Below are 111,591 nucleotides of genomic sequence, written 5' to 3'. Positions count from 1 at the left end.
CCGCGCTGTTCCACCCGCCCACCAGCTCACGGCCCCACTCCTGCTCGACCGCGCGCCGCACCCTCTCGGACGTACGGCGGGGCAGCGCGCCCAGGGAGTTGCCGACGAGGTAGACGACCCCCTCGGGCAGCACGAACTCGTCCCTGAACGCCTTCAGCGGATCCGCCGCGTCGAGAGCCAGACAGTCATCACGATTCACGGTGTTCTCCCAGAAATATCGCCGCATTCCCTCCCAGGATCCTGGCGCGGGCCTCGTCGGAAAGGAAGGCCGCCTCCCTGACCACGGCGCCCACGGGGGTCTCGCCCAGCGGATAGGGGAAGTCGGAGCCGAGCATCACGCGGTCCTCGCCCATGGTGTCCACCAGCAGCCGCAACGCCCGCTCGTCGAAGACGACGGAGTCGACGCTGAAGCGGTCGAGGTAGTGCGAAGGCGGGTGCTCGGAGGTGCCGATGACGTCGTTCCTGCGATGCCAGGCGTTCTCGAAACGGCCGAGCCAGAAGGCGAAGGAGCCGCCGCCGTGGGCGAAGCAGATCCTCAACGACTCGGGGACCCTGTCGAAGACGCCGCCGAGGATCATCGCGAGGATCGACAGGTGGGTCTCGGCGGGCATGCCGACCAGCCACTGCGCCATCCATCTGTCCACGCGGGGCCCCGAGGGCAGGTCCCACGGGTGGACGAAGACGGGCGCGTTCCTGTCGGCGCAGTGCTGGAGGAACTGCACCACGCCCTCGTCGTCGAGGTCCCTGTCACCGACGTGGTTGCCGATCTCGACGCCCCTGTGCCCGTTGGCGAGGCAGCGGTCGAGCTCCTCGCAGGCCAGGTCGGGGTCCTGCAACGGCACCTGGCAGAACGGGATGAACCGCTCGTCGGCGCAGATCTCAAGACTGAGGTCGTTGAAGACGCGGGCGGCGCGGACCGCCTCGCCCGCGGGGCGGTCGTAGGCGAAGAACACCGGCGTGGGGGAGACGACCTGCCTGTCCACGCCCATCGTCCTGGCCCGCGCCTCAGGGTCCCAGCAGTCGTCCTGGACCCTCCTGAACTCCCTGTCGCCCACGAGGATCATCGCCTCGCGCTCGGAGTCGATCCGCAGCCGCGGCGCCCCCGGCCAGCCCAGGTCGGGCCAGCCCTTGGGGACGTGGTGCGTGTGGATGTCGGTGATCAACGACTATCCCTTGCCGGGGTGCAGAGCCCCGCAGTTGTCGCAGGTGCGCGCCTTCTCGTCGGCGTAGAAGGCGGCGAAGACCGGCGGCAGGTCCTTGACGATGTCGCGCACCTGCAGCTCGACCTCGTGCACCACGGCGTTGCACTCCTGGCAGTACCAGCGGAACCGCTCCAGCGTGCCCTCCTCGCGGATCCTCTCGATCACCAGGCCGACGGAGTCGGCCTCGCGCTGCGGGGAGTGCGGCATGTTGCCCGGCAGCAGCCACATCTGACCTTCGCGGATGTGGACGGTGTCAGGGCCCTCCGGCGTCATGACGTTGAGCCGCATGTTCCCCTTGATCTGGAAGAACAGCTCCTCGTAGGGGTCGACGTGGAAGTCGGTGCGCTGGTTGGGGCCGCCGACGACCATCACGATGAAGTCGTCGGCCTGCTCGAAGACCACCTTGTTGCCCACCGGCGGCTTGAGCAGGTGGGAGTGCTCGTCGATCCACTTGGTGAAGTCGATGGGCGGAATCATGATCGCTCCTTTGGTAGGTAGGCCACGGCCTGCATCTCGATCAGCAGGTGAGGGTGCGGCAGCTGGTGCACCGCCACCGTCGTGCGGGTGGGCCCTGTCTCGTCGAAGAACTCGCCGTAGACCTCGTTGTAGCCCTTGAAGTCGTTCATGTTCACCAGGTAGGTGGTGATCTGGACCAGATCGCCGAGCGCCCCTCCCGCGGCTCGCAGGATGTCGCCGATGTTCTCGATCACGGCCCTGGTCTGCGCGCGGATGTCGAGATCGGTGGTCCCCATCTCGTCCGCCTCCACGCCCGCGAACGTGTTGTCGGGCCGCCGAGAACTTGTGCCGGAGACGTAGAGGAAGTCCCCTGCCTGCTTGACGTGCGGGAACCTGCCTCTCGGTGTGGCCATGCCCTCGACCAGCATCACAGCACCACCTTCCCGAGGCGCTGGATCTCCACCTGGACGCGCGCGCCCTCGCGCAGCGGCTCGGCGGGCGTGGCCGCGCCCGCCAGCAGGAGGGCGCCCTCCTCGATCGCCAGCCCCACCTGTACGGCCAGCCGCGCCGCCTCCACGACCGCCCTGCGCGGATCGCCCAGGATGGCGCCGGTGGACCCGACGTGCACGGGACGCCCGTCGATCTCGAAGAGCACGCCGAGGTTCCAGTCGTCGGGGTCGTAGGCCTTCCACGGCCCGATCGCGTAGCCCGCGGCCGAGGTGTTGTCGGCGATCACGCTCTCCAGCGAGAACCTGAAGTTCTCGTAGCGCGAGTCGATCACCTCGAGCCCCGCCGCGACGGCCACGACGGCGCCCGGCCTCAGGGCGTCCTCGACCGTCTCGATCCTGCGCCCCACCAGGTAGGCCACCTCGGGCTCGACCCTCGGGTGGATGTACTTCGCCACGTCGATCTCGGCCATCGACGGCGTCAACCGCCCCAGGATGAGGTCGTTGACCCCCATCTGGCGGCGTTTGCCCTCGCTGGTGAAGCCCAGCTTGACCCCCGAGAGCGGCTCGCCGCGCAGGGTGAGGAGCTCCTCCTGGATCTCGTAGGCGGTGGCGACGTCGAAGTCGTCCACAGGCTGTGGAATCGGCGTCCTGCTGAGCGCGGCCTCGTGCAGCGCCTGGGCGAGCTTCATTTGGTCAGGTCCAATGCGATATCGACGATCATGTCCTCCTGCCCGCCGACCATACGGCGGCGGCCCGCCTCGGCGAGGATGGCGCGCGTGTCCACGCCGTACCTCTCCGACGCGGCCTCGGCGTGGCGCAGGAAGCTGGAGTAGACGCCCGCGTAGCCGAGCGTCAGCGTCTCCCTGTCCACCCGCACGGGACGGTCCTGCAGCGGCCTGACCAGATCGTCGGCCGCGTCCATCAGCGCGTAGAGGTCGCAGCCGTGCTCCCAGCCCATGAGGTCGGCCACGGCCGCGAACACCTCGAGCGGCGCGTTGCCCGCGCCCGCCCCCATGCCGGCCAGCGAGGCGTCCACCCTGGTGCAGCCGTTCTCCACCGCCACCACCGAGTTGGCCACGCCCAGGCTCAGGTTGTGGTGGGCGTGGATGCCGATCTCGGTCTCCGGCCTGAGCGCGTCGCGGTAGGCCCTGATCCGGTCGCGGACGCCGTCCATGGTGAGACCGCCGCCCGAGTCGGTCACGTAGACGCAGTGCGCGCCGTACGACTCCATGAGTTTCGCCTGCTCGGCGAGAACCTCGGGCGGGGCCATGTGCGCCATCATCAGGAACCCGGCGACGTCCATGCCCAGCTCGCGGGCGGTGGAGATGTGCTGGGCGGAGATGTCGGCCTCGGTGCAGTGCGTGGCGATCCGCACCGAGGTGACGCCCAGCGCGTGGGCCCTCCTGAGGTCCTCGATGGTGCCGATGCCGGGCAGCAGCAGAGTGGTGAGCCTGGCCCGCCGTACGGCTCCGGCGACGGCCTCGATCCACTCCTCGTCGGTGTGGGCGCCGGGGCCGTAGTTGAAGCTCCCTCCGGCCAGGCCGTCGCCGTGCGCCACCTCGATCGCGGCCACGCCCGCCTCGTCCAGCGCCTTGGCGATGGAGACGGCCTGGGCGGTGCTGTAGCGGTGCCGGATGGCGTGCATGCCGTCCCGCAGCGTCACGTCCTGGACGTAGACCCTCATGCCCCGACCTCCGCAAGCCGCTCGGCGGTCCGCAGCGCGGCGGCCGTCATGATGTCCAGGTTGCCCGCGTAGGCGGGCAGGTAGTGCGCGGCCCCCTCCACCTCCAGGAACACGCTCACCTTCACCCCGCCTCTCGCTCCTGGCGCGAGCGTCCGCACCGGCTCGTCGTCGCCCACCTTGGTGAACTGCACCTCCTGCTTGAGCCGGTAGCCAGGCACGTACTCCTGCACCGAGGCCACCATCGCCTCGACCGAGGCGACCACCTCGGCCTCCGAGCACGACTCCACCAGGCAGTAGACGGTGTCCCGCATGATCAGCGGCGGCTCCGCCGGGTTCAGCACGATGATCGCCTTCCCTCGTCCCGCGCCGCCCACCCGCTCCAGCGCCCTGGCCGTGGTCGTGGTGAACTCGTCGATGTTGGCGCGGGTCCCCGGACCCGCCGACCTGGACGCGATGGAGGCCACGATCTCGGCGTACAGCACGGGAGCCGCCGACGACACCGCCGCCACGATGGGGATCGTCGCCTGCCCTCCGCACGTCACCATGTTGAGGTTGGGCGCGTCCAGGTGCTCCTCGAGGTTGACCGACGGCACCACGTAGGGGCCGAGCGCGGCGGGCGTGAGGTCGATGACCCGCTTGCCGTGCGCCTGGACGGCCTCGGCGTTGCGCGCGTGCGCCCCCGCCGAGGTGGCGTCGAGCACCACGTCGACCGAGGCGAACGAGGGCAGCGACACCAGTCCTTCCACCCCCGAGGAGGTGGTCTCCAGCCCTCTGCGCCGCGCCCTCGCCAGGCCGTCCGAGTCGGGGTCGATCCCCGCCATCGCCACGACCTCGACCTTCTTCGACAGCAGGGCCTTGAACATCAGGTCGGTCCCGATGTTGCCCGATCCGATGATCGCGATCTTCACGCGAACACCGCCCGCACCGAGCCGAGCCCGTCGATGACCGCCTCGAAGGCGTCGCCCGCCTCCACCGGCACGACGGGGCCCAGCGCCCCCGTCAGCACGACGTCACCGGCGCGCAGGGGGTGCTCACCCGCGCCCAGGGTGTCGGCCAGCCAGACGGCGGCGTTGAGCGGGTGCCCCATGCAGGCCGCGCCCGCGCCCGTGGAGACCTCCTGTCCGCGCCTGGTCATCGTCATGCCCGCCAGCCGCAGGTCGAGCCCGCGCAGCCCCACGGGCGTGTTGCCGAGCACGAAGGCCCCGCTGGAGGCGTTGTCGGCGATGGTGTCGGCCAGCGTGATGTCCCAGTCGGCGACGCGCGAGTCGACGATCTCGATCGCGGGCAGCGCGAAGTCCACGGCCCTGATCACCTCGGCGACCGTGAAGGGCCCGCCGACCAGGTCGCGGCCGAGCACCAGCGCGACCTCCGCCTCCGCCCTCGGCTGCAGGAACCTCTCGTACGGCACCGGCAGCCCGTCCAGGTAGGCCATGTCGGCGAAGAGCATGCCGAAGTCGGGAGAGTCCACGCCCAGCTGCTTCTGCACGGCGAGGTTCGTCAGGCCGATCTTGCGCCCGACCAGCCTGCGTCCCTCCTCCAGCGCCCTGCGGGTGTTGATCTCCTGTACGGCGTAGCCCTCCCCGGCTGTCGCGACCAGGTCCCTGACGGGCGCGCACGGCTTGCCCGAGCGCACCGCCTCGAGCAGCCGGTCGGCCGCCTGGGTGCGCACGTCGACGGCCTCGGACCACTCGTCATTCATCGGAAGACTCCAGCTTGATCGTGATCGTGGTGGGCTCAGAGTAGAAGTCGAGCGACTGCGTGCCGCCCTCGCGGCCGATGCCGGACAGCTTGACGCCGCCGAACGGGGTCCGCAGGTCGCGCAGGTACCAGGTGTTGACCCAGACGAGCCCCGCCTCGAGGCGCTGGGCGACGCGGTGGGCCCTGTCGAGGCTCGTGGTCCACAGGGTGGCGGCCAGGCCGTAGTCGGAGTCGTTGGCCAGCGCGACCGCCTCCCCCTCGGTGTCGAAGGGGCTCACGTGGCAGACAGGTCCGAAGATCTCCTCCCTGTTGAAGCGCGAGCTCTCCGGCAGCCCGGTCACCACGGTGGGTTCCACGAAGTATCCGGGCCCCTCGGGCGCGCCCCCGCCGGTCAGGAACTTCGCGCCCTCGTCGCGGGCGAGCGCGTAGAAGGACAGGACCTTCTCCCTGTGCTCGGCGGAGATCATCGGCTGCGGGGTCACCGACGCCGCCCTCTCGGCCAGCCTGGCGCAGAACTCCTCGAAGATCGGGCGCTCGACGTAGAGCCGCTCGGTGCACAGGCACACCTGGCCGCCGTTGGTGAACACCGACCTCACGCTGCCCTCGACCGCCCTGTCCAGGTCGGCGTCGGCGAAGACCAGGCCGGCGTTCTTGCCGCCCAGCTCGAAGGAGATCGGCTTGACCCTGTCGGCCACCGACTTCATGATCGACGATCCGGTGCGGGTGGAGCCCGTGAAGGTCACGCCGTCGACCCCCTCGTGCGAGACCAGGAGCTGGCCCGTCGTGCCGTACCCGTGGATCACGTTGACCACCCCGGGCGGCAGGCCGGCGTCGGCGCAGACCTGGGCGAACAGGGCGGCCGAGCCTGGGGTGTTCTCCGACGGCTTGACCACGACGGTGTTGCCCGCGACCAGCGCGGGCCCGAGCTTCCACGTCATCAGCAGGAACGGCAGGTTCCACGGGACGACGACCGCGACCACGCCGAGCGGCCTGCGCACGGTGTAGCTGAGCACGTCCGTCAGGTGGAAGGCCTCGGAGGGACGCTGGGCGGCGATCTCGGCGAAGGCGCGGAAGTTGGCCGCGCCGCGCGGGATGTCGAGGGTGCGGGTCTGCTCAAGGGGCTTGCCGGTGTCGGCGATCTCGGCGGCGACCAGATCGTCGAAGCGGGCCTCGATCCCTTCGGCCAGGCGGCGCATCCATGCGGCCCGCTCGGCGACGGGCAGGGCGGCCCACCCTGGCGCCGCCTGCCTCGCGGCGCGCACGGCTTCGTCCACGACGGCCGAGTCCGCCTCGTGGACCTGCCTGTTGACCTGACCTGTCACCGGGTCATAGGACGGGAAGGGCTCGCCCTCGGCCACCCATGAGCCACCGATGAAGTGGGCTACCTGCTCAAATGACATCATTCCTCCACCAAGGGGTATAGAACTTCCCGGCGGTCGGGGACAAGAATGCGTTCCGTGACACGGAACCCCGATCGTCTGTCGATGCTGGAGAAGTCGTGGCTGGTGCTGGACGCGTTCCGTCCCACCGGCGGGCCGCTCAGGCTCATGGACGTCGCCCAGCACTGCCATCTCCCCAAGACCACCGCCTTCCGGCTGCTCAACGAGCTGACCGAGATCGGCGCGGTCGCGCGCAAGGAGAACGGCTACTACCTCGGCCGCCGGCTGTTCGAGCTAGGTAGCATCGTCCCTCTCGAACGCGACCTGCGCCATGCCGCGCTGCCGTTCATGCACGATCTCTACGAGGCCACCAGGGAGACGATCCACCTGGGCGTGCGCGACGGGCTCGACGTGGTCTACGTCGAGAAGATCCGCGGCCACGAGTCGTTCTCGCTGCCCTCGCGGGTGGGCGGGCGGCTGCCGCTCACCTGCACGGGGGTGGGCAAGGCGCTGCTGGCCTACTCGGGGCCCGAGTTCATCGAGGAGGTGCTCTCGCGGCCGCTGCGCAGGCTGACCCCGCACTCGATCGTGGATCCCAAGCGCCTGGAGGAGGTCATCGGCCAGGTGCAGGCGGCGGGGCTGGCCTACGAGCGGGAGGAGGCGCAGCGCGGAGGGGCGTGCATCGCCGCTCCGGTCTTCAGCGGAGGGGCCGTGGTCGCCGCGCTCTCGGTGTCGGTGCCGCTGGCCCGCTTCCACCCGACCCGGCTGGCACCCGCGGTGAAGACCGCGGCCCTGGGGGTGTCGCGGGCGCTGACCCGGTCCATCTGACTTGTCCCATGGGCCCCGAGATTTGGCTGTCCTTTCGGACAGTATTGCGTTTCCCTCAACCCGCATTATGGTCCGGTGGGCCAAACCTGGGAATTGTGGGGAAATATCGTCATTGCTGGGCTTTTGGGGGTGCCGCTGGCCGTCCTGGCCGCCCTGACACTCGCCCGGACCCGCCGGCACCGCGGACATCCCGCGCCCACGCGCACGGCGGTGGCCGACGTGGGCATCGTCGCAGGCACGGCCCCCTGGATCTGGATGATCCTCACGCCCTTCGACGGTCAGAGCGGTGTCAGTCTCGTCCCGTTCAGCGACCTGGCCGCGCTCGCCTCCGCCGCGCCGGCGACAGTGTTCGTGCAGGTCGGAGGCAACCTCCTGGTGTTCGCCTGCCTGGGCGCGCTGCTTCCCGTCCGCTCTGCCCTGTTCGCCGGACTCACGCGGGTGGCGGCCGTGGCCGCGTCCGCCTCGCTGACCGTCGAGCTGCTGCAGTACGGCCTGCGCCTCGGCCGCCACTCCTCGATCGACGACGTGCTGATCAACACCGCGGGAGCGGTCTTGGCCGCTTTGGTTACTCGCCGCTGGTGGAGGTCCCTATAGCGGCCAGGACCGTTCCACAGTAACGGCCTGCGAAAACTCGCGCGGATCACCACACGGGCACGATCCACTCAAAAGAAGCACGGGACCAACCTGCGTATCTGTGCGATCGTGGACAAGGCGGGGCAAGTTCTCTGGAGACGCCAAACCCGGTTGGTGACAGAGGGTGATCAAACGTGTCTGAATCCTCCCCGGTACCCCACGAGCCCCCTATCTATCGCCGCATCGCCGACGGCCTGCGCGCCAGGATCCTGTCCGGCGAGCTGCGCGACGGGGACCGACTACCGGGCGAGAACGCGCTCATGGCAGAACACGCAATCGCTCGAGCCACCGCCCGCCAGGCGCTGGCCGTGCTGATCAACGAAGGGCTGGCGGTGCCGAAAAGAGGTTCGGGGGTTTATGTGCGACAGTTCAAGCCGATCCGCAGGCACGGATCGCGACGCCTGTCCAGGGAGCAATGGGGCCAGGGACGGGCTATCTGGGACGCCGACACGCGCGGCCGTCCCTTCACCGTGGACGAGGTGGCGGTCGTTCGCGAGCAGGCGAGCGAGGCGACCGCGAGCGTCCTCGACAGCACCGACGTGTGGATCAGACGCCGCCGCTACTCGGTGGACACGAGACCTGTCCAGTTGGCCACCTCCTACTTTCCCGCCGACCTGGTGGAAGGCAGCGCGATCACGCTGCAGGACACGGGTCCCGGCGGGGTCTACGCGCGGTTGCGGGACCTCGGCCTGCCGCCGGCGCACTTCACCGAGGAAGTGCGCGCCCGCATGCCGCACCCTGCCGAGGCCCGGCTGCTCGAACTGCCCGCGGGCACCCCGGTGATAGCGATCTCCAGGACCGCCTACACGACCGGCGGCCTGCCCGTCGAATACAACGAGATGGTGCTCGACTCCGCGTCCTACGTACTCCAATACGACTTCGACGCTTAGGTCAAGCCGAAATGTCAAGCGATAGGTTGACCTGTCCCTTGCGATCATTGATTTCTCTAGAGATGTGACGCACCGTCTAGAGAGAGGCAAGCACGAGTGGGGACCCCGGGAAGGGTGACCAGATGTCCTTTGACCGGCATCTAGCCGAGATCGCCCGGGAGTACCCCCACTGGACCATCTGGCGGAGCGACGCGGGCCGCTGGTGGGCCACGCGGCACCACCCGCTCAGCGCCGAGCAGCGTGACGCCGGATGCGCGATGACCATAGACGCCGACGACCCGGAGGGGCTTCGCGAACAGCTGAGAGACCAGGAGCGGCGAACCGGGTTCGCCGGTCCCGGCCACCTCCACGAAGAAGTGAATGACGAGGAGCGGCGGCCTGGGCCCGCCCCTTGACGCGCGTGCTGTGGATCGTTCTAGGCGGGGGATCCACGGCACGCGTCCGGCCTCCGGTGAGGCCAAGAGCAGCCCGGTGCCGGGTTCAGCGTCTCGGCGGCTCCGGCACCGGGCCCCCAGGCGCGGAAGTCTCCGACCCTATCGGGGGCGGGGGCTTCCGCCCTGAACGTCGCGGCGCCCCCTCCTCGGGGGAGTGACGCAGCCCAGGCGCCAGGACGAGCGTCACCGCGACGGAGGCCGTCGCCATCACCGCCATCGCCGTCCCCGCCGAGGTGTACTGGGCGACGGCGCCGGCGAGCGCCGCGCTCACGCCCTGCAGGGTGAGCACCCCCGACGACCCCAGCCCGAGCGCCTGGCCGCGGGCCTGCGCGGGAGTGAGCGCCACCAGCCGCTCCTGCAGCAGCAGGCCCGCCGAGTAGCCGACCGACGCCAGCGTGACCACGGCCAGCGCGACAGGCAGCCCCGGTTCCAGCACCAGAACCAGATAGGGGACGGCGAGCAGCAGCCTGAGCGGCGCGCCGAGCCGCCCCCTCCACCGGTGCGGCACCAGCCTGCCGATCGCCGCGTCGCCCACCAGCATCCCGAAGGCGGCGAAGGCGAACAGCAGCCCCGCGTGCCGCGGGTCGTAGGCGACGAACAGCGACTCGCACCCGACGATCAGCCCGTTGGGCACCCACATCGCCAGGTAGACGTGCCTGCGCGGCGGCGACGACCACAGCCGCCCGTTGGCCCGCCAGGTCTCGGCCACCGAAGGCCGCCCTTCCGCCCGGGCAGGCCGCCCGCTGAGCCCGAACCTGGCCAGGCACGCCGCGACCAGGTAGAGGCCCGCCGCCGCCACGAGCGTGCCGCGAGGCGACAACACGGTCAGCAGCACCCCGCCGAGCGCGAACCCGCAGATCTGCATCGCGCCCGTCGACATGTTGAGCACCGAGCGGCCCAGCACGTAGCCGTTCTCGGGGAGGATCTCGTCCAGGAGGCCGAGCCGTACCCCGCCGCCGAGCGAGCCGACCATGCCCAGGGCCAGCAGGATGACGAAGATCGCCCACAGTGGCAGCCCCGGCAGCGCCTGCGCCGCCGTGCCGAGGCCCGACACCAGCGCGATACCTGTCAGCGCGAGACGCGGAGGCAGCCTGTCGGCGGCCGACAGGAGCACCGCCGCCCCCGCCACCTGAGCCAGAGAGGCGCCGAACATGCTGAGCGCGGACAGCAGCGGCGATCCCGTGGCCGCGTACACGAGCGTGCCGAGCGCGAGCCCGCCGGCCGTCGAGGCCGCCACCTGCGTCGAGGCGGTGAGGAAGAACGGCGTGAACTCCGGCGTTCCGAACAGTTCCCGATAGGTCCGCATGGCGGGAAGTCTCATGAGCCGCCGCGAGGGAACGTTAGAGTTTCGCACCGGCGCGAAAGGAGGGCTGTCGTGGGCTGGTGGCAGGTCAACGCCGACACCATGGCCGAAGGCAGGTTCGCGCTCTCTCCCCTGGCCGAGACGACCGCGGCCCTGTTCGCCCTGCAGGCGGGGCTCGCGGGGCACCCGGGCCAGCGCGCATGGCTCGACGCCCATCTGCCCGCCTACAGGAGGCGACTGGCGGCCGACCAGATCACCGCCCTGCTCCTCAGGGCCGCGCTCGGCCGCACATGGACCGCCGACTTCCTGACCCCCGCCCCGACAGGCGAGGACGAGCCCTCCTTCGCCGACGAGCTGGCGAGGATCCGCGCCACCCCGCCGCGGAACGCCGTCTCGGACCTGGCGCTGTCGGCGAGCGGCCCGGTACCGGCCGAGTTGCACCGCTCCGACCTGCCCGAGCGCGCGGCGGACCTGCTGGAGTGGGTGTGGAGCGAGACCGTGCTGCCGTCGTGGCCGCAGCGCAGGCGCGTCCTGCACGCCGACATCGTCGCCAGGACCAGCCTTCTCACGCAGGGCGGCTGGGCCACGGCGCTGGACGGCCTGCGGCCGGGGATGCGCTGGCTCGGGGACGGCAGGCTGCGGATCAACGCCCTGGACTACCCGCCAAGGGAGATCTCGGGCGCTCGCCTGCTGTTCGTCCCCGTCACCCCGCTCACACCGAGGCAGGGTTGGATCGCGTGGAGCCTGCCGAGCCGGTACGCCGTGGTGTACGCCTGCTCGGGCGTCCTGGCCGAGGCGAACACCAGCCCTGTTCCCCAGGCGCTGGGGGCGTTGATCGGAGCGGGCCGCGCCAGGGTGCTCGTCCTGCTCGACACCCCGAAGAGCACGACGCAGCTGGTGGCGCTGACCGGCCAGGGGCTGGGCTCGGTGGGCCGCCACCTCAGGATCCTGCTCGACGCCCACCTCGTACGGCGCCGCCGCGCGGGCCGTTCGGTGCTCTACTACCGGACGACCGCGGGGGACGCGCTCGTCGAGGCAGGAGCCGGGCAGCCCGCCGGATCACGGTGAACCGGCGGGCCTGCCGTACGGACGCTGAAGGTTACTTGTGGGCCAGCGTGCCCAGGTTGACGTCGGTGTCCTCGGAGACGTGGTCGTCGGCGGGCGGGGCCGGCTCGGTGGGCTCGACGGGCTCGGCGGGCTCCTCCTCGATGATCATCCGCACCTCCTCGACCTCCTCCACCGCGGGCTCGGCGACGACCAGCGGGCCCGAGGAGTTCTCCCTGCGCATGAGGTCGCCCAGCACCGAGCTGATCTCGTTGAGCCTGCGCACGACCTCGCCGTGCGTGTCGGTCAGGTAGGTGACCCGCCTTCCCGCGTGCTCGTCCAGCGAGGTGACCCGCTGCTGCGCCGCCTCGAGCGCCGACTGCGCCTCGGCCCGCGCGTTGGAGAGCGTGGCCTCCGCCTCCGCGCGGGCGTTGTCGACGGTCTGCTCCGCCTCCGCCCTGGCGGTGGTGAGCAACCTGTCGGACTCGGCCCTCGCCGCGCGCAGGGTCTCGTCGGCCTCCGCCCTGGCGGTGGTGAGCGTCTCCTCGGCGTCCGCACCGGCCTGGGCCAGCATGCGCTCGGCCGCGCCCGTCGCCTCGCCCACGCGGCGCTCCGCCTCGGCCTGCGCGCTGGTGAGGATGTTGTCGGCGGTCTCACGCGCGGAGGTGACCATGCGCTCGGCCTCCGCGGAGGCCGTCTCGCGGAGCCTGGCGGCCTCGGACTCCGCGTCCTCACGCTTGGCGGCCGCCTCCTCCTCGCCCAGCCTGAGAATCTGCGCCAGCCTCGGGCTGAGGTCGTCGTAGCTCTGGGGAGCCTCGACCATGCGGCGCCTGGCCTCGGCCAGCTCGATGCGGCCCTGCTCGGCCTGGTCGATCGCGCGCGCCAGCCGCTCCTCCAGGTCCCTGATCTGATTGCGTGAGCGGATCATGTAGTCGTGTACCTGACGACGGCTGTAGCCGCGCATGACGACTTCGAAGGAGTCTTCCTGCATCAGGTCGGGGAAGCTCTCGTGCTGGTTTGTCATCTGGTATGTGGCGCTTCCCCTCAGTCCAAGGGTCGAGGAAGGCCACCCCTCCTTTCGAAAACTCTACGGAAAAAACCGATCACTTTCAGTCATGTTCGACGCACGAGGTGAACGGGGCAGGCGGAGCGCGATGGCGCTGGGCACATCGGCCGGCAAGGGTACGGAGCCGCCTCCGTCGGTGCGGACACGCCTCACTCCACCGGGGGACGGGGCCGAGCGGTGGGGGCACGCTACCGGCCTCCCTTCAACCAGACGGGACCGTGGGGGCAAACCGCCGGCTCCAGCCGGTAGCGGGTGATGCGGAGTGCCTGGGCGGAGGGCTTGCGGTTTGTGAGGGTCCGACAACGACGTGTCAGGGAATGACTTTCCTGCCATCTGCCCAAGTCCGCAACCCGAACGCCATACCTGCCCGGGAAATCTCGGACTACTACGATGTCCAAGATGTACATCGCAGCGCTGGACGAAGGCGCAGTTCCCGACATTCACCCCGATGCCTACATCGCCCCTGGTGCGGTGGTGGTCGGCAGCGTCAGGGTGGGCAGGGGAGCCAGCATCTGGTACGGCTCCGTCCTGCGCGGTGACGACGAGCGCGTCGAGGTCGGCGAGGAGTGCAACGTCCAGGACCTGTGCTGCCTGCACGCCGATCCTGGCGAGCCCGCCGTCCTCGAGCCGAGGGTGAGCCTCGGCCACAAGGCGATGGTCCACGGCGCGCACGTCGAGACCGGCGCGCTGATCGGCATCGGCGCGATCGTGCTCGGCGGGGCCAGGATCGGGGCGGGCACCCTGGTCGCCGCGGGCGCGCTGGTCGGGCCCGGCAAGAAGATCCCGCAGGGCGTCCTGGTGGCCGGCGTGCCCGGCAGGGTCGTGCGCGAGCTCACCGACGACGACAGGGCGAGCTTCGCGCAGACCGCCGACAGGTACATGGCCAAGGCGCTCAGGCACCGGCAGGCGTCAGCAGTTTGACCAGCACGTCGTCCGGGACCGTCATCAGGTCGGCGTCGTCCGGCGTGGCGGGACGCAGGAAGCGCGCGTAGTCCACGATCATCCTGACGTCGGGCAGTCCCTTGACGGCCTTGGCGTTGGCCTTGGCCGCGTCCTTCTTGAGCGCGCCGTAGCTGTCCCAGTCGGTGTAGCCGGTGATGCCCCACTGCAGTACCGTCGGCAGGTCGTCCCTCACCCAGCGCTGGCCGACCTTCCAGGTGCCGCCCTCCTCCTTGTACAGGGCGGCCACCACCCCGCCCGCCCTGGCCAGCACCAGCTCCATCCAGCCCTCCTTGACGGCCACCTCCTTGGGCTTGGAGCTGCCGTTCAGCGTGCTCTTGGCCTCCACCCTCTTGGCGGCGTCGCCGGTGCCCGTCGTGACGGAGACCCAGTTCGGCTTCGCGTTCGACTGCGGCACGCGCAGCATCACGCCGCCGAGCGAGAACTTCCGCTCGGGCTGGCTCTTCTTCTTGCCCTCGACCTTGACCCGTACGTGCATCACGATGTCGCCGGCCAGTTCCTGGTAGACGAAGGGCCCACGGAAGGCGTCGAACCAGGTGGAGGTCTTGGGCTCGAGGTAGAGAGCGTTCTTGGCGGTGGCGTTGACGTCGAGCTTCGCGATCCTGTTCAGGTCGCCCTCGGTGTCGCTCAGCTTGCTCCACGCGCTCAGCTCCGCCGTGTCGGCGAACTCGCTCGACGCCGTCCCGATCTCGCCACCGGGGTCGGGCGGGCGCACCCCTGCGACGGTGAGCGCCTTGGCGGAGGCCTGTGGAGCCTGCCCTGACGCCGTCCCACAACCCGCCAGCAGCCCGGCGGCGGCCACGGACGCGGCAATCTTCGCTCTCATAACGGACATTCTGCCTCGTCTTTACCTCGGGCTACGATGCCGCCATGCGGTTCACGGCCATCGAGGCGGATGTCCGCGCGATGGTCACCGACCCGCGCTGGACGGCGCTCCCCCTCCAGTCGCGCGCCCACGCGATCGCGTCCAGGGCGCTGGCCACGCCTGACGGCGGCAGGTGGATCTTCGGCGCGCACGCCCGCTGGTACCTCCAGGATCCCGGTGACGGCCGCTGGCACCTGACCGCCCCTCCCCGCCACTGTCCCGCGCGCATCGAGCCGCACACCGGCGTCCTGCTGCCGCACCTGGTGCCGCGCGGGCCCGACTTCGCCTTCAGCGGCTGGTCCAGCCAGGCCTTCGTCGGGCCCGACGTGCCCTCGGCGCTCACCTCCGAGATCCGCGCCCTGGTCAGGGCGGACGGCAGGCGCTCGGCCGACGAGTTCCCCCTCAGCTCCTTCCGCGAGGTCTTCGCGGGCGACGTGCCGGGCACGGTGGCGGCGATCTGGGCCACGATCATGTGGTGCGCCTACGCGCCCGCCTTCGACGGCAACGAGCAGTTGCTGTCGGTGTTCGGCGAGTACCTCGGCCGCCCGCTGCCCGGCGACGAGTGGGTGCGCTGGCTGCCCTCTCCGCCGCTGACCGCCCTCGTCACCCTGTACGGCGAGCGGGTCAGGGCCGACGCCCCTCGGGCCGCGCTGCGCCTGGCCGCCCTGATGGCCGACACGGCGGGGATCCTCGCCGCCGACGCCCGGTTCGCGCCGAGGGCCCAGGCGCTCATCGCGATGCTGGAGCCCATCCTGCGCAACCCCGGCCTCGACCACCAGACGGCCACAGGCCCCCTCCCCGCGTACCGGCCACCCCTGGCCCCGCAACCGCGCGGTACGGGCCCTCTCACCCCACCTCCGGTCCACCGGGACACCACCTTCCCCCCGCCCCCCGTGGCCGAAAGTCCTGGACGGACCACCACCGGCCACTCCCACGAGACCTCGGGATGGGCGCCGGCCGGCCACTCGGGCGAGACCTCAGGCCGATCACCGCATCACCCGGGCGAGACCACGGGGTGGGCGCCCGCCGGCCACTCGGGCGAGACCTCAGGCTGGTCGCCGGGTCACTCGGGCGAGGCCACGGGGCGGACCGGTGCGGCCCGATCGCGTGCCGTCCCTCAGTGGGCGCCCTCCACCGACCCGCGTGAGGTCGCCCGCGCGGCCGCCGCCGACGACGCCCTGCGCTGGACCTGGCTGGCCAGGGTGCCCGACCGCCTGGCGCGGGCCGTCCTGGCCGAGACCGACCCCGGCGAGCACCTTCGCCACACGGTCGGCGACCTCCTGGAGGCGGTGGCCTTCTCCCCCGACCCGCACAGGACGGCAGGCGCGCTGCTCGCGGCCGACCACGCCGACACCCCCGAGGGCCTGCCCACCGTGGCGGCCTGGCTGGACCACCGCCTGCGCCACGCCGTCCACACCCGGCTCGCCACCCCGCGAGGCGACATCACCGAGCCCGACGGGTTCGAGGTGGGGCCGCGCTGGCTCGACGCCGTGCCGCCCACCAGAGAGGGAGCCGCCGCGGTGTTGGGCGCCGCCTACGCCTCAGGGCTGGCGTGGTGCCGGCTCACCGGCGCGTCCGTGCCGGGCGACGGCTTTCCTGGAGCGGCCGCGATCGTTCACAGGCTCATCCATGAGCGCGACGATCCTCATCTAAACCACTAATGCCGTTATTTCACCCTTACTCGGTAAATATCGCTCCAGCGCGCGAATTCTCCGAATTGTGATCTCGGAAACGGGAAATGATCCGTGTGGGGGCAGGGCGGCGACGCAAGGAATGACCCTGATGGGCCATGTCGCCTGAAGGGCCCCCGCCGTAACCTCGAAGAGGGTGTGGGCTGCGGAAGGAAGGACGACGCGGTGGGGCACGACGACCTGGACTCTCGGGTCCACGACCGTGTCGCGTTGGACGAGATTGCGCTCTACGCCGAGGTGCTCACCGCTGTCGCGATCAGCGAGCGGCGGTTGACCTTGGACGAGCTCGACGACGCGCTCGGATTGCGGACTTCGGCGAGCCGCTGAAGACCATCACATTGACCTAGTCCCGGACTCCCGCGGGGTCCGGGACATGGTTTTTCTGATAGCTCACCGAAGACCGGGATGACTAGTCACGAACGGACGAGCCGAGCGATCGCCGCCGAAGCCTCCTTGACCTTCGCCTCGGCCTCCGGGCCCCCGGTGTTGATCGCGTCGGTCACGCAGTGGGAGATGTGCTCCTCCAGCAGCCCGAGCGCCACCGCCTGAAGCGCCCGCGTGGCCGCCGAGACCTGGGTGAGGATGTCGATGCAGTAGGCGTCGTCCTCCACCATGCGCTGCAGGCCCCTGATCTGACCCTCGATTCGCCGCAGACGGGTCAGATAAGCCTGCTTGTCTCCGCTGTACCCATGCATGCATCAAAGGTACCCAGTCAGCGGAGGTCACCGATCAGTTGTTCCCACTGCGCCGAGACCTCGGCCGCCGCGTGCCCCGTCGCGGTCTCGAGCGCCCCGGCGGCGAGGGACCTGCGCCGACGGTCGTCGTCGACCAGCGCGAGCAGGGCCGCGGCGTACATCTCGATCTCGCCCTCGGGCACGAGCACGCCGTTGTAGCCGGTCACGATGTACTCCGCGGGCCCGTTGGCCCCGTCGAAGCCCACCACGGGCACGCCGCAGCCCATCGCCTCCAGGACGGTCATGCCGAGCGTCTCCGCGCGTGACGTGGTCGCCACGATCGACGCCTTGGCGAACTCCCCCGCCAGGTCGGGCGTGGTCCCCATGAAGTAGACGTGGTTGTGCAGGTTCAGGTCGCGGACCAGGTCGCGGAGCCTGCGCTCCTCCGGGCCCGAGCCGTACAGCCGCAGCCTCCAGTCGGGGCGCTTGTCGGCCACGATCGCGAAGGCCCTGATCAGCCGGTCGTAGGCACGGGCGGCCACGAGGCGCCCGCCGGTCGCCACGATCCTGTTGTCCATCCGCGAGCGCGGCCACAACCCGCCAGGCAGGGCGTCGGGCACTACGTGGACGGGCGGCCCCGCCGTCTCCAGCAGCCGCCGCCAGTCGTCCCTCGCGGCCTCGGTGGAGGTCACCACCGCGTCCAGCCGGGGATAGAACCGCTTCACGGGAGCCGGTACGGCAGGCCGCCCCCACTCCCAGGCGATCTTCACGCACTCCCTGGGCGCCGATCTGGCCGCCTGGACACTGATTCCAGGCCGGGTGGTGATGAGAACATCACTCTTCAGTGTGCGCAACAGCCGCCACAGCGCCACCTCGGTGCGCATCTGCCCGCGCGGCAGCAACTGCCTCGACCCCGGCCTCGCCTCGATCAGCGAGCGCATCGCCACCTGCCCGCTGACGGGGAAGAACGGCTTCTCCTTCTGCCGCCTGACACTGATGACCTCGACCTCGTGCCGCTCGGCCAGGTCGGAGGCGAGGTTGAGGATCGAGCGCACGTCCCCGCGCATCACGTAGGCGGAGGGGAGGACGAGGCTGACCTTCACACCCCCACCTCGATCCGCAGTTCGTCGTCGGCGGTGTAACAGGGCCTGACGGGCACGCCGTCCACGCGCATCGCCGGATAGTGCAGACGGCGGCGTTTGCCGTCGACGTCGTCGAGCCGTGAGGCGAGTCGCAGAGGCGCCGGCACGCCCTCCACCTCCAGCGAGGGCTTCCATGTGCCCGCGCCCTGGGGATCGGCCGCGACCACGTCGACCAGCGAGACGGCCGCGTGGAAGCGCACACCCTGGACGGTCGCGACGGCGGCCACCGTGGTCTCCGCCGCCCCTTCCCCTGTGTCGCCGCCCGGCCTGTCGTGAGACTGCGCGGGGCCGCTGCGGTGCAGCGAGAGCGTGGCCTCGTGCCTGGAGTCGTCGTCGTCGAGCCCCGTGTAGGCCAGCAGGCCGGTGACCTCGAACCGGCCCTCCCTGAACCAGACCGCGCGCACCTCGGCGGCCGGCTCGGCCGTGCAGATCTTCAGCGCGAGAAAGCCGTTCCTGGTGCGATAGGCCCTGTAGGCGAGCGTGCGCCTGGACAGCGCGTAGGTGTCGAGGTGGTCGAGGGAGAAGCCGGGGTCGACGCTCCTGATGCGGGTGCGGCCCTCCTCGTCCCCCAGGTAGGCGTCCCACCTGCCCGAGGTCAGCGTCAGCGGGGACAGCGAGACCGCGAGGGCGGCGTCGCACACCTCCGCACCCGCCGCGCCCAGCGCGATCCGGCGCTCCACCCCCGTCGCGCGGTGGCGCAGGACCAGCTCCATGCCGGGTTTCAGCGGTCTGTCGACGGCCAGTCTGAGGGAGAGCACGTCAGCCAGGGTGACTTCGGCGTCGGTCACGACGACGCGCATCCGCAGCCCCTCCCCGTCGAATGAAGCCATGCGACGTTGAGGTTACCGTGATTTTCCCGTTATGTGGAGAAAGCTTTTCGGCTTCGTCGCGCGTCTGACATGGGAAAGTCCGCAACACCAGGTGTTGCGGACTTCCGACTCAGCCCTTGACAGACTTGATCAGCAGCTGCGCCACGTCGACGACTTCCAGCGTCTCCTTGGCCTCGCCGCTGTTCTTCTTCTCGTTGATCGCGTCGCCGAGCATCACCATGCAGAACGGGCAGGCGGTGGAGACGGTGTCCGGATTCGTGGTCAGCGCCTCGTCCACGCGCTCGGTGTTGATGCGCTTGCCGATGCGCTCCTCCATCCACATGCGCGCGCCACCGGCTCCGCAGCAGAAGCCCCTGTCCTTGTGCCTGTGCATCTCCTGCGTCTGCACGCCGGGCACCTTCGACATGATGTCGCGGGGCTGGCTGTAGACCTTGTTGTGGCGGCCGAGGAAGCACGGGTCGTGGTAGGTGATCTTCTCCTCGATCGGGGTGATCGGGGTGAGCAGGCCCTCGTCCACGAGCTTGGACAGCAGCTGCGTGTGGTGCACGACCTCGTAGGTGCCGCCGAGCTGCGGGTACTCGTTGGCGAGGGTGTTGAAGCAGTGCGGGCAGGTCGCGACGATCTTCTTGACGCCGGCCTCGTTCAGCGTCTCGATGTTCTGCTGGGCGAGCATGTTGAACAGGAACTCCATGCCCAGGCGGCGGGCCGGGTCACCGGTGCAGGCCTCGGCGGGGCCGAGCACCGCGAACTTCACGCCGGCGATGTGCAGCAGCTCCGCGACCGCCTTCGTGGTCTTCTTCGCCCGGTCCTCCAGGGCCCCCGCGCAGCCGACCCAGAACAGGTACTCGGTGTCCTCGGGCATCTTCTCGTCGATGAGCGTGACCTCGAAGTCGAGCTCCTCGATCCAGTCGGCCCGCTTCATCTCGGACATGCCCCACGGGTTGCCCTTGTTCTCCAGGTTCTTCACCATCACCCCCGCCTCGGACGGGAACGACGACTCGACCATCACCTGGTAGCGGCGCATGTCGAGGATGTGGTCGATGTGCTCGATGTCCACGGGGCACTGCTCGACGCAGGCGCCGCAGTTGGTGCACGACCACAGCACGTCGGGGTGGATGACGCCGTCCTCGCCGACCAGCGGCTTCTCCAGCAGCGCCAGCACGTCGGTGTCGGCGTGGCTGGTGTCACCCTGCAGCAGGTACGGCGCGACCTTGAAGGCGTGGTCGCGCTGGTCGAGGATGAGCATCTTCGGCGACAGCGGCTTGTCGGTGTTCCACGCGGGACACTGCGACTGGCAACGGCCGCACTCGGTGCAGGAGTAGAAGTCGAGGAAGCCCTTCCACGTCGTGTCGCCGATCTTGCCCCTGCCGAGCTTCTCGGGGTCGAGGTCCTCGTCCTCGAAGTCGACGGGCTTGCCGTCGACCGTCATCTCGGGCGCGGCGCCCAGCCCGTCGGGGCGGCGGGAGAACAGCACGTTCAGCGGCGCGGTGAAGATGTGCAGGTGCTTGGAGTTCACCACGATGACCAGGAACACCAGCATGAAGCCGATGTGCAGGAGCAGGGCGATCTCTTCGAGCAGCGGGCTGGCGGGCAGGACGTTCCCCAGAGCCAGCGAGACGAAGGCGCCGCCGTCGTAGGGAAGGTTTCCGTTGGCGGCCGCGGCGCCGCGCGCCAGGAACAGCGTCCAGATGATGTTGAAGATCATGAACAGGACGAGCCACGCGCCACCGAGGTGGGAGCCGGAGAAGCGCGACTTACGGCCCAGGGTCTTGGGCGAGTTCCTGATCCTGATCACCGCGAACGCCACGAGGCCGAGCAGACAGGCGACCGCGATGAAGTCCTGGAGGAAGCCCAGCACCGACCACTGGCCGATCAGCGGGATGTGGAAGTTCGGCCGCCCGGTGATCGCGCCCTGGATGATCGAGCCGTAGGCCTCGATGTAGACGGTCAGCAGGATGAAGAAGGCCCACATGACGAAGAAGTGCGCCACGCCCGAGGGCGTCCACTTCAGCAGCTTCTTCTGGCCGAACACCTCGACCAGCTGCGCCTTGGCCTCGGCGCCCGCGTGCGTCTTGGCGTAGGCGATCCGCTCGGGCGCCGGAGGGCCGACCGTGGCCAGCTTGAACAGGAACAGCGCTCGACGGCCCGCCATGGCGACCGCAGCGACGGTCATCGCGAGCCCGATGATGGCTACCCAGAGCACGATTCCTCCCACAGACGGCGTACGTCCATCCTACCGGCGAGTAACTTTCCACCGATACGGCCATATTAGAACATTGCTCTACGGAGTCAGATAGCGCTGCACCGTCGGCGCGAGCAGCTCCACCAATTCCTCGAGGTCGGCGGAGGCCAGCGGCTCCAGCGCGAGCACGTAACGCGCCAGCACCACACCGATGAGCTGGCCGAAGGCCGCCTCCATTCGCAGGTGCGACACGCCGAGCCCGTCGGCCACCTTATACAGCAGCGCGTTGGTGATGAACTCCCTGATCATGCCGAGGACCTGCTCGTTGGTCATCGCCGACCGGAGCAGCGCGAGCACCGGCTCCCTGGCCTGGGCGTCGGACGTGACCGTCAGGATGAACCTGACGAGCCGCTCGCCGACCTCCTCACGCGGGCCGTCCAGGACCAGCGGCACCACCTGGGCCGGATCGATCGGCAGCCGCATGGCCGCGACGAACAGGCCCTCCTTGGTCTCGAAGTAGTGGTGGACCAGCGCGGGATCGACCGCGGCCCCACGGGCGATGCCGCGGATCGTCGCCTTGTCGAAGCCCTTCTCCGCGAACACCTGCCTGGCCGCGGTGAGGATCTCGCCGCGCGTGTCGCCCGCTCCCGGCCTGCGTCCCGTGCGCCGCTTCACGGTCACCTGCCGACCGCCAGGTAGACGCGCATCGGCACGGAGAGCAGGCCGTCGGGGAAGACCCTCATCAGCTCGGCCCGCTGCCTGGCCACCAGTTCGTCGGCGGCCTCCTGGGTCAGGGCGGCCATGTAGGAGTGGGAGCGCAGGTCGAGCAGGAACTCCTCGACGGCCACCAGGCGGGTCCAGTGCAGCCAGCGCTCCTCGACCCGCAGGGCGGCGGCGATCTGCGGCACCCGCCACTCGGGCAGCGCGGGGCCCCAGTAGGTGGGGCACGACTCGGCCAGGCGCACCTCGTAGGCGGCCAGCCAGTCGGCCTGGCCCGCGTCGGTCGTGTTCCACCAGGCGGCGATCGCGCCTCCCTCCCGCAGGGCCCTCCTCGCCTCGGCGACGGAGGCCACGGGGTCGAGCCAGTGCCACGACTGGGCGTAGGTCACCAGGTCGGCGCCGCCGTCCCTGATCGGCAGGGCGTTCCCGTCACCCTGGACCGCGGCCAGGCCGTCGCTTCCCGCGCGTGCTTCCTCAGGGGGCTGCGCCGTCCTGGCGGGACGGGCGCGCGCCACGAGCCTGGCGAGCATCTCGCGCCCCGGGTCGACCGCCACCACCCTGGCGCCGCGGGCGCGCAGCGCGCGACTGGAGATGCCGGTGCCCGCGCCCACGTCCACCACGGTCGCGCCGGCCAGCGGTACGCCCGAGACCTCCGACAGCGCGCGGAACAGTTCGTCGGGGTAGCCGGGCCTGCCGGCGTCGTAGGCATCGGCGACCCGGTCGAACACCCTGCCAAGCGCGCGAGAGGGGCCAGTGACACTCATGAGAACACTTTGCCCCACACATTGACCATCTAGACGCCGCTCACCGGGTCGCCGCCAGATGCAGTCTGGCGAAGGCCAGACCCTCGGCCAGATCGTCGACCCTCTCGGTACGGCTGGTCGCCTTGCGCGTGTTGACCTCCAGCACGACCAGGCCGTCGAACCCGGTGTTGGCCAGCCGTTCGAGGACAGCCGCGCACGGCTGGTTGCCCCTGCCCGGCACCAGGTGCTCGTCCTTGTTGCTCACCCCGAGGCCGTCGGCCAGGTGCAGGTGCGAGAGCCTGTCGCCGAGCTTGACCGCCATCTCCATCGCGTCGGAACCCGAGACGGCCGTGTGCGACAGGTCGAGCGTGACCTGCGGGAAGGCATAGTCCATCGGGTTCCAGTCAGGTGAGTACGGCACGACGTCGTTGCCGCGCGCCTTCAGCGGGAACATGTTCTCCACCGCGAAGATCACGTCGGTCTCCTCGCGCATCCTCGCCAGGCCGTCCTCGAAGTCACGCGCGTAGTCGCGCTGCCAGCGGAAGGGCGGGTGCACCACGACGGTGCGCGCGCCGAGCCGCTCGGCCGCCTTCTGGGCCTTGAGCAGCTTGGCCCACGGGTCACGGCCCCACACGCGCTGGGTGACCAGCAGGCAGGGGGCGTGGATCGCGAGGACGGGCACGCCGTAGTGGCCGGACAGCCGTTCGATCACGTCGATGTCCTGGCTGACTGGATCTGCCCCCACCATGATCTCGACGCCGTCGTAGCCGAGGCGCGCGGCCAGCTCGAAGGCGTCCGGAGTGCGTTCCGGATATACCGAAGCCGTGGACAATGCGATCTTCGCATTGGGCACGCGGATGACATCTGCCACGCTGCCAGCGTATGCCGCCGGACCTCGTACCGTTGAACCATGCCGCGCATAGCGAACGGGGCGATCCCCAGCCCCAACATCTGGAACGCCCCGAAGGTCTACGAGTTGGAGAACCGCGCGGTCGATCCCGAGGGCAGGGCGAACGCGGCCATGCGAGCCATCCGCCCATGGGACGGCGCGACCGTCCTCGACATCGGCTGCGGCGCCGGATACCACCTGCCGATCTTCGCCGCCTCCGCGGCGAGCGTGACGGGCGTCGAGCCGCACGGCGACCTGGTCGAGCTGGCCAGACGCCGCTGCGCGGGCCTGCCCAACGTGAAGGTCCACGCGGCCACCGCCCAGAACCTGCCGCTGCCCGACGCGAGCGTCGACGTCGCCGTCGCCCGCTGGGCCTACTTCTTCGGCCCCGGCTGCGAGCCCGGCCTGCGCGAGCTCACCCGAGTCGTACGGCGTGGCGGCGCCGCCTTCGTCATCGACCTCGACGCCACCCGCGGCGCCTTCGGCCGCTGGTTCCAGCGCACGGTGCCCTCCTACTCGGCCAGGGCCGTGGAGAACTTCTGGTCGCGACAGGGCTGGCAGCGCGACAAGCTCGACCTTCGCATGGTCTTCCAGCGCAGGGCCGACCTCGAGGACGTGCTGCGCATCGAGTTCGCCCACGACGTCGCGGAGGAGGCCATCGCCGAGACCCCCGGATTAGAACTCCCCTACCCGAACGTCCTGCGCTGGCGCTACTTCTGAGCTTGACCTTGTCACCGGTGTCAGGGTTTAGCGTGGAGACATGCGGATCGGAGAGCTTGCCGAACTGACCGGCGTGAGCGCCCGCTCCCTGCGCTACTACGAACAGCACGGACTGATCAGGGCGCGCAGGGAGTCCAACGGATACCGCCACTACGACCCTTCGGACGTCGAGCTGGTCAGCGAGATCCGCGCGCTGCTGACCGTCGGCTTCACGCTGGAGGACGCGAGACCGTTCGTCGACTGCCTGCGCGCGGGGCACGCCACGGGCGCCTCCTGCGCCGAGTCGATGGCCGTCTCGCGGCGCAAGCTCGCCGAGATCGACGAGGAGATCCGCGTCCTGCTGGCCCGGCGCGCCGAGGTGGCAGGCCAACTCGGCCAGACCTGTTCTGGATGCTTCGCCAAGGGAGAATCATGATCAAGCTGACCACCGACAACTTCGAGGAGCTCGTACTCAAGAGCTCCGAGCCCGTCCTGGTGGACTTCTGGGCGGAGTGGTGCGGCCCCTGCAGGATGGTCGCGCCCGTCCTCGAGCAGATCGAGGCCGAGCGGGGGCTCAAGATCGGCAAGCTGAACACCGACGAGAACCCGGAGATCATGACCCGCTACGGCATCATGGGCATCCCCACGCTGCTGCTGTTCGAGAACGGCGAGCCGGTCAAGCAGGTCGTCGGCGCCAAGCCCAAGCGCCTGCTGGAGGCCGAGCTCGGCCTCTCCTGACGTGCGCGCCTGTCCGCCCTGACGCGCTCGGGCTGCGGCGGATTGTCGGCGGCGCAGGCTAGCCTGCTCGGCATGGCACCCAAGACCGCACAGAAGCCCGGTTACCGCTGCGCCGAGTGCGGCTGGCGCACCACCAAGTGGGTCGGCAGGTGCGGCGAGTGCCAGGCGTGGGGCACGGTCGACGAAGAGGGCGCGAGGGCCGGCGTCCACGTGGTGCAGGCCGGGGCCACCAGCGGCCCGGCCGTCCCGATCGGCGACGTCAAGGCGGAGATCGCGACCGCCCGCACCACGGGGGTGAGCGAGCTCGACCGCGTGCTGGGCGGCGGCCTGGTCCCCGGCGCGGTCGTGCTGCTGGCGGGTGAGCCCGGCATCGGCAAGTCCACCCTGCTGCTCGAGGCCGCCGCCCGCATCGCCGAGCGCACCACCGTCCTCTACGTCACGGGCGAGGAGTCCTCCGCCCAGGTCCGCCTGCGCGCCGACCGCATCGGCGCGATCCGCGACAACCTCTACCTCGCCGCCGAGACCGAGCTGTCGGCGCTGATGACCCACGTGGAGAAGGTGCAGCCGCAGCTGCTCGTCGTCGACTCCGTGCAGACCGTCGGCTCGGCCCAGACCACCGGCGTCCCCGGCGGCGTGACCCAGGTGCGCGAGGTCGCGGCCAACCTCGTACGGCTGGCCAAGGAGCGCAACATGGCCACCGTGCTGGTCGGCCACGTCACCAAGGAGGGCTCGATCGCGGGCCCTCGCACCCTCGAGCACCTGGTCGACGTCGTGCTCAGCTTCGAGGGCGACCGTCACTCCCGCCTGCGCATGGTCCGCGCGATCAAGAACAGGTTCGGCCCCACCGACGAAGTGGGCTGCTTCGACCTGCACGAACGCGGCATCGAGGGCATCACCGACCCCAGCGGCCTGTTCGTCTCGCGGCGCAGCGAGCCCGTCCCCGGCACCTGCGTCACCGTCACCGTCGAGGGCACCCGCCCGCTGCCCGCCGAGGTGCAGGCGCTCGTCGCCCGCACCGAGGCCCAGCAGCCGCGCCGCAGCTCCTCGGGGCTCGATCCCTTCCGGGTGCAGATGATCCTCGCCGTGCTCGAACGCAGGCTCAACGCGCGCCTCGGCGGCTGCGACGTCTTCACCGCCACCGTGGGCGGCATCAAGCTGGCCGATCCCGCGGTCGACCTCTCCGTCATGCTCGCGGTGGCCAGCGCCGCAGGCGACAAGCCGCTTCCCTCCGGCCTCATCGCGCTGGGCGAGGTGGGGCTGGCGGGCGAGCTCAGGCCGGTGCGCGACGTGCGGCGCCGCCTGTCCGAGGCGGCACGGCTGGGGTTCAAGAGGGCCCTGGTGCCGCGCGGATCCCTCGAGGAAGGCGGCCGTCGCCGTCCCGACGAGGAGCGCGCCCTTGTTCCCGTCGGGCCCGTCGCCTTCGCGCCCGGCTTCGAGGTCATGGAGGCCGAGAACGTGTGGGACGCGCTTACTCACGTCACCTGAGCTGGGCTTCCTCAGGAAAAGCCGCCGTAACGGCGCCCCGCCACGTGGGCCCGCAGTAGCGTGATGGACGAGGGCCGGCCTTGAGGCTTCCTTGGCCTATCGTTGGCTTGCCGTAGACGATGGAGAAGGAAAGCTTCAGCGGCGGGCGCCGGGGGTCGGCCGGTAAGCTGGGATTTGACTAGGACACGGGGGTCAGGTGGCAAACGACAGGAGTCTCGACGACCGTCGTCGCACGGCCCTTGCCTCGGTCGCTCCGGGCACGGCACTGAGAGACGGCCTGGAGCGCATCCTGCGCGGCCAGACCGGCGGTCTCATCGTGCTGGGCTACGACAGCGTGGTCGAGGAGCTGTGCAGCGGCGGGTTCGAGCTCGACGTGGAGTTCTCCGCCACGCGGCTGCGCGAGCTGGCCAAGATGGACGGCGCCATCGTGCTGCACTCAGGCGACCACAAGATCGTGCGCGCGGCCGTTCACCTCGTGCCCGATCCCTCCATCTCGACCGACGAGTCAGGCACCAGGCACCGCACGGCGCAGCGCGTCGCCAGGCAGACCGGCTTCCCGATCATCGCGATCAGCAAGTCGATGCGCATCATCGCCCTGTATCTCGACGGCATCCGCTACGTGCTGGAGGAGTCGGCGGCGATCCTGTCCAAGGCCAACCAGGCCCTGGCCACGCTCGAGCGCTACAAGCACAGGCTCGACGAGGTCTCGGGCACCCTGTCCGCCCTCGAGATCGAGGACCTCGTCACCGTCCGCGACGTCGCCGCCGTCGCGCAGCGCCTCGAGATGGTGCGCAGGATCTCCGAGGAGATCCAGGGCTACGTCGTCGAGCTCGGCACCGACGGGCGACTGCTCTCCCTCCAGCTCGACGAGCTGGTGGCGGGGGTCGACTCCGACCGCGAGCTGATCGTCCGCGACTACCTGCCCTCCTCGGCGGCGCGCGGCAAGCGCAAGGTCGCCGACGTGCTGCAGGGCTTCGACGCCCTGTCGGGCAGCGAGCTGCTCGACCTGTCGTCGGTGGCGAAGGTGCTCGGACGCGGCGCCAGCGAGACCCTCGACAGCCCCGCGAGCCCGCGAGGCTTCCGCCTGCTCGCCAAGGTGCCCAGGCTGCCCGCCACGGTCGTCGACCGGCTGGTCGACCATTTCGGCGGGCTGCAGAAGCTCCTGGCCGCGAGCATCGACGACCTCCAGGCGGTGGGCGGCGTCGGCGAGTCCCGCGCCCGCAGCGTCCGCGAGGGGCTGTCCAGGCTGGCCGAGTCCAGCATCCTCGAACGCTACGTGTAGACGCTTCAGCGCAGGTGGAAGACGGCCTTCGGGCTGCGCAGCCCTCCGGTGAGCACCACGGCCACGTACGTGCCGGGCAGCGCCGCGGCCTTCGTGCCCCCGCACGCGCCTCCCGAACGACGACGGTCCCAGTCGAGGCTGCGGACGTAGGGGATCCCGCGCTCCAGCTTGCGCATGTCGACGCCGTCGCCGCTGACGCAGTCGGAGGTGGACCACACCCTGTCGTCTCCCGAGGTGATCCTGATCTCCATCGCGCGGGGCCCCACGTCGGCCACGCACATGACGGGGCCCGTGTTCACCAGCGTGACCAGGAAGTTCGGACGGGCGCCCGCGCCGTAGACCTCCTGACGCCCCTGGAGGTTGAGCACCAGGTCCTTCTCCTCGCACGGCATGCCGGGCCTGCGCGGCTTCGCCGTCGGCTTGGGTGACGGTGGCAGCGCGGCGCGCGGTTTGGGCGGCTTCGGCGTCGGTGTGGTCGTGGGCGTGGACATCACTGTGGGCAACCCCTCCAGCATCGACTCCGCCGCCTCGGACGAGCTCGGCGCCGACTTGGCGCTCGACGTGCTCTGCGGTCCGTCGGGGCCGCTGGAGCACGCCCAGGCCACCACGGCCACGACGACCAGCACTGCGACCAGGACGGTCATCCGCCGCCGCCAGTAGACATCGCCAGGGCCGCCACGCAGAGTATCCGGATCCATACGCACAGCATGCTTATCCCTTGCGCACGGAGGGTGACGACACGCCGTAAGGCACTACGCTGGGCGGGTGGCCGACCCGAACCTCCTGCGAGAGCCCATTCTCGACTGGTACGCGGACAATGCCCGCGATCTCCCCTGGCGTCGCCCCGACGCCACCCCCTGGGGCATCCTCGTCAGCGAGATCATGCTCCAGCAGACCCCCGTCGTGCGGGTCCTGCCGGTCTGGCAGCAGTGGATGGAGCGCTGGCCCACCCCCGCCCACCTGGCCGCCGAGCCACCAGGCGAGGCCGTACGCCACTGGGGACGCCTCGGATACCCGCGCCGCGCCCTGCGCCTGCACGCCTGCGCCAGAGCCATCACGGCCGAGCACGACGGCGAGGTGCCCGCCGACCACGCGACGCTGCTGGCGCTGCCCGGCATCGGCGAGTACACCGCGGCGGCCGTCGCCAGCTTCGCCTTCGGCGGCACCCACCCGGTGCTCGACACGAACGTCAGGCGGGTGCTCGGCAGGGCGGTGCGCGGGGAGGAGCACCCTCCGAACGCCACCACGGCCGCCGAACGCCGCCTGGCCCAGGAGTTGCTGCCCGCGGTCGGCGCGCCGGTCTGGGGCGTGGCCGTCATGGAGCTCGGCGCCCTCGTCTGCACGGCCCGCAGCCCGCAGTGCGGGCAGTGCCCCGTCCAGGAGCTGTGCGCGTGGCGGCTGGCGGGCAAACCACCGGGGGCGGCTCGCAGGGGGCAGACCTACGACGGCACGGACCGCCAGTGCAGGGGGCGCCTGCTGGCGGTCCTGCGCGCCGCGCACGGGCCGGTGCCGAAGACGGCGCTGGACGTGGTCTGGGACGAGCCGGTCCAGAGGGAGCGCGCCCTGGACGGCCTGGTCACCGACGGCCTGGCGGAGGTCCTGGACGACGGCACCTACCGCCTCCCCCTCTGACCCCCGCTCCCCGTGAGGCTTCACGCCCTCAACCCAAGGAACACGCAGCTCGGCACTTCAGCCCGAGACCCTCAGCCAGGATCTCCGGCCAATGCTCATGGCTGGAAACGTCGGCGAGACGGTCGAGTGGGGGCGGCGCCTTGGCTCCCCCGAGATCGTCAGGTGGTCGGGGTGGTTCAGGCGGCCAGCTGCAGGCCCAGGGCGGTGAGGTTGGTGCGGGCCCAGTCGAGCTCCTCGGCCAGCAGCGACACCAGCGCTCCAGGCCCCTTCGCCCGCCCCGGCACCATCAGGTTGTGGGTCTCGACCTCGATGTGGGCGGTCCCGTTGACCGCGCCCGACAGGATCGCGTTGAGCGTGTCGTGCAGCACCGTACCCGTGTCGGTGTGGTTGTGGACATGGCCCAGCTTGACCACGGGCGCCCCCACAGCCGCCAGCCCGCGCAGCGCCGCCCCGGACTCCTCGCCGTTCCCGCAGGCCAGGTGGCAGGCGTCGAGGCAGACCCCGAGGTGTTCGGAGTCGAGACCGCCCACCCGCTCGACGGCCTGCTCGGTCGTCTCCAGCACGCATCCGGGCCAGGGCTCGAACCCCACCCTGATCGTCTTGCCGGTCACGCTGTAGATGCCGCGCAGCTCCCTGGCCAGCCGCTCGAGCCTGCGCGTGGCGATGGAGTGGAGGTCGGCGGGCCAGTCGCGACGCCACCCGATCGGGATGGTGGAGATGCTGCCGAACCTCACGTCCTCGGGAAGGAGGAAGGCGAGGATCTTGGCAAGGGCCATCGTGTAGCGGTAGCGCTCGGGCTTGGCCCAGTCGGGGCCCGGCACTTCCTGGTTACGTCCGCCGGTGCCGTTCAGGCTGACGACCTCAAGTCCGCGCTCCTCCAGCGAACGGCGCAGCCGTACCAGCTCGATGCGGTCGGCGGTCAGGTGGTCGGCGACCGCGGGCGACAGCCACAGCCCCACTCCCATCCGCTCCACCCCGAGCCGCTTGCGCACCGGGACCGCATAGCGGGTGAGGTGCGCGATCAGGTTCTCAAGGTCTTCAGCGGGGTGCACGCCGGCGTTGTAGGCCAAGTGAACGAGCGTTCCGTCATCGTGACGCAGGCGCATCGGCTTCCTCCACGGCTTGCACTGAATGTGTGTGTCCATCGCCTCGGACAATGCCGAGCTTGCCCGCCCGATGGGGGCCTGCGCGTCCGCCCTGGGTTGATTCCTTCGTACGCCCCAGGGATGAGTCCAACGTAGGGACGCCTTCTTGTGCGTCACTTGCGCAGGACTGGCGACTCTTTGCTCTACAGATTGTAGTACTACTTCAGGTGGCGGTATAGCCGATCTCCACCTGGAGCCCCCAATCCGACACCAAACCGATGCAAGGCGACGCACAGGCGGTCTCGGGAACAAGGCGAGGCGGACGGGGGCTCGGGCCCGCTGGCACGGTGGCTTCAGGGCCTGTGACGCGGGGCCGCGATCCAAGGAAAATGTGGGATCCGGCGGCTTGTGTCGTTGTGCAACGCCGACGGTGGAATAGCGGTGGCCCAGGGTCCGACGACTCGTCGGGGCGGGTTGGCCGTTGCGGTGGGCGCCACGGGCGCTCGGGGAGCGTTTCCCTGGAGGGAGGCCAGCCGGTGACCCGGGTGGCGCTTACGTTGGCTTGCCGCACAGGATCAAACGATCGGGGGACAGCACAGAGAGGGCTTGCCGTACAGGATCAAGCGGACGGCGGACAGCGCAAAGGGCCCGCGGGGAAATTCCCGCGGGCCCTTTGGTGTGGTGCTACTTCTTAATCGGCTCCGCGATGGACGCGGCCGAGTCGGGCACCGGCGAAGGTGCGGCCTCGCCGACGAAGGTGAACTTGGCGTTGTCGCCCTCACCCTCCACGTCGATCTTGACCACCTGGCCGGGACGCAGCTCGCCGTACAGGATCTTCTCGGAGAGAGAGTCCTCCAGCTCGCGCTGGATCGTACGGCGGAGCGGACGAGCGCCCATGACCGGGTCGTAACCACGGTCGGCCAGCAGCTGCTTGGCGGCAGGGCTGACGTCGAGGCTCATGTCGCGGTCCTTCAGTCGCTCATCCACCTGCGCGAGCATCAGATCGACGATCTTGATGATCTCGTTCATGGTGAGCTGGTGGAAGACCACGATGTCGTCGACACGGTTGAGGAACTCGGGCCGGAAGTGCTGCTTGAGCTCCTCCTGCACCTTGGACTTCATCCGGTCGTAGTTCGACTCGGCGTCGTTGTTCTTCGCGAACCCGACCCCGATGCCCTTGGAGATGTCGCGGGTACCGAGGTTGGTGGTCATGATGATGACCGTGTTCTTGAAGTCGACCACCCGGCCCTGGGCGTCGGTCAGGCGACCGTCTTCCAGGATCTGCAGCAGCGAGTTGAAGATGTCGGGGTGGGCCTTCTCGATCTCGTCGAACAGGACCACGGAGAACGGCTTGCGCCGCACCTTCTCCGTCAGCTGGCCGCCCTCCTCGTACCCGACGTAGCCGGGAGGCGAGCCGAACAGCCTGGAGACGGTGTGCTTCTCCATGAACTCCGACATGTCCAGCATGATCAGAGCGTCTTCGTCGCCGAAGAGGAACTCCGCCAGAGCCTTGGACAGCTCGGTCTTACCGACACCTGACGGGCCGGCGAAGATGAACGAGCCGCCGGGACGGCGCGGGTCCTTCAGACCGGCGCGGGTGCGCCGGATGGACCGCGACAGGCCCTTGATGGCGTCGTCCTGGCCGATGATCCGCTTGTGGAGCTCGTCCTCCATGCGGAGCAGGCGCTGGGACTCCTCCTCGGTCAGCTTGAAGACCGGGATGCCTGTGGCGGTGGCCAGGACCTCGGCGATGAGCTCCTCGGTGACCTCGGCCACGACGTCCATGTCGCCGGCCTTCCACTCCTTCTCGCGACGCTCGCGCTTGAGCTGGAGCTGCTTCTCCTGGTCGCGGAGGGCAGCCGCCTTCTCGAAGTCCTGCGCGTCGATCGCGGACTCCTTGTCGCGACGGACGTTGGCGATCTTCTCGTCGTACTCGCGCAGGTCCGGCGGAGCGGTCATCCTGCGGATGCGCATCCGGGAACCGGCCTCGTCGATGAGGTCGATCGCCTTGTCGGGCAGGTAGCGGTCGCTGATGTAGCGGTCGGCCAGCTGCGCGGCGGCGACCAGCGCGCCGTCGGTGATCGAGACGCGGTGGTGCGCCTCGTAGCGGTCGCGCAGACCCTTGAGGATCTCGATCGTGTGGCTGAGCGAGGGCTCGGCCACCTGGATCGGCTGGAAGCGTCGCTCCAGGGCGGCGTCCTTCTCGAGGTACTTGCGGTACTCGTCGAGAGTGGTGGCGCCGATGGTCTGCAGCTCGCCACGGGCCAGCATCGGCTTCAGGATGCTGGCGGCGTCGATCGCGCCCTCCGCGGCGCCCGCGCCGACGAGCGTGTGGAGCTCGTCGATGAACAGGATGATGTCGCCGCGCGTGCGGATCTCCTTGAGCACCTTCTTCAGGCGCTCCTCGAAGTCACCGCGGTAGCGGGAGCCCGCGACCAGAGCGCCGAGGTCAAGCGTGTAGAGCTGCTTGTCCTTCAGCGTCTCGGGAACCTCGCCCCTGACGATCTTCTGCGACAGGCCCTCGACGACGGCGGTCTTGCCGACGCCGGGCTCGCCGATGAGAACGGGGTTGTTCTTGGTCCTCCTTGAGAGGACCTGCATGACCCGCTCGATCTCCTTCTCACGGCCGATGACCGGATCCAGCTTGCCCTCGCGGGCGGCCTGGGTCAGGTTGCGGCCGAACTGGTCGAGCACCAGGGAGGTGGAAGGCGCGGACTCCTGCGGACCACCCGCGGCGGCCGGCTCCTTGCCCTGGTAGCCGTGGAGCAGCTGGATGACCTGCTGCCGCACACGGTTGAGATCGGCTCCAAGCTTGACCAGCACCTGGGCTGCCACACCCTCACCCTCACGGATGAGCCCGAGCAGGATGTGCTCGGTTCCGATGTAGTTGTGACCCAGCTGCAAAGCCTCACGGAGCGACAGCTCAAGAACCTTCTTGGCCCGCGGGGTGAACGGAATGTGCCCCGACGGAGCCGACTGGCCCTGGCCGATGATCTCCTCGACCTGCTGGCGCACACCCTCAAGGCTGATGCCGAGGCTCTCCAGAGCCTTGGCGGCTACGCCCTCACCTTCATGGATCAAACCAAGAAGAATGTGCTCAGTGCCGATGTAGTTGTGGTTGAGCATCCTGGCCTCTTCTTGGGCCAGGACGACAACCCGCCTTGCTCGGTCGGTGAACCTCTCGAACATCTCGTCGCTCCTCACAGAGCGGTCAGTCAGGCCGGTAAATCCGGTCCCGTCCTCCCGCATGCTAGCCCTGGCTCGGCGAACCATGCCTCTGCCGCTGACACGCTCTATAGCAGAGACGTTCCCCGAGAGCAGGGCGTTCACCCTCCATCCAACTACTGTCTGGGGGTGCTGTGTTCCCGATACGCCGCAAGCGAACGACGTTTAGAGCGCTGACGCGCGGCTGCGCGACACGCCCGGTTTTCATCAGGCAAACACGATCATGCGCTTATGGCGATCTCCGGGGTTCTAGGCGATCGTCATAAGCGCATGATGTCAGTGAGCCGCTTGGTACTTCTCCACGACGGTGGAGGCGATCCGGCCGCGCTCGCTGACGGGAAGTCCGTGAGCCTTGGCCCACTGCCGAATCTCCGAGCTCTGCTCACGACTCATCGAACGCGTGCCACCCCGCGCCCTGCGACGCGTGGCGGCCGCACCCGACTTGCGTGCGGCCTGCTGGAAAGGCGACAGCGCGTCCCGCAGCTTCTTGGCGTTATCGACGCTGAGGTCAATCTCATAGGACGCCCCGTCAATGGCGAAGCTGACCGTCTCATTGGCCTCGCCCCCATCGAGGTCATCGATGAGAATCTCCTGGATCTGCTTGGCCATCTACGGAATCCTTTCCCGGAGCATTGTTTCATTCGCCTGCCAAACATATACCCGAAAAGGCAGCGAGACAATTCAGCGCTTCGCGGATTCCGCTGACTAGTGAGCCAGGTCTGGTTCTCCGGTGGATCCGCCCGGTTTGGACGATGTCCAGCGGCTGCATTCCGTCCCCACGGCGCCTCTTCGGGTTTGTAGGGACGAGCCCTTTATGCACAAGCTGCCGTCGACACCCACGGACGGCTGATGACCACAGTCCGCCCCGACCATAGCGCCCCATAGAGGGCCGCTACCTGGCGGGGGTGTCACACCCAGCCTAATGCCAGTCTCTCCAGACTCCTTACCCGATCGCCCGGAAAATCCCAAAAAAACCGGATCTGGGGCGGATGCACACTTCAGCGAGCCTCTTTGATCACCCGCGAACCCGCCGCCTTGTCATGGATGCCCTGCTGGAGTGGCCTGTCGATCAAGATGGACAGGCCCACGGCGAAGGCCAGGATTCCCGCCAGGAGATTGACGCCCGGAATCCCCACAAGCACCATCGCTCCGGGATAGAGGGCCGCCCGTTTAGCCAGATCCGCCCTCGTCAGCGCCCTGCCGGGAGCGGGCGCCAACCTAATCTTCATGATCACCTTACCGAAGGTGCGACCGTGCCGGTAATGCGCGAGGCAGTCATAGGCCGCATAACCCGAGCCGACCACGAGCCAGGCGAACAACCCGGGTAGCCGCCCCTCGAAGCTGTCGAGAAGCCCTACAGTCCGCAACAAACCCCAGGCCGCGATGAACAGAATGTAATAGAAGACGCCGATGACCAGCGCCTCAATACTTCGCGCCGCGAGCCGTTCCCACCAATCGGCGGGTACGGCGGGCGCTCCGGACGCGACCATAACGCCCATTGTGTACGGCGGGCGACCACGATTACAGGTCCCACGCGCGAAAACAGGGGCCGGCGTCGAGCCGGCCCCTGATTCTTTAGGATTCCGCTTACTTGATCTTCACGACGACGGTCTTGGCCACCTTGTCGGCGAAGGTCTGCTGAAGCGGCTTGTCCCAGAACTGCGAGACACCGTTCAGGATGATCAGCAGGCCGCCGAGCGCTCCGCCGAGACTGAACGGAAGCACGCCCAGGATGTTGCCACCCCAGGTGACGCCCGCGCGCTTCAGCGCGGCGTCGCTCCTGAGCCCGCCCGCGGTCAGCGGCGCGCCCACTTCGGTGATCTTGATGCCCATGACCATCTTGCCGACGGTCTGCCCCTTGGACTTCGTGAGGAAGAACTCGTAGGCGACGTAGAGCAGGGTGACGATCACCACGGTGATCACGTTGAGGATCCAGTAGCCGGAGGGCTGCGTGATCGTCCCCGTGTTGAGGTCGTAGCTGGCCTGGGTGATCAGGATCGCGCCCAGGATCAGTCCCAGGACGATCCCGATGACCACGCCGGCGAGACCGATGATCAGACCGTCGATGATGCGGGCGACCAGCCGCTGCCACCACTCGGCGAGCGGAGCGGGAGCGCCGGGAGGCTGCACCCCCGCGGGCGCGCCGTACGGCTGGCCGTAGCCGGGCTGCTGCCCGTAGGCCGGCTGCTGCTGCTGACCGTAGCCCTGCTGGCCGTACGCCTGCGGCTGGCCGTAGGGCGACTGCTGCCCGTAGCCGGGCTGCGACTGGCCCTGCTGGCCATAGCCCTGCTGGGGCTGCTGACCGTAACCGGGCTGCTGGCCGTAGTCGGGCTGCTGACCATAGGACGGTTGCTGCTGGCCGTAACCGGGCTGCTGACCCGAGGAAGGCTGCTGCTGGCCGTAGCCCGGCTGCTGCTGCCCGTAGCCGGGCTGCTGACCCGAGGGAGGCTGCTGCTGGCCGTAGCCGGGCTGGCTCGGCTGACCATAACCGGGCTGCTGGCCGTAGCCGGGCTGGCCGTACTCGGGCTGCTGACCCGAGGCGGCCTGCTGACCATAGCCCTGCTGCCCGTAGGACGGCTGCTGCTGGCCGTAGCCCGGCTGCCCGTACTCGGGCTGCTGGCTCTGGCCCTGCTGGCCGTAGGAAGGCTGTCCGTAGCCTGGCTGCTGACCGGAGGAGGCGGCCTGCTGGCCGTACCCCTGCTGGCCGTAGCCCTGCTGCTGTTGCTGGCCGTAAGGCTGCTGACCGTAGCCCTGCTGGCCGTAGTCGGGCTGCTGCTGGCCCTGGTGACCGTAGCCGCCGCCGTCTTGGCGATAGCCCACGATCGTCGCGTCTGGATCGGGGTCGCCCTGGCGTCCCGCGTTCTGCTGACCGTATCCATGAGTCCCAGCGGAATTGTCTTCAGGCTGGTCCTGTGGATACGGCGGCTGTCCGGTGCTCACCGTGTCACCTCGCTTCGATGGCGCATGTGGCACATGTCAGGACACATGCTTGCTGTTGCCCAACGTATCGACATGAGTATCAACAATCACCTTTCCCCTTGGTCATCCTCTGAGTCAACCGTGGGCAGATGGAGCAACATGCGGGTGTTGCCAAGGGTGTTGGGCTTCACATGTTCAAGATCGAGAAACTCCGCGATCCCTTCGTCGTAGGAAGCCAGCAACTCGGCATAGACCTCGGGTGATACAGGTGCGCCCTCGATCGGGACGAAGCCATGGCGCGCGAAGAAGTCGACCTCGAAAGTCAGGCAGAAGACCCTGCGCAGACCCAGGTCACGGGCCGTCGCGACCAGTGCGGTAACAATACGGTGACCGATTCCCGCACCCCTGTATTCGGGGTCGACGGCGACCGTTCGGATTTCCGCCAGGTCCTCCCACAGCACGTGGAGCGCGCCGCAGCCCACGACCTCGCCGCCGCGGTCGGCGACCCAGAACTCCTGGACGTCCTCGTACAGCGTGACGGTGGCCTTCTCCAGCAACCTGGGGCCCGCCCCCGCGTACGTGTCGACCAGGCGCCTGATGGCTCTGACGTCGGGCGTGCGGGCGCGCCTCACGACGATCTCGGTGTCCTTCGGGGTGCGCTCGGCGACCTGCTCCATGGCCCTCCAGCGTACCCAGCCCGTTTCGGCCCATCCTTAACTACCGTCACATGACGCGCTGTAGCAAGCCGTACACCGTCTGCAGCGCTAGAGTAACAGTCCGACAAATCCGCATAAAGATGGGCAAAGCTCTTGCAATGCCCTGGTAGATCGGGCTTTCACGTGATCACGCCGTGACGCTTCGGTTGCACAACCTCTACGGGATTGGCAGTTCTGGTTGAGCAGGAACCTGGCTTGCACTAGTGTCCAGCGACGATGTCCCCCACGCGACACACGCGTGGAGACGCGCCTAATCCCCGCAACTCGGGGAGCCGGGGACCCGCCGGCGGCCAGCACCGCCAATGGGGTGAGTCCGAGCACGCGCTCGGTAGGGCTGCTCCGGCCCGAACCCGTCAGCTAACCCGGTAGGCGGCAACGAGAGGAGCCGGTTGGTGAAGCGCACGCGTACCCACGAGGGAAAGAGCGCGGGCAAGCACGCCCGCCCCCACGAACCCGGCGCCCTGCGCAAACGGTTCGCCATCGTGGGCGCGGCGATGGCCGTCCTGGCTCTCACCGTCCCGCTCGGCTCGGCCGCCGCCGACCCCAAGCCGACGCTGAAGGAGCTCTCCCAGCAGGTCGAGAAGCTCCACAACGACATCGAGACGCTGACCGAGCAGTACAACGGCCAGCGCGAGAAGCTCAAGAGCGTCAAGAAGTCCGCTGAGGTGGCCAAGAAGATCCTTGCCACCAGCGAGGCCGACCTGGCCGCCAAGCGGGCGCGCGCCACGCTCCTGGCCGAGAGCACCTACATGAGCGGCGGCTTCGCCGACGGCCTGGCCTTCGCCACCTCCACCGACCCTGACTCCTTCCTTGACGGAGCCGCCACCTTCTACGCCCTCGGGCAGCAGCAGGGCCAGGAGGTCAAGGAGCTGGCCGACTCCATCGCCGCCGCCGAGCGGGCCAAGGCGACGGCCAAGACGCGACTGGCCGAGGTGCAGAAGCTCGTCGACGACCTCGGCGACAAGCGCAGCAAGATCACCACGCTGGTGACCAAGGTCGAGAGCAACCTGTTCAAGCGGGCGATCGGCGAGGCCGGTCGGCCTGGCACCAGGGCGACCAAGGTCAACCTGCCGATCATCGGCAGCGGCAAGGCGGCCGAGGCCGCTCGTTGGGCTCTCACGCAGCAGCTCAAGCCGTACGTGTGGGGCGCGGAAGGCCCCAACTCCTACGACTGCTCGGGCCTGGTGATGGCCGCCTACCAGCGCGTCGGCATCAGCCTGCCGCACTACACGGGTGACCAGTGGACGGCGGGCACCCACATCACGCGCGAGCAGATGCGCCCCGGTGACCTGGTCTTCTTCTACAACGACCTGCACCACGTGGGCATCTACATCGGCGGTGGGATGATGGTCCACGCGCCCCGCACCGGCGACGTCGTCCGCATCGCCGCCATCGGCAACCGCCCGTTCGCCGGGGCCGTGCGCATCGCCGACTGACGCGCCTAGATCAGTCGTCGGCGCGCGGCCCAGGCCACCGCCTCGATCGCCGTGGCCACGCCGATCCTGTCGCAGATGCCGCGCAGGCGGCGGCGCACCGTCCGGCCGCTGATCTCCAGGGCCCGCCCCACGCGGTCGACCGTGACACCCTTGGCCAACTGCGCGAGGAGATCCAGGTCGTCCTGGCTCAGCTCGACGCCTTCAGTGAGCACATCCATCGGGAGCCCTCCCCCCAACAGCACAAACTCGGAGACGTCTTCGGCTCAAGCAGGCTGCTCGTCTCGCAGAAGGTAAACGCATACTGGAAAGGTCGTCAAGGTCGTTTCGTTCCATACTTGACGACCGCCATTGACTTGATCGTTTCTATACGACGAACATTCCTCGACTGGAGTGCCGAGAACCGTCCACAGGACCCTTACTGCAATGCGCCCGTCTCATGAATTTCACGGCGAATTCTCAGAATCGGCGTCATAACGGAGGCGAGCCGCCTCCACGTCCTCGATGTGACTCTCCGCCCACTGTTTGATGGCGGCCATGAGCGGAAGCAGGCTCTCTCCGAGCGACGTGAGCCGATAGTCGACCCTCACCGGCACCGCCGCCGTCACCGTCCTGGTGACCAGGCCATCGCGCTCGAGGCCGCGAAGGGTCTGGGTGAGCATCTTCTGGCTCACGCCGGCGATCGTCCTCGCCAGGTCGCTGTAGCGCTTCGACCCGTCGGCCAGCGCGTTGAGCACCAGGCTCACCCACTTGTCGCTGAGCGTGTCGAGCAGCTTCCTCGAAGGGCAGGCCGCGACGTAGGCGTCATAGGCCCGCTTGGCCTCGGCCCTGCGCGCGGCCGCCGTGACGGTCGTCATGTGGGCTCCCTCCGGTTGGTTACGCACTTCCAGGTGCCTTCTTACCCGAAGAGAGTAACTCTCCCTAGATTCGATGACATGACGACCATGCGTGCACTCATCGGCGGCTCCGGCTCGCCTCGGCTCATCGAGGTCCCACTCCCCCAGGCGGGCCGCGGCCAGATACGGATCAAGGTCGCCGCCGCAGGGGTGAACCCTTTCGACCTGGCGGTGGCGGCGGGAGCGCTCGCCGACTACGGCGTCGCCAGGAAGCTCGACGCCTACGGGCTCGGCTTCGACGCGGCAGGGGTGATCGACCAGGTGGGCGAGGGCGCCGCCTTCGCCCTTGGGCAGGAGGTCATCGCGCTGGCGAGCAGGCTGGAGGCTCCTACCAAGGCACAGGCGGAGTACGTGGTGGTCGACGCCCGGGCGGCGGCGCTCGCGCCACGTGGCGTCTCGGCGGCCGAGGCCGCCACGCTGCCGCTCAACGCGCTGACGGCCTGGCAGTCCCTCGACAGGGCGCACCTCCGCCAGGGCGACACCGTGCTGGTCACCGGGGCGGCGGGTGCGGTCGGAGGGTACGCGGTGGAGCTCGCCGCGGCCAGGGGCCTGCGCGTCGTCGCCGCCGCCGGGCGGCAGGACGAGGAGCTGGTGCGCGGCTTCGGAGCCGAATGGTTCGTCTCGCGCGAGGAGAACCTCGCCGAGGCGGTCAGAAGGCAGGTGCCGGGCGGCGTGGACGCGGTGATCGACGCCGCGATCACCGGGCTGGCGGGGCTGGACGCCCTGCGCGACGGCGGCGCCTTCATCGCGCTGTCGGCGGGCGTCGCCCCCGTCCCGCTGCGCGGGACGGACGTGGCGACGGTGTTCTTCAGGGAGGAACCGCGGCAACTGGCCGAGATCGTACGGCTGGCCGAGCTCGGCCGCCTCACCACGAGGGTCGCCGGCACCTACCCGCTGGAGAAGGCCGCCGACGCCCACGCCCGCCTGTCCGCCGGCGGCGTCCGCGGCCGCCTGGTCCTCCTGCCCTGACCCCCGGACGGCCTGCCCGGACGGCCTGCCCGACGATGAGATCATCCACGGCCCGAGCCCCGGACCTCCTGGGCGGGCTCGCGCCCGCCCGGCCACGCTCTAGTGGGAGGAGGGCTTCACCAGGGGGAAGAGGATGGTTTCCCTGATGTTCTTGCCGGTGAAGGCCATGATCATCCGGTCGATGCCCGCGCCCATCCCGCCCGTCGGCGGCATCGCGTACTCGAGCGCCTGCAGGAAGTCCTCGTCGAGCTGCATCGCCTCGGGGTCGCCCCCCGCGGCGAGGATCGACTGCTCGGTGAGACGGCGGCGCTGTTCGATCGGGTCGACCAGCTCGGAGTAGGCCGTGCCCAGCTCGGTGCCGAACCCGATCAGGTCCCACTTCTCCGTGAGCAGCGGGTTGTCGCGGTGCTGGCGGGTGAGCGGGGAGGTCTCCAGCGGGTAGTCCATGACGAACGTCGGCTGGACGAGCGTGTGCTCGACCAGCTCCTCGAACAGCTCCTGGACGAGCTTGCCCTGGCCCCACTTGGGGTCCCAGTGGATCTGCCGCTTGTCGGCGTGTTTGCGCACCTGGTCGAGCGGGGTGTCGGTGGTGATCTCCTCGCCGAGGGCCGAGGAGACCGAGCCGTACAGCGTGATCCTGGGCCACCGCTCGAGCCCCAGGTCGACCTCGACCCCGTCGTGCACGACCACGGTGGTGTCCAGAGCGGCGACGACCGCCTTCTGGTACATCCGCTGCGTGAGGTCGGCCATGTCGTTGTAGTCGAGGTAGGTGCCGTACGCCTCGAGCATCGTGAACTCGGGGTTGTGCGTGGAGTCGGCGCCCTCGTTGCGGAAGTTGCGGTTGATCTCGAAGACCTTCTCGATGCCGCCGACCACCAGCCGCTTCAGGTAGAGCTCGATCGCGATGCGAAGGTAGAGCTCCATGTCGTAGGCGTTGATGTGCGTCTTGAAGGGACGCGCGGCGGCGCCGCCGTGGATCGGCTGCAGCATCGGCGTCTCGACCTCGAGGTAGCCCTCCTCGTGCCAGAAGTCGCGCACCGCGCGGACCGTGGCGCTGCGGACGTGGGCCATCCTGCGCGCCTCGTCGTTGACGATGAGGTCGACGTAGCGCTGCCGTACCCGGGCCTCGGGGTCGGTGAGGCCGACGTGCTTCTCCGGCAGCGGGCGCAGGCACTTGGAGGTGATCTGCCAGCTGTCGGCGAGGATCGACAGCTCGCCGCGGCGGGAGGTGATGACCTCGCCCTCGATGCCGACGTGGTCGCCGAGGTCGACGTCGCGCTTCCAGGCGGCGAGCGACTCCTCGCCCACCCGGTCGAGGGAGATCATGACCTGCAGGTCGCCGCTGCCGTCACGCAGAGTGGCGAAGCAGAGCTTCCCGCCGATGCGGTTGAGCATGACGCGCCCCGCGACGCCGACCCTGTCGCCCGTCGCGGTGTCCGGTTCGAGGCCCTGGTATTTCTCCCTGATCTCGACATTGGTCGCCGTACGGGGAAAGGACACCGGGTAAGGATCGACGCCCTCGTCGCGAAGGCGGTCGAGCTTCTCCCTCCGGATGCGCATCTGCTCGGGAAGTTCGTCGGTCACAACCCCCAAGGGTACCGATTTGGCGAACTGCAAGAGCTCGTCGGTCCTCTGCAGGGGCCGTGCAAGCACGGACCGTTACCAATGACTCACAGAGCCCAGGGGGGATCCGGCAAGGAGCCGGAACCGTGGGGGCTCAAGGAGAGATCATGATGAAGAAGCTCGCGACAGGCTTCCTCGCAGTGGCCGCCACCGGCACACTGGCCCTGTCGCTCCCCGCCACCAGCGCCGGCGCCTCGACGAGCTCCTCGTCCACCACCACCGCCTCCGACTGGGACGACTACTGGGGCCCCTACTACGCCAAGCACGGCCTGGCCAAGGCCAGCAGCTGGGTCGGCGTCGAGGGCGACTACGAGGACGGCAACTCCGTCCACGTCAAGGGCCGTCTCTACGACCTCGACAACCGCACCTACAAGCAGGGTGGCAAGTGCGCGTACGTGAAGTTCCAGGCCGCCGACGACGAGTACGACTGGCACCACGTCTACGCCCGCTACTACTGCGGCTACCCCGGCTACAAGACGTTCCAGTTCCACGAGGACGACGTCTACGCCGTGCGTGCCAAGGTCTGCCAGTACAACCCCCACACGCACAAGGTCAGCAAGTGCGGGCAGTGGTGGGACGTCTACGACGCCGAAGAGGTGTGATCGGCCGAAAGGAAGGGCCCCTCGGAAGAGGGGCCCTTCGTCATGTCGCGTTGCGGTTGTAGATCAGCCTGAGCCCGATCAGGGTCAGCCACGGCTCGTGCACGTCGATCGAGCGCGACTCGCCCACCACGAGCGCGGCGTGGCCGCCGGTCGCCACCACGGTGACGTCGTCGGGGTCTTCCGCCAGCTCGGCCGCCATCCGCTCGACGATGCCGTCGACCTGGCCGGCGAAGCCGTAGATGATGCCGGACTGCAGCGCCTCGACGGTGTTCTTGGCGATGACGGAGCGGGGCCTGATCAGCTCGACCTTGTGCAGTTGCGCGCCCGCCGCGGCGAGGGCGTCGACGGAGATCTCGATGCCTGGCGCGGTGACCGCTCCGACGTACTCGCCCTTGGCCGACACGGCGTCGAAGGAGGTGGCGGTGCCGAAGTCGACGATGATGCAGGGCCCGCCGTACTGGTCGATGGCGGCCAGCGAGTTGACGATGCGGTCGCTGCCGACCTCCTTGGGGTTGTCCATCCTGACCGGCACGCCGGTGCGGATGCCCGGCTCGACGATGACCGCGGTGACGTCGCCGTAGTAGCGGCGGCACATCTCGCGCATCTCGTTGAGCACCGAGGGCACGGTCGAGCAGAGCGCGATGCCGCTCACGTCCGCGCCCTTCAGCAGGGGCGACTGGGCCAGCAGCCCCTGCAGGACGACCGCGATCTCGTCAGCGGTACGGCGGGCATCGGTGGCGATGCGCCAGTGTTCGATGACCTCCTCGCCCTCGAACAGGCCGAGCACCGTGTGCGTGTTGCCGACGTCGATCGCGAGCAGCATCAAATCCCCCGGAGGTCCAATGCGATGTCCAGCGCGGGAGCAGAGTGCGTCAGCGCTCCCACAGCAACGTAGTCCACGCCAGTGTCGGCTACATCACGGGCCGATTCCAAGGTCAGTCCCCCGCTGGATTCGAGTCGCGCCCTTCCGCCGACCAGCCGGACGGCCTCAGCCAGCTCCTCGACGGTGAAGTTGTCGAGCAGGATCTCCTCCGCTCCCTCGGCCAGGACGGGCTCGATCTGGTCGATCCTGTCCACCTCCACCTCGATGGGCAGTCCCGGATACATGTCTCTTACTTTACGGAAAGCCTCGGCGACCCCTCCAGCGGCGACGACGTGGTTGTCCTTGATGAGCGCGGCGTCCGACAGCGACATGCGGTGGTTGACCCCGCCCCCCGCCCTGACCGCGTACTTCTCCAGCGCCCGCAGCCCAGGGAGCGTCTTACGGCTGTCGCGGACCCTGGTCCCCGTCCCCTCGACCGCCTCGACCCACCTGGCGGTCAGCGTCGCGATGCCCGACAGGTGGGTGAGCAGGTTCAGGGCGGTGCGTTCGGCCGTGAGCAGGCTCCTGGTGGATCCTGAGACCGTCATGAGCACGTCGCCGGCCTTGACCCGCTCGCCGTCCTTGGCCCGCTTGTCGATCGTGGTCACGCCGAGCCTGCGGAAGACGGCCTCGGCGGCGGCCAGCCCCGCGACCACGCCGCCGGCCCTGGCGACCACGTCGGCGACCGCCTGCTGGCCCTCGGGGATCGTGGCGAGCGAGGTGACGTCGCCCGCCTCCTGCAGGTCCTCGGCGAGCGCGCGCGTGACGACCTCCTCGACCACGTCGGGGTCGAGGCCCTCGATCTCGTCGTGCGGCGTGTAGGTCATGTGCAGCCCCTCCCTGGTGAGCGTGATGTCGAGGTGACCGAGCCAGTTCTCGTCGTCGCGGTCGGGGAAGTCCTCCCGCCAGTGCGACCCTCTGGTCTCCAGCCGCGCGTGGGCGGCGGCGACCAGCACGGTGGCCACGGTGAGCAGGTTCGTGGTCTCCCACGACTCCACGCAGGGCTGGACCGCGACAGGTGTCCACCTCGCGTCCCTGAGCGCCGCGCCGGTCTCTGCCACCGTCTTCCGGCTGCGCAGGACGCCCGCGCCCCTGCTCATGTGCGCCTGGATCCTGCTCCTCGCCCTCGGGTCGATCAGGCTGGGAGCCAGGTCGTCCGTGACGGGCTCGCCCGGCGCGTGCCGCGCCTCGTGCAGGTCGGCGGCGATGCGCTCGGCGAAGACCAGCCCTTCGAGCAGCGAGTTGGAGGCCAGCCTGTTCGCGCCGTGAACGCCGGTGCAGGCGACCTCTCCGCAGGCGTACAGGCCCTCGATGGAGGTGCGTCCGCGCAGGTCGGTACGGACGCCGCCGCTGGCGTAGTGGGCGGCGGGCATGACGGGCACCAGGTCGAAGGCGGGGTCGATGCCGTGCTCCTGGCAGATCGCGTAGATGGTCGGGAAGCGTGACTTCCACTTGTCGAGCCCGAAGTGGCGGCCGTCGAGGTAGACCTGGCCCGGCTGGCGCATGATCGCCTTGGCGACCACGTCGCGAGGGGCCAGCTCGTCGGTGAACCTGTTGCCCTCGGCGTCGACGAGGTAGGCGCCCTCGCCGCGCACGGCCTCGGAGATCAGCGGCTGCTGCCCCTTCGACTCCTCCCCCAGCCAGAGCACGGTCGGGTGGAACTGCACGAACTCCAGGTCGCGCACCACCGCGCCCGCTCGCAGCGCCAGGGCCACGCCGTCGCCGGTGGAGACGACGGGGTTGGTGGTGGAGGCGTAGACCTGGCCCATGCCGCCCGTGGCCAGCACCACCGCCCTGGCTCGCACCGCGCCCACGCCGTCGCGCGCGCCCTCGCCCATCACGTGGAGCGTCACCCCTCGGGCCCTGCCCTGGGCGTCCTTCAGCAGGTCGAGCACGAGCGCGTGCTCGACCACCTCGATCGTGCGGTGCGCGAGCACGGCCTCGATGAGCGCCCGCTGCACCTCCGCGCCGGTCGCGTCGCCGCCCGCGTGCACGATGCGGTCGCGGTGGTGGCCGCCCTCGCGGGTGAGCTGGAGCTCGCCCCGCTCGTCGGTGTCGAACCTCGCGCCCCTCGCGATCAGGTTCCTGAGCGCGCCAGGCCCCTCGGTCACCAGAGTCCGTACGGCCCGCACGTCGCACAGCCCCACCCCCGCGACCAGCGTGTCCTCGAGGTGGTCGGCGGGTGAGTCGGCGGGGTCGAGGACGGCCGCGATGCCGCCCTGCGCCCACCTGGTCGAGCCCGACGACAGCACGTCCTTGGTCACGACCAGGACCTTGGCCTCGGGTTCGAGCTCGGCGTAGCGCAGGGCGACGGTCAGGCCCGCCACTCCTGAGCCGACGACGACCACATCGGCCTCGACCGTCCATCCTGGGGCGGGGGCGAGTTTCATGGGGATCGCCGGTGCAGTCATGGGGGCCTCCTCACAGGCTTTCGTCAACATGACGATAACGCCCCCGACGCAGTGCCCTCTTCCCGCCCCCGCCCTAGAACGTCAGCGGGAGATTGTCGATCAGCCGGGTGGACCCGACCTTGGCCGCCACCGCGAGGACCGCCTCACCCCTGTAGGAGTCGGGGACCTCGGCGAACGTGGCCGGATCGACCAGCACGAGGTAGTCCACCTCGAGCGCGGACGAGGCCAGCACCTCGCGCGCGGCCGCCCTGACCGCGGCGGGCTCCCTCTCGGCCGCTCCCGCGCGCAGGGCCCGCGACAGGGCGAGTGCGGCGTGGCGGTCGTCGGACGTGAGGTACCTGTTGCGGCTGGACAGCGCCAGGCCGTCGCCTTCGCGCACGGTGGGGGCGCCCACGATCTCGATGGGCAGGTCGAGGTCGGCGACCATCCGCCTGATCAGCGCCAGCTGCTGGGCGTCCTTCTGGCCGAACACCGCGATGTCCGGCCTGACGAGGTTGAACAGCTTGAGCACGACGGTCAGCATGCCGTCGAAGTGCCCGGGGCGGACGGCGCCCTCGACGATCGTGCCCATCTCGCCCGCGGAGACGCTCACCTGGCGGTCGGGCCGGTACATGTCGTCGGGCGAGGGGGCGAAGACGACGTCCACCCCCTCCTCCGCGCAGATCTCGAGATCGGCGGCGAGCGTGCGGGGGTAGCGGGCGTAGTCCTCGTCGGGGCCGAACTGCAGCGGGTTGACGAAGATGCTGACGACCACCTGTTCGCCCATGGCGCGCGCCATGCGGATGAGCGAGCGGTGTCCCTCGTGCAGGGCGCCCATGGTCGGGACGAGAGCGACGCTTCCCGAGGAGCGCGCCTTGTCCAGTCCTGCGCGGTCGTGCGCGACGATCAGTTCCATCGGTGACCTCCTAGACTGATCAGGTCCAGGCGGAACGTCCCGGCCCGATCAGGTCCAAATGTTCCCCCCGAGCGCGTCGAGCAGTCGCTCGGCCGCCTCGGGCTTGAGCAACCCGGCGGCGAGCGCCCGGTCCGCCGTGAGCCTAGCGAGTGCCACGTATGCGTCGGCCGCCTCGGGCGCCGCCAGGATCAGCGCGTCGACGTGCCTGCGCACGGTGGTCGCGTCGCCGCGGACGACAGGGCCGGTGAGCCCCGAGATACCCAGCCTGAGCACGTTGTCGAGCGCGGCCCCCAGGAGCGGGCCCAGCATCCTGCCCGGATGCTCGACGCCGATGCGCTCCAGCAGCTCCGAGGACTCGGCGATCAGGGTCACCATGTGGTTGGCCGCCCCCGCCAGGGCCGCGTGGTAGAGGGCGCGGTCGGCGTCGGCGATCCAGACGGGCTCGCCGCCCATCTCGATGACGAGCGCCTCGGCGATGGGCCGCAGCGGCTCGGGCGAGGTGACGCCGAAGGAGATGCCGGTGATCCTGTTGAGGTCGTCGTCCCTGCCGGTGAACGTCATGACCGGGTGGAGGGCGAGCGGGAGGGCGCCCTTCTGGGCGGCGGGGTCGAGGACGCCCAGGCCGTACGCGCCGCTGGTGTGGACGAGCAGCTTGCCGCGCAGGTCGGCCCCCGTGGAGGCGAGACCGGCGACCAGTCCGGGCAGCGCGTCGTCGGAGACGGTGAGCAGGATCAGCTCGGCGGCGCCGACGACCTCCTCGGGGTTGCGCGTCCGCACGCCGAGGCGCTCCGCGGCCCAGCGCTGGGAGGTGTCGGAGACGCCGCTCGCGGCCACGACCCTGTGGCCGGCCTGAGCGAGCGCGGCGCCGAGGACCGAGCCGACCTTGCCCGCGCCCAGCACGCCGACGGCCAGCCGACCCGGGCGATCTCCTGCGTCCATGACGTACTGCCCCCCTGTCAACGACACTGTTGAACAGGGTAACTGCCGCTGGTTCACGGCCCGGGTCATGGCTCTTTTGCCGCATGTTGAGATGCCACAAAGCCGGGCAAGGGGACATAAAAGGTGCACCCCTGCCAGAAGCGGGCGCCGAGCCTTTGTGACCCGACGCCCGCCCTGTAATGAGGAGGCCGACCCACCGCCGACGGGCCGGCCAAGGTGTGTCCGGTGCGCGCCCGCAGGCTCCGTCGCCAGCGGGCGCGCATCAAGCGCGTCAGTGCTGGTGGACGTCCACCGAGGCGCCGCCCTTGCAGCCGGCCACGGCCGCGCCGATCACCGCGATGGCGTTGCCGCACACGTTCACGGGAATCGAGATCGGCGCGAAGATCTGGTTGCCGGAGAGCACACCGTTCCTGCCACTGGTGACGTTGTCCGCGTGGGCGGCGGGGGCGCCGAGCGCCATCATGGCCATGACGCCGGCGACGACGACAGACTTCTTCAGCATGAGGGTCTCCTCTCGTTGCGCGGCCGAAGGCCGCTGTCCGGGGTGCTTGCGCCGGGGACCGGACCGCGCCCACTGGGGGTAGGGCCGGGGCGATCACCCGGTGACGGTCCGTAACGGTAGCGCAAAACATAGACAGTACGTAGTCATCCCGTCACTTGGCGTGCCAAGGGAGCCTCATGAGATAGTCCGTGTCATGTGGCTCACCTGGCGGGCGGCGATGGAGCGGGCGCTTTACGGGGACAACGGGTTCTACCTGCGCGAACGCCCTTCAGGGCACTTCCGCACCTCGGTGGTGGCCTCCCCGGTCTTCGCCGAGGCGGTCACGAAGGTCCTGCTCTCCCTCGACGAGAAGCTCGGCAGGCCCGAACCGCTCGACTTCGTCGACATCGGCGCGGGCGACGGAGCGCTCTCGGCCCTCGTGCTCGATCTCGCCGGACCCGGCCTGCGCGACCGGCTGCGGGTCACCGCCGTCGACCTGTCCTCCCGCCCCGCCGGGCTGCCCGAGCGCGTCGCCTGGAGCCCTGCCGCACCCAAGGCGATCACCGGCCTGGTGATCGCCAACGAGTGGCTGGACAACATACCGTTCGACGTGGCCGAGCAGACCCCTGAAGGGCCGCGCCTGGTGCTGGTCGACACCGAGACCGGCGACGAGCGGCTGGGCCCCGCCCCGGAGCAGGAGGATCTGCTCTGGATGGAGCGGTGGTGGCCGCTGCGCAGAGTGGGCCAGCGGGCCGAGCTGGGCAGGTCGCGCTGCATGGCGTGGGCGAGCGTGGTCGAGCGGCTCGCCAGAGGCCAGGCGATAGCCATTGATTATGCACACCCTGTGGATAACCGGCCCGCCCAAGGGACGCTCACCGGATACAGGGATGGTTCGGTCGTTGCGCCTATACCCGACGGGACCTGCGACATCACCGCGCATGTCGCACTTGACGCGTGTGCGGAGGCAGGCGAGCAAGCCGGTGCGATATCCACAACGTTGTCCACACAGCGCGACATGCTGCGCTCTCTCGGCATCACGGGAACGAGGCCCTCGCTCGACCTGGCGCGCACCGATCCGTCCGGCTATCTGAGAGCTCTGGCGCGCGCCTCGCAGGAGGCCGAGCTCATCGACGGCGAGGGCCTGGGCGCATTCGGATGGCTTAGCCAGATACGTTAACCATGTGGAGATCGAACAGACCTCGCTGCCAGGCATCGGACTCAAACACGAGTTCACGACCCACTCGGGTCGCCGCGTCGCCGTCGTCTCGCACCGCTCGGGACGGCGGGACCTGATCATCTACGACCGGTCGGATCCCGACAGGGCGTGTGAAGCCATACAGCTCAACGACGAAGAGGCCGACGCGCTGGTCGAACTGCTCGGCGCGCCGCGCATCGTCCAGCGGCTCAACGCCCTCCACAGCGAGATCGAGGGGCTGGTGAGCATCCAGCTCCCCGTCCTGCCCGGCTCGCCGTACGACGGCAGGACATTGGGTGACACGCGCATCCGCACCCGCACCGGCGCCTCCGTGGTGGCCGTCGTGCGTGGTCCGCAGGTCAACGCGAGCCCGACCCCCGACTTCAGGTTCAGCGCGGGAGACGTCGTGGTCGTCGTCGGCGACGACGAGACGACCCGAGCGGTCGCCGACATTCTCACGGACGGGTAAGTGCACGACACCGCGATTGTCTTCCTCGAACTCGGCGGCATCATCCTCGCTCTCGGCGTGCTCGGCGCGCTGGCGCTGCGAGCGGGAATCTCCGCCATCCCCCTCTACCTCCTGGCCGGCCTCGCCTTCGGGCAGGGCGGCATCCTTCCCCTCGCCACCAGCGAGGACTTCATCGCCGTCGGCGCCGAGATCGGCGTCGTGCTCCTGCTTCTCACGCTCGGGCTCGAGTACAACGCCGGCGAGCTGGTCTCCAGCCTGCGCAGCAACGCCAGGGCGGGCCTGGTCGACATCGTCCTCAACGCGGCGCCGGGCGCGATAGCCGCGCTGCTGCTGGGCTGGGGCCCGGTCGCGGCCGTCGCCATGGCGGGCGTCACCTACGCCACCTCCTCGGGCATCACCGCGAAGGTGCTGTCCGATCTCGGGTGGATCGGTAACCGCGAGACACCCGTGGTGCTGTCGCTCCTCGTCTTCGAGGACCTCGCGATGGCCGTCTACCTGCCGCTGCTGACCGCCATGCTGGCAGGCGTCTCGCTGGTGACGGGCGCGATCTCGCTGGGCATCGCCCTCGGCACGGTGACCATCGTCCTGGTGATCGCGCTGCGCTTCGGCAGGTTCATCGAGGCGTTCGTCTCCAGCCCGAACAACGAGGTGCTGCTGCTGAAGGTGCTCGGCCTGGCGCTGCTGGTGGCGGGCATCGCCCAGGAGCTGCAGGTGTCGGCGGCGGTGGGCGCCTTCCTGGTCGGCATCGCGCTGTCGGGCGAGCTGGCACACGAGGCGCGGGCGCTGCTGATGCCGCTGCGCGACCTGTTCGCCGCGGTCTTCTTCGTCTTCTTCGGCCTGCAGACCGATCCAGGGAAGATCCCGCCCGTGGCGCTGCTCGCGCTCCTGCTCGCGCTGGTCAGCATCGTCACCAAGCTCCTGACGGGCTCCTACGCGGCACGCAGGGCCGGCATCGCCAGGGCGGGCCGCATGCGTGCCGGCATCGCGCTGGTTCCACGCGGCGAGTTCAACATCGTCATCGCCGGCCTGGCCGTGGCAGCGGGGGCGCACCCCGATCTCGGCCCTCTCGCCGCCACCTACGTGCTGATCCTCGCGGCCTTCGGCCCTCTCGCCGCCAAGCTGGTCGAGCCGATACTCACGCGACTCACGCGGCCTCCTTCGCCACCCGCGTGAGACGACCCCTGCGGCGTGGGCGTGGTCAGCGCGGTGAAGCCGAGGCGACCCGGGATGGGCGGCGCCCACTCACCCGCAGGAGACGTCGAGCGAACGAAGCCCTCGAATGATGTAGCCGGGGTTCCACTCGGGCTCCTCGACGAGGGCGATGTCCGGCGCCCTCCTCAGGAGGGCGCCGAACGACTCCACCAGCTCGATCCTGGCCAGCGGCGCGCCCAGGCAGAAGTGGATGCCCGCGCCGAAGGAGATGTGCGGGTTGTCCGCCCTGCCGACGTCGAGCGTGTCGGGGCGGTCGAAGACCTCGGGATCGCGGTTGGCCGAGCCGAACAGCAGGGCGATCTCCACGCCCTTCGGGATGGACACCCCGCCGACCTCGATGTCCTCGAGCACCCAGCGCTCGAACATCTGCAGCGGGGTGTCGTAGCGCATCAGCTCCTCGACGGCCGTGGGCAGCAGCGAGAGGTCCTCGCGCAGCCGTACGAGCTCGGAGGGGTTGCGGAACAGCGACCACCAGCCGTTGCCCGTGACGTTCACGGTCGCCTCGTGACCGGCGTTGAGCAGCAGCACGCAGGTGCCGACCAGCTCGTCCTCGGTCAGCTCCTCGATCTGGGCGAGCGCGCTGATGAGGTCCTCGCCCGGAGCGGCCCTGCGGGCGCGGGCCAGGCCCTTGAGGTAGTCGGAGAACTCCGACGCGGCCCTGACGGCGGTGTGCTGGGCCTCCTGCGAGGGGTTCAGCTCGTACATGCCGCAGATGTCGGCCGACCACGGGCGCAGCAGGTGCCTGTCGGCGTCGGGCACGCCGAGCATCTCGGCGATGACGGTGACGGGCAGCGGCTCGGCCACCTCCGCGATGAGGTCGCCGCCGCCCTTCTCGACGAAGTCGTCGACAAGGCCCTCGACGATCGCGCGGACCCTCGGGCGCATCGACTCGACCATGCGGGGGGTGAACGCCTTGGAGACCAGGCGGCGCAGGCGGGTGTGGACGGGCGGCTCGACGTCGAGCATGCCCGCCCTGATCACCCGCCAGAAGGGCTCCTGGAAGTCCGGCTCGGGCTCGCGCCCGAACTCCTCGTGCGTGGCCAGGTGCAGGTAGGACCTGCCGAGCCTGCGGTCGCGCAGCAGCGCGTTGACGTCGGCGTGCCTGGCGATCAGCCACTGACCCGTGGGCTCGAAGAAGCTGACCGGCGCCTCGCGCCTCAGCTCGTCATAAACCGCGTACGGCGAGGCCACGAAATCCGGATTCCAAGGATCAAAGCGCACTAGTTCATACTAGATTCCGCCTTCGCGTGCCTGCTCCGCATCCTGATGTTGAGCAGCTCCACGACCACCGAGAAGGCCATCGCGAAGTAGATGTAGCCCTTCGGGATGTGCTGGTCGAAGCCCTCGGCCAGGAGCACCACCCCGATCAGCACCAGGAACGACAGCGCGAGCATCTTGATGCTCGGGTGCTTGTCGACGAACCTGCTGATCGGCCCCGACGCGAACAGCATGACCAGCACGGCGACGATGACCGCGGCGACCATGACGCCGAGCTCGTCGACCATGCCGACCGCGGTGATGACCGAGTCGAGCGAGAACACGATGTCGAGCACCATGATCTGCAGGATCACCGAGGTGAAGGAGGTGGCCTTGCGCTCCTTGCCGTCCTGGCCCTTCAGCTCCATGCTCTCGCCGATCTCCAGCACGCTCTTGGCCAGCAGGAACAGGCCGCCAAGGATGAGGATCAGATCTCGGCCCGAGATCTCCTGACCCAGGACCTCGAAGAGCGGTTCGGTCAGCCGGACCACCCATGCCAGGGCGAGCAGGAGCAGGAGCCTGGTGACGAGGGCGGCGCCGAGACCGATCACCCTTGCCCTGTCACGCTGTTCGGGCGGGAGCTTGCCCGCCAGGATCGAGATGAAGATGATGTTGTCTATGCCCAGCACGATCTCGAGGGCGACCAGGGTGAAGAACCCGATCCAGATCTGAGGGTCTGCCACCCAGTCCAACATCACATACCTCCTTGGTTAGTCGTCCCCAACCCCAACGAGCCGATCACGGCAAAAGTTCGTGGCCTCTCCGAACACCCCGGCCCGCCGACCGGCCCTCGATGGCGCGGGCTTGCGGAATGGGGTCACGTGTCGGTTATAGTTCCGGCGTAGGTCATGAGTGCCAGCGCTTAGCCCCGGCTTGCTGGCCGGCAACCCTCGCGTCCGCGGCGGGGTGCCCCGGGTGAAGACCTGGTCCGTCACGAGGTGTGGCGGGCAAGCGCGGGCTCCGAGGTGCCACAGCCGGGGGTCCGGTGACCCCAGGAGGGCTGTGCCATGTCCGTAGCGACGATCTCCCACCCCGTTCAGGTCAAGGTGCTCGGCGAGGACCTCGAGGTTCCCGTCAAGGGCGGCCGTCTGGTCTCCTATGCCAACCTCGACTACGCCGCCAGCGCCCCGTGTCTCGAGCCGGTCAGCGCGGCCGTCGCCGCCGCGCTCCCGGCCTACTCCAGCGTGCACCGCGGCGCGGGCTACGCCTCCCAGCTCACCACCGCCCGCTACGAGCAGGCGCGCCACACCGTGCGCGCCTTCGTCGGCGCCCGCACCGACGACGCGGTCATCTTCACCCGCAACACGACCGACGCCACGAACCTGCTGGCCAGGTGCCTGCCCGAGGGCACGACCGCCGTGGTCTTCGACACCGAGCACCACGCCTCCCTCCTTCCCTGGCCGCAGGCCGTACGGCTGGCGCCGCCCGCCTTCCCCGGCGAGGCCGTACGGCAGGCCGACGAGGCCCTCGCCGCGATCGAGGGTCCCAAGCTGCTCGTGGTCACCGCCGCCTCCAACGTGACGGGCGAGCTGTGGCCGATCGCCGCGCTCGCGCACATCGCGCACAGGCACGGCGCCCGCATCCTGGTCGACGCGGCCCAGCTGGTCCCGCACCGCAGACTCAACCTGACCGCGCTGGACCTCGACTACGTGGCCTTCTCCGGTCACAAGCTCTACGCTCCCTTCGGCGCGGGCGTGCTGGTCGGACGGCGGGACTGGCTGTCCGAGGGCGAGCCGTACCTCAAGGGCGGCGGCGCGGTGAAGGCGGTCGCCGACGCCGTCGAGTGGCACGAGGACCCCGAGCCCAGGCACGAGGCGGGAACCCCGAACGTGCTCGGCGCCATCGCGCTGGCCGCCGCGTGCGACGCGCTCACCGCCACCGGCTGGACCGCGCTGGTCCGCGAGGAGGAGCGGCTCGTCTCCAGGCTGCGCGAGGGCCTGGCCGCGATCGAGGGCGTGCACGAGCTGTCGCTGTGGGGCCCCGACCACCCCAGGGTCGGCATCGTGTCGTTCGTCGTCGACGGCTACACCGCGCGCGAGGTCGCCGAAGCGCTCTCCGGCGAGTACGGCATCGGCGTGCGTGACGGCAAGTTCTGCGCGCACCCCTTCGTCCGCCACCTGCTCGGGGCCACCGAGCACGACGGTGGCTGCGAGGACGGCACGACCTCGGCCGTCAGGGCCTCCATCGGCATCGGCAGCAACGAGGAGCACATCGACCGCCTCATCGGCGCGCTACGCGACCTGGCCGCGCGGCGCTAGGGGCTCGACAGCTCGCGGTGGTGCGACACGCCGTCCACGTCGATGGGCGCGCGGGCCGCGGCGTTGGCCTCGGCCCTGCGCTGGGCCCGTCTGGCGAGAGCGGCCTTGCGGATGCCGTCGACGCCGAAGCGCCCTCCGCCCACCGCGGCGAGCACCAGGCACGCGGCACCAAGGGCGCCGACCAGCTCCCAGCCTCCGTCGCCGACGAAGACCCCGTTGGGCGCGTGAACGAACAGGAACGCCCCCGCCATCGCCGCCACCAGGGCCAGCGCAGCGACCGGCACGAACAGGCCGATGATCAGCAGGGCTCCGCCCACCAGCTCGGCCGTCATCGTGAAGCCCGCGGCCAGCCCCGGTTGCGGCACCCCCATCTTGGTGAACATCTGCGTGACGGAGTCGATGCCGGTCTGCCACTTCTGCCAGCCGTGCGAGACGAAGACGAGACCGATCGCCACCCGTGTCACCAACGCCGCCAGATCGAACAAGACTCTTTTCATGCCCTTCTATCTCCCCTGGCTCACCAGCGGAAATGCGCAAACAGACCATTCCTTGACTGGATCACCCTCACCGCCAGTGGCAGCATGGCGGTTATGGAAGAACGCGTGGTCGGAATCGGGGCAGGCGCCAAGGAGCTGGCCACGGAGGACATGATCCTCAACATCGGGCCGCAGCACCCCTCGACGCACGGTGTCCTGCGACTTCGCCTGACGCTCGACGGCGAGCGCATCGCCACCGCCGAGCCGATCATCGGCTACATGCACAGGGGCGCGGAGAAGCTGTTCGAGGTCCGCGACTACCGCCAGATCATCATGCTGGCCAACAGGCACGACTGGCTGTCGGGCTTCGCCAACGAGCTCGGCGTGGTGATCGCCGCCGAGCGGATGCTCGGCATGGAGGTGCCCGCCAGGGCGGTGTGGACGCGCACGCTGCTCGCCGAGCTCAACAGGGCCCTGTCGCACCTGATGTTCCTCGGCTCCTACCCGCTCGAGCTGGGCGCGATCACTCCGATCTTCTACGCCTTCAACGAGCGCGAGCGCATCCAGGCCGTCATGGAGGAGATCTCCGGCGGACGGATGCACTACATGTTCAACCGCGTCGGCGGGCTCAAGGAGGAGTTGCCCGCGGGCTGGCTCGACCGTGTCAGCGCCACCGTCTCCGCCACCAGGGCCAAGGTGCCCGACATCGAGAACCTCATTCTCGGCAACGAGATCTTCCTGGCCCGCACCCGTGGCGTCGGCGTCCTCGACCGCGAAACGATCATGCAGTACGGCGTGAGCGGCCCGATCGCCAGGGCGTCGGGGGTCGACCTCGACCTGCGGCGCGACCAGCCGTACCTGGCCTACGAGGAGCTGCCCGTCAAGGTCGTCACCAGGACCGCCAGCGACTGCCACGCCCGCTTCGAGGTGCTGCTCGAACAGCTCAAGGTCTCCCTCGACCTGGCCGACGCCTGCGTCGAGCGGCTGCGCTCGCTGCCCCCTGGCCCGATCAACCAGCGCCTGCCCAAGGTGCTGAAGGTTCCGGAGGGCCACACCTACGCCTGGACGGAGAACCCGCTGGGCATCAACGGCTACTACCTGGTCTCCAGGGGCGACAAGACACCGTGGCGGATGAAGCTGCGCTCGGCCTCCTACAGCAACGTGCAGGTGCTGCGCGAGATGCTGCCTGGCCACCTGGTCGCCGACATGGTCGCGATCCTCGGCTCGATGTTCTTCGTGGTGGGTGACATCGACAAGTGAGGGACAAATACGTCGACTGGCTGCGCGCGCTCAGCCTGATCACCGTCGTGGTGTGGCACTGGGCGTTCACCATCCTCCGGTGGTCGCCCGAAGGGCCCTCCCCCACCAGTCCGCTGGGCTTCACCTCAGGGCTGTGGATCCTCACCTGGCTCTTCCAGGTGCTGCCGCTGTTCTTCTACGTCGGCGGCTACGTCCACCTGCTGTCGTGGAACAGGGCGTGCGAACGCGGCACCGGCATCGGGGCCTTCGTGTGGCGGCGCATCAAGGCGCTGGCCATCCCCGGCCTGACGCTGACGGGCATCTGGATGGGCATCGGCGCCGTCGTGACCATGCTGTTCGACATCCCCTGGATGTGGCGCGTGGTGCTGCTCGTGCTCAGTCCCCTGTGGTTCCTCATCGTCTACCTGGTGCTGATCGCGCTCCTGCCCGTGGCGCTGTGGCTGCACCGCCGCTACGACGTGCTCGCGCTCATCTGGCTGGGCGGCGCCGCGCTGGTCGTCGACGTCATCAGGCTGCGCTACGGCGTCGACTGGGTCGGCTGGCTCAACATGATCCTCGTCTGGGGCCTGGCCCACCAGGCGGGCTTCTTCTACGAGCGCGTGGTCGTCCTGCCCCGCCGCTACGACGTGGCCATCCTCTGGACGGGGCTGTTCGGCCTGTTCGGGCTGGTCTACTCGGGCCTGTACCCGGGCTCGATGGTCGGCGTGCCGGGCGACAAGCTGTCGAACATGGCGCCGCCCACCTTCGTCATCGTCTGCCTGCTCATCTTCCAGATCGGCCTGGTCGAGGTACTGCGGCCGACCATGGAGCGGGTGCTCGAAGGGCCCCGCTGGAAGCGCGTCAACGAGACCATCAACCGTTTCGCGCTGCCGCTGTTCCTCTTCCACACCACGGGGATGGCGATCGCCCTGGGCCTGTGGTGGGGTCTGTTCGGCTTCCCCTCAGCCGATCCCCGACCCAACCTGATGTGGTGGCTGGAACGCCCCTTCGCCATCCTGGGCCCGCTGCTGTGCACCCTTCCGGTCATCTACCTCTTCTCCCGCAGAAAACGGGTGGATCGCACACCGGCGCCCACCTAGGCGCTATCAGAAGTCCTGACGTTCGTCGTCGGGCTTCTTGGGCACCCTGCAGGAGTTCTCGAGGTAGAGGGCCGCGCAGATCAGCACCACGAACGCCAGGAACGAGCCCGTCGCCACGAAGAACTCCTGGCCGGGCGACTCGCTGGTCAGCAGTTGCACCGTGGTCAGCGTGAACCCCGCGAACAGGCCGGCGAAGACCGCGCCCACATAGGCCGAGGCCTTCGCCAGCGCCGCCAGGCGGGCGACGGCGAGCGGCTCGACGGGCTTCGTGTCCGGCTTGCGGGCGATGCGCGCACGCGTCATCCAGCCGCTGTAGGCCTCACCGATCGCCAGCAGCAGCACCGTGGGGATCGCCGTCCACGGCAACCGGGGGAGCTCGGAGTAGATCTGCCTGACGATCAGCCAGGCCAGCAGGGCTACGACAACGAGAATGCCGGCCAGGACGGCCGGGCGGGTGGGCTTCAATCCGGCCCCTGCAGCTTGAGGTCTTCGCGCAGCCGTACGCCGCTCCTGTCGAGCCCGGCCAGCAGGTCGGCGACGGGGCCGCGGCCGGGCAGCACCGCGTCAGGGTCGGCCTTGGACCACGGGACCAGCACGAAGGCCCGCTCATGGGCGCGAGGATGCGGCAGCGTCAGCGCGGGGTCGTCGGAGATGATGTCTCCGGCGACGATCACATCGACGTCGAGGGTGCGCGGCCCCCAGCGTTCGGCCCTGACCCTGCCGAAGGCGTTCTCGACGCTCTGCGCGCGGTCGAGCAGGGTCTCGGGGCTGAGCTTGGACTCGGCGACGACCACGGCGTTGAGATACGGCTTCTGCCCGTCGGGGCCGCCCACCGGGTCGGTCTCGTAGACCGGAGACACGGCGACGAACCGCAGCCCCGGCGCGTCGAAGAGGGAGTCGAGGGCGCCCTGGAGCGTCTCGAAGCGCGGCTCGAGGTTGCTGCCGAGAGCGAGGACGACTCTCATGACCGGCTCCGCAGGATGGTGACGGCCACGTCGTCGAAGGCGAGCGGGATCGGCGCCGCCGGTTTGTGCACGGTGACCTCCGCCGTCTGGACCAGCTCACTGGCCAGGCAGACCTCCGCCAGGCGCTCGGCGAGCGTCTCGATCAGGTTGACGGGCTCGCCCTCGACGACCTTGGCCAGGTCGAGAGCCAGCTCGCCGTAGTGCACCGTCCGGGTGACCTCGTCGCTGCCGGCGGCGGGCCTGGTGTCGAGGAACAGGGTGACGTCGATCACGAACTCCTGGCCCAGCTCGCGTTCGGCGGGCAGGACGCCGTGACGGCCCCTGAAGCGCAACCCCTTGAGGGTGATCCGATCAGCCGTCAAGATCGCCTTCCTCCTCCTCGTCATCGTCGCTCTGGAGCACGGGTGAGCCGTGGTGCATCCACAGCCGCCAGCCCTGAGCCGACCTGACGTAGACGTTGCTGGCCACCACCTTGCCCGCGGCGAAGCTGGCCTCGCCCTCCTCACCCGCGGTGAGGATGTTCTCCACGCAGGTGAGCACGGCGAGATCGCCGAGCACGGTGGTGCGCACGTCGGTGAGCACGAACTGGATGTAGGTCGTGTTGGCCATGATGAGCGCCCATGAGCGCAGCACCTCGCCCCTGCCCGCCAGCATCGTCCAGCCGGGGTGCACGCAGCTCACCTGGCCGTCGGTGGTGTCCTCGGCCCAGATCTCGGTCATCTTGTCGAGATCGGCGTCCTCTATGGCGGTGTAGAAGGACTGGTTGATCGTCTCGATCGCAGCGGTGTCGACGCTCATCGGCCGCCTCCTCGCTTCCAGGCGGCCGCCACACGGACGGCATCGGCGTTGGGGCCCACCTCGTGCACCCGCACGCACCACGCGCCCGCGTGGGCGGCCAGCGCGGTGACCGCGGTGGTGGCGTGGTCGCTGCGGCTGAACGGGCGGGGAGTCCCGTCGGAATCGGCCAGCAGGCGACCGAGGAACCTCTTGCGCGAAGCCCCGATCAGCAGCGGATAACCCAGCTCGTTCAACTCCTCGATGCCGTTGAGCAGCGCCCAGTTGTGCTCGGCGTTCTTGGCGAAACCCAGGCCGGGGTCGAGGACGATCTGGCTCTCGGAGACGCCCTCCGCCAGCACCAGGTCGACCCGCTTGGCCAGCTCCTCACGCACCTCGGTGACAACGTCGGAGTAGACCGCCCTGCTGTCCATGTCGTGGCTGTGACCGCGCCAGTGCATGACGACGTACGGCACGCCCGTGTCGGCGACCACCCTCGGCATCTCGGGGTCGGCCAGACCGCCGCTCACGTCGTTGACCAGCTCGGCGCCCGCCTCGACCGCGGCCTTCGCGACCTCGGCCCGCATCGTGTCGACGCTCACCCGTACACCCTCGCCGCTCAGGGCGCGGATCACCGGCACGACCCTGGCCAGCTCCTCCTCCAGCGGCACCCTCGCGGCGCCAGGCCTGGTGGACTCGCCGCCGACGTCGACCAGGTCGGCGCCCTCCTGGACCAGCTCGAGGCCGTGGCGGACGGCGGCGCTCTCGTCGAACCACAGGCCGCCGTCGGAGAAGGAGTCGGGGGTCACGTTGACCACGCCCATGACGAGGCAGCGCTCCTCACGTGGCAGCCCCATCTTCATATCCCCAAGCCTAGGTGCATCACTCGCGTCGCCTCCCCAGGGGGTGTCGGGTAGTGGATAACGATCCTGTACGGCACAGCGGCCCCCCGACGAACACAGGCCCCACGCCGTGGGTGGCGTGGGGCCTGTGTGCCGTACAGAGGAACGGACCGATCAGCGGCCGATGATGAGGGCCATCGCCTCGGCCCTGGTCTTGTCGCTGCTGCGGAAGTCACCGCGGACCGCGGAGGTGAGCGTCTTCGCACCCGGCTTGCGCACCCCGCGCATGGTCATGCACAGGTGCTCGCACTCCAGGACCACGATGGCCCCGCGCGGCTCCAGGATGCGCATCAGCGCGTCGGCGATCTGCGAGGTCATCCGCTCCTGCACCTGCGGGCGCCTGGCGAAGACGTCCACCAGGCGCGCCAGCTTGGACAGGCCCGTGACCTGGCCCTTGTCGTTCGGGATGTAGCCGACGTGCGCCATCCCGAAGAAGGGGACCAGGTGGTGCTCGCACGTCGAGTAGACCTCGATGTCCCGCACGAGGATCATCTCGTCGTGGTCGACGTCGAACACCTTGTTCAGCACGTCCTCGGGGCTCTGGTTGAGCCCCGAGAACTGCTCGGCGTACGCCCTGGCCACCCGGCCAGGAGTGTCGATCAGGCCGTCACGGTCAGGATCCTCGCCGATCGCGTAGAGGATCTCCCTGACGGCCTTCTCGATCCGAGCGTGGTCGACGTCGCGCGGTTTCACGCACCCTCGCCGGAGGGAAGTGCGTTGTCGGCGTGCCCCGGGATCAGAGCGCCGTTGCCGGACTGCTCCTTCGGGGTGAGAACCGGCGGGCGGTCCGAGGGGAGCCGCTTGCCGTAGCCCGCGTAGGAGGGGCGGTGCTCCCTGACGACCACCGAGGAGAAGATCTCCACCACCTGCTGGCGGGAGAGGGTCTCCTTCTCCATGAGCTCGAGCACCAGGTTGTCGAGGACGTCGCGGTACTCGACCAGGATGTCCCACGCCTGGTCGTGCGCCGTCTCGATCATCCGGCGGACTTCCTCGTCGATCGTGGAGGCGATCTTCTCGGAGTAGTCGCGCTCGTGGCCCATCTCGCGGCCGAGGAAGACCTCGGCGTTGCCGGTGCCGAACTTGCGGGCGCCGAGCTGCTCGCTCATGCCGTACTCGGTGACCATGCGGCGGGCGACGGCGGTGGCCTTCTCGATGTCGTTGGAGGCGCCGGTGGTGGGCTCGTGGAAGACGAGCTCCTCCGCCGCGCGGCCGCCGAGCAGCATCGCGAGCTGGTCCATCATCTCCGACCGCGTGGCGAGGAACTTGTCCTCCATCGGCAGGGTCATGGTGTAGCCGAGCGCGCGCCCACGGGAGAGGATCGTGATCTTGTGCACGGGGTCGCTGTTCGGCAACGCGTGCGCCACGAGCGCGTGACCGCCCTCGTGGTAGGCGATCATCTTCTTCTCCTTGTCGGACATGACCCGGGTCTTGCGCTCCGGGCCCGCCATGACGCGGTCGATCGACTCCTCGAGGATCTCCATCGTGATCAGCTTCTGGTCGGCGCGTGCGGTGAGCAGCGCGGCCTCGTTGATCACGTTGGCCAGGTCGGCGCCGGTGAAGCCCGGCGTACGGCGCGCGATGACGTCGAGCTCGACGTCCGGCGAGAACGGCTTGCCGCGGCCGTGGACCTTGAGGATGCCCTTACGGCCCTCGAGGTCGGGCCTGTCGACGGTGACCTGACGGTCGAACCGGCCGGGACGCAGCAGCGCGGGGTCGAGGATGTCGGGCCTGTTCGTCGCGGCGATGAGGATCACGCCGCCCTTGACGTCGAAGCCGTCCATCTCGACGAGCAGCTGGTTCAGCGTCTGCTCGCGCTCGTCGTGACCGCCGCCGAGGCCGGCGCCACGGTGGCGGCCGACGGCGTCGATCTCGTCGATGAAGATGATCGCCGGGGCGTTCGCCTTGGCCTGCTCGAACAGGTCGCGCACGCGGCTGGCGCCGACACCCACGAACATCTCGACGAAGTCGGAGCCCGAGATGGAGTAGAACGGCACGCCCGCCTCACCCGCGACCGCGCGGGCGAGCAGGGTCTTGCCGGTGCCGGGCGGGCCGTAGAGCAGCACGCCCTTGGGGATCTTGGCGCCGATCGCCTGGAACTTGGCCGGGGCCTGCAGGAACTCCTTGATCTCCTGGAGCTCCTCGATGGCCTCGTCCGCGCCCGCGACGTCGGCGAAGGTGGTCTTGGGGGTGTCCTTGCTGATCAGCTTGGCCTTGGACTTGCCGAACTGCATCACCCGGCTGCCGCCGCCCTGCATCTGGTTCATGATGAACAGGAAGATCAGCACGATGATGACGATCGGCAGGAAGCTGACGAGCAGGCCGAGCAGGAAGTTCTCCTGCGGCACCTCGACGGTGAAGCCACCCTTGAGCTTTCCTGCGGCGTCCTGCTTCTGCAGCTCGTCGACGAGCTGCACACCCTGACCGGTCACCCAGTTCGACTGGATGCGGTCGGTGGAGGTCTCGCCAATCCTGACCGGGCTGTTGAGCGTGAGCTCGATGCGCTGCTGGTCCTTGTCCACGAGCTTGGCGTTGGATACGTTGCCGTCGCGGATCTGCTTGAGCACCATGGACGTGTCGGCGGTCTTGAAGTTGCCCTCGCCGCTCCACATTGTGGTGACAAGCAGGAGCAGCACGACGATGCCCAGGATCCACAGCAGTGGCCCACGTGTAAATCGCTTGAGATCCATCCGATGCGGAACCCCTGCGGGCCCGTCCCTTCCTGACCAAGGCCTGGAACCCCGGTATGACCCGGGGCTGCGGCATCCGTCACCGCTCCTTCTGACTACCCGAGGGCGACACTGGGTCACCCCCTGCGTGTCAGAAGGTACACCGGGGGAGGCGCAGGGTCACTGCCCGCTCCTCCGGCCTTTGCCCTACCAACGTACGTCAGGTCACTCGATGTTCCCGGCCATTCCAGGTCTATGAGCCGCCGTAGACGTGGGGGGCCAGGGTGCCGATGAAGGGAAGGTTGCGGTAACGCTCCGCGTAGTCGAGCCCGTAGCCGATCACGAACTCGTTGGGGATGTCGAAACCGACGTACTTCACCTCGATCGGCACCTTGATGGCGTCGGGTTTGCGCAGCGCGGCGCAGATCTCAAGCGAGGCGGGGTTGCGCGACTTCAGGTTGTCGAGCAGCCAGCTCAGCGTGAGGCCCGAGTCGATGATGTCCTCGACGATCAGCACGTGGCGGTTGGTGATGTCGGTGTCGAGGTCCTTCAGAATCCGCACGACGCCCGAGGACTTGGTGCCCGCGCCGTAGGAGGAGACCGCCATCCAGTCGGTCTCGACGGCCAGGTGAAGGGCCCTGGCCAGGTCGGCCACCACCATCACCGCGCCCTTGAGCACGCCGACGAGCAGCAGGTCCTTGCCTGAGTAGTCTGCGTCGATCTGAGCGGCCAGCTCCTTGATCTTCGCCTGGAGCTCGTCTTCGGAGATGAGGACCTTCTCGAGGTCCTTGCCCATGTCGGCTGCGTCCACCTGGGTGTCCTTACGCTTGGTTCTCTTGCGCGGGGGCGAACACAAGGGTGCCATACCGCCGAACCACGCCAACTCCCCCGGGTAGGTCGGCCCTTCCCTGCCCCCGCCATGCCGTGATCAGCCGATCCGCTGCCAGCACGTGGCCCGCCGACAGCGCGCCGGCGGGTGCCCCCGCCGCGATCGCCGCCCGCCGCAACACCCGCCGCCTGACGGCGTCGGGGAGGCCCTCGAGCCCCGGTACGGCCAGCGCCACGCCCCCCTCGATATCGCTTAGAGCGCAATCGGCGAAGGCTCTCGCGGCCCACTCGTCGAGGGCGTCGGAGTCCTCCCGCGCCAGATCCGCGGTCCTCGCGAGCGCCTGGGCGACGCCTGGGCCGAGTTCGGCCTCCAGCATCGGCATGACCCTGGTTCGCACCTTCACCCTGGTGTAGCGGGGATCGGCGTTGTGCGGGTCGTCCCAGAAGAGCAGCCCGAGCGCGCGGCAGGCGCTCTCGGTGGTGTCCCTGCCCAGGTGGAGGAAGGGCCTGCGGTAGCGCCCCGCCCTCGAGGCCATCCCCGACAGCGACCTCGGGCCGCTGCCCCTGGCCAGGCCGAGCAGGACGGTCTCCGCCTGGTCGTCGCGCGTGTGGCCGAGCAGGACCGTGCGGGCGCCGAGGCGGTCGGCGGCCGTGGCGAGCGCCTCGTAGCGGGCGTCGCGCGCGGCGGCCTCGGGACCGCCCACCGTGCCGACGCGGACCTTCAGCGTCTGCGCGGGGGCCAGACCCAGCGCGGCGGCGTGCCCGAGCACGTCGGCGGCCCGCCCGGCGGAACCGTCCTGAAGCTGGTGGTCGACGGTCAGAAGGCCCGCCCTGAGGTTCGCCCTGGGCGCGACGAAGGCCAGTGCGGCGGCCAGCGCGAGGGAGTCGGCCCCGCCGCTGCACGCGGCCAGCACGAGGTCGCCAGGGCTCAGGTCGGCCAGCGCCTCGCGTACGGCACGCCGTACGTCGGCGACGGCGGGGTGTGGACCCATACCCGCCATTGTCCCGCCCGCGGAGAAGGCGGCGGCACCTCGCCCGGCGCGCGCCGACTCGCCCCAGCGCGCACCCAGTCACAAGGCGCCCGCCGACTCGCCCCGGCGCACGCCGAGTCAAGGGGCGCACGCCGAGTCAAGGGGCGCACGCCCAGTCACAAGGCGCGCGCCGGGGTGAAGAGGCGCGCGCCGAGTCGCGCGGCGGCCTCCGCCGGGGAGCGGTCAAGCCTCCGGGTCGGTGGCCTGCGGGGGGATGGCCGGCTGGTCCTGCGGGACCACGCGGGCGATCCAGCGGTCGGGCGCGGCGATCTCGTCGGAGGCGGGCAGGGTCTCGGGTGAGGTCCAGACGCGGTTGAACCCGTCCATCCCCACCTTCCCGACCACCTCGCGGACGAAGGCGGACCCTTCGGCGTACTGCTTCATCTTCATCTCGAGGCCGAGAAGCTTGCGCACCGTGCGGTCGAGGCGCGAGCCGCCCTCGCGGCGCTGGCTGAACTTCGACCTGATGTCGGCCACGGACGGCACCACGGTGGGCCCGACGGCGTCCATCACGAAGTCGCCGTGCCCCTCCAGCAGCGTCATCACCGCGGTGACCCTGTCGAGGATCTCCTTCTGCTCGGGCGTCTGGATCGCGTCGATGAGGTTGCCCTCGCCGGTGCCGCGCACGACGTCCGCCACGGTGTCGGCGGCGTTGCGCAGCCGTTCGAGCAGGGTGGGCAGGTCGAGGTCGGAGGCGAGCAGGAACTCGGTCATCTGCGACCTGACGTACTCGCGCAGCCACGGGACCCCGGTGAACTGCACCCGGTGCGTCTCCTCGTGCAGGCACACCCACAGGCGGAAGTCGCGAGGGTGCACCCCCATCTCGCGCTCGGCGTTGACGATGTTGGGAGCCACGAGGGTGAGGCGGCCGATCGGCTCACGTCCCGTGGGGTCGGGCGGGAGGAACAGCTCGTACTGGCCGAGCACGCGCGAGGCGAGGAAGGCGAGCACGGCGCCCACCTCCACGCCGGTGATGCGCGAGCCCACGGCGCTGACGATCGCGGGCGGAGGGTTGTCGCGGCTGGCCATCCGCTGGGTGAGCGGTTCGAGCACGACGCGGAAACCCTCGACGTTCGCCCTGATCCAGCCTGGTCTGTCGACGATTGTCGCGGGCTGCGGCGGAGTGGCCGCATCTATTCTGGTGAACTCGCGGACGTGGCCCTCCGCCTCTCGGGAGAGGGTGCGCAGTTCGGTGACGGCGTGGCGGGCCTCCTCACGACTCACCTGTGGTCCGGGGCGCACCAGGCGCGTGCCGGTCGAGACGGCCAGATCCCAGTCGATCACCTGCATAACGTCCACCGTACGTGCTTCCCTCCCCGCCTGCGAAGAACTGGCCACGGGCGTTCGGGACAGGGCCGGGGAGCGCGGGAGGACGGGTGGCCTGCGAAGAACCGGAGGCGGGGGTTCCCGGCGGGCCAGGAGGCGGGGCAGGCGGTCGTCAGGAGCGGGCGACGATGGCGGCGAGGCGGTCGAGGACGGGCTCGGCGTTGGCCGGCACCTTGTCGGCCATGAAGGCGAAGGTGACCAGCCGTCCCTCGAGCGTGGTGGCGAACCCGGCGAGGGTGTTGACGTTGTTGAGCGTGCCCGTCTTTCCGCGCACGAGGCCGACCTCGCCCTTGCTGTCGTCACGGGTGAACCTGTGACCCAGCGTGCCGGTGAACCCCGCGATGGGCATGCCGGAAAGGATCGGCCTCAGCGCAGGATCCTTGCTGGCGATGGCCAGCACGCGGGCCATGGCGTCCGCGCTGATGCGGTTCCTGATGGAGAGGCCGGAGGCGTCGGAGAGCATGACGCCCTTGGCCCCGCCGATCCTCTTCAGCGCGGCGATCATGGCGCGGGAGGCGCCCTCGAAGGAGGCGGGCTCGCCCTCCTTGATCGCCACGTGCCGCGCCAGCGCCTCGGCGAGGTCGTTGTCGCTCATCGTCAGCGTGCGCTCGACCAGCGCGTAGACGGGTGCCGACTCGACCGTCGCCAGCGCGGCCGCCCCCTGCGGCGCCCTGGCGGGCCGCACCTTCTTGCCGACGCTGATGCCGTACCTGTCGAGGAGCCCGGCGAAGGCGGCGGCGGCGAAGGCGGAGGGGTTGGTGACGCGCGGCGCTCTGGAGGAGGGGTGCTGGCGGCCCACGTCGATCGTCAGGGCGTGGACGGGAGCCACCTCGCCGTCGGGGATGTAGTTGGACTTCCAGCCGGGGGCGCTGGTGGGGCCGGTGAAGAGAGAGGCGTCATAGGAGAGCGTGACCTTGGTGACGCCCGACGACTTGAGCGCGGCGGCCGTACGGGAGGCCAGCTGCGCCAGCGAGGCCTGTTTCGGGTAGGCGCCCGCCTTGGCGTAGGGGCCCGCGAGAGTGGGGTCGCCGCCGCCGACCAGGATGATCGAGCTCCTGTTCGCGCCCTGGACCACCGAGGTCTTCAGGCGCGTGTCGGGGCCGAGGGAGGCCAGGGCCGCGACGCAGGTGACCACCTTCGTGGTGGAGGCGGGGGTGATGCCCGTCGCGGGGTTGGCGGCGAAGATCTGCTGGCCCGTGGCGGCGTCGAGGACCACGGCGCCCACCCTGCCGCCGAGCGCTTCGTCCCCCAGGGCGTCGGTGAGCTGCGAGGTCAAAGTACCCTTAGTCGGGAGAGGTCCGTTCCCACCCGTGGCCAGCACTGGCCCCGCGGTGATCACCGGAACGGGAGAAGGCTCCGCCGGCACGGTCGGTTGTGACTCTGGCCTCGTCAGCGCGCCCAGGCTGAAGTCGTTCGTGACGGCGTACGCGCCGGTCACGATCGTGACGGCCTGGAGCACGGCGAGTGTGGTCAACGTCACCCACCGCTCGCGCCTTACCACGTCGCCGACCCTCTCTCTCAGTTCGCCTACGAGACACTAACGCCCATCCGGGGGTGCCCGGGGGCTCGAGCGGAGGAACCGCGGTGGAGTTCGACGTTGTCGTTGAAATTCCGAAGGGGCAACGGAACAAGTACGAAGTGGACCACGAGACCGGCAAGATCAGGCTTGACCGGCTCCTGTTCACCTCCACGCAGTACCCCGCCGACTACGGGTTCATCGAGAACACCCTCGGTGAGGACGGCGACCCCCTCGACGCGCTGGTGCTGCTGCAGGAGCCGACCTTCCCCGGCTGCTACATCACCTGCCGCGCCGTCGGCATGTTCCGCATGACGGATGAGAAGGGCGGCGACGACAAGGTCCTGTGCGTCCCGGCCACCGACCCGCGGATGGAGCACATCCGCGACATCCACCACGTGCCCGAGTTCGACAGGCTGGAGATCCAGCACTTCTTCGAGGTCTACAAGGACCTGGAGCCCGGCAAGTCGGTCGAGGGCGCCAACTGGGTGGGCAGGGTCGAGGCCGAGGCCGAGATCGTGCGCTCCTTCCAGCGCGCCAAGGACGAGGGCTACGGCGCCCACTGACGCCGCTTCCGAGAGCCGCGCTCCCCTGCGGGGGTGCGCGGCTCTCGGGGTCAACGGGGCCTGGTCGCGCCGACCAGGTCTCTGCGCCACATCGAGGCGACGCGGACGACGTCGCCCGTCTGCGGGGCGTGCACCATCAGTCCCCTGCCGATGTACATGCCCACGTGGTGGATGTCGCCGGGGTTGCTGGTGAGCTTGCCGAAGAACAGCAGGTCTCCCCTGCGCAGCTGGTCGAGCGGGATGTGCGGGCCCGAGGTCCACTGGGTGCCGGTCCAGTGGTCGAGCCGGACACCGACCTGTTCCCACGCCCGCATGGTCAGCCCCGAGCAGTCGTAGCTGGACGGCCCCGCGGCCGCCCACACGTACGGCTTGCCGAGCTGCGACAGCGCCCAGTCGGCCGCGACGTCGCCCATGGTGGCGCTGGAGCCGCCTGCGGCCCAGCCTCCGGCGGCGGCGCCTCCCTTGTGCGCCAGCCGGGTGGCCAGGCGCGCCTCGCGTTCGAGCCTGGCACGTTCCAGGGCCTCTTCGCGCTGCCTGGCCAGCCGTTCGGCCGCACTGCGCGCGGCGTCGACCCTGCTCTGCAGCCGCCTCTTCTCGGCCTCGATCAGCTTGGCCTCCCTGGCCTGCCTGTCGACCGCCGCCCTCGCCGCCGCCTTGGCCTCCTCGGCCTGCCTGAAGGCGTCCTGCTGCTCGGCGTAGGCCTCCTGGGTCTGCGCGCGAAGGACAGCGGCGACCTGCTGGGTGTCGCGCACCAGCTTGAGCGTCTCGCCCTGCTCATCGCCCATGGAGGCGAGCATGCCCGCCCTGTGCAGGTACCCGGGGACGCCGCCTTCGTCGCTGAGCATGCCGACCATGGGGTTGCTCAGGTCCATGCCGCCGTAGGACTGTGCCGCCAGCATGGAGACGGCGGCGCTGGTCTCCGCCACCTTGGCCTCGGCGGCCTTCAGCCGCACCGTGGCGGCGGCGTGGCGGGCCTTGGCCTGCTCCAGCCGTACGAGCTGGCCGTTGTAGGCCTCCACCTTCCGTCCGGCCTCCGCGACCAGCGCCTCCAGGCGGGTGTGGGCGTTGGCCAGCCGTACGCTCGCCGTCCCCAGGGCCTCGGCCCTGTGCCGTACGGCGGCGCGCGCCTCGGCGACCTCGCCCGCGGAAGGGGCGGGTTCGGCGGCCGCCGGCGGGCAGGTCGCCACAAGCAGGCAGCAGGCGACAAGCAGCCGCTTCTTGACGGTGTGCATAGACTCCCCTCCGGGCATGAGTTGTCACTCTATGCACACACTTCCCGTTCGTCACACTCCGCACACCTGAACCTCACGTACCGTAATCATCGCAGGCGAAACAGGCGTTCTATCCAGGGCCGGACGGACACGGCGGCAGGAATCGTCCCGCGGGGATAGGTGAAGACCGGGGTCTCGCTCCCATACGCAGCGTGAAGTTCGGCGGCCTTGCACCAGTCGGCGGTGACGCGGGCGGCGGCCCAGGCGGCGGCGATCGCGGGACGCGACTCCGGATAGCGGTCGTAGGTCTGGTAGAGCGTCATGGTGGCGTGGGCCGCCTGATGACCGTCGCGCGGGTAGGCGCTGCCCGCGAGATAGGGGGCGGTGACCCTGCCGCCGTAGGGCGTGCCGAGCGCCCAGGTCCAGTCGGCGACGACCAGCGCCAGGACGGGGTCGGGCACGGTCGCCGCCGCGCCGTACATGCGCTCCTGGCGGGGGCCCGTCAGCCTGCGCTGGGTCCAGAGCCACTCGAGGTCGGAGGGGAGGTCGCCGGCGGCCAGCCACGAGAGCGTGGCCAGGGCGCGGGCGGTCAGCAGGCGGCACTGGTCGAGGACGTCGCGCAGCATGCGAGGGCCCGGGTCGAGCCAGGTCGGCCAGTCGACCTCATGAATGCGGGGCACCAGGTCGGCCAGCTCTCCCCTGAGAGGGAGCGGGCAGACCCTGTGCCCCTTGACGGTGAAGCGCTCCACCCGACCTACGCGTTCTCCTGGGTGCTCGACTCCGCCAGGACCGGCGGCTCCTGCGCACCCACATCCGGGGGCGTGCCCGCGCCTCCGCCTCCCGTTCCGTCGCCTGACCCGCCTCCGGAGCCGCCCTGCGCCGAGTCGCCTCGCGAGCCGCCGCCCGGCGCGGTGGACCCGCCGTCGGAGCCCTGCTGGGGGTCCTTCGTCGGCGCGGGCTCGGTGGTTGTGGCCGTGGGGGTGGGCTCGGGCTTGGGCGGATCGGTCGGCGTGGCGGTGGGCGTGGGGGACGGCGTCGGCTCGGGGTGGGTCGTCGGCGTGGCGGTGGGCGTGCCCGTCGAGGTCGGCCTCGGGGTCGGCTTCTTCGTCGGGCACGGCGACTTCGTGGGGCTGCCGTGGTGGTCACGCGGCGGCTTGGGGCTCTGCGTCACGCCAGGCGACAGCGTCTGGGACGGCTCGCCCGGCCCTGTGGGCGCAGGCCCTGGCCCCGTGTGCGTGGGGACGGGGACGGGCAGGTCTCTGCGCGTCGGCACCACGTCGGGCGTCGTCACGGTCACCGGCGCGGTCGAACGGTAGGCCCCGATCGGGTACGTCGCCGAGCTGTCGAGGATGGGCTCCACCGTGATGGGTGTCTCGTGCGGGTCGGGCAGCCACGGCAGCCTGATGCCCGGCGGCTCTCCGGTCGCGGGAAACGCCCCCGAGGCGATGCCCGTGAGTCCGTCACCGTCGTGGCCGAAATAGCTGAAGATCATCCCGATGGCCGCGACGGTGGCCACCGCCGCCAGCGCGCCCGCCAGCGCCTGCGACCAGCGCCGCCCCCTGCCGTCGCCTGACTGGGGAAACCCCTCCGCGTCGAGCGCCGCCGACCTGCGCGCCACATACCTCCTGTACGGCAGCAGCTCGGGGTCGACGAAGCAGCTCATCACCCTGACCCTGAGTGTCTCCGGCAGCACCACGGTCGGCAGCAGCTCGAACACCTTCGCCGTCGAGACCTGCCCCGCCCTGTGCGAGGCGCAGGTCTCGCACCTGGGCAGGTGGGTCACGACCTCCTCGCGCATCTCCGCCGTGAGCTCGCCCGCGAACCCGGAGAGGATCGCCGCTCGCTGGGCGCAGTCGTAGGGGCCCTTTCTCGCCAGGACCTCCGCGGTGATCGCGTCGCCGAGCCGGTCGCGGGCGCTCTCGTGCGCCGTCTCGACCTGGCGCGGCGTGACCCCGAGAACCGCCGCGACGTCGAAGGTGGACAGTTCGTGCCTGGCGGTCAGCTCCAGGAGCTCGCTCTCGGCGTCGGTGAGGGCGCGCACGGCGTTCCACGCCATGATCCGCAGGTCCGCGTCGGCTGCGGCCACGGCGGGCACCGCGACGAGTGTCTCCGTGGCGTCGTCGGCCACGGCTGCCGACCGGCGCCGCAGGCACTCCTGCCTGGCCAGCGCGTAGAGCCATCCTCGCAATCGGTCCGGGTCGGCCAGCGCGCCGACGTGCGCCTCCGCCGCGATCAGCGTGTCGCGCAGGGCGACCTGGGCGCTGTCGGGGCTTTTGAGGACGGACCAGCAGTATCGGTAGATGCCCTCGGCATGCGAGTCGTAGAGCGCGGTGAGGGCACCGGGGTCGCGGGAACGGAGAGCTTCGACCAGGACGCGGTCATTCATGTGACTGAAGGTAATGGATTGGTAACTAGTAGTTCTACCGATTCATTCGCGCTCGCAGGAAAAGCCCTCACTCGATTACCACCAATGACCGATTTATCTCCTTATTGGTGGGCGGAAGAAATGGCGGGGAGCGCGAGAAAGGGCCTCCGGTGTCCGGCGAAGAGCCCGGTGGCCTGCGGGGAAGCGCGGTGGACGGGCGAGCGGGGGGCATCGGCGAAGGGGGCGAGCGTCGGAACGCGGGACGACGCTCGCCTTATCGTGAATGCCCTCGTCGGAGGCCGGATATTTCGTTCGACGAATGGGATCAGGGCTTGCCTTCGCCAGGAACCGCATGACGTCCCTTGTCCTTCGCGAACGGCGCGGTGCGGGGCTTGACCGTGTGGACGGGCACCGCACCCCCCATCGCCAGCTCCTCGTACGGCCGGCCCGTCGAGCCCCAGGTCCGAGCCACCACCTCGGTCGCGCCCACCTGCGTCGAGGACGGCAGCCCTTCGACGGTGAGGATGAAGCGCGGCGTCTTGCCCGCCTGCACGTCGTCCACGAACGTGCTGGCGCCGCCCAGCAGCTTGCCCGACTTGTCGCGCAGCAGCGCGCTGACCGCCAGGCTGCTCGCGGGAAGCACGTAGGGGTTGCCCACGTCTCCTGTGACCAGGTAGGTCCCGTCCTTCTGCTTGATGGTCTGCACCCTGGAGACAGGGAACTTGCGCAGGGACGAGGGAACGCGCGCGGTCTGACGCCACTGCGCCGACCTGTGGCTGATCGTCACCTTCTCCGGCTTGGCGCCCGTCACGGCCTGGCCCGTGAAAGCCAGCGTCCCCGAGGGCGGGATCGCGTCGAGCGGCTGGTCCATGCGGAACACCTCGGCGCCCTTGGCGTCGAGGCCGACGATCGTGGCCACGACGTTCTCTCCGAAGTGCCACGGATTGCTGTTGCCGAGCACGCCCGCCCAGCTCACGACGTACCCGTGATCGCCCTTGGCGACCGACGACGCCTGCTCCTTGAGCGCCAGCGGGCGCATCTGCTGCGGGGACGGCTCGTCGGGCGTGGAGGAGCAACCCGCCACGAGGACCAGGGCGAGGGCGGCGAAAGTACGGCTACGCGGGATCACTTTGCCGTGATAGCCCGTCAGACAGGTACGGCAGGCATGGACACGCGCCTGCCGTACCAAGTCTTTAACGCTGGCGCACCACGCGAGCCTCGTCCCATACGGGTTCGGGCGATTCGTACACCTTCCCGTCGGAGCCGAACACCAGGAAGCGGTCGAAGTCGTCGGCGAACCACCTGTCGTGGGTGACGGCGACGACGGTGCCGTCGAAGGCGTTCAGACCGTCCTGGAGCGCCTCGGCGCTGGCCAGGTCGAGGTTGTCGGTCGGCTCGTCGAGCAGCAGCAGAGTCGCGCCCGACAGCTCGAGCAGGAGGATCTGCAGGCGCGCCTGCTGCCCGCCCGACAGCGTCTCGAAGCGCTGGTCGGCGATCAGCCCGGCCAGCTCGTAGCGGGCGAGGATCTTCATGGCCTCGTTCTTGAGCCTGGCGTGTTCGGTCATGACGATCTCGCAGGGCGTGCGCCCGTGCAGCTCGGGACGGGCGTGCGTCTGCGCGAAGTGCCCCGGCACGACGCGGGCGCCGAGCCTGGCGACACCGGTGTGCCTCACGGGCTCCTCGGCGAGCAGGCGCAGGAAGTGTGACTTTCCCGAGCCGTTCGAGCCGAGGACGGCGACGCGCTCGCCGTACCAGATCTCCAGGTCGAAGGGGTTCATCAGCCCGGTGAGCTCCAGCTGCTCACAGATGACGGCGCGCTTGCCCGTACGGCCGCCTCTCAGCCGCATGCTGATCCGCTGGTCGCTCGGCGCCTCCTCCGGCGGGCCCGCCTCCTCGAACTTGCGCAGGCGCGTCTGCGCGGCGTGGTAGGGGGCGGCCATGCCGTCGTTGTACCTGGCCTTGTTCTTGAGCATGTTGACCAGGGCCCTGAGCTTGGCGTGCTCTTCGTCCCATCGCCTGCGCAGCTCGTCGAGGCGGGCGTTGCGGGCCCTGCGCGCCTCGGCGTACGTGCCGAACCCGCCGCCGTGGATCCAGATGCCGCCCGACTCGACGGTGACGATGCGGTCGGCGGCGTTGGCCAGCAGCTGCCTGTCGTGGCTGACCAGCAGGACCGTCTTGGGCGTCTCCCTCAGCTGCTGCTCCAGCCAGACCTTGCCCGGCACGTCGAGGTAGTTGTCGGGCTCGTCGAGCAGCAGGGTCTGGTCGGGGCCGCGCAGCAGCGCCTCCAGGACCAGGCGCTTCTGCTCGCCGCCCGACAGCGTGGCCGTCTCCCGGTACTTCACCCTGTCGTACGGCACGCCGAGCGCCGCGATCGTGCAGGTGTCCCAGAGCACCTCGATGTCGTAGCCGCCCGCGTCGGTGTAGTCCGTGATCGCCTGGGCGTAGCGCATCTGGGTCTTCTCGTCGTCGCGCTCCATCATGGCCAGCTCGGCCTTGTCGAGCCTGTCGGCGGCCTGCCGTACCGCCGGAGGGGCGACGCTGAGCAGCAGGTCGTGCACGGTGCTGCTGTCGCGGACGCTGCCGACGAACTGGCGCATCACGCCGAGCCCTCCCGAGCTGGCCACGCCGCCCTCGACCGGCTGGATGTCGCCCGCGACCAGGCGCATCAGCGTGGTCTTGCCCGCGCCGTTCGGCCCGACGAGCGCCGCCTTGACGCCCTCGCCGATGCGGAAGGACACGTCGTTGAGCAACGGCCTGCCGTCAGGCAGGACGTAGGTGAGATGCGCGACCTCGACGTGTCCCATGACGTTTCCCTCCGTGTGGCCCTCGCGCAGGGTACAGCCCGGTTTCCGCGGCGAGCACGCGAATATTGGCCGCCCGCCGTCCATGGGGGTTCTTACGAAGGGGGACGGGCTGACGGTAAGAGAACGGTAAGCGTCTTGCGTCACAGTGAACCCACGCGATCAACCGGAACTGAAAGGGCAGAAACCATGAGGAAGCTCATCGAGTCGACGTTCGTGACGCTGGACGGATCCATCGGGTCGCCGGAGAGGTGGGGCGTGCCGTACTGGGACGAGGAGTACAACGGCCACGCCAGCGAGCTGCTCTTCGCCGCGGACGCGCTGCTGCTCGGGCGGGAGACCTACGAGAGCTTCGCCGCGGTCTGGCCGAAGATGGAGGGGGCCGAGGGCGAGTACGGCGCCAGGATGAACAGCCTGCCGAAGCACGTCGCCTCCAGGACCCTCAAGAGCGCCGAGTGGAACGCCACCGTCATCGAGGGGGACGTGGCCGAGGAGGTCGCCAGGCTGAAGGAGCAGCCGGGGCAGAACATCCTGAAGTTCGGCACCGGCGAGCTCGACCGTACGCTGCTGGAGCACCGGCTCGTCGACGAGTACCACTTCTGGATGTTCCCCGTCATCGCCGGTGGCGGCGAGCGCCTCCTCGAGGGCATCGACACGACGCACCTGAAGCTCGTGAAGTCCACGCCGTTCGCGTCGGGCGTGATCGTGCTCACCTACGCTCCGAAGTAGGAGCGGGGAGCACCGACGACGACGGGGTGAGCATGGACGGTCTTGAGCCCGTCGCGGACGTGTCAGCGGGCGACTGGATGGCCGACAGGCTGGGCGGACCGCTCGGATCGGTCGGTTCGGTGGTGCCGGGCGGCTTCGCGGCCTATGCCCGCGTCCTGCACCCGGTGGAGTTCGACGACGACCGTCCACCGCTGACGTGGGCGCGGGTCGCCGGGCTCACGGGACGCGTGCCGCACGCCCTGATGCAGTGGGCCGCCGTCGCGAGCCCCGCGCGCGGGGCGGCGACATGGGACGAAGGCGACGTGCGGGTGGGCAACCTCGCCCCCGCCGCGCTCGCCGCGCTGATCGACGTCCTCGCGCCCGTCACCGGCGAGCAGGACTGCTTCCACGCGCTCTGGGAGGGCTGGGGCTGGGTCGACGGCCGCGGTGTGCGGATCTTCTCCGTCAGCGACGACGGCCGGGTCGAGCCCGCCCGGGGCGCGAGCGCGAGCGTGGGCGCGTACGCGAACCAGCCGAAGCTCTCCTCCGAGGGAGACGAGAGGACCTCCGCGAGTCCCGGCAGCACGGACAGCAGGATCGCGCGCAGAGGCATTGCGGTATTTCACCAGAAACCCCTGGATAACCGGAAAGTCCGCACAGCGCGAAGTAGGTCTTTGCCCGAACTTCTGGACAGCAAGTGATCTGATGACTAGAACTATTAGCAGATCCCCCAGCCGATAAGGGGCTGCGATGCGGCGTCTCCTGCTCTCCTTCCTCCTCGTCCTCGTCTCCCTGGTCGCTCCCCAAGCGGCCGGCGCGACCACCACCACCTGCGACCTGCCCACCTTCCGCGCCACCACCACCGATGCCAGGCTGAGCGCCCTGTTCACCGACCAGGGCAACGACAACAGCCGCACCGACGACTGGACCGGCGCGGACGGCACCTACTCCGTGAGGCTCCCCGGCGGCAAAGAGCTGTGGATCTTCTCCGACACCTTCCTCGGCCAGGTCAACCCGGACGGCTCACGCCCGCCGGTCAGGGAGGAGGGCGGCACGACCGTCTTCCTCAACAACACCTTCGCCGTCGAGAAGGACGGCAGGCTGTCCACCATCTACGGCGGCACGTCCGAGAACCCCAGGGCCGTGATGCCGCCACGCGACAAGGACCACTGGTACTGGGCCGGTGACGCGACCGTCGCGGGCGGCATCGTCGAGGTGACCTACCAGGAGTACGAGCGCTACGGCACCGGCGCGTGGGACTGGCGCTGGCACCGCAACGTAGTCGCCCGCTTCGCCCCAGGACGGCTCGACCGGCCGATCAGCGTGCACGATCTGCCCTCGGGCCACAAGGTGGCGTGGGCCTCCGGCATCCACAGGGACGGCCGCCACACCTACGTCTACGGCGTGGAGGACCTCGGCGGGACCAAGTACATGCACCTGGCCAGGGTGCGCGGCGCCAGCCTGCTCGGCCGCTGGGAGTACCTGAAGGCCGACGGCACCTGGTCGGCCGACCAGGCCGACTCCGCGCGGCTGATGGACGGCGTGGCCAACGAGTACTCGGTCAGCCGCGTCAAGGGCGGGTACGTCCTGATCACCCATGACACGACCGAGATCCTGAGCTCCAAGATCGTCGCCTACACGAGCTGCACGCCGTACGGGCCCTTCAGCAACAAGACCACGGTCTACACCACCCCGGAGACCGGCGGGAACATCTTCACCTACAACGCCCACGCGCACCCGGAGATCGCCGGGCCGGGGCTGGTCGTCTCCTACAACGTCAACAGCTTCGTCAACACCGACCACTACCGCGATGTGACGATCTACCGGCCGCGCTTCCTGGACCTGGCCTTCGAGTGAGGCGCAACTGGGCCGCCAGGCTGCGGGAGATCACGATCGAGGGCATGCGCGCGCTCGTGCTGGAGAACGAGCGCCTGCGCGTGACCGTGCTGGCCGACAAGGGCGGCGACGTCGTGGAGTTCCTGCACAAGCCGTCCGACACCGACCTGGTGTGGCTGTCGCCCCAGGGGCTGCGCAGGCCGCTGCCCCCGCAGGCGGCCGACGACGTGGGCGCGTTCGTCGACCACTACGAGGGCGGCTGGCAGGAGGTCTTCCCCAACGGCGGCGCCCCCAGTGTCTACAGGGGCGCCAGGCTGGCCCAGCACGGTGAGGTCGCGGGGTTGCCGTGGTCGGTCGAGGTGCTGACCGACACGGCCCGCGAGGTTGCGGTACGGCTGGCGGTGCGCACGCGGCGCCTGCCGTACCGGGTGGAGAAGACGTTCAGGCTCGCCTCGGGAACGGCCGCTCTGGAGGTCGAGGGGCGGGTCACGAACGAGGCGCCGGTGGCGCTGCACGCGATGTGGGGCCACCATCTCGCCTTCGGCAGGCCGTTCCTGCGGCCGGGCGCGCGGATCAGGGTGCCCGAGGGCGTGCGCGTGATCCCGCACGCCACGTCCATAGATCCGCGGGGGCGGCGGGCCGAGGAGCTGTTCACGGTGCCGCCGCCAGGCTCGCCGAGCGAGATCGTCTACCTGACCGGCTTCGACACCGGCTGGTACGAGGTGGCGTCACAGGTCGGGCTGCGCGTGGAGTGGGACGCTGAGGTCATGCCCTACCTGTGGCTGTGGCAGGAGCTCGGCGGCTCGACGGACTGGCCGTGGTGGGGCGGGGCCTACGTGGTGGGGCTGGAGCCGTTCTCCAGCATGCCGACGGACGGGCTGTCCGCCGCGGTGGACAACGGGACGGCGATGCTCCTCGGCCCCGCACAGTCGAGGACCTCGCGACTGCGTGTGGAGGTGATCGCGTGAGCGAGTTCGAGGGCAAGGTGGCCCTGGTGACCGGCGGAACGCTGGGCATCGGCAAGGCGGTGGCCGAGCGGCTGGCCGCGGGCGGCGCCTCGGTGATCGCCTGCGGGCTGGAGGCGGGGGACGGCGCGCCGGGCGTCACCGAGGTGGCGGCCGACGTGCGCGACGAGGGGCGGATGCGCGAGCTGGTCGAGCTGGCCGAGACCCGGCACGGCGGGCTCGACATCGTGGTGACCTGCGCGGGCGTCCAGCGCTACGGCACCGTGGAGGACACCCCCGTCGAGGTGTGGGACGAGGTGCTCGACATCAACCTCAAGGGCGTCTTCCTGACCTGTAAGGCGGCCGTGCCCGCGCTGCGCAGGAGGGGCGGCGGGTCGATCGTGCTGATGTCGTCGGTGCAGGCGTTCGCCTCGCAGACCAGGGTGGCCGCCTACACCGCGAGCAAGGCCGCGCTGAACGGCCTGACCAGGGCGATGGCGCTCGACCACGCCCAGGAGGGCATCAGGGTGAACGTGGTCTGCCCCGGCTCGGTGGACACCCCGATGCTGCGGTGGGCGGCCGACCTGTGGCGAGGGTCGTTGTCGCAGGAGGAGCAGGTCGCGCAGTGGGGCCGCACGCATCCGCTCGGGCGGGTGGCGAGGCCCGAGGAGGTCGCCGAGCTGGTCGCCTTCCTCGCCGGACCGCGCTCGTCGTTCATCACGGGCGCCGAGCACCGGGTGGACGGCGGCCTGCTCGCTCGCAACCCCGCCGCCCTGCCCGACTAGGTCACGGCGCCGCGTAGGGGTCGGCGAAGCGCTCGTTCGGCACCTGGGCGTACCAGCCCGGCCTGCCAGGGTCGCGGTCGTAGGGGTAGCCGCCGAGCTCCTTGTAGAGCTCGGCGTAGCGGGCCAGCCGCTCCCTGTCCAGCCGCACCCCGAGCCCCGGCCCTTCGGGTACGGCGATGCGTCCTTCGTGGTAGGCCAGCTTCCCTCCCACGATGACGTCGTCGCGCAGCTGGTGGTAGTGGGCGTCGGCGGCATAGGTGAGGTTGGGCAGCACCGCGCCCAGGTGCAGCATCGTCGCCAGCTGGATCCCCAGCTCGCCCGAGGAGTGCACCGCCACTCCCAGCTGGAAGGTCTCGCACACCCCCGCCGCCTTGATGCAGGGCCTGATGCCGCCCCAGAAGGTGGTGTCGAGCAGCACGACGTCCGCCGAGCGGCGCAGCACGTTGGAGGCGAGCTGCTCGAAGTTCACCACGACGGTGTTGGTCGCCAGCGGAACCCTGACCTGCTCGCGGACCAGACGCAGCCCTTCCAGCCCGAAGACGGGATCCTCGAGGTAGTCGTTGTCCAGCCCTTCGATCGCGCGGCCGAAGCGCAGGCCCTCGGCCATGGACAGCACCGCGTTGGGGTCGTAACGCAGCCGATCGCCGGGGAAGGCGGCCGCCAGCGCCCGGTAGCACTCCAGCTCGTAGTCGGGAGGGAACACCCCGCCCTTGAGCTTGTGGACGGTGAACCCGTGCTCCCGTTTCAGCCGTCTGGCGTGCTCGACGAGCTGGTCGGGCGTGCGCACCTCGGCGAAGCCCTCGCCCTCGTAGCGGAAGAACAGGTAGGAGGCGAACGGCACCTGCTCGCGCAGCTTCCCGCCCAGCAGGTCGTGGACGGGCACGTCGAGGTGCTGGCCCATGAGGTCGAGGCAGGCGAACTCGAGGGCCGCGAGCAGCTGGGTGCGGTTGTTGTAGAGCGACGCCGTCGGATTGGCGATCTTGAAGCGGAGCGCCTCCAGCTGGAACGGGTCGTGCCCCGCCAGGTACGGCAGGAGCGCCCGGAAGGCCGCCTCGGCGCTCTCACCCCCGCCGCCCATCTCGCCGAGCCCGACCAGGCCGTTGTCGGCCTCGACCTCGACGATCGTCCTGACGAAGCGGCCCCAGTGGGCGCCGTTGCTGTGTCTCAGCGGCGCCTCCAGGGGAACGGCGACCGTCGTGGCCCGGATGTCAACGATCTTCACAGGTCCCCCAAACGGCGGCCACTCCGCAGGCGGGCAGCCGTACCCTGACCTTCTCCGCACTGACCTCCAGCGGCCTCCTTCCCCGCGCCAGGCCCGGACTCACCTGCGCGGACCGCAGCCCCCGCAGGCCCACCTCGACCTCCACGGGCACGTCGGCGAACGACTGCAGCCTGACCACGACGCCCTCGTCGAAGCGGCCCAGCGAGGTGACCTGCACCTCGGGATGGTCCACGGTCACGAAGACGCCCTCCTTGGAGGGGGCGGCGTCGCCTGTGGCGAGGATGCCGAGGAAGGGGTCGGTGAGGCCCGAGGCGGCCAGCGCGCCCAGCGCCGTGCCCTTCACCTCCGTGGAGGAGGTCACCGCGTAGCGGAAGGTCGTCTCGCCCTGCTGCTGCGTGGGGAAGTTGGTGTCCCAGATGTTGTTGAGCGCCCAGGAGTAGATCGTCGCCTGCTCCTCGTCCAGCGTGGCAGGAAAGGGCGCGTACGGCATGTGGATGGTGCCGAGCTGCACCAGCGGCGCCTCCAGCGTGGCCCACGCGATGGACAGGCCGGGGTCGTCGAAGGTGATCCAGTGCCTGATCGGCAGCATGTAGGCGGCCGAGCCCGGCACGCTCGGACCTCCTCCGACGCCGCCGGTCAGCTCCCACGCCGAGGGCGGGCCCTCACTGGCGAAGGGGAAGGCCACAAAGACCGCCTCCTTGGCGGGCGTGCCCTGCTTGGCCAGCTGGTAGGTCAGGTCGAGTCTGGGCACGCCCGCGTGCAGCTCGATGGTCGTGCGCACCCAGTCGGCGCCCTTGGCCTGCAGCTCCACGACCAGCTTCTCGCCGATCGCGGTGCGCTCGGCCTTGACGACCGCCGCGTGGCGGCCGATCGCCCTGTCGCCGAGCAGTGTCCTGTCGTGCGCGCCGACATGGCCCGACATGTGGTTGAAGTGGGGGGCCGTGGCGTAGCGGTCGTAGACGTACTGCCCGAAGCCGGCCGCGGCGTCGGCGTTGACCAGCTCCCTGCCCGCCACCTTGTCGAAGATCGAGCGGATGTAGCCCTCGCGGACGTCGTAGCTCACCCGGTAGAACTCGTTCTCGATCGTCTCGTCGATCTCCTGCGTCTCGACGGCGTCGCCCTGCTGGATCGACACGAACGCGTAGCCGTACCCGGGAAGATCCCTGACGACCGCGCTGACGTGCCGGCCGATCGGGCGCGTCGGCCAGTCGACGGGGTGCACGACCTCCTCGTGGTGCGCGATCCGCTCGCCCGTCCGCTCGTCCACCAGCGCGATCGGCTGTTCCAGCGGCACGATGTCCCGCGGCAGGAAGGCTCGCACCACGTCGGTCCTGCGCTGGGTGCCGGGGTTGACGACCACGAACCCGGTGCCGCCGAACCGCCGCCCGAACCTGCGCATGCCCGCCTGCAGCAGGTCGGCCGAGTCGTCCTGGGCGTCGTAGGCGCCCGCCGACTTGCGCGTCCACTGCAGTCCGCCGGAGTCGCCCGCCTCCTCGGCGTCCTCCCACGGGTTGGCCGCGCCCCAGGTGTGCTCGTTGAACAGCGCCACCTTGTCGTAGGCCAGGTCGATCTGCTCGGTGGCGTCGGCGCCCGCCAGCGTGTGGAGGGTCTCTGCGGCGCGCAGCGCGCTCTGCGCCCGCCGTACGTAGCCGAGGGGGCGCGCTCCCGACCCGAGCCCGTCGGCCCACCAGTCGGTCCAGTCACCCTCGTGTACGGCGAGGCGGTCGTGGTAGCGCTCCTCGACGTGCGCGAAGAAGTCGCTGTTGATCGCCGAGCGCAGCCGGGGGAAGGCCCATCTGGTGTTCCACTCGCGCACGATCGAGGCGGGGACGATCGAGGGCCCGGCGTTGTCGGCGTGCGCTCCCTGGACCCGCAGGTGCAGGGCGTCGAGCTCGTAGGGCGCCCTGTCGGCGTCGGGCCCCTGCCAGCCGAAGGTGCCGGGGCCGTACGGGTAGCCCCTGCCCGCGAGGGCGGACAGGTAGCGCGGCAGCAGGTCGTCGGCCAGCTCGAAGGAGTCGGCGAGGCCGACCGTGTTGCCCTCCATGTAGGCCATGCCGTGCGGTGTGTCGGTGAACCACACCAGCAGCTCGTTGCCGCTGGGGGCGCGCCACCTGAAGGGCCGCGTCAGCTTGTCGCCGCCGTGCAGGTACGGCACCGACCGCCCCGCCCAGTTGTGCGCCGCCGCGAGGTAGCGCACCCCGGCCGCGTTCAGCGCGTCGACCAGCCCGACGACCGCGCCTGGCACGTCGGTGTGCATCGCCGAGCGGGTCGGCAGCTCCTCGGTGAAGCGCAGCTGGCGGTAGAGCTCCTCCGTCGAGCACGCCTCGGTGTGCAACTGGAACGGCAGCGCGGTGACCTCGATCAGCCCTTCGCGCACCCGCTCCTTGAACGCCTCCACCAGGTCGCGGGGGCGTGCGGCCAGCCAGCGCAGCGCCGGCATCGACGACTCGACAGTCCAGCGGAACTTCGCGTCGTCGGGCCAGTCCTCGCTCTCCTCCGTCAACCGCAGTGCCGCGTCCAGATAGTCGAGATGGTGACGCAGCACGGTGCCCTGAGGGTCGGTGTAGCCGATGTCCAGATGGGAGTGGTGCACGACGAAGACGTCCCAGTGGCGCTGGGGCGTGACCGTGATCGTCGCCTCGCCGATCAGCCCCTCGCCGTCGCTCAGCCGCAGGGTGAAGTCGGTCGGCTGCGACACCTCGGGCACGAGCAGGGTCACGTCCGCGCCCTCGGCCCTGTCGACGCCCACCAGCTCGTGTTCCATGCGGGCCGGCACCAGGCCTGTCACCGAGACCCTGACCGCCTGGCGCCCGTCGTGCGTGATCAACGGCAACACGGAGGCCCTCGCCTCCAGGCCCCTGACGGAGATCACCGGGGTGGAGGTGTCCTCGCGCAGCGCCTGCCGTATGCCGTCGTAGTCGGGGGAACCAAGGCTCGGCTGCAGCAGCCGACTCGTCATGAAAGTCCTCCTAGGGCGAGTCCACGGGCGAACATGCGCTGGGTGGCCACGAACAGCACCACCGTGGGCAGTGACACGACCAGCCCCGCGGCCAGTCCGACGGGCACCGGCGTGCCCGCGTAGACGTCGGTCACCAGACCGGCCAGCGCGGTCATCACCGGCCGTACCTCGGCGGTCTGGGTCAACGTCAGGCCGAAGAGCAGGTCGTTCCAGATGAAGGTGAAATTGAGGATGAAGACCGCCGCCAGCGCGCTGGTGGCCAGCGGCAGGTAGACGCGCCAGAAGATGCGGAAGGTGGAGGCGCCGTCCATCCTGGCCGCCTCGAAGATCGAGAAGGCGACTCCGGTGAAGAAGTTGCGCAGCACGAAGGCCGACAGCGGCACGCTGATCGCGGTGTAGACGAGGATCATGCCGACCCTGGAGTCGTACAGGCCCGCGTCGCTGAAACCGACGAACAGCGGCACCAGGAGCATCTGCGAGGGGAAGATCGTGCCGCCGAACAGCAGCATGAACCACCAGAAGCCGTACCGCAGGCGCAGCACCACGATCGTGTACCCGGCCATCGCGCCGATCAGCACGCCGAGCGCGGGCGAGACGACGCTGTAGAGCGCCGTGCTGGCCAGGCTCTCCTGGAGGTTGGCCGACTCCCACGCCTGGGCGAAGTTGGTGAACAGCGCCATGTCCGGCGAGGGGATCCAGGCTCTGGAGGAGTCGTAGCTGTCGGGCGGCCGCGAGGCGTTGACGAGCAGCAGGTAGGTGGGGCCGAGCCAGATCAGCCCGAGCACCACGAGGAAGGCCCTTCTGATCACTTGCGCCCCCTCAGGTAGAGGTAGGAGGCGAGCCCCGTGACGACGGTGAGCATCACCGCGACGGCCGAGCCGTAGCCGTACTCACTGGCCACGAAGGTGTCGCGGTACATGGTCACGGCCAGCGTCTCGGAGTTGCGGCCCGGGCCTCCCTGCGTCATCACCCACACGATGTCGAAGCTCTTCAGGCTCGCCACCAGCGCGAGACCCACCACGACCGCGGTGAGCGGCGCCATCAGTGGCCAGATGACGTGGCGGAAGAGCCGCCATCCCGACGCCCCGTCGAGCCGCGCCGCCTCGATCGGCTCCTTGGGGATCGACTGGAGGCCGACCGCGAACAGCAGCGTGTTGACGCCGAGCTGCTGCCACGTCCAGACCAGCAGCATCGCGATCGTGTTGTGCGGCGCCTCCTGCAGGAAGGCGGTGTCGACGCCGAGCAGCTTGTTGGCGATGCCGTCGTGGGACAGGATCGGGCTCCAGACCAGGCCGAGCCCCGCCCCGCTGAGCGCGTAGGGCAACATGAACGGCACGCGGAACCACGCGCCGCCCCTGATGTCGTAGGACAGCACCGCCACCAGCAGCCCCAGCCCGACGGGCAGCAGCATCGTGCCCGCCACCCACATGAGCGTGTTGCGGATCGCGGTGAGCAGCGCGGGGTCGTCGAGCAGCTTGACGAAGTTGTCGAACCCGACCCACTCGGGCGGGATCAGGCCGTCGTAGCGGGTGAGGCTGAGGTAGGCCGTCCACACGAAGGGCGCGTAGAGCAGCCCCGCCACCAGCAGCACCGAAGGGGCCACGTACCCGGCGCGGAACCTGCCCAGCAGCGGGGCCGCTCTGCCTGTCACTGGTGCGTGCTCCAGTACTCGTCGGCCTTCTTCTGAATGTCCTCGAGCACCTGCCGGTAGCTGTCCGGCTTGGTGACGAAGAGCCCGAAGCCGTCGAGCGCGGCCGTCAGGATCGGCGGAGGGGTCGCCTCGAAGTAGCGGTTGACCAGCCGGTACTTCCCGCTGCCCGCGTCCTTGGTGACCTGGCCGAGCACCTCGCTCTTGATGGTGACCTTGGGGTTGGCGCTCACGTCACCGCGCGCGGAGGACCACTTCTCCTGGGCCTGGGTGGTCGTCCACCACTTGAGGTACTTCATGCTCGCCGCCGGGTCGGGCGCCTTGGCCAGCGAGCACAGCGGGCCGCTCTCGAAGATCATCGAGGTCTTGGGGAGCGAGGCGTTGACGTTCGGGATGACGAAGAACCCGGCGTCGAGGTTGCGCTGGGTCATGCTGGTGTTGAACCAGGTGCCGAAGGAGACCATCGCCACCTTGTCGTTCTTCAACGCGTCGGCGGGGTCGGTCTTGTCGCCGGGGTTGCTGAAGTAACCGGCGTCGATGAGCGACTTCCACTTCTCCATCACCTGGACGACGCCGGGGTCGGTGTACTTCGCCTTGCCCGTCGAGAGCCGGTCGTACAGGTCGGGGTCGGTCCCCGCGAGGAGCTGCTCGAACCAGACGAAGGAGAACAGCACGGAGGTGTGGTAGAAGGCCTTGATGTCGGCCTTCTTGAGCGTCTCCGCCACGGTGACCAGCTCGTCCCAGGTCGTGGGCGGCTTCAGGCCGTGCTTGTCGAAGATCTTCTTGTTGTAGAACATGCCCCAGTAGGCGACGTTCAGCGGGACGCAGTACTGCTTGCCGTCCACGGTGTAGTAGGTGGCGACGTCCTCGGACAGGTCGCCGTTCTTGATGGCCTCCTGCCAGATGGCCGTGGTCTCGGCGACCTGCTTCTGCCCGACGATCTCCTTGAGCAGCCCCCCTGTCTGCCAGGTGAACAGGTCGGGTTTCACGTCGGTGCGGAAGGAGGCCTTGATGAAGGCCTGGTAGGTGGGCTCGTCGGTGTAGCCGACCGGCTTCATGCCGAGGCCGATCTGCTGCTTGGACAGCGCGCCCATCTCGGTGAAGTACTTACTCCATGCGCCCTTGTCGTTGTAGAGGGTGAGCTCTGTCTTGGGCTGGCCCGTGGGAGTGCTTCCACACGCGGCCAGAAGGACTGATGCGGCAATCAGGATGGGGGTACGCCGGATCATGACCGGCCTCCTGTTCTACATGAGCCGTTGCTGGACCACCGTTTTCACGTCAATCAGATGCGCGCGCATGAGCTCCTCCGCAGCCCGCGCGTCGCCGGCCTCGATGGCCTCGAGGATCGTCAGGTGCTCGTCGTAGTCGCGGCGCCTGTCGTCGTAGATGCGCAGGATCTCCCGCTGCTCGGGGGCGTGCACGCTCAGCAGCGAGTCGACGACCTCCTCGAGCACGCTGTTGCCCGCCAGCCTGGCGCTGACCCGGTGGAAGGTCATGTTCGCCTCGTGCAACTCGGCGTCCTGGCCGCTCAGGTGCCTGGCGGCCTCGCCCAGCACCGCCCTCAGCTCCTCGGCTCCCGGACGCCCCGCGGCGAGCCCCGCCAGCGGCGGTTCGATGAGGATGCGCGCGTCGAGCAGGTCGAGCAGCTGCCCTCCCGGCATCGAGCGCATGTTGGGGTTGGGCAGCACGATGCGCTCGATGTCCGCGCCGACGTACAGCCCCGACCCGTGCCGCATCTCGATCGCGCCCGTGGCCTCGAGGCGGCGCAGGGCCTCCCTGAGGGTGGGCGTGGTCACCGAGAACCGCTGAGCGAGCTCACGAGTGGTGGGCAGCCGGTCGCCAGGCTGCAGCCCGCTGTCGCTGATCAGGCCGAGGACCTGCTCGGTCAGCACGCCGGAAAGGGAGGGCCGGACAACCATCATCTAATGATTAGATCACTTATCCGCCGACTTTTCACCCCATGAAAAGAGACGCCAGGCAGCAGGGGGTGCCGGCGCGGCCGGCCTCAGGGGGGCGTTCGTGGTCGAGCGGCGGACCGGGCCGTCCTTCGACGACCTACGCGCGGGCCGTGACCGCGTTCGTCACTGTTCCAGCACGCTGAGCATCAGGTCGATCTGGGCCTCGCGGGACGCCTCGACCTGCTTGGCCCACTCCTTCACCTTGGGGCTCTCGCCGTTGTAGACCTCGACCCTGGCCATCTGGACGGCGTCATCCTGGTGCGCGATCAGCAGGTTGATCAGGTCGCGCTCGTTCTTCACGGCGGCGATGCGCTCCCTGTCGGTCTCGGGTAAGCCGCCGTGCCCGGCGTGGGCGTCGGTCGGGGCGGTGAGCGGCTGGTCCCACTCGGTCAGCCACCTGGTCATCGTCTGGACCTCGGTGGTCTGGGTCTGCTCGATCGCCGCGGCCAGGTTCCGCACCGCGGGGCTGGTGGCCTTGGGGCCGGCGAGCCGTACGATCTCGATGCCCTGCTTGTGGTGCGGGATCATCATCTGCAGGAACATCACGTCGTCGACGTTGACCTGCTCAGGTGGCGGCTCGCCGCAGCCCGCTCCGAGGAACAGGGCCGCGGCGAGGGCTGCGATCAGACGCGCTTCCACAGCGCGGGGACGTTGGGCGGCTCCCACCCGGCGATGGCCGTGTGCGGCTGCAGGCACTCGTAGGACAGACCGGCGTAGGTCACGCGGTCACCTCCCTTGTAGGCCTTGCCAGCCTGCCACGTGCCCGAGGGGACTGTCGAGGTCGGCGTGGGAGTCGGTGTCGGGGTCGGCGTGGGGGTCGGCGTCGGAGTGGGGGTCGGGTTGCCGCCTCCGCCGCCGAAGTCCACGTCCGAGCAGGTGTAGAAGGCCTCGTTGCTGCCGACGACGCGCTGCCAGATCGAGTAGAGGATGTGCCGCCCCGAGCGCTGCGGCAGGTTGAGCGTCCAGTTGGTGAACGTGGTGGGGTTCTGGCCGTTGAACGTCCTGAGGTGGACCAGGTCCGACCACCTGAGGGGCATGGTCGGGTTCCAGCCGTCGCGGGTGATGTAGAACTCGAAGTTGCTGTTGGAGTGCGGCGCGGTGGCGTGGTAGGTGAGCGTGAAGCTGCCTGGCCGTACCGAGGTGGCGGGCCAGTCGGCGCGCTGCAGATCGAGCCCGCGGTACTTGTCGCGGCCCGCGCTGCAGAGCTTGCCGTCGGGGATGATCTCGCGGTGCCGTCCGCCCGCTTCGAGCAGGGAGACCTCGTTCCAGTCGTAGAAGGCCTGGGTCCCGCCCGCGGCCACGGCGGCCTTGCAGGCGGCGGACTTGGGCGCCTCGGGGCCTTCGTTCTTACAGACGTAGACGCGGCTCGGCGGGTTGGACATCGTGCCGTGGGCGTTGGCGGCGCCGGCGGGGAGGAGGACGAGGGCGGCTGTGCCTGCGGCTAAGGCAGCGGTTCTCTTGGTCACGGGAGCTCCCGGGGGGGTAACTAAAAGGAAACCTTCCTAAGAATTAACTCCTGATGACGCCTGGCGCAAGGGCCCCCAGTCAACGGTTCACTTATCGCGCCCACCCCGGGGCCCGCCATCAACCGAACGGTGGATCTCAGGGTCAGTCGCATCCACGGCCGTTCATGGCCGGAGGGGCGATTCGCCGGAAGAGCCCACGCACGAGGCTTGAGCCATGGCAGTCATCGAAGTCACCGACCTCACCAAGAGGTACGCGGGCCAGACGGTTCTGAACGGGATCTCCTTCTCCGTGGAGGAGGGCGAGATCTTCGGCATCCTCGGCCCCAACGGCACGGGAAAGACCACCACCGTGGAGTGCGTGGAGGGCCTGCGTCGCCCCGACGGGGGGACGATCAGGGTGCTCGGGCTCGACCCGATCAAGGACGGCCGCGAGCTGCGCGAGCTGATCGGCGTCCAGCTCCAGCACACGCAGCTGCCGGAGAACATCAAGGTCTGGGAGGCGCTCGACCTCTACGCCTCCTTCTACGCCAACCCGCGCGACTGGCGCGAGCTGCTGGAGCAGTGGGGGCTGGCCGACAAGCGCAACGCCCGGTTCGGGAAGCTCTCCGGCGGCCAGAAGCAGCGGCTGTTCATCGCGCTGGCGCTGGTCGGCAACCCCAAGGTGGCCTTCCTCGACGAGCTCACCACGGGGCTCGACCCGCAGGCCCGCCGCGCCACGTGGGAGGTGATCAAGCAGGTCCGCGCGTCCGGCGTGACCGTGGTCCTGGTCAGCCACTTCATGGACGAGGTGGAGGAGCTCTGCGACAGGGTCGCCGTCTTCGACGGCGGCGACATCGTCGCCCTCGACACCCCCGCGGGCCTGATCGACGGGGTCGACGCCGAGCACCAGATGCGGTTCAGGCTGATGACAGGAGACGCCTCGATCCTGAGCGAGGTCCCCGGCGTGACCGGCGTGACCACGAAGGGAGACCAGGTGGTCGTCACGGGCAGGGGCGACTTCGCCACCGCCGTCACCGCCGCCCTGGCCCGCAACCACGTCATGGTCGCCGACCTCCGCATCGACAAGCGCACCCTCGACGACGCGTTCGTCGCCCTCACCGGCCGCTCCCTCCACCTCTGAGCCTCTCCGACCGGCCACTCCCTCCACCTCCGAGTCGCCCCCGACTCCCCTCGTCCTACCTCCGAGTCGCCCGACTCGCGCTTCGCCCTACCTCCGAGTCGCCCTGACTCGCCCTTCGCCCTGCCTCTGAGGAGAACCTCCATGAGCAAGCTCACCGTCGTCGAGTTGAAGCTGCTGGTGCGCGAGCCCGGCTCGATGTTCACGATCCTCCTTCCCCTCTTCATCCTGGTGATCTTCGGAAGCTCGATCCCGCCAGGAGACACGGTGCTCCTGCCGATGACACTGGCGATCGCCGTGGGACTCGTGGGCCTGTACCTCGTGCCCACCACCCTGGCCACGTACAGGGAGAGGGGCATCCTGCGACGGCTGTCCACCACCCCGGTGCGCCCGCGAAACCTGCTGATCGTGCAGCTGCTCCTCCAGCTCGTCCTCGCCGTCACCGCCTGCGCGCTGCTCATCGCCGTCGCCGGCACCGTCCTCGGCGCCCATCTGCCCACCAGGGTGGTGCCCGTCGTCGTCGCCTTCGCGCTCGGCACGGCCGCCATGTTCGCCATCGGCCTGCTCATCGCGGCCGTCGCCCCGAACGGACGCACCGCCAACGGTGTCGGCGTGCTGCTGTACTTCCCGATGGCCTTCCTCGCCGGGCTGATGCAGCCCGCCGACAAGATGCCGGTTATCCTGGCCCGCATCGGCGAATACACCCCTCTGGGCGCTTTCCGGCAGACCCTTCAGGACGTCTGGGCGGGCGCTTCGCCGAACCTTCTCCTGCTGGGCGTGATGGCCGCGTACGCCGTGATCATCAGCGTCGCGGCCGCCAAGTTCTTCCGCTGGGAGTGATCGTGCCGACGCGCCTCGACACATGGGAAGGGCGCCTCGACCGCCTCATGGCGGCGGTGCCGTACGTGCTGCTCGCTGTCTCCACGGCGCTGTTCCTGCTCACCGGCTCCCACTCGGCGGACTACCGCCTGGTCACGCTCGGCCTGGCCGTACTGACCGCCGGGTGGGTCGCGCTGATGACCAGGTGGCCCGCGCTCTACATCGCCGGCCTGGTCATCCTGATCGCGGCGCTCAGCATGCGCGGCATCTGGTTCGCCAGCTTCTTCGCCTTCACCGGATACCTGCACTCGTGGCAGCTCCTGCGCGGGATGTGGAGGTTCGTCGGCGTGGCCGCCACGGCGGCGATCAGCATCGTCGCTTACGGGGGTGGCCCGCCCGAGCCCACTCCCACCGCGATCCTCAGCTACCTGTTCTTCGTCGCCGCCATTGTGGCCCTGGTCGGGCTGTTCAGCTTCGTCGGCGACGTCACGGCCGAGCGCAGCGCCGAGCGGAAGCGCATGGTGTCCCAGCTCGAGGCGACGATGAGGGAGAACGCAGGACTGCACGCCCAGCTGCTGATCCAGGCGCGGGAGGCCGGCGTGCTCGACGAGCGCCAGCGCATGGCGGGCGAGATCCACGACACCCTCGCCCAGGGACTGACCGGCATCATCACCCAGCTCCAGGCGGCCACCCAAGCCAGGGAGGGCGGCGAGTGGCAGCGCCACATCGACAACGCCACGCGTCTGGCGCGCGAGAGCCTCGCCGAGGCGCGCAGGTCCGTGCACGCCGTCGCGCCGGGCCCGCTGGAGTCGGCGCGCCTGCCCGACGCGCTGGCGGAGGTCGCCTCCGCGTGGTCGAACCTCCACGGGGTGCGCGCCGATCTCACCACGACTGGTACGGTCCGCCCCATGCATCCCGAGGTCGAGGTGACGGTGCTCCGTACCGCCCAGGAGGCGCTCGCCAACGTGGCCAAGCACGCGGAGGCCACGCGTGTCGGGCTGACCCTGTCGTACATGGACGATCTGGTCACCCTGGACGTCCGCGACGACGGCGCCGGTTTCGACCCCGAACGCGCCAAGGACGGCGGCGGCTTCGGCCTGACGTCGATGCGCCGGCGCGTGAGCCGCCTGGCGGGCACCCTGGAGATCGAGTCCGAGCCCGGCGCGGGCACCGCGATCTCCGCGAGCCTCCCGGCCATCCTCAGGGAGAACCCCAGTGCCTGATTCCCCCATCCGCCTGCTGATCGCCGACGACCACCCCATCGTGCGGGACGGCATCCGCGGCATGTTCACCGGCGATCCGCGCTTCGAGGTGCTCGGCGAGGCGGGTGACGGCGCCCAGGCCGTCGAACTGGCGCGCACGCTGGAACCCGACGTGATCCTCATGGACCTGCGCATGCCCAGGATGGACGGCGTCTCGGCCATCAAGGAGCTGGTCAGGCTGGGCATCGCCGCCCGCGTCCTGGTGCTCACCACCTACGACACCGACAGCGACGTCCTGCCCGCCATCGAGGCCGGCGCCACCGGCTACCTGCTCAAGGACGCCCTGCGCGAGGAGCTGATGCGCGCGGTCGAAGCGGCGGCCCGCGGTGAGGCCGTGCTGTCCCCCTCGGTCGCCACCCGTCTGCTCAGCCAGGTGCGCACACCCGCGGACCCGTTGAGCGCGCGGGAACGGGAGATCCTGGAGCTGATCGCCCAGGGCGCCACCAACCGTGAGGCGGCCGCGCGGCTGTTCATCAGCGAGGCCACGGTCAAGACACACGTGCTGCACATCTACACCAAGCTCGGCGTCAACGATCGGGCGGCGGCAGTGGCCGTGGCGTACCAACGCGGCCTCCTCACCTGACCACCACATCCTTGATCTCGCCTCGCTCGGCACCACTGCTCGGCCGGAGCCGCTCCCCCGGTCCGCGCCCGACCCAGCGATCAGATGTCGCTGAAGCCGTACTCCCTGGCAAGGTCGGCGACGGGAAGGGTCAGGCCCGCGTGCCGCCCCACGTCGGGATCCTCCAGCAGGGCGCGGACGGCGCGGCCGGGGAACTCGACCGAGTCACCGCCCGGCACGTCGTCACCGAGCGTCGCGATGATCGCCTCGGTGCGGGTGAACCCTGGAGAGACGGCGAGCGCCGTGACCCCGTGCGGGCGCAGGTCATGAGCCAGTGAGCGGGCCAGGCGACTGACGCTCGTCATGGCCAGGTCGTAGAAGAGGTGACCGGCGATCACCTCGGCGTCAGGATCGGTGTACCCGGTCAGGACGACCAGCCCTCGCCGCTCGATCAGCAGGGGCGCCGCGTACCAGGCCGTCACGAGGTGACTGCGGACCCCGATGTCGATCATGTTGTGCCAGTGCTCGAGCGGCAGCGTCCAGAACGGACCACCGGCGAAGGGCAGCGCGTTGCCGTTGCAGGCGTTGGCCACCAGTAGATCGACCCCGCCCTGCTCGACGCGCACCCGCTCGAACAGCGACTCGACGGTCTTGTCGTCATCGTGGTCGACGCGCACCGGAATGCCGATGCCGCCGCGCGCGGTCACCTGCTCGGCGGTGTCCTCGATGGTGCCGGGCAGTGCGGAGTGACGATGGTCGCGGCTCTCACGGTCGGCGGCGTAGACGATCGCCCCTGCCTCGCCGAGCACGAGGGCGATGCCCCGCCCGATACCGCGCGCGGCCCCGGTCACGACAGCGACAGTGCCATCCATCAGAGCTCCGTACGAGAAGGCTGCCCGGTCAGGCTCTCCCGTCCAGCCTCACCAGCCGGCCCCACCCTGTCAACGCCGCCGCGCCGGTTCGTCACGCGGTCGGCCGCGTCCCGCCGGGACAGGGCGGCGGCGTTCCTGTCCATGTGAGGCGAGTCGCTGGAGATCGCCGGTCACGGCCGCGGCGGCGTCCACCCGTCAGGCGTCGAAGCGGCGGCGGGAGGCGACGATGTGGCTGAGGTACCGGTGGGTCCAGTCGCACATGCCATGGACCGTCTCTCGCAGGGCCTGGCCCGGCTCGGTGAGGGTGTACTCCACGCGCGGCGGCACGGTGGGGTGCACGTTCCGCTCGACCAGGCCGTTTCGCTCCAGCATGCGCAGGTTCTGGGTGAGCATCTTGTGGCTGATGCCCGCGATCTCATCCCGCAACTGGCCGAAGCGCAGGGTGCCTTCACCCAGAGCCTCGATGATCAGGAGCGCCCACTTGTTGGCGACGTCCGAGAAGATCTCCCGCGCCAGGGAGTCCGCACGCGTGAGGTCTGCTTCGTCGGGCGAGCCCTTGAACTGCTTGGTCACCATAGGGTTCCCCAGTCACTGAAAAGTGCGTTCTTCCATGTCAGCGAACACTCTCCTACGGTTATCCAGTAACCACAAGAGACCAAAGGGGTCTCGGTAGCTCGTCCACGGGCTCTCGTGAGAAGAAGGCAGGCAGCATGGCCATCACCCTGGTGAACCCCAGCGGATTGCCGGAGATCGACGTCTACCGGCAGGTGTCGATCGCGACCGGGTCGAAGCTGGTCTTCATCGCCGGGCAGGTCGCCTGGGATGCCGAGGGGGTCACGGTCGGCGCAGGCGACCTGGCCGCCCAGGTCGAGCAGTGCTACCTCAACATCGGCGCCGCTCTTGCCGGGGTCGGCGGTTCCTTCGACGACGTGGCGAAACTGACCGTCTACGTCGTCGGCTGGACCCCCGACAAGATGCCCCTGCTCCTGGAGGGGGTCACTCGGGCGGCCGCGAAGCTGGGGGTCACCCCGGTACCGCCGGCCACGCTGCTGGGCGTCGCGGCACTGGACGTACCCGACCACCTGGTCGAGGTCGAAGCCACCGCGATCCTCGACTGAACACGCGTTCTTCAGTGGGCCGGCCTGGCCCGGCGTACGGGTGCGAGGTGCTCAGCTCGTCGGCTCGGCCGTCTCGTCAGGCGCTCCGGCCTGCCCGCCGCAGAACACCTCGTTGACGAGCCTCTGCGTCGCCTTCTGGAACGCCACACCCATGGACAGTGCGGCGTCGTCCACATAGTTCAGCGAGGCGGTCAGGGTCTTGCTGCCGTCGGGCGTGCTGTACATCAGCCCCGCGTGGCCGCCGTTGTGGGTGATGAGGGTGCCGCCGCAGCCGTTGTCCTGCACGAACACCCCCAGGCCGTAGCCGACCTTGGGCTCAGGCGTGCACATCTCGGCCAGCAGCGACGCCGGCAGCAGCTTGCCGCCCACCAGCGCCGAGATGAACGTCCGCAGGTCCTGCGTGGTCGAGATCATGTCGCCGCCGCTGGAGATCCAGGAGGGGTTCTGGCGGGTGACGTCGACCGTCTTCTCCTGGCCGGCCTCCTCGTAGCGGTAGTAGGCGTGGGCGTGCGGCTCGGGGATCTCCGTCTGGGTGGTCGGCGCCACGGTGCCCGACAGCCCGAGCGGGCCCAGGATCAGCCGCTGCAGTTCCTCGGCGTAGGTGCGGCCGGTGACCTTCTCGATCAGCAGTCTGGCCAGCACGTAGTTGGTGTTGGAGTAGCTCCAGTCCGTCCCAGGCTCGAACCGCGACGGCTTGGACAGCGCCAGCCCTACCAGCTCCTCCGGCCGGTGGGCCTTGAACCGGTTGTCCACCCACTCCTGGCCCGACCAGGTGATCCCCGGTGCTACCGTCCCGTCCTCGTAGACCTCGCCGGTGAAGTTGAACACCCCGCTGGTGTGCTGCAGCAGCATCCGCACCGTGATCCGCCGGTCCAACCCGAACTCGGGCAGGTAGTCATCCGCCGGGGTGTCCAGCTCGACCTTGCCCTCGGCCACCAGTTGCAGCACCAGGGTCGCGGTGAAGGTCTTGGTGACGCTGCCGATCCGGACGTGTCCGTCGATCGGCGGCTTGGCGCTCTCGCCCAGCTCGCGCAACCCGGCGCTGCCGACCCACTCGCCCCGCTCATCGTTCACGCGCAGCGTCATCCCGACGAAACCGGACTCGACGATCTCCTCGATGGCCTTCTGCAGCTCCGGGCGATCCTGGCCGGTGAAGGTGGTGGACATGGTGGTGTGCTCCTTCAATGAGAATTCGATGGAACGGACCGCTGGTGGAGCGCGGTCCTGGTGGCCGGACATCCCGTGGCCGCGTCTGCGGACGTCATGTGGACGGCCCCGGCCCCTGTGCACGTTGAGCAGCTCGGCATCTCATCGGCGGTGACGAGCCGGGTCGACCGGCGCGGCTTGGTCGCCCCCCGGGCTCGTCCTTTCCTGACCTGCCACGTCGCCGCGTCACAGGGGCCCTGACCAGCGGTAGCTGCGCAGGCCGACATCTGATCAAGCGGCGTCGAGGGCCTCGGTGATCTTGCGGGCCATCTCGGCCATGGTGGGGCTGGGCTCGCCCTTGTGGGTCTGGGCGGCTGCTTCGACGGCGACGATGACGGTGCGGCGGAAGTTGTCGGCCTCTGCCGCATCCTGCTTCCTGAGCAGGCTCATGCCTTCCGTCAGAGCCGGCAGTACCTGGTCGGCGAGTTCGGCCACGGACTTGCCGTACTTCACGCCCTTGGGCGCCTTGGTGAGCACGTGCCCGACCGGACCGGTCGCGGAGGTCAGGGCGATGGAGCCCTCAGTGGCGGCCTTGTGGGCCGAGCCTGCGGCGCCGGCGGCGGACATCAGCGAGACGGCGCCCCAAGCGGCGGTCCGCAGGGTGAGCTTGTCCTGGTCGGTAAGGATGATGGACATGGGGGTGTGCTCCTTCGAGGTTGTTACGAGACGGGGAGTGCGGCGGCCCTGTGGCTGTCCGGGGTATCTGGATGGCTGGGGTCGTGATCGCCCGAGGGGATCTCACCCTCGGGCGACCGGGCCTCAGACAACGGGGCCGAGATGTCGACGGTTGCGGCCACCAGGGCCGCCCGTCGGGTGTCATGGATTGAGGGCGGGCGTACCAGGCGCGGGCGTACCGGCGTGCAGGCGTGGTCTCAGTCTTCGATCGCCTGGTAGAGCGTGGTCCAGAAGTCGTGGATCAGCCGCGCCGAGTTGGGGGCTGACATCCCGACCTGGGTGAGCAGGATTCCGGTGAGCTGCTTGTCCGGGTCGGCGTAGGTCGAGGTGCCGCTTCCGCCATCCCAGCCGAACTGGCCGATGGACGCGTAGTCGCCACGGTAGGTGCGCACCGCCATCCCCATGCCCCAGCCGCCGTGCTGCCCTTGACCGAACGACAGGTGGACGTTGTTGGTCGCCATGGCGTTGCGGGCGGCGTTCTGCTCGGGCGTGAGGCGGTTGGTGGTCATCAGCTCGACGGCGGGCCTGGACAGGATCCGCTCGCTCCCGTGCGTCCCGCCGTTCAGCAGCATCTGGAAGTAGGCGTGGTAGTCGTCGACGGTGGAGACCAGCCCGCCGCCGCTGCCCTGGAACGCCGGTGGCTTGCTCCACCGTCCACCCTCGGCCTCGTCCCACACGTGGAACTCTCCGGTCTGCGCGTCGGGGGCGTAGAGGGCCGGCAGTCGGTCGATCTTGTCGGCGGGCACGTGGAAGGCGGTGTCCTTCATCCCCAGCGGATCGAAAATGCGTTCGCGCAGGAACGTCTCGAACGACTGGCCCGTGACCCTGGCGACGAGCACGCTGAGGACGTCGTGGCTGATCTGGTACTGCCAGCGCTCTCCGGGCTGGTACATCAGCGGAAGCGTGCCGAGGCGGCGCATCCACTCATCCGGCCCGGGCATCGGCTCCGGCAGATCGGGCGTGAGCCCCTGCTCGAAGATCGCACCCATGATCGGAGCGCCGAGCGCCGTCATGTCCATGCCGAGCCCGAACGTGGAGGTCAGCAGGTCCCGCACGGTGATCGGCCGACGCGCCGGCACGGTGTCGTCCAGCGGGCCGTCGATCCGCTTCAGCACCTGCCGGTCGGCGAGTTCGGGCAGCCACTGATCCACCAGGTCATCCAGCCGCAGCCGGCACTCGTCGAGCAGCACCATCGCCGCCGCCATCGCAACCGGCTTGGACGTCGACGCCATCCGGAAGATCGTGTCCCGGCGCATCGGCGCGCCACCCTCATGGCGCATCGTCCCGATCGCTTCGACATGCGTCTCACCGCCACGGCTGACCAGGGCGACAAGCCCGGGAATCTTCCCCGACTCGACATGCCGTCCCAGCACCTCGCGCATCCTACGCAGCCCCGTCTCGGAGAAGCCGCTGTTGCCCTTTTCCATCATGAATCTCCTTCGCACAGTGTTCTCGATCTGTGAGACCGGTCCGGGCGTGACGCCCATGGCCTCGGCGAGCTGGGCCTGATGGCCCGTGGCGCTCATATTCCGGCTCGGTTTCCCCGCCGGACATCCAGGTCGACGCCGTCGAGCACGATCTTGTCCTTGCCTGCCTTTCGCGGCCCCGAAGCCGCGATCGCTGAACCGCTCATGGCATGAACCATCGCCGACCGGCCTGATACCGGGCCGCCGCCGTCCTGACGCCGCGGCTGACACGACCCCGCATGGTCAGCGCGAGGGCCGGTCAACCAGGTCGAGGGCTCCGATGATCTTTCGGTCCATCCCAGATGGAGCAGGGTCGCCACCGTCAGCACCCCGCTGCCCACCCACCTCAAGGAGCGAGATGACCATCGTCAGCACGTCATCGTCAGCACGTCGTGGATCCATCTCTGAAGAGCGGGGTCGCCACCGTCAGCACGCCGTCGATCCATCTCAGAGGAGCGGGATCGCCACCGTCAGCACGCCGCTGTCAATCATCAGCCCCAGCGTGTACGGCATGGCAGGCCAGGATCAGCCCACGTCGGGATGGCCGCCGGGGGCGATCCATTCGGTCAGCTCGACGACGATGCCGTTGGGGTCGGTGAGACGCATCAGCGCCTCACCCCACGGCTTGCGTCGCAACTGCCTGGTGATGGGTGCGCCCTCGACGCTCAGGCGTTCGTATTCCTTGGCCAGATCGGTGACCGCGAAGACCACCACCGGCTGCGCGATCCGCTCTCGCGGCTGTTCGAGATCGCGCTGGCGCAGCAGGATGTCGGCGGCCGCATCGTCGCGGCTCAGCCAGGTGAAATCCGGGGTGGCGAGCACCTCGCGGAAGCCCAGATAGGTGGTGAAGAAGTGGCGGGAGCCTGCCGGATCGTCGACGGTGAAGACGACCGTTGAGGCGACAATGTTCATGTTTCTGCTCGTATGCAGTTGTTTGCCACGGTTTCCGTCCTATGAGGTGATTCGCCCTGGATCAAGGGTGCCGGTACGGCCTGGCCGGGGCAATGCCTGATCTTGCAACGCTGCGTTAACCGCAGACTTCACGCCGGGGAGGACACGCTGGAGATCCACGACGTCGAGATCCGCCTGACGCCGGGCCGGGGGGCCGCATGCCGGCCGTACGGACGATCTCAGTCGGGCAGCGGTCCCAGGTCGCGGACGACGCGGGCGAAGGCGCGCATCATGTCGTTCTCCGCGGCGCTGAGCCACACCAGCCCGTACGGCAGCACATCCATGTCCTTGACAGGCAGGTAGGCGATGTCGGGGCGGGCGTAGTACCGGGTCACGTGGACAGGGAAGAGGGCGACGGCCTCTCCCAGGACCGTGTGCATGAAGATTTCCTCGACGTTGGCCACGTCGGCGGTGCGCTCGATCAGGCGGCCCTTGGGCGTGAGCTCCGGGACGTAGTGGTCGAACCAGTAACTGGGCATGGACTTGACGGCGATGTGCTGGAAGTCGCTGACCGCCTCCAGGGAGACCGAGGACCATCGCGTGAGCGCATGGTCACCGGCCACAGCCAGCACCCTCGGCTCGGCGAAGAGCAGCGGACCCACGGTCAGGTCGGGCTCCTCGATCGGCAGCCAGGTGACCAGGATGTCGACTTCCCCGTTGCGTAGCTGGGCGAACGGATCCGGGTAGGCCGACACCCGCAGGCGCAGCTCCCACTGGGGGTGCCGGGCACGGAAGGTCTCGAAGTAGCGGCGCAGCTCCTGGATGTTGGCCGGGAACAGGCTCACTCGGAGTGTGCCGGTCTTGCCGCGTGCGGCCAGCCGTGCCCGCTCCAGGCTGTGCGTCAGGCCCTGATGCAGGTGACGCAGATCGTCCCGCAACTGCTCACCCAGCCGCGTGAGCCGGACGCTGTGGCTGTTCCTCGCGAAAAGCTCGGCACCGATGGCTCGTTCCTGCTTCTTGATCGCCTGACTGACCCGGGCCACAGAGACGTGCAGCCGCTCGGAGGTACGGCCGAAGTGCAGCTCCTCGGCCAAGGTCAGGAAGATCTCGATGTCCCGCAGCTCCACAAGCCCCATGCCGCCCATCTGTGCCATGTATGGAGGAAGTTTGGCATACCAGGACTAACCGGACCGCTCTTGCGGTCGCCCCTGATCCGCGGAGGGTCCTCATCGTCCGGCACCCCGAGGACCGGGATCAGGCGTTGGTCCCCCTGGTGCCGTACGGCTCGTCCGACCACCCGTCGCCCGAGGCGCTCGCGAGGACTACCGAAGGGATCAGGACCGAGCGGCGACAGCCGATCAGCGGCAGTCAGTCCTCGCCTCAACGGTCGGCACGCCGCTCGACGCGGCGACGTCCGGCCCTCGAGTCACGAGCTGGAGCGGTGATCACGCACCCGGGCACGCAGAAGGCCCCCACGATCACGTGAGGGCCTTCTGATCTGGAGCCGCCTTCGGGATTCGAACCCGAGACCCCTTCATTACGAGTGAAGTGCTCTGGCCGACTGAGCTAAGGCGGCGCGCCATACGGCGTGTTGAAGTCTACAGGAGCCTGAGGGGTCCTCGCGCCCTCTGATCACTCGATCTCAGGACACCGCATGCCGTCCTCCGGAACGCGCCCCCACACCAGATACGCGTCCACCGTGGCGTCCACGCAGGACGATCCGTTCAGGTAGGCGGTGTGTCCGTCGCCCTCGAAGGTGACGAGCACTCCGGACTCCAGTTGCGAGGCCATCGCGCGGGCCCAGCCGTACGGCGTGGCCGGGTCGCGGGTGGTGCCCACGACCAGGATCGGGGGTGCGCCGCGAGCAACCAGTGGCCGGTTGTGCTCGCTCGCGGGGACGGGCCAGAACGCGCACGGCAGCGTGCTCCACATCACGTACGCCCCGAACCCGGGCGTCCGCTGTTCGGCCTGCTTCGCCGCCTTCACGAAGGTTGACAGCTGGCGGGGATAGGGGCTGTCGACGCAGTTGATGGCCATGTTGGCCTCGGTCTGGTTGGAGTAGGTGCCGTCCTGGGAGCGGCCGACGAGCTGGTCGGCGCTGTGCAGGAGCAGGGTGCCGTCACCGGACGAGGCCTGGCGCAGCGCCTCGGTCAGCACGGGCCACGAGCGCCGGTCGTAGAGGGGCGTCAGCGCGCCCAGCGTGGCGAGAGCCTCGGTCACCTCGCGTCCCTCGCCGCGCAGGGGGCTGCCGTCCGTACGGCGCAGCAGCCCCGACAGCTCCGCCACGGCTCCGTCCACGGTACGGCTGGTCAACGGGCAGTCGGGGATGGTGAAACAGTCCTCCGCGTAGGCCCTGAAGGCGACGGCGAAGCCCTCCGCCTGTCCCTCGTTCATCTCCACGCGGCTCAGGGCGGGGTCGACCGCCCCGTCGAGGACGAGCGCGCGCACCCTGGCGGGGAACAGGTCGGCGTACACGGCGCCCAGGTGGGTGCCGTACGACTTGCCGAGGTAGGTCAGGCGCTCGTCGCCGAGGGCGGCGCGGAGGACGTCCATGTCGCGCGCCGCGCTCGCCGTCCCGATGTGCGGGAGCAGGCGAGGGGACATGGCCCGGCAGCCGTCGGCGAACCGGCGGGAGGCCTTCTCCAGGGCGGTCAGCTCGGCCGGGGAGTCGGGGGTCGCGTCGAGTGCCAGGAAGGCGTCGAGCTCCTTGTCGCTGAGGCACTCCACCGGCGCGGACTCGCCGACGCCGCGCGGGTCGAAGCCGACCACGTCGAACCGGTCGCGCACCTGAGGGCTGAGCACGGAGCGCGCCGCTCTGCCGTAGTCGATGCCGGATCCGCCGGGACCGCCGGGATTGATCACGATCGAGCCGATCCTGTCGCCGGTGGCGGGCAGGCGGATCACGCTGATGGACAGCTCCTCGCGCTGTGGGTCGCGGTAGTCGAGGGGCACCCTGAGCTTGGCGCACTCGAACCCGTCGCCGCAGTCGTCCCAGGTCAGCCGCTGATCGTAGACGTTCGGGGGCGGCGGGTCGGCACCGCATCCGATGGGCGTCAGGGTCACGCAGACGGCCATGACGACCGCGCGACGCCATGGCCGTCCCCGCCGCATCCTCACGTCACTCCCTCGCGCCTCCTCGGCCTGACCCGGCGTTCACCGCACGCCGTCCGTCCGTCAGTCCTCAGGACTCACCGGCTGGGGGCTGGTCGTCGGGGCCGTAGGTCGAGTCGTACGCCTTGCGGGGGGCGCACACGCTGGCCTTCGAGCACGAGCATCTCCGCCCGCCGTCGTTGAGCCTGACCACCACCGAGTCGCTGGGGACGTTGTGCCCCACCACGGTCCCCGCACCTTCAGGCGTGTCGACCGCCAGGCCGACGCGCGGCGCGGTGGCCCTGAACTCCTGGTAGAGCGGGTGCTCGTACTTCAGGCAGCACATCAGTCTGCCGCAGGCCCCCGCGATGCGCAGCGGGTTGACCGGGAGGTCCTGGTCCTTGGCCATGCGTACCGAGACAGGCTCGAAGTCCTTGAGGAAGGTGGCGCAGCACAGGTCACGCCCGCACGGACCGATGCCGCCCTGCAGCCTCGCCTCGTCGCGGGGGCCGATCTGCCGCAGCTCGACCCTGGCCCGCAGGTTGCGGGCCAGGTCTCGGACGAGCGCGCGGAAGTCGACACGGTGCGGAGCGGAGAAGTAGACCGTGTAGACGTTGTCGTTGTCGAGGTAGTCGACGCCCACCACCTTCATCGGCAGCGTGTGGCGCTTGATGAGCCGCTTGGCAACGCTCCGGGCCTCGGCGCGCCTGCGTTTGTTGGTCTCGTCGCGCGTGAGGTGGTCGTCGGCGGCGAGCCCCGCGCAGACGGGCAGGCCGTCGATCTCCTCGCTGGTGTACTGCGGCGCCCACACACATTCGGCGACCTCCGGGCCCGAGTCGGTGGGCACCAGCACCTTGTCGCCCACCTTGGGGGTGTGCCCGCCGGGATCGAGGTAGTAGAGCCTTCCGTAACGGGTGAAGCTCACGGCCATGATCATTCCCATAGGCTCGCGCTCGCCTCCTGACGGCCTCGAGGTTCGGACGGCCTTCGCCCCCACCCTACGAGAGGCTCTGCCCCGTTAGGGAGTCACGCAGACCTCGTCATCCGATCCGAAGATCTTTTCCTTGATGACCTCGAACAGCTCAGCCCGCTTCTCTACGCACACGTTGTTGATCACCGTGGCCACACCGTCGAGCCCGTACGCCGCTTCGATCACAGCCGACCAATCGGTCCCCGGTCGCATGTTCAGGCGGAACGATTCGGGCATGTCGGCGGCTGTGACGAGCTCGAGAAGCCTGCCCTCGTGGCCCACCTGAGACTGCCGGAATTTCTCGTAAGCGGCCTGTTGATCTTCGTACATCACGGACTTCACCTCCGGCCTCGCTCGTAGGGCCTGTTCGATGGCTCCGCGGTCAGGGGGCACATCGTCCGTGCAGGCGGGGAACGGGGAGTCGGGCTTGCACAGGTACACCGAGATCTCCGGCTCTCCCTCGCTCCAGCTCATCGGCACCATGCCCGCCGCCAGCACAGGAGCGTCATGGTGCGTCGGCCTGAGCATGAGGAACATGGCCACACCGGCCACCGCGGCGGCCACCGCCACCAGGCGCAGATCGACCCGGAAACGCCGGTGCCGGTCGGGTGTCCGCAGCGGCGTCAGAGTCTCGGGCTCGACCGTGGCGCCGGCCGAGACCAAGGCATCACGAAGGCGGTCTTCCATCGGGCTGTTCATGCGTCCTCCCCAAGTGCGCGGGCCAGGGCCGACAGGCCCCTGGCGATGGTGGATCTGGCGGTGCTCCCGCTCACGCCCATGGCGGCGGCCACTTCCTGGTCGGTGAGGTCGAAGTAGTAGCGCAACGTCAGCGCCTCACGTTGGCGTTGCGGCAGCCCCCGCAGCGCCACGAGCACCTCCCTGCGCTCCTCACCGAGCAGTGCGGCGCTCTCGGCCGACCAGACCGGCGGCTCGTACGGCACCGCCCGCCTGAACACCGTGGCCCGCCGCCGCAGCACGGACCTACAGCCGTTCAGCACGGCAGAACGGACGTAGGCCAGCGCACTGTCCGGATCTCGCAGCCTCGCCCGCCCCGCGTGGGTGCGGGCGAACGCCTCCTGGACGACGTCCTCGGCCGTCGCCCGGTCGCCGACCATGATCAGCGCCAGCCGTACGAGGCCCAGGTGGTGCTCGGCGAAGAGCGTCGCCACATCCACGAGCTCCCGGCGAGGGAGCAGTTCGACTTCCACATCACAGAGACGCTTGGGGACGGCATCTGCTGCTCGGGTCATGCGGCGAGTTTGGCCGCCTGACCCTTCGACGAAGGCGGAAACCTTTCAACCGAGTCCGAGGACGGAACGCCGGAAGACGAGGAACCGGAAGACGACGGGCCGAGGACTCCCTGGGAGCCAAGCTCAGGGGCGGCGCAGGCCCAGCATCATCGCCTCCACCGCGATCTGCGGGTTCACGTTCGCCGCCAGCCGCTCCCTGCACTGCATGATCACATCGATCCGCCGCAGCGTCTCCTCGGCCGTCGACCCCCTGGCGATCGAGTCGAGCTCGAACCGATGGTCGTCGTTGGCCAGCTCCACCGTCGCCCCGAGCTGCATCGCCAGCACGTCGCGGTAGTACGACACCAGCTCGAGCAACGCGCCGTCCAGGGAGTCGCGCTTCACGCGGGTGGCGCGCGACTTCTGCCGGTCCTCCAGCTCCCTCAACGCCCCGGCGCCGCCCCTGACCAGCCCTCTGTTCAGGCCCTTGCCCGTGGAGCCCTCCCCGTAGAGCCTGCGCAGGTCCGTCGTCTCGCTCTCGTTGAGGAGCGTGGTGGCCGCGGCGGCCTCCTCCTCGGCGGTCTTCACCAGCCGCTCGGCCGCCGTGATGCACTCCCCCACCCCGCTCAGCGAACGGGGGATCGCCAGCACGGCGTCGCGGCGCCGCCGTACGCCCTCGTCGGAAGCGAGCAGGCGGGCACGGGCGAGGTCGCCCTGAGAGGCCCGCGCGGCGAAGGTGGCCATCTCCCACGGCACACCGTCGCGGGTGGCCAGCACGTGCGCGACGGCCTCGCCCGAGGGCGTGACGAGGCTGACGACCCTGCACCTGGACCTGATCGTGATGATCATGTCGTCGGGAGCGGGCGAGCACAGCAGCCAGACCGTGCGGGGAGGCGGCTCCTCGATGGCCTTGAGCAGCGCGTTGGCCGCCGACTCCGTGACCCTGTCGGCGTTCTCGAACAGGATGACCCGCCACCGGCCCTGGGTGGGGGCGCCCGCGGCGCGCAGGATGAGCTCGCGGGTCTGCTTGACGCTGTAGGACAGCCCCTCCGGCTTGACGGCCTCGAGATCGGGGTGCGAGCCGATCAACACCTGATGGCACTGGTCGCAGTGGCCGCAGCCGCCCGAAGGGCACATCAGCGCCGCGGCGAACGCACGCGCCGCGTCCTCGCGGCCCGATCCTGGCGGCCCCGTGAAGAGCCAGGCATGCGTCATGCCCGCGCCCCGCCCGCCCGCGACCGCCTCCGCTGCGGCGTGGGCTGCCCGCGAGAGTACGGCTGAAGCCTGCTCCTGGCCCACCAGGTCGTCGAAGACGCTCACCGGCCCAAGGTTAGTCGCGGATGGCGGGCATGGTGCCGGTGATGTCCTCGGACTCGCTCGGCACCGGGTCGGGCAGGATCTCGCGCACTCTGTCCTGGACGATCCTGCTGATCTCATTCTGCGACAGCGTGCCGTCGACCATGAGGTAGCGCTCGGGCGCGGCCGCCGCCAGCGAGCGGAACTCCTTGCGCACCCGCTCGTGGAAGTCGAGCGGCTCGGACTCGATCCGGTCGGCGGCCCCACCCAGCCTGGTCAGCCCGATCGAGGGCGGGGTGTCGATCAGCACGGTCAGGTGCGGCACGAGGCCGCCCGTGGCCCAGGCGTTGACCTTGGACACGTCGGAGGGGTCGAGCGCCCTGCCCGCGCCCTGGTAGGCGAGCGAGGAGTCGACATAGCGGTCGGTGATCACCAGCGCCCCCCTGTGGAGCGCGGGTCTGATCACCTTCTCGACGTGCTCGGCCCTGTCGGCGGCGTAGAGCAGCGCCTCGGCCCTGGCCGACAGCCCCTTCTCCGCCGCGTCGAGCAGGATCGCGCGCAGCCGCATGCCGACCTTGGTCGAGCCTGGCTCCCTCGTCTGCACGACATCGAAGCCCTGGTCGCGCAGCCAGATCGCCAGCAGCCTCGACTGCGTCGTCTTCCCCGAACCCTCGCCGCCCTCGAAGGCGATGAACACCCCCGGCACTTCTTCCACGACCCCCGGCGCGTAACGCTCGCCGCGCAGCGCGGCGAGCAGGTCCTCCGTGAGTGGCACACCTCGCCTGTCGTCCATGTGGCGCAACGCCAGCATGCCGACGACCATCGCGAGCACTCCGCCGACCAGCAGCACCAGATTAGCGCCGTCGAAGACGTAGGCGCCCACCAGGTGGGTGCCGAACAAGCCGGCGACAGGGCTGGCCACTGCGACCACGAGCAGGAGCGTGACGCGGGCGGTGGACTGCAGGAAGGAGAACGTCCGCCCGCGCAGGGAGTCTTCGACCTCCAGGCCGATGAGGGTGTAGCCGATGATCCACGAGATGCCCGCGCAGGCGCCGAGCGCCACGGTCAGCATGACCACGATCACCAGGTTGTGGATGAGCGCGATGGCCGCCAGCGTCAGACCGGCCACGGTGATCGCCAGCCCGAACAGCCGCCGCCGCGACAGCCCGGCCAGCAGCCTCGGCCCGAAGAACATGCCCGCGGCCATGCCGACGAAGACCGCGCCGAACACGACGCCGTAGGCCGCGTCGCCGCCGCCCAGCGAGACGACATAGACCTTCGCCACGCCGATGACCGCGCCGCCCGCGGCGAACGCGCCCAGCATGCCCACGATCAGCCCGCGCACCAGCTGGTCGCGGCCCACGAAGCGCCAGCCCTCGACGATCTGCTTCAGCACCGAGGGCGTCGAGATGCCGCCGTCGCGCCTGGGCAGGTCGCGCAGCGTGAAGATCAGCGCCGCCGACACCAGGTAGGCGACCGCGTTGATGCCCAGCGCCAGATCCGTCGGCTGCAGCCACGACAGCGCGGGCACGGTCGAGCGCGCCATGTCCCCGGTCAGCGAGAGCACGGCGAACAGCAGCGCCGCGACGGGCGCCGTGCCGTACGTCACGAGCAGGTTGAGCTGGTTGGCCTGCTCGAGCCGCTCCTTGGGCACCAGGTTGGGCACCGTGGCGTCCTTGGCAGGCACCCAGAACAGGTTCACGCACTCGACCAGCAGGGTCGCGACGATCACCCACTGGTAGACGCCGATCAGCGGGATCGTCAGCACCAGGGCGAAGCGCGACAGGTCGGCCACGACCATGGTCAGCCGCCGGTCGAAGCGGTCGGCGAACGCCCCCGCCAGCGGCCCGAGCAGGATCGCGGGCAGCATCTTGGCGAGGAAGACGCCTCCGACGGCGAGGGACTGGGTCTGGAAACCCTGCCCTGCCGTCAGGTTTCCGGCCAGAGCGGTCAGGGCGAGGATGTTGAGCCAGTCGCCGAGGCTGCAGACGGACATGGCCATCCACAGCCGGCGAAAGGGAGCGATGGCCAGCACATGGGCCGGTCTGCGGATGGTCATGGTCGTAGCGTATCCAGGGGGGTTCGGGGGGCGAGCCGGAAATGCCCGGCTGCTCGTGGCCTGAGGGTAATACCTAAGAACCCCCCACGTGGGTGAGTTCGGCCAGCGTGATCTCAGGAGGCGCACCCACGCGTACCGGTGGCCCCCAGAATCCCGCCCCTCTCGTGACGTACACCTGAACGCCGTCGACGGTCGCCAGCCCGGAGACCACCGGCTGCTGCATCGGGACGATCAGGTTGAAGGGCACCATCTGGCCGCCGTGGGTGTGGCCCGACAGCTGCAGATCGACCCCGTAGCCGGCCGCCTTGGCCACCTGGACCGGCTGGTGCGCCAGCAGGACCGAGGACCTCGACCGGTCGCGCCCGCCCAGCGCCCGCTCGAAGTCGGGCTCTCCTGTGACGTCGTCGACGCCGGCCAGGTCGAGCACCGCTCCTCGATGGATGATCTCCACCCGCTCGTTGCGCAGCGGCCGCACGTCCAGCCGCTCGAGCTCGGCCATCCACTCGCCGGGACCGTTGGCCGTGTAGAACTCGTGGTTGCCCGTCACGAAGTAGGACCCGTAGCGCGACTGGAGCTCCTTGAGCGGCTCGGCCAGCGGCCCCAGCTCGGCGACCGTGCCGTCGACCAGGTCACCGACGATCGCCACCACGTCGGCGTCGAGCTCGTTGATCATGCGGACGATCCGCTCGGTGTGCCGCAGCCCCGTCAGCGGCCCCAGATGGATGTCGCTCACGACCGCGAACCGCAGCCCGCTCAGGCGCGGGTCGAGCCTGGGCAGGGCGATCCTGACCGGCTCCACCACCGGCGCGCCGAGCGCGGTGCTGATGCCGTACCCGACCGTGGCCAGCGCGCCCACGCCCGCTACCGCGGCCGTGGCGCGCCCCAGGAACAGCCGCCTGCTGACCAGATCGGGCTCGGCCGCGGGCACCGAAGGTACGGCAGGCGGCCCCTCCGGTACGGCAGGCGGGACTGTGAGCGCCTGGACCATCGGCGCCCTGCGGCGCAGCAGCACCGCCGCCACGCCCCTCGGGATCTCCAGCAGCACGAGGAAGACGACGAGGTAGAACATCACCGCCAGCCAGAAGAACCCCGGCCAGGCCAGCCAGTGGCCGAACTCCGACCTCGAGGCCGCCAGCGTGACCGGCACCAGCGCGCCGAGCCCGGCCAACGACCAGGTGAGCACCCTGCGAGCCCGGCCAGGGCGGGTGGTGCCGCGCACCAGCCGCCGCCACAGGTAGTAGTGCACCCCTGCGACGGCCAGCGTCAGCACCAATCCGAAGACCACGGCGCCATGCTACGAGCCGGCACCGACACTCGTGTGGGCGGCCCTGAGAGCCCTCTCAGGACTTGGCGGCAGGCTTCTTCCTGGTCGTGGTCGCGGCCTTCTTGGCCGGAGCCTTCTTCTTCGGCGCGGGAGCGCGCTCGCGCCGCTCGGCCAGCAGCTCGGCGGCCCGCTCGATGGTGATGTCCTCGACCGTGTCGCCCTTGCGGAGCGAGGCGTTGGTCTCCCCGTCGGTGACGTAGGGCCCGAAACGGCCCTCCTTGACCACGACCGGCTTCTTGGAGTTGGGGTCGTCGCCCAGCTCGCGCAGCGGCGCGGCGGCGGCCGTACGGCGACCGCGCTGCTTGGGCTGCGCGAACAGCTCCTTGGCCTGCTCGATCGTGATCGTGAACAGCTCTTCCTCCGAGCCGATCGACCGCGAGTCGGTGCCCTTCTTGATGTAGGGCCCGAACTTGCCGTTCTGCGCGGTGACCTCCTCGCCGTCGAGCCGGCCGACCACGCGCGGGATCGACAGCAGCTTGAGCGCGTCGTCCAGCGTGATGGTGTCGAGCGACATCGACTTGAACAGCGAGCTGGTGCGCGGCTTCGGAGCGTCGGCCTTCTTCGTCCGCTTCTTCGGAGCCACGTCCTCCTGCTCGGAGGGCAGGACCTCGGTCACGTAGGGCCCGAAGCGGCCGTCCTTGGCGACGATCATGTTCCCGCTCACCGGGTCCTTGCCCAGCTCGCGGTCGCCCGTCGGACGGGAGAACAACTCCTCGGCCTTGTCCGAGGTCAGCTCGTCGGGCGTCATGTCCTCGGGGATGTTGACCCGGACGCCCTCGCGGTCGAGGTAGGGACCGTAGCGGCCCACCCTGATCACGATGTCGCTGTCCCTGATGGGGAAGGAGCTGATCTCCTTGGCGTCGATCTCGCCGAGGTCGGTGACCATCTCCTTCAGGCCCTCGTCGCCCTCCTGGCCGAAGTAGAAGCGCTGCAGTTCGGGAACGCGCTCGGCCCTGTCGTTGGCGATGTCGTCGAGGACCTTCTCCATCTCGGCGGTGAAGTCGTAGTCGACGAGGTTGCCGAAGTGCTGCTCCAGCAGGTTGACCACCGCGAAGGCCAGGAAGGAGGGCACCAGCGCGGTGCCCTTCTTGAACACGTAGCCCCTGTCGAGGATCGTGCCGATGATCGACGCGTAGGTCGAGGGACGACCGATCTCGCGGTCCTCCAGCTCCTTGACCAGCGACGCCTCGGTGTAGCGGGCGGGCGGCTTGGTCGAGTGCGAGGAGACGTCGAGCCTGCTGAGGTCGAGCGGGTCGCGCTCGGCCAGGTTCGGCAGCCGCTTCTCCGAGTCGTCGCGGTCGGTGGAGGGATCGTCCGAGCTCTCCACGTACGCCTTCAGGAAGCCGTAGAAGGTGATCGTGCGACCGGAGGCGGTGAACTCGGCGCCGCCGCCGTCGACCTTCACGGTGACCGACTCACCGACCGCGTCCTTCATCTGCGAGGCGACGGTGCGCTGCCAGATCAGCTCGTACAGGCGGAACATGTCGCCACTCAGCCCGGTCTCGCCAGGCGTGCGGAACTCCTCGCCCGAAGGACGGATCGCCTCGTGCGCCTCCTGCGCGTTCTTCACCTTGCTGGCGTAGGAGCGCGGCTTGTCGGGCACGTACGCCGAGCCGTACAGCTTGATGGCCTGTGACCTGGCGGCGGCGACAGCGGTCTCCGACAGCGTGATGCTGTCGGTACGCATGTAGGTGATGAAACCGTTCTCGTAGAGCCGCTGGGCCACCTGCATCGTGTACTTCGCCGAGAAGCCCAGCTTCCTGCTGGCCTCCTGCTGCAGCGTGGTCGTCCTGAACGGCGCGTACGGCTTGCGGGTGTACGGCTTGCGCTCCACCGACCTGACGGCGAACGACGCGCCCCTGAGCCGCCCCGCCAGCTCACCGGCGGCCTGCTCGGACAGGTGGAGCACGTTGGCGTTCTTGAGGCGCCCGTCGGAGCCGAAGTCGCGGCCCTGCGCGACGCGCTTGCCGTCGACGCCGGTCAGCGTGGCGGTGAAGTCGCGCGGCGTCTCCTCGGGCTTGCCCGAGTCGAACAGCGCCGACAGATCCCAGTAGTGGGCGGCGGTGAACGCCATGCGCTCGCGCTCGCGCTCCACCACCAGGCGAGTGGCCACCGACTGCACGCGGCCGGCGGACAGACGAGGCTTGACCTTCTTCCACAGCACGGGGCTGACCTCGTAGCCGTAGAGACGGTCGAGGATGCGCCTGGTCTCCTGCGCGTCGACCAACCGGAGGTTGAGGTCGCGCGGGTTGGCCACGGCGTCGCGGATCGCCTGCGGGGTGATCTCGTGGAAGACCATGCGGTGCACGGGCACCTTGGGCTTGAGCACCTCGCGCAGGTGCCACGCGATGGCCTCGCCCTCGCGGTCCTCGTCAGTGGCGAGGTAGAGCTCGTCGGCGTCCTTCAGCAGTTGCTTGAGCTTGTTGACCTGAGCCTTCTTGTCGGGATTGACGACATAGAGCGGCTCGAATTCATGGTCGACGTTGACGCCGAGGCGTGCCCATGCCTCCCCCTTGTACTTCTCGGGGATGTCATCTGCCTTCTCCGGCAGGTCGCGGATGTGGCCGATGCTGGACTCGACGATGTAGCCGCGCCCAAGGTAGCCCGCGATCGTCTTCGCCTTGGCCGGCGACTCGACGATCACCAGGCGGTTTCCGCCGGCGCTGCCGTTGTTGGCTGGCACGCTGCTTCCTACCTCGCTGTTCGCTTGCGTATCCCCCTGCCGGGAGCGGGCACAGATCTGAAAGGTAACCCGTGTCGGGGGATTTTCCTTCCCCCGGGGTCACTGTCTCACTCAAGGACGCAGAATAAGGCCGAGTGAGTGCCGTAGCTCCCTAACTCACCCTGGAGACTAATCGCTGTGCTGGCCTACTCCTACATGGATGTCTATATCCCTCGCGACACGTCGCGTGAAGCCGCACGTCAGATGCTGACCGAACATGCTGAATACGGGCAGTGGGAACTGGCCAGGGTGCGACTGTACCCCGACGGCAGCAGACATGTACGGCTACGCCGCAAGATCATCCGTGTCCGACGAACTCTCTGACATGGCTTTGCCCGTTCTGGGGCCGCGCCCCCCAGAACGGGCAAAGCGTCTAACCTTTGCCCGTTCTGAGGAGATCACGGCCAGGGCCGCGACCACCACACCAGCACGGGCAAAGCATCTAACCTCCACCCGCACTGAGGAGATCACGGCCAGAGCCGCGACCACCACACCAGCACGGGCAAAGCATCTAACCTCCACCCGCACTGAGGAGATCACGGCCAGAGCCGCGACCACCACACCAGCACGGGCAAA

General features: G+C 69.5%; 112 protein-coding genes, 1 tRNA gene and 2 riboswitches (1 of these 115 only partly in view). Of the genes, 35 read left to right on the top strand and 78 right to left on the bottom strand.

What is annotated here, in order from left to right:
- The 9 genes in view from ABFX50_RS19815 to ABFX50_RS19775 are tightly spaced (at most 3 nt apart) and all read right to left on the bottom strand, a layout consistent with a single transcriptional unit that may run on beyond the window.
- Positions 1-226, bottom strand: partial view of a kynureninase gene (locus ABFX50_RS19815; protein ID WP_346148337.1) — the 5' portion only. Its footprint begins 980 nt before the window's first position; only the first 226 of its 1,206 coding nucleotides appear in the window; its start codon is at positions 224-226; the stop codon falls past the left edge of the window.
- Complete coding sequence (locus tag ABFX50_RS19810) at positions 189-1,163, bottom strand: amidohydrolase family protein (protein ID WP_346148335.1); 975 nt, start codon at positions 1,161-1,163, stop codon at positions 189-191. Before ABFX50_RS19810 ends, ABFX50_RS19815 begins: the two co-directional genes overlap by 38 nt.
- 3 nt (positions 1,164-1,166) lie before the next feature.
- Positions 1,167-1,679 carry a 3-hydroxyanthranilate 3,4-dioxygenase gene (locus ABFX50_RS19805; RefSeq protein ID WP_346148333.1) on the bottom strand — a complete coding sequence of 171 codons (513 nt, stop codon included), beginning with the start codon at positions 1,677-1,679 and terminating at the stop codon, positions 1,167-1,169.
- Positions 1,676-2,086 (bottom strand): RidA family protein, encoded by a 411-nt coding sequence (locus ABFX50_RS19800; protein WP_346148587.1) that lies wholly within the window; start codon positions 2,084-2,086, stop codon positions 1,676-1,678. Before ABFX50_RS19800 ends, ABFX50_RS19805 begins: the two co-directional genes overlap by 4 nt.
- Positions 2,086-2,796 carry a 2-keto-4-pentenoate hydratase gene (locus ABFX50_RS19795; protein ID WP_346148331.1) on the bottom strand — a complete coding sequence of 237 codons (711 nt, stop codon included), beginning with the start codon at positions 2,794-2,796 and terminating at the stop codon, positions 2,086-2,088. The genes ABFX50_RS19800 and ABFX50_RS19795 overlap by 1 nt, the downstream gene beginning before the upstream one ends.
- A complete protein-coding gene (gene dmpG / locus ABFX50_RS19790) occupies positions 2,793-3,791 on the bottom strand; it encodes a 4-hydroxy-2-oxovalerate aldolase (RefSeq protein WP_346148329.1) in 999 nt (332 codons plus the stop codon). The genes ABFX50_RS19795 and dmpG overlap by 4 nt, the downstream gene beginning before the upstream one ends.
- Entirely contained in the window at positions 3,788-4,699 is a 912-nt protein-coding gene (locus ABFX50_RS19785) for an acetaldehyde dehydrogenase (acetylating) (protein WP_346148327.1), read from the bottom strand. The genes dmpG and ABFX50_RS19785 overlap by 4 nt, the downstream gene beginning before the upstream one ends.
- Entirely contained in the window at positions 4,696-5,490 is a 795-nt protein-coding gene (locus ABFX50_RS19780) for a 2-keto-4-pentenoate hydratase (protein ID WP_346148325.1), read from the bottom strand. The genes ABFX50_RS19785 and ABFX50_RS19780 overlap by 4 nt, the downstream gene beginning before the upstream one ends.
- Entirely contained in the window at positions 5,483-6,889 is a 1,407-nt protein-coding gene (locus tag ABFX50_RS19775) for an aldehyde dehydrogenase family protein (protein WP_346148323.1), read from the bottom strand. The genes ABFX50_RS19780 and ABFX50_RS19775 overlap by 8 nt, the downstream gene beginning before the upstream one ends.
- A gap of 48 nt (positions 6,890-6,937) precedes the next feature.
- Between ABFX50_RS19775 and ABFX50_RS19770 the strand changes: the two genes are divergently transcribed.
- The 4 genes from ABFX50_RS19770 (at position 6,938) to ABFX50_RS19755 (ending at position 9,614) form a co-directional block, all read left to right on the top strand.
- A complete protein-coding gene (locus tag ABFX50_RS19770; RefSeq protein WP_221241282.1) occupies positions 6,938-7,696 on the top strand; it encodes an IclR family transcriptional regulator in 759 nt (252 codons plus the stop codon).
- Positions 7,697-7,825: 129 nt separating this feature from the next.
- The gene (locus tag ABFX50_RS19765) at positions 7,826-8,290 is read left to right on the top strand and encodes a VanZ family protein (RefSeq protein WP_346148320.1); all 465 of its coding nucleotides are present in this window, start codon (positions 7,826-7,828) and stop codon (positions 8,288-8,290) included.
- Positions 8,291-8,463: 173 nt separating this feature from the next.
- Positions 8,464-9,219, top strand: a complete 756-nt coding sequence (locus tag ABFX50_RS19760; protein ID WP_346148318.1) for a GntR family transcriptional regulator — start codon at positions 8,464-8,466, stop codon at positions 9,217-9,219.
- A gap of 122 nt (positions 9,220-9,341) precedes the next feature.
- The gene (locus ABFX50_RS19755; protein ID WP_346148316.1) at positions 9,342-9,614 is read left to right on the top strand and encodes a hypothetical protein; all 273 of its coding nucleotides are present in this window, start codon (positions 9,342-9,344) and stop codon (positions 9,612-9,614) included.
- An 85-nt stretch (positions 9,615-9,699) separates the two neighbouring features.
- On the opposite strand, the gene ABFX50_RS19750 is transcribed toward ABFX50_RS19755, so the two are convergent.
- Positions 9,700-10,959 (bottom strand): MFS transporter, encoded by a 1,260-nt coding sequence (locus tag ABFX50_RS19750; protein ID WP_346148314.1) that lies wholly within the window; start codon positions 10,957-10,959, stop codon positions 9,700-9,702.
- Positions 10,960-11,028: 69 nt separating this feature from the next.
- On the opposite strand from ABFX50_RS19750, the gene ABFX50_RS19745 reads away from it, so the two are divergent.
- A complete protein-coding gene (locus ABFX50_RS19745; RefSeq protein WP_346148312.1) occupies positions 11,029-12,024 on the top strand; it encodes an ArsR/SmtB family transcription factor in 996 nt (331 codons plus the stop codon).
- Between the two features lie 31 nt (positions 12,025-12,055).
- Here the strand turns inward: ABFX50_RS19745 and ABFX50_RS19740 are convergent, their stop codons facing one another.
- Complete coding sequence (locus ABFX50_RS19740) at positions 12,056-13,024, bottom strand: DivIVA domain-containing protein (protein WP_346148310.1); 969 nt, start codon at positions 13,022-13,024, stop codon at positions 12,056-12,058.
- 441 nt (positions 13,025-13,465) lie between these two features.
- On the opposite strand from ABFX50_RS19740, the gene ABFX50_RS19735 reads away from it, so the two are divergent.
- Positions 13,466-13,987: a gamma carbonic anhydrase family protein gene (locus ABFX50_RS19735; RefSeq protein ID WP_246452144.1), complete on the top strand. Its 522-nt coding sequence runs from the start codon at positions 13,466-13,468 to the stop codon at positions 13,985-13,987.
- Here the strand turns inward: ABFX50_RS19735 and ABFX50_RS19730 are convergent.
- The gene (locus tag ABFX50_RS19730; RefSeq protein ID WP_346148308.1) at positions 13,959-14,852 is read right to left on the bottom strand and encodes a DUF1349 domain-containing protein; all 894 of its coding nucleotides are present in this window, start codon (positions 14,850-14,852) and stop codon (positions 13,959-13,961) included. The two genes, ABFX50_RS19735 and ABFX50_RS19730, sit on opposite strands and share 29 nt — an antisense overlap.
- Positions 14,853-14,896: 44 nt before the next feature.
- On the opposite strand from ABFX50_RS19730, the gene ABFX50_RS19725 reads away from it, so the two are divergent.
- The gene (locus ABFX50_RS19725) at positions 14,897-16,552 is read left to right on the top strand and encodes a hypothetical protein (RefSeq protein WP_346148306.1); all 1,656 of its coding nucleotides are present in this window, start codon (positions 14,897-14,899) and stop codon (positions 16,550-16,552) included.
- Positions 16,553-16,747: 195 nt separating this feature from the next.
- A complete protein-coding gene (locus ABFX50_RS19720) occupies positions 16,748-16,909 on the top strand; it encodes a hypothetical protein (protein WP_175589978.1) in 162 nt (53 codons plus the stop codon).
- 86 nt (positions 16,910-16,995) lie between these two features.
- Here ABFX50_RS19720 and ABFX50_RS19715 read toward each other — a convergent pair whose 3' ends face one another.
- The 7 genes from ABFX50_RS19715 to ABFX50_RS19685 form a co-directional block, all read right to left on the bottom strand.
- Positions 16,996-17,277 carry a metal-sensitive transcriptional regulator gene (locus ABFX50_RS19715; protein ID WP_183653791.1) on the bottom strand — a complete coding sequence of 94 codons (282 nt, stop codon included), beginning with the start codon at positions 17,275-17,277 and terminating at the stop codon, positions 16,996-16,998.
- A gap of 17 nt (positions 17,278-17,294) precedes the next feature.
- On the bottom strand, positions 17,295-18,359 hold the full coding sequence (locus ABFX50_RS19710) for a glycosyltransferase (RefSeq protein ID WP_346148303.1): 1,065 nt from the start codon (positions 18,357-18,359) through the stop codon (positions 17,295-17,297).
- Entirely contained in the window at positions 18,356-19,228 is an 873-nt protein-coding gene (locus ABFX50_RS19705) for a hypothetical protein (protein ID WP_346148301.1), read from the bottom strand. The genes ABFX50_RS19710 and ABFX50_RS19705 overlap by 4 nt, the downstream gene beginning before the upstream one ends.
- A 109-nt stretch (positions 19,229-19,337) precedes the next feature.
- Entirely contained in the window at positions 19,338-21,431 is a 2,094-nt protein-coding gene (locus tag ABFX50_RS19700; RefSeq protein ID WP_346148299.1) for a (Fe-S)-binding protein, read from the bottom strand.
- A 78-nt stretch (positions 21,432-21,509) separates the two neighbouring features.
- The gene (locus ABFX50_RS19695) at positions 21,510-22,085 is read right to left on the bottom strand and encodes a TetR/AcrR family transcriptional regulator (RefSeq protein WP_346148297.1); all 576 of its coding nucleotides are present in this window, start codon (positions 22,083-22,085) and stop codon (positions 21,510-21,512) included.
- Positions 22,086-22,087: 2 nt separating this feature from the next.
- Positions 22,088-22,894, bottom strand: a complete 807-nt coding sequence (locus ABFX50_RS19690) for a class I SAM-dependent methyltransferase (protein WP_183653782.1) — start codon at positions 22,892-22,894, stop codon at positions 22,088-22,090.
- Between the two features lie 40 nt (positions 22,895-22,934).
- A complete protein-coding gene (locus ABFX50_RS19685) occupies positions 22,935-23,744 on the bottom strand; it encodes a sugar phosphate isomerase/epimerase family protein (RefSeq protein ID WP_346148294.1) in 810 nt (269 codons plus the stop codon).
- A 39-nt stretch (positions 23,745-23,783) separates the two neighbouring features.
- On the opposite strand from ABFX50_RS19685, the gene ABFX50_RS19680 reads away from it, so the two are divergent.
- The 5 genes from ABFX50_RS19680 (at position 23,784) to disA (ending at position 27,966) form a co-directional block, all read left to right on the top strand.
- Positions 23,784-24,482, top strand: coding sequence for a class I SAM-dependent methyltransferase (locus tag ABFX50_RS19680; protein WP_346148292.1), 699 nt, complete (start codon positions 23,784-23,786; stop codon positions 24,480-24,482).
- A 40-nt stretch (positions 24,483-24,522) separates the two neighbouring features.
- The gene (locus ABFX50_RS19675) at positions 24,523-24,897 is read left to right on the top strand and encodes a MerR family transcriptional regulator (RefSeq protein ID WP_346148290.1); all 375 of its coding nucleotides are present in this window, start codon (positions 24,523-24,525) and stop codon (positions 24,895-24,897) included.
- Complete coding sequence (gene trxA / locus ABFX50_RS19670; RefSeq protein WP_183653773.1) at positions 24,894-25,199, top strand: thioredoxin; 306 nt, start codon at positions 24,894-24,896, stop codon at positions 25,197-25,199. The genes ABFX50_RS19675 and trxA overlap by 4 nt, the downstream gene beginning before the upstream one ends.
- A 72-nt stretch (positions 25,200-25,271) precedes the next feature.
- The gene (gene radA / locus ABFX50_RS19665; protein ID WP_183653771.1) at positions 25,272-26,684 is read left to right on the top strand and encodes a DNA repair protein RadA; all 1,413 of its coding nucleotides are present in this window, start codon (positions 25,272-25,274) and stop codon (positions 26,682-26,684) included.
- A gap of 196 nt (positions 26,685-26,880) precedes the next feature.
- Positions 26,881-27,966 carry a DNA integrity scanning diadenylate cyclase DisA gene (gene disA / locus ABFX50_RS19660; RefSeq protein WP_346148287.1) on the top strand — a complete coding sequence of 362 codons (1,086 nt, stop codon included), beginning with the start codon at positions 26,881-26,883 and terminating at the stop codon, positions 27,964-27,966.
- Positions 27,967-27,971: 5 nt separating this feature from the next.
- Here the strand turns inward: disA and ABFX50_RS19655 are convergent, their stop codons facing one another.
- Complete coding sequence (locus ABFX50_RS19655; RefSeq protein WP_346148285.1) at positions 27,972-28,664, bottom strand: hypothetical protein; 693 nt, start codon at positions 28,662-28,664, stop codon at positions 27,972-27,974.
- A gap of 67 nt (positions 28,665-28,731) precedes the next feature.
- On the opposite strand from ABFX50_RS19655, the gene ABFX50_RS19650 reads away from it, so the two are divergent.
- Positions 28,732-29,598 (top strand): HhH-GPD family protein, encoded by an 867-nt coding sequence (locus ABFX50_RS19650; protein WP_346148283.1) that lies wholly within the window; start codon positions 28,732-28,734, stop codon positions 29,596-29,598.
- Between the two features lie 176 nt (positions 29,599-29,774).
- Here ABFX50_RS19650 and ABFX50_RS19645 read toward each other — a convergent pair whose 3' ends face one another.
- From ABFX50_RS19645 to ABFX50_RS19620, 6 genes are all read right to left on the bottom strand, one after another.
- Positions 29,775-30,743, bottom strand: a complete 969-nt coding sequence (locus ABFX50_RS19645; protein WP_346148281.1) for a TIM barrel protein — start codon at positions 30,741-30,743, stop codon at positions 29,775-29,777.
- A gap of 624 nt (positions 30,744-31,367) precedes the next feature.
- The gene (locus tag ABFX50_RS19640) at positions 31,368-33,872 is read right to left on the bottom strand and encodes an ATP-dependent Clp protease ATP-binding subunit (protein ID WP_346148279.1); all 2,505 of its coding nucleotides are present in this window, start codon (positions 33,870-33,872) and stop codon (positions 31,368-31,370) included.
- 312 nt (positions 33,873-34,184) lie between these two features.
- Entirely contained in the window at positions 34,185-34,517 is a 333-nt protein-coding gene (locus tag ABFX50_RS19635) for a histone-like nucleoid-structuring protein Lsr2 (RefSeq protein WP_183653762.1), read from the bottom strand.
- A gap of 389 nt (positions 34,518-34,906) precedes the next feature.
- The gene (locus ABFX50_RS19630; protein WP_346148277.1) at positions 34,907-35,398 is read right to left on the bottom strand and encodes an RDD family protein; all 492 of its coding nucleotides are present in this window, start codon (positions 35,396-35,398) and stop codon (positions 34,907-34,909) included.
- A gap of 97 nt (positions 35,399-35,495) precedes the next feature.
- Positions 35,496-36,728 carry an RDD family protein gene (locus tag ABFX50_RS19625; RefSeq protein ID WP_346148275.1) on the bottom strand — a complete coding sequence of 411 codons (1,233 nt, stop codon included), beginning with the start codon at positions 36,726-36,728 and terminating at the stop codon, positions 35,496-35,498.
- Between the two features lie 206 nt (positions 36,729-36,934).
- The gene (locus ABFX50_RS19620; RefSeq protein ID WP_346148273.1) at positions 36,935-37,504 is read right to left on the bottom strand and encodes an amino-acid N-acetyltransferase; all 570 of its coding nucleotides are present in this window, start codon (positions 37,502-37,504) and stop codon (positions 36,935-36,937) included.
- Positions 37,505-37,780: 276 nt separating this feature from the next.
- Positions 37,781-37,930, top strand: a riboswitch (cyclic di-AMP (ydaO/yuaA leader).
- Between the two features lie 5 nt (positions 37,931-37,935).
- Between ABFX50_RS19620 and ABFX50_RS19615 the strand changes: the two genes are divergently transcribed.
- Complete coding sequence (locus tag ABFX50_RS19615; RefSeq protein ID WP_312895754.1) at positions 37,936-38,979, top strand: C40 family peptidase; 1,044 nt, start codon at positions 37,936-37,938, stop codon at positions 38,977-38,979.
- A 5-nt stretch (positions 38,980-38,984) separates the two neighbouring features.
- On the opposite strand, the gene ABFX50_RS19610 is transcribed toward ABFX50_RS19615, so the two are convergent.
- Together ABFX50_RS19610 and ABFX50_RS19605 are read right to left on the bottom strand one after the other, a co-directional pair.
- A complete protein-coding gene (locus ABFX50_RS19610; protein ID WP_346127924.1) occupies positions 38,985-39,197 on the bottom strand; it encodes a LuxR C-terminal-related transcriptional regulator in 213 nt (70 codons plus the stop codon).
- Positions 39,198-39,422: 225 nt separating this feature from the next.
- Positions 39,423-39,833: a winged helix-turn-helix transcriptional regulator gene (locus ABFX50_RS19605; RefSeq protein WP_346148270.1), complete on the bottom strand. Its 411-nt coding sequence runs from the start codon at positions 39,831-39,833 to the stop codon at positions 39,423-39,425.
- Between the two features lie 78 nt (positions 39,834-39,911).
- Between ABFX50_RS19605 and ABFX50_RS19600 the strand changes: the two genes are divergently transcribed.
- On the top strand, positions 39,912-40,841 hold the full coding sequence (locus tag ABFX50_RS19600; RefSeq protein WP_346148268.1) for an NADP-dependent oxidoreductase: 930 nt from the start codon (positions 39,912-39,914) through the stop codon (positions 40,839-40,841).
- Positions 40,842-40,940: 99 nt separating this feature from the next.
- Here ABFX50_RS19600 and lysX read toward each other — a convergent pair whose 3' ends face one another.
- Positions 40,941-42,434, bottom strand: coding sequence for a bifunctional lysylphosphatidylglycerol synthetase/lysine--tRNA ligase LysX (gene lysX, locus ABFX50_RS19595; protein ID WP_346148266.1), 1,494 nt, complete (start codon positions 42,432-42,434; stop codon positions 40,941-40,943).
- A gap of 137 nt (positions 42,435-42,571) precedes the next feature.
- On the opposite strand from lysX, the gene ABFX50_RS19590 reads away from it, so the two are divergent.
- Complete coding sequence (locus ABFX50_RS19590; RefSeq protein WP_346148264.1) at positions 42,572-43,066, top strand: hypothetical protein; 495 nt, start codon at positions 42,572-42,574, stop codon at positions 43,064-43,066.
- A 40-nt stretch (positions 43,067-43,106) separates the two neighbouring features.
- On the opposite strand, the gene ABFX50_RS19585 is transcribed toward ABFX50_RS19590, so the two are convergent.
- The 5 genes from ABFX50_RS19585 to ABFX50_RS19565 form a co-directional block, all read right to left on the bottom strand.
- Entirely contained in the window at positions 43,107-43,889 is a 783-nt protein-coding gene (locus ABFX50_RS19585) for a type III pantothenate kinase (protein ID WP_183653741.1), read from the bottom strand.
- The gene (locus ABFX50_RS19580) at positions 43,889-46,339 is read right to left on the bottom strand and encodes an L-aspartate oxidase (RefSeq protein WP_346148261.1); all 2,451 of its coding nucleotides are present in this window, start codon (positions 46,337-46,339) and stop codon (positions 43,889-43,891) included. The genes ABFX50_RS19585 and ABFX50_RS19580 overlap by 1 nt, the downstream gene beginning before the upstream one ends.
- 73 nt (positions 46,340-46,412) lie before the next feature.
- A complete protein-coding gene (gene panC, locus ABFX50_RS19575; RefSeq protein WP_346148259.1) occupies positions 46,413-47,234 on the bottom strand; it encodes a pantoate--beta-alanine ligase in 822 nt (273 codons plus the stop codon).
- Positions 47,235-47,282: 48 nt separating this feature from the next.
- Positions 47,283-48,173, bottom strand: a complete 891-nt coding sequence (locus tag ABFX50_RS19570) for a Rossmann-like and DUF2520 domain-containing protein (RefSeq protein WP_346148585.1) — start codon at positions 48,171-48,173, stop codon at positions 47,283-47,285.
- A gap of 271 nt (positions 48,174-48,444) precedes the next feature.
- Positions 48,445-48,675: a chaplin gene (locus tag ABFX50_RS19565; protein ID WP_183653732.1), complete on the bottom strand. Its 231-nt coding sequence runs from the start codon at positions 48,673-48,675 to the stop codon at positions 48,445-48,447.
- A 193-nt stretch (positions 48,676-48,868) separates the two neighbouring features.
- Here ABFX50_RS19565 and ABFX50_RS19560 point away from each other — a divergent pair, with 193 nt between their 5' ends.
- The 3 genes from ABFX50_RS19560 to ABFX50_RS19550 are packed head-to-tail and all read left to right on the top strand — an operon-like array spanning position 48,869 to position 51,491.
- On the top strand, positions 48,869-49,831 hold the full coding sequence (locus ABFX50_RS19560) for an SAM-dependent methyltransferase (RefSeq protein ID WP_346148257.1): 963 nt from the start codon (positions 48,869-48,871) through the stop codon (positions 49,829-49,831).
- 4 nt (positions 49,832-49,835) lie between these two features.
- A complete protein-coding gene (locus tag ABFX50_RS19555) occupies positions 49,836-50,318 on the top strand; it encodes a cation:proton antiporter regulatory subunit (protein ID WP_346148255.1) in 483 nt (160 codons plus the stop codon).
- Positions 50,319-51,491, top strand: a complete 1,173-nt coding sequence (locus ABFX50_RS19550; RefSeq protein ID WP_183653722.1) for a cation:proton antiporter — start codon at positions 50,319-50,321, stop codon at positions 51,489-51,491.
- Positions 51,492-51,560: 69 nt separating this feature from the next.
- On the opposite strand, the gene ABFX50_RS19545 is transcribed toward ABFX50_RS19550, so the two are convergent.
- Complete coding sequence (locus ABFX50_RS19545; RefSeq protein WP_346148252.1) at positions 51,561-52,751, bottom strand: cytochrome P450; 1,191 nt, start codon at positions 52,749-52,751, stop codon at positions 51,561-51,563.
- Complete coding sequence (locus tag ABFX50_RS19540; RefSeq protein ID WP_346148250.1) at positions 52,751-53,482, bottom strand: TerC family protein; 732 nt, start codon at positions 53,480-53,482, stop codon at positions 52,751-52,753. Before ABFX50_RS19540 ends, ABFX50_RS19545 begins: the two co-directional genes overlap by 1 nt.
- 149 nt (positions 53,483-53,631) lie before the next feature.
- Positions 53,632-53,747, top strand: a riboswitch (SAM riboswitch).
- A 47-nt stretch (positions 53,748-53,794) separates the two neighbouring features.
- Here ABFX50_RS19540 and ABFX50_RS19535 point away from each other — a divergent pair.
- Positions 53,795-55,045 carry an aminotransferase class V-fold PLP-dependent enzyme gene (locus tag ABFX50_RS19535; protein ID WP_346148248.1) on the top strand — a complete coding sequence of 417 codons (1,251 nt, stop codon included), beginning with the start codon at positions 53,795-53,797 and terminating at the stop codon, positions 55,043-55,045.
- On the opposite strand, the gene ABFX50_RS19530 is transcribed toward ABFX50_RS19535, so the two are convergent.
- Positions 55,042-55,542 carry a DoxX family protein gene (locus tag ABFX50_RS19530; protein ID WP_346148246.1) on the bottom strand — a complete coding sequence of 167 codons (501 nt, stop codon included), beginning with the start codon at positions 55,540-55,542 and terminating at the stop codon, positions 55,042-55,044. The genes ABFX50_RS19535 and ABFX50_RS19530 overlap by 4 nt on opposite strands.
- 93 nt (positions 55,543-55,635) lie before the next feature.
- Between ABFX50_RS19530 and ABFX50_RS19525 the strand changes: the two genes are divergently transcribed.
- Positions 55,636-56,781 (top strand): NADH-quinone oxidoreductase subunit D, encoded by a 1,146-nt coding sequence (locus tag ABFX50_RS19525; protein WP_346148245.1) that lies wholly within the window; start codon positions 55,636-55,638, stop codon positions 56,779-56,781.
- Positions 56,778-57,860: an acyltransferase family protein gene (locus ABFX50_RS19520; RefSeq protein WP_346148243.1), complete on the top strand. Its 1,083-nt coding sequence runs from the start codon at positions 56,778-56,780 to the stop codon at positions 57,858-57,860. The genes ABFX50_RS19525 and ABFX50_RS19520 overlap by 4 nt, the downstream gene beginning before the upstream one ends.
- A gap of 6 nt (positions 57,861-57,866) precedes the next feature.
- On the opposite strand, the gene ABFX50_RS19515 is transcribed toward ABFX50_RS19520, so the two are convergent.
- The 11 genes from ABFX50_RS19515 to dacB all read right to left on the bottom strand — a co-directional run bounded on the left by ABFX50_RS19515 (position 57,867) and on the right by dacB (position 67,832).
- Positions 57,867-58,325: a DUF3180 domain-containing protein gene (locus tag ABFX50_RS19515; protein ID WP_346148242.1), complete on the bottom strand. Its 459-nt coding sequence runs from the start codon at positions 58,323-58,325 to the stop codon at positions 57,867-57,869.
- Positions 58,322-58,825 carry a 2-amino-4-hydroxy-6-hydroxymethyldihydropteridine diphosphokinase gene (folK, locus tag ABFX50_RS19510; RefSeq protein WP_183653705.1) on the bottom strand — a complete coding sequence of 168 codons (504 nt, stop codon included), beginning with the start codon at positions 58,823-58,825 and terminating at the stop codon, positions 58,322-58,324. Before folK ends, ABFX50_RS19515 begins: the two co-directional genes overlap by 4 nt.
- Complete coding sequence (folB, locus tag ABFX50_RS19505; protein ID WP_346148240.1) at positions 58,822-59,187, bottom strand: dihydroneopterin aldolase; 366 nt, start codon at positions 59,185-59,187, stop codon at positions 58,822-58,824. Before folB ends, folK begins: the two co-directional genes overlap by 4 nt.
- Positions 59,177-59,623: a nuclear transport factor 2 family protein gene (locus ABFX50_RS19500; RefSeq protein WP_183653700.1), complete on the bottom strand. Its 447-nt coding sequence runs from the start codon at positions 59,621-59,623 to the stop codon at positions 59,177-59,179. The genes folB and ABFX50_RS19500 overlap by 11 nt, the downstream gene beginning before the upstream one ends.
- Complete coding sequence (gene folP / locus ABFX50_RS19495) at positions 59,620-60,462, bottom strand: dihydropteroate synthase (protein WP_346127887.1); 843 nt, start codon at positions 60,460-60,462, stop codon at positions 59,620-59,622. Before folP ends, ABFX50_RS19500 begins: the two co-directional genes overlap by 4 nt.
- 153 nt (positions 60,463-60,615) lie before the next feature.
- The gene (gene folE / locus ABFX50_RS19490; protein WP_183653697.1) at positions 60,616-61,194 is read right to left on the bottom strand and encodes a GTP cyclohydrolase I FolE; all 579 of its coding nucleotides are present in this window, start codon (positions 61,192-61,194) and stop codon (positions 60,616-60,618) included.
- On the bottom strand, positions 61,191-63,188 hold the full coding sequence (gene ftsH / locus ABFX50_RS19485) for an ATP-dependent zinc metalloprotease FtsH (protein ID WP_183653695.1): 1,998 nt from the start codon (positions 63,186-63,188) through the stop codon (positions 61,191-61,193). The genes folE and ftsH overlap by 4 nt, the downstream gene beginning before the upstream one ends.
- 232 nt (positions 63,189-63,420) lie before the next feature.
- Positions 63,421-63,978 (bottom strand): hypoxanthine phosphoribosyltransferase, encoded by a 558-nt coding sequence (gene hpt, locus ABFX50_RS19480; protein ID WP_312895753.1) that lies wholly within the window; start codon positions 63,976-63,978, stop codon positions 63,421-63,423.
- Positions 63,979-63,988: 10 nt separating this feature from the next.
- On the bottom strand, positions 63,989-64,987 hold the full coding sequence (tilS, locus tag ABFX50_RS19475) for a tRNA lysidine(34) synthetase TilS (protein ID WP_346148237.1): 999 nt from the start codon (positions 64,985-64,987) through the stop codon (positions 63,989-63,991).
- 222 nt (positions 64,988-65,209) lie between these two features.
- Positions 65,210-66,316: a zinc-dependent metalloprotease gene (locus ABFX50_RS19470; RefSeq protein WP_346148235.1), complete on the bottom strand. Its 1,107-nt coding sequence runs from the start codon at positions 66,314-66,316 to the stop codon at positions 65,210-65,212.
- Positions 66,317-66,464: 148 nt separating this feature from the next.
- Positions 66,465-67,832, bottom strand: a complete 1,368-nt coding sequence (dacB, locus tag ABFX50_RS19465; RefSeq protein WP_346148233.1) for a D-alanyl-D-alanine carboxypeptidase/D-alanyl-D-alanine endopeptidase — start codon at positions 67,830-67,832, stop codon at positions 66,465-66,467.
- A 104-nt stretch (positions 67,833-67,936) separates the two neighbouring features.
- Between dacB and ABFX50_RS19460 the strand changes: the two genes are divergently transcribed.
- Positions 67,937-68,434, top strand: coding sequence for an inorganic diphosphatase (locus ABFX50_RS19460; RefSeq protein WP_183660335.1), 498 nt, complete (start codon positions 67,937-67,939; stop codon positions 68,432-68,434).
- A 50-nt stretch (positions 68,435-68,484) separates the two neighbouring features.
- Here the strand turns inward: ABFX50_RS19460 and ABFX50_RS19455 are convergent, their stop codons facing one another.
- The 5 genes from ABFX50_RS19455 to ABFX50_RS19435 all read right to left on the bottom strand — a co-directional run bounded on the left by ABFX50_RS19455 (position 68,485) and on the right by ABFX50_RS19435 (position 74,814).
- Positions 68,485-69,666 carry a C40 family peptidase gene (locus tag ABFX50_RS19455; protein WP_346148231.1) on the bottom strand — a complete coding sequence of 394 codons (1,182 nt, stop codon included), beginning with the start codon at positions 69,664-69,666 and terminating at the stop codon, positions 68,485-68,487.
- Positions 69,667-69,752: 86 nt separating this feature from the next.
- Positions 69,753-70,394 carry a hypothetical protein gene (locus ABFX50_RS19450; RefSeq protein ID WP_346127875.1) on the bottom strand — a complete coding sequence of 214 codons (642 nt, stop codon included), beginning with the start codon at positions 70,392-70,394 and terminating at the stop codon, positions 69,753-69,755.
- Positions 70,395-70,399: 5 nt separating this feature from the next.
- Entirely contained in the window at positions 70,400-72,031 is a 1,632-nt protein-coding gene (locus ABFX50_RS19445) for a sigma-70 family RNA polymerase sigma factor (protein ID WP_346148228.1), read from the bottom strand.
- Between the two features lie 304 nt (positions 72,032-72,335).
- The gene (locus tag ABFX50_RS19440) at positions 72,336-73,139 is read right to left on the bottom strand and encodes a hypothetical protein (RefSeq protein WP_346148226.1); all 804 of its coding nucleotides are present in this window, start codon (positions 73,137-73,139) and stop codon (positions 72,336-72,338) included.
- A gap of 64 nt (positions 73,140-73,203) precedes the next feature.
- Positions 73,204-74,814 carry an ABC-F family ATP-binding cassette domain-containing protein gene (locus ABFX50_RS19435; RefSeq protein WP_346148224.1) on the bottom strand — a complete coding sequence of 537 codons (1,611 nt, stop codon included), beginning with the start codon at positions 74,812-74,814 and terminating at the stop codon, positions 73,204-73,206.
- A 186-nt stretch (positions 74,815-75,000) separates the two neighbouring features.
- On the opposite strand from ABFX50_RS19435, the gene ABFX50_RS19430 reads away from it, so the two are divergent.
- The 5 genes from ABFX50_RS19430 to ABFX50_RS19410 are packed head-to-tail and all read left to right on the top strand — an operon-like array spanning position 75,001 to position 79,084.
- Positions 75,001-75,540, top strand: coding sequence for a dihydrofolate reductase family protein (locus ABFX50_RS19430; protein WP_346148222.1), 540 nt, complete (start codon positions 75,001-75,003; stop codon positions 75,538-75,540).
- Positions 75,541-75,572: 32 nt separating this feature from the next.
- Entirely contained in the window at positions 75,573-76,220 is a 648-nt protein-coding gene (locus tag ABFX50_RS19425; protein ID WP_346148220.1) for a hypothetical protein, read from the top strand.
- A gap of 49 nt (positions 76,221-76,269) precedes the next feature.
- Positions 76,270-77,376, top strand: a complete 1,107-nt coding sequence (locus ABFX50_RS19420) for a glycoside hydrolase family 183 protein (RefSeq protein WP_346148218.1) — start codon at positions 76,270-76,272, stop codon at positions 77,374-77,376.
- Positions 77,373-78,323 carry a DUF4432 family protein gene (locus ABFX50_RS19415; protein ID WP_346148216.1) on the top strand — a complete coding sequence of 317 codons (951 nt, stop codon included), beginning with the start codon at positions 77,373-77,375 and terminating at the stop codon, positions 78,321-78,323. Before ABFX50_RS19420 ends, ABFX50_RS19415 begins: the two co-directional genes overlap by 4 nt.
- Positions 78,320-79,084 carry an SDR family NAD(P)-dependent oxidoreductase gene (locus tag ABFX50_RS19410; protein WP_346148214.1) on the top strand — a complete coding sequence of 255 codons (765 nt, stop codon included), beginning with the start codon at positions 78,320-78,322 and terminating at the stop codon, positions 79,082-79,084. Before ABFX50_RS19415 ends, ABFX50_RS19410 begins: the two co-directional genes overlap by 4 nt.
- A gap of 1 nt (position 79,085) precedes the next feature.
- Here the strand turns inward: ABFX50_RS19410 and ABFX50_RS19405 are convergent, their stop codons facing one another.
- The 8 genes from ABFX50_RS19405 to ABFX50_RS19370 form a co-directional block, all read right to left on the bottom strand.
- Positions 79,086-80,306 carry an enolase C-terminal domain-like protein gene (locus ABFX50_RS19405; protein WP_183653649.1) on the bottom strand — a complete coding sequence of 407 codons (1,221 nt, stop codon included), beginning with the start codon at positions 80,304-80,306 and terminating at the stop codon, positions 79,086-79,088.
- On the bottom strand, positions 80,293-83,265 hold the full coding sequence (locus tag ABFX50_RS19400) for a glycoside hydrolase family 38 N-terminal domain-containing protein (RefSeq protein WP_346148212.1): 2,973 nt from the start codon (positions 83,263-83,265) through the stop codon (positions 80,293-80,295). Before ABFX50_RS19400 ends, ABFX50_RS19405 begins: the two co-directional genes overlap by 14 nt.
- Positions 83,262-84,074 carry a carbohydrate ABC transporter permease gene (locus ABFX50_RS19395; RefSeq protein ID WP_183653643.1) on the bottom strand — a complete coding sequence of 271 codons (813 nt, stop codon included), beginning with the start codon at positions 84,072-84,074 and terminating at the stop codon, positions 83,262-83,264. The genes ABFX50_RS19400 and ABFX50_RS19395 overlap by 4 nt, the downstream gene beginning before the upstream one ends.
- Complete coding sequence (locus ABFX50_RS19390) at positions 84,071-84,916, bottom strand: carbohydrate ABC transporter permease (protein ID WP_346148209.1); 846 nt, start codon at positions 84,914-84,916, stop codon at positions 84,071-84,073. Before ABFX50_RS19390 ends, ABFX50_RS19395 begins: the two co-directional genes overlap by 4 nt.
- A complete protein-coding gene (locus tag ABFX50_RS19385) occupies positions 84,913-86,142 on the bottom strand; it encodes an ABC transporter substrate-binding protein (protein ID WP_346148207.1) in 1,230 nt (409 codons plus the stop codon). The genes ABFX50_RS19390 and ABFX50_RS19385 overlap by 4 nt, the downstream gene beginning before the upstream one ends.
- A 15-nt stretch (positions 86,143-86,157) precedes the next feature.
- On the bottom strand, positions 86,158-86,835 hold the full coding sequence (locus ABFX50_RS19380; protein WP_183653636.1) for a FadR/GntR family transcriptional regulator: 678 nt from the start codon (positions 86,833-86,835) through the stop codon (positions 86,158-86,160).
- A 159-nt stretch (positions 86,836-86,994) separates the two neighbouring features.
- Positions 86,995-87,510 (bottom strand): DUF305 domain-containing protein, encoded by a 516-nt coding sequence (locus ABFX50_RS19375; protein WP_346148205.1) that lies wholly within the window; start codon positions 87,508-87,510, stop codon positions 86,995-86,997.
- The gene (locus ABFX50_RS19370; RefSeq protein WP_346127843.1) at positions 87,495-88,337 is read right to left on the bottom strand and encodes a lytic polysaccharide monooxygenase; all 843 of its coding nucleotides are present in this window, start codon (positions 88,335-88,337) and stop codon (positions 87,495-87,497) included. Before ABFX50_RS19370 ends, ABFX50_RS19375 begins: the two co-directional genes overlap by 16 nt.
- A 214-nt stretch (positions 88,338-88,551) precedes the next feature.
- Between ABFX50_RS19370 and ABFX50_RS19365 the strand changes: the two genes are divergently transcribed.
- The 4 genes from ABFX50_RS19365 to ABFX50_RS19350 all read left to right on the top strand — a co-directional run bounded on the left by ABFX50_RS19365 (position 88,552) and on the right by ABFX50_RS19350 (position 92,118).
- On the top strand, positions 88,552-89,457 hold the full coding sequence (locus tag ABFX50_RS19365) for an ABC transporter ATP-binding protein (protein ID WP_346148202.1): 906 nt from the start codon (positions 88,552-88,554) through the stop codon (positions 89,455-89,457).
- A gap of 141 nt (positions 89,458-89,598) precedes the next feature.
- The gene (locus tag ABFX50_RS19360; protein WP_346148200.1) at positions 89,599-90,294 is read left to right on the top strand and encodes an ABC transporter permease; all 696 of its coding nucleotides are present in this window, start codon (positions 89,599-89,601) and stop codon (positions 90,292-90,294) included.
- A 2-nt stretch (positions 90,295-90,296) separates the two neighbouring features.
- On the top strand, positions 90,297-91,496 hold the full coding sequence (locus ABFX50_RS19355; RefSeq protein ID WP_346148198.1) for a sensor histidine kinase: 1,200 nt from the start codon (positions 90,297-90,299) through the stop codon (positions 91,494-91,496).
- On the top strand, positions 91,489-92,118 hold the full coding sequence (locus ABFX50_RS19350; RefSeq protein WP_346148196.1) for a response regulator: 630 nt from the start codon (positions 91,489-91,491) through the stop codon (positions 92,116-92,118). Before ABFX50_RS19355 ends, ABFX50_RS19350 begins: the two co-directional genes overlap by 8 nt.
- Before the next feature lie 80 nt (positions 92,119-92,198).
- Here ABFX50_RS19350 and ABFX50_RS19345 read toward each other — a convergent pair whose 3' ends face one another.
- Positions 92,199-92,969, bottom strand: coding sequence for an SDR family oxidoreductase (locus ABFX50_RS19345; RefSeq protein WP_346148194.1), 771 nt, complete (start codon positions 92,967-92,969; stop codon positions 92,199-92,201).
- A gap of 195 nt (positions 92,970-93,164) precedes the next feature.
- A complete protein-coding gene (locus tag ABFX50_RS19340; RefSeq protein ID WP_346148192.1) occupies positions 93,165-93,545 on the bottom strand; it encodes a winged helix-turn-helix transcriptional regulator in 381 nt (126 codons plus the stop codon).
- A 134-nt stretch (positions 93,546-93,679) separates the two neighbouring features.
- Here ABFX50_RS19340 and ABFX50_RS19335 point away from each other — a divergent pair, with 134 nt between their 5' ends.
- Positions 93,680-94,087 (top strand): RidA family protein, encoded by a 408-nt coding sequence (locus ABFX50_RS19335; protein WP_346148190.1) that lies wholly within the window; start codon positions 93,680-93,682, stop codon positions 94,085-94,087.
- Positions 94,088-94,138: 51 nt separating this feature from the next.
- Here ABFX50_RS19335 and ABFX50_RS19330 read toward each other — a convergent pair whose 3' ends face one another.
- The 14 genes from ABFX50_RS19330 to topA form a co-directional block, all read right to left on the bottom strand.
- Positions 94,139-95,254 (bottom strand): serine hydrolase domain-containing protein, encoded by a 1,116-nt coding sequence (locus tag ABFX50_RS19330; protein ID WP_346148188.1) that lies wholly within the window; start codon positions 95,252-95,254, stop codon positions 94,139-94,141.
- A gap of 270 nt (positions 95,255-95,524) precedes the next feature.
- On the bottom strand, positions 95,525-95,929 hold the full coding sequence (locus ABFX50_RS19325; protein WP_346148186.1) for a hypothetical protein: 405 nt from the start codon (positions 95,927-95,929) through the stop codon (positions 95,525-95,527).
- 236 nt (positions 95,930-96,165) lie between these two features.
- Positions 96,166-97,395 (bottom strand): serine hydrolase domain-containing protein, encoded by a 1,230-nt coding sequence (locus ABFX50_RS19320; protein ID WP_379506632.1) that lies wholly within the window; start codon positions 97,393-97,395, stop codon positions 96,166-96,168.
- Between the two features lie 564 nt (positions 97,396-97,959).
- Entirely contained in the window at positions 97,960-98,346 is a 387-nt protein-coding gene (locus ABFX50_RS19315; RefSeq protein ID WP_346148182.1) for a VOC family protein, read from the bottom strand.
- 218 nt (positions 98,347-98,564) lie between these two features.
- On the bottom strand, positions 98,565-99,479 hold the full coding sequence (locus ABFX50_RS19310; protein ID WP_346148180.1) for a LysR family transcriptional regulator: 915 nt from the start codon (positions 99,477-99,479) through the stop codon (positions 98,565-98,567).
- Between the two features lie 345 nt (positions 99,480-99,824).
- Positions 99,825-99,901 (bottom strand) — tRNA-Thr (locus tag ABFX50_RS19305).
- Positions 99,902-99,957: 56 nt separating this feature from the next.
- Positions 99,958-101,436 carry an alpha/beta hydrolase gene (locus tag ABFX50_RS19300; protein ID WP_346148583.1) on the bottom strand — a complete coding sequence of 493 codons (1,479 nt, stop codon included), beginning with the start codon at positions 101,434-101,436 and terminating at the stop codon, positions 99,958-99,960.
- A 70-nt stretch (positions 101,437-101,506) separates the two neighbouring features.
- A complete protein-coding gene (locus tag ABFX50_RS19295) occupies positions 101,507-102,352 on the bottom strand; it encodes a PSP1 domain-containing protein (protein ID WP_346148178.1) in 846 nt (281 codons plus the stop codon).
- Between the two features lie 81 nt (positions 102,353-102,433).
- The gene (locus ABFX50_RS19290) at positions 102,434-103,084 is read right to left on the bottom strand and encodes a permease-like cell division protein FtsX (RefSeq protein ID WP_346148175.1); all 651 of its coding nucleotides are present in this window, start codon (positions 103,082-103,084) and stop codon (positions 102,434-102,436) included.
- A complete protein-coding gene (locus ABFX50_RS19285) occupies positions 103,081-103,635 on the bottom strand; it encodes a SigE family RNA polymerase sigma factor (RefSeq protein ID WP_346148173.1) in 555 nt (184 codons plus the stop codon). The genes ABFX50_RS19290 and ABFX50_RS19285 overlap by 4 nt, the downstream gene beginning before the upstream one ends.
- Before the next feature lie 123 nt (positions 103,636-103,758).
- Entirely contained in the window at positions 103,759-104,934 is a 1,176-nt protein-coding gene (locus ABFX50_RS19280) for a DNA polymerase III subunit delta' (RefSeq protein WP_346148171.1), read from the bottom strand.
- A 10-nt stretch (positions 104,935-104,944) separates the two neighbouring features.
- Positions 104,945-106,969 carry a dTMP kinase gene (tmk, locus tag ABFX50_RS19275; protein WP_346148169.1) on the bottom strand — a complete coding sequence of 675 codons (2,025 nt, stop codon included), beginning with the start codon at positions 106,967-106,969 and terminating at the stop codon, positions 104,945-104,947.
- A gap of 73 nt (positions 106,970-107,042) precedes the next feature.
- The gene (locus tag ABFX50_RS19270) at positions 107,043-108,254 is read right to left on the bottom strand and encodes a metallophosphoesterase (RefSeq protein WP_346148167.1); all 1,212 of its coding nucleotides are present in this window, start codon (positions 108,252-108,254) and stop codon (positions 107,043-107,045) included.
- 55 nt (positions 108,255-108,309) lie between these two features.
- Complete coding sequence (topA, locus tag ABFX50_RS19265; protein WP_346148165.1) at positions 108,310-110,976, bottom strand: type I DNA topoisomerase; 2,667 nt, start codon at positions 110,974-110,976, stop codon at positions 108,310-108,312.
- Positions 110,977-111,171: 195 nt separating this feature from the next.
- On the opposite strand from topA, the gene ABFX50_RS19260 reads away from it, so the two are divergent.
- Positions 111,172-111,339, top strand: coding sequence for a DUF5703 family protein (locus ABFX50_RS19260; RefSeq protein WP_221242102.1), 168 nt, complete (start codon positions 111,172-111,174; stop codon positions 111,337-111,339).
- On the opposite strand, the gene ABFX50_RS19255 is transcribed toward ABFX50_RS19260, so the two are convergent.
- Positions 111,301-111,591: hypothetical protein (locus ABFX50_RS19255; RefSeq protein ID WP_346148590.1), on the bottom strand; the 291-nt coding region annotated here is incomplete at its 5' end. The two genes, ABFX50_RS19260 and ABFX50_RS19255, sit on opposite strands and share 39 nt — an antisense overlap.

This window comes from Nonomuraea recticatena, assembly GCF_039533245.1.
Taxonomy (GTDB): domain Bacteria; phylum Actinomycetota; class Actinomycetes; order Streptosporangiales; family Streptosporangiaceae; genus Nonomuraea; species Nonomuraea roseola.
This window is presented reverse-complemented; position numbering and strand designations above follow the sequence as displayed.

What these genes read in the sequence shown, in the direction of transcription:
- ABFX50_RS19750 (WP_346148314.1), bottom strand. Translation starts at nt 10,959, where the DNA reads ATGCGGACCTATCGGGAACTGTTCGGAACGCCGGAGTTCACGCCGTTC.
- ABFX50_RS19310 (WP_346148180.1), bottom strand. Translation starts at nt 99,479, where the DNA reads ATGGCACAGATGGGCGGCATGGGGCTTGTGGAGCTGCGGGACATCGAG.
- ABFX50_RS19590 (WP_346148264.1), top strand. Translation starts at nt 42,572, where the DNA reads ATGATGAAGAAGCTCGCGACAGGCTTCCTCGCAGTGGCCGCCACCGGC.
- ABFX50_RS19295 (WP_346148178.1), bottom strand. Translation starts at nt 102,352, where the DNA reads ATGATCATGGCCGTGAGCTTCACCCGTTACGGAAGGCTCTACTACCTC.
- ABFX50_RS19605 (WP_346148270.1), bottom strand. Translation starts at nt 39,833, where the DNA reads ATGACGACCGTCACGGCGGCCGCGCGCAGGGCCGAGGCCAAGCGGGCC.
- ABFX50_RS19445 (WP_346148228.1), bottom strand. Translation starts at nt 72,031, where the DNA reads ATGAATGACCGCGTCCTGGTCGAAGCTCTCCGTTCCCGCGACCCCGGT.
- ABFX50_RS19400 (WP_346148212.1), bottom strand. Translation starts at nt 83,265, where the DNA reads ATGACGAGTCGGCTGCTGCAGCCGAGCCTTGGTTCCCCCGACTACGAC.
- ABFX50_RS19610 (WP_346127924.1), bottom strand. Translation starts at nt 39,197, where the DNA reads ATGGATGTGCTCACTGAAGGCGTCGAGCTGAGCCAGGACGACCTGGAT.
- ABFX50_RS19560 (WP_346148257.1), top strand. Translation starts at nt 48,869, where the DNA reads ATGTGGCTCACCTGGCGGGCGGCGATGGAGCGGGCGCTTTACGGGGAC.
- ABFX50_RS19730 (WP_346148308.1), bottom strand. Translation starts at nt 14,852, where the DNA reads ATGAGAGCGAAGATTGCCGCGTCCGTGGCCGCCGCCGGGCTGCTGGCG.
- ABFX50_RS19740 (WP_346148310.1), bottom strand. Translation starts at nt 13,024, where the DNA reads ATGACAAACCAGCACGAGAGCTTCCCCGACCTGATGCAGGAAGACTCC.
- radA (WP_183653771.1), top strand. Translation starts at nt 25,272, where the DNA reads ATGGCACCCAAGACCGCACAGAAGCCCGGTTACCGCTGCGCCGAGTGC.
- ABFX50_RS19725 (WP_346148306.1), top strand. Translation starts at nt 14,897, where the DNA reads ATGCGGTTCACGGCCATCGAGGCGGATGTCCGCGCGATGGTCACCGAC.
- ABFX50_RS19320 (WP_379506632.1), bottom strand. Translation starts at nt 97,395, where the DNA reads ATGGAAAAGGGCAACAGCGGCTTCTCCGAGACGGGGCTGCGTAGGATG.
- ABFX50_RS19570 (WP_346148585.1), bottom strand. Translation starts at nt 48,173, where the DNA reads ATGGACGCAGGAGATCGCCCGGGTCGGCTGGCCGTCGGCGTGCTGGGC.
- ABFX50_RS19360 (WP_346148200.1), top strand. Translation starts at nt 89,599, where the DNA reads ATGAGCAAGCTCACCGTCGTCGAGTTGAAGCTGCTGGTGCGCGAGCCC.
- ABFX50_RS19330 (WP_346148188.1), bottom strand. Translation starts at nt 95,254, where the DNA reads ATGTCCACCACCTTCACCGGCCAGGATCGCCCGGAGCTGCAGAAGGCC.
- ABFX50_RS19455 (WP_346148231.1), bottom strand. Translation starts at nt 69,666, where the DNA reads ATGCACACCGTCAAGAAGCGGCTGCTTGTCGCCTGCTGCCTGCTTGTG.
- ABFX50_RS19500 (WP_183653700.1), bottom strand. Translation starts at nt 59,623, where the DNA reads ATGAGCGTCGACACCGCTGCGATCGAGACGATCAACCAGTCCTTCTAC.
- ABFX50_RS19315 (WP_346148182.1), bottom strand. Translation starts at nt 98,346, where the DNA reads ATGAACATTGTCGCCTCAACGGTCGTCTTCACCGTCGACGATCCGGCA.
- ABFX50_RS19535 (WP_346148248.1), top strand. Translation starts at nt 53,795, where the DNA reads ATGTCCGTAGCGACGATCTCCCACCCCGTTCAGGTCAAGGTGCTCGGC.
- ABFX50_RS19635 (WP_183653762.1), bottom strand. Translation starts at nt 34,517, where the DNA reads ATGGCCAAGCAGATCCAGGAGATTCTCATCGATGACCTCGATGGGGGC.
- ABFX50_RS19690 (WP_183653782.1), bottom strand. Translation starts at nt 22,894, where the DNA reads ATGAGTGTCACTGGCCCCTCTCGCGCGCTTGGCAGGGTGTTCGACCGG.
- ABFX50_RS19420 (WP_346148218.1), top strand. Translation starts at nt 76,270, where the DNA reads ATGCGGCGTCTCCTGCTCTCCTTCCTCCTCGTCCTCGTCTCCCTGGTC.
- ABFX50_RS19325 (WP_346148186.1), bottom strand. Translation starts at nt 95,929, where the DNA reads ATGTCCATCATCCTTACCGACCAGGACAAGCTCACCCTGCGGACCGCC.
- ABFX50_RS19770 (WP_221241282.1), top strand. Translation starts at nt 6,938, where the DNA reads ATGCGTTCCGTGACACGGAACCCCGATCGTCTGTCGATGCTGGAGAAG.
- ABFX50_RS19540 (WP_346148250.1), bottom strand. Translation starts at nt 53,482, where the DNA reads ATGTTGGACTGGGTGGCAGACCCTCAGATCTGGATCGGGTTCTTCACC.
- ABFX50_RS19385 (WP_346148207.1), bottom strand. Translation starts at nt 86,142, where the DNA reads ATGATCCGGCGTACCCCCATCCTGATTGCCGCATCAGTCCTTCTGGCC.
- ABFX50_RS19470 (WP_346148235.1), bottom strand. Translation starts at nt 66,316, where the DNA reads ATGCAGGTGATCGACTGGGATCTGGCCGTCTCGACCGGCACGCGCCTG.
- ABFX50_RS19525 (WP_346148245.1), top strand. Translation starts at nt 55,636, where the DNA reads ATGGAAGAACGCGTGGTCGGAATCGGGGCAGGCGCCAAGGAGCTGGCC.
- ABFX50_RS19795 (WP_346148331.1), bottom strand. Translation starts at nt 2,796, where the DNA reads ATGAAGCTCGCCCAGGCGCTGCACGAGGCCGCGCTCAGCAGGACGCCG.
- ABFX50_RS19640 (WP_346148279.1), bottom strand. Translation starts at nt 33,872, where the DNA reads ATGTTCGAGAGGTTCACCGACCGAGCAAGGCGGGTTGTCGTCCTGGCC.
- ABFX50_RS19260 (WP_221242102.1), top strand. Translation starts at nt 111,172, where the DNA reads ATGGATGTCTATATCCCTCGCGACACGTCGCGTGAAGCCGCACGTCAG.
- ABFX50_RS19365 (WP_346148202.1), top strand. Translation starts at nt 88,552, where the DNA reads ATGGCAGTCATCGAAGTCACCGACCTCACCAAGAGGTACGCGGGCCAG.
- ABFX50_RS19340 (WP_346148192.1), bottom strand. Translation starts at nt 93,545, where the DNA reads ATGGTGACCAAGCAGTTCAAGGGCTCGCCCGACGAAGCAGACCTCACG.
- ABFX50_RS19680 (WP_346148292.1), top strand. Translation starts at nt 23,784, where the DNA reads ATGCCGCGCATAGCGAACGGGGCGATCCCCAGCCCCAACATCTGGAAC.
- ABFX50_RS19565 (WP_183653732.1), bottom strand. Translation starts at nt 48,675, where the DNA reads ATGCTGAAGAAGTCTGTCGTCGTCGCCGGCGTCATGGCCATGATGGCG.
- dmpG (WP_346148329.1), bottom strand. Translation starts at nt 3,791, where the DNA reads ATGAGGGTCTACGTCCAGGACGTGACGCTGCGGGACGGCATGCACGCC.
- ABFX50_RS19585 (WP_183653741.1), bottom strand. Translation starts at nt 43,889, where the DNA reads ATGCTGCTCGCGATCGACGTCGGCAACACGCACACGGTGCTCGGCCTG.
- ABFX50_RS19430 (WP_346148222.1), top strand. Translation starts at nt 75,001, where the DNA reads ATGAGGAAGCTCATCGAGTCGACGTTCGTGACGCTGGACGGATCCATC.
- ABFX50_RS19735 (WP_246452144.1), top strand. Translation starts at nt 13,466, where the DNA reads ATGTACATCGCAGCGCTGGACGAAGGCGCAGTTCCCGACATTCACCCC.
- ABFX50_RS19380 (WP_183653636.1), bottom strand. Translation starts at nt 86,835, where the DNA reads ATGATGGTTGTCCGGCCCTCCCTTTCCGGCGTGCTGACCGAGCAGGTC.
- ABFX50_RS19800 (WP_346148587.1), bottom strand. Translation starts at nt 2,086, where the DNA reads ATGCTGGTCGAGGGCATGGCCACACCGAGAGGCAGGTTCCCGCACGTC.
- ABFX50_RS19600 (WP_346148268.1), top strand. Translation starts at nt 39,912, where the DNA reads ATGACGACCATGCGTGCACTCATCGGCGGCTCCGGCTCGCCTCGGCTC.
- ABFX50_RS19300 (WP_346148583.1), bottom strand. Translation starts at nt 101,436, where the DNA reads ATGCGGCGGGGACGGCCATGGCGTCGCGCGGTCGTCATGGCCGTCTGC.
- ABFX50_RS19655 (WP_346148285.1), bottom strand. Translation starts at nt 28,664, where the DNA reads ATGGATCCGGATACTCTGCGTGGCGGCCCTGGCGATGTCTACTGGCGG.
- ABFX50_RS19290 (WP_346148175.1), bottom strand. Translation starts at nt 103,084, where the DNA reads ATGAACAGCCCGATGGAAGACCGCCTTCGTGATGCCTTGGTCTCGGCC.
- tmk (WP_346148169.1), bottom strand. Translation starts at nt 106,969, where the DNA reads ATGACCATCCGCAGACCGGCCCATGTGCTGGCCATCGCTCCCTTTCGC.
- ABFX50_RS19675 (WP_346148290.1), top strand. Translation starts at nt 24,523, where the DNA reads ATGCGGATCGGAGAGCTTGCCGAACTGACCGGCGTGAGCGCCCGCTCC.
- ABFX50_RS19755 (WP_346148316.1), top strand. Translation starts at nt 9,342, where the DNA reads ATGTCCTTTGACCGGCATCTAGCCGAGATCGCCCGGGAGTACCCCCAC.
- ABFX50_RS19645 (WP_346148281.1), bottom strand. Translation starts at nt 30,743, where the DNA reads ATGGACACACACATTCAGTGCAAGCCGTGGAGGAAGCCGATGCGCCTG.
- ABFX50_RS19335 (WP_346148190.1), top strand. Translation starts at nt 93,680, where the DNA reads ATGGCCATCACCCTGGTGAACCCCAGCGGATTGCCGGAGATCGACGTC.
- ftsH (WP_183653695.1), bottom strand. Translation starts at nt 63,188, where the DNA reads ATGGATCTCAAGCGATTTACACGTGGGCCACTGCTGTGGATCCTGGGC.
- ABFX50_RS19285 (WP_346148173.1), bottom strand. Translation starts at nt 103,635, where the DNA reads ATGACCCGAGCAGCAGATGCCGTCCCCAAGCGTCTCTGTGATGTGGAA.
- folK (WP_183653705.1), bottom strand. Translation starts at nt 58,825, where the DNA reads ATGAGAGTCGTCCTCGCTCTCGGCAGCAACCTCGAGCCGCGCTTCGAG.
- ABFX50_RS19630 (WP_346148277.1), bottom strand. Translation starts at nt 35,398, where the DNA reads ATGGTCGCGTCCGGAGCGCCCGCCGTACCCGCCGATTGGTGGGAACGG.
- ABFX50_RS19530 (WP_346148246.1), bottom strand. Translation starts at nt 55,542, where the DNA reads ATGAAAAGAGTCTTGTTCGATCTGGCGGCGTTGGTGACACGGGTGGCG.
- folP (WP_346127887.1), bottom strand. Translation starts at nt 60,462, where the DNA reads ATGAAGATGGGGCTGCCACGTGAGGAGCGCTGCCTCGTCATGGGCGTG.
- ABFX50_RS19345 (WP_346148194.1), bottom strand. Translation starts at nt 92,969, where the DNA reads ATGGATGGCACTGTCGCTGTCGTGACCGGGGCCGCGCGCGGTATCGGG.
- ABFX50_RS19620 (WP_346148273.1), bottom strand. Translation starts at nt 37,504, where the DNA reads ATGGAGCAGGTCGCCGAGCGCACCCCGAAGGACACCGAGATCGTCGTG.
- ABFX50_RS19775 (WP_346148323.1), bottom strand. Translation starts at nt 6,889, where the DNA reads ATGTCATTTGAGCAGGTAGCCCACTTCATCGGTGGCTCATGGGTGGCC.
- tilS (WP_346148237.1), bottom strand. Translation starts at nt 64,987, where the DNA reads ATGGGTCCACACCCCGCCGTCGCCGACGTACGGCGTGCCGTACGCGAG.
- ABFX50_RS19580 (WP_346148261.1), bottom strand. Translation starts at nt 46,339, where the DNA reads ATGACTGCACCGGCGATCCCCATGAAACTCGCCCCCGCCCCAGGATGG.
- ABFX50_RS19715 (WP_183653791.1), bottom strand. Translation starts at nt 17,277, where the DNA reads ATGCATGGGTACAGCGGAGACAAGCAGGCTTATCTGACCCGTCTGCGG.
- ABFX50_RS19805 (WP_346148333.1), bottom strand. Translation starts at nt 1,679, where the DNA reads ATGATTCCGCCCATCGACTTCACCAAGTGGATCGACGAGCACTCCCAC.
- ABFX50_RS19425 (WP_346148220.1), top strand. Translation starts at nt 75,573, where the DNA reads ATGGACGGTCTTGAGCCCGTCGCGGACGTGTCAGCGGGCGACTGGATG.
- panC (WP_346148259.1), bottom strand. Translation starts at nt 47,234, where the DNA reads ATGGAACTGATCGTCGCGCACGACCGCGCAGGACTGGACAAGGCGCGC.
- trxA (WP_183653773.1), top strand. Translation starts at nt 24,894, where the DNA reads ATGATCAAGCTGACCACCGACAACTTCGAGGAGCTCGTACTCAAGAGC.
- ABFX50_RS19705 (WP_346148301.1), bottom strand. Translation starts at nt 19,228, where the DNA reads ATGGCTTCATTCGACGGGGAGGGGCTGCGGATGCGCGTCGTCGTGACC.
- ABFX50_RS19780 (WP_346148325.1), bottom strand. Translation starts at nt 5,490, where the DNA reads ATGAATGACGAGTGGTCCGAGGCCGTCGACGTGCGCACCCAGGCGGCC.
- ABFX50_RS19435 (WP_346148224.1), bottom strand. Translation starts at nt 74,814, where the DNA reads ATGGGACACGTCGAGGTCGCGCATCTCACCTACGTCCTGCCTGACGGC.